This window comes from Kitasatospora sp. SolWspMP-SS2h (genome assembly GCF_003259315.1).
Lineage (GTDB): Bacteria > Actinomycetota > Actinomycetes > Streptomycetales > Streptomycetaceae > Kitasatospora > Kitasatospora fiedleri.
This window is the reverse complement of sequence record NZ_QLLT01000011.1, coordinates 1-114,346: the sequence shown is the minus strand read 5'-3', so window position 1 is coordinate 114,346 and position 114,346 is coordinate 1. Positions and strand designations below refer to the sequence as shown.

General features: G+C 74.9%; 99 protein-coding genes, 1 tRNA gene and 1 pseudogene (1 of these 101 cut by a window edge). 43 read left to right on the top strand and 58 right to left on the bottom strand.

The window, feature by feature from the left end; all coding sequences use genetic code 11:
- Positions 1-127, top strand: partial view of a ribonucleotide-diphosphate reductase subunit beta gene (locus tag K353_RS15540; protein WP_111554291.1) — the 3' end only. It extends 869 nt beyond the left edge of the window; only the last 127 of its 996 coding nucleotides appear in the window; its start codon lies beyond the left edge, outside the window; the stop codon is at positions 125-127.
- Between the two features lie 70 nt (positions 128-197).
- Here the strand turns inward: K353_RS15540 and def are convergent, their stop codons facing one another.
- The 8 genes from def to K353_RS15500 all read right to left on the bottom strand — a co-directional run bounded on the left by def (position 198) and on the right by K353_RS15500 (position 7,873).
- Complete coding sequence (gene def, locus K353_RS15535; RefSeq protein WP_111554186.1) at positions 198-836, bottom strand: peptide deformylase; 639 nt, start codon at positions 834-836, stop codon at positions 198-200.
- Positions 837-939: 103 nt separating this feature from the next.
- Positions 940-1,923 (bottom strand): hypothetical protein, encoded by a 984-nt coding sequence (locus K353_RS15530; protein ID WP_100836420.1) that lies wholly within the window; start codon positions 1,921-1,923, stop codon positions 940-942.
- 107 nt (positions 1,924-2,030) lie between these two features.
- On the bottom strand, positions 2,031-3,365 hold the full coding sequence (locus tag K353_RS15525) for an HD-GYP domain-containing protein (RefSeq protein WP_111554185.1): 1,335 nt from the start codon (positions 3,363-3,365) through the stop codon (positions 2,031-2,033).
- A complete protein-coding gene (locus K353_RS15520) occupies positions 3,362-4,717 on the bottom strand; it encodes an HD-GYP domain-containing protein (protein ID WP_233533606.1) in 1,356 nt (451 codons plus the stop codon). Before K353_RS15520 ends, K353_RS15525 begins: the two co-directional genes overlap by 4 nt.
- Positions 4,718-4,945: 228 nt before the next feature.
- Positions 4,946-5,308 (bottom strand): mycothiol system anti-sigma-R factor, encoded by a 363-nt coding sequence (rsrA, locus tag K353_RS15515; protein ID WP_111554183.1) that lies wholly within the window; start codon positions 5,306-5,308, stop codon positions 4,946-4,948.
- Entirely contained in the window at positions 5,305-6,018 is a 714-nt protein-coding gene (locus tag K353_RS36555; protein WP_100836424.1) for a sigma-70 family RNA polymerase sigma factor, read from the bottom strand. The genes rsrA and K353_RS36555 overlap by 4 nt, the downstream gene beginning before the upstream one ends.
- A 436-nt stretch (positions 6,019-6,454) precedes the next feature.
- On the bottom strand, positions 6,455-7,084 hold the full coding sequence (locus K353_RS15505) for an alpha/beta family hydrolase (RefSeq protein ID WP_111554182.1): 630 nt from the start codon (positions 7,082-7,084) through the stop codon (positions 6,455-6,457).
- A 51-nt stretch (positions 7,085-7,135) separates the two neighbouring features.
- Positions 7,136-7,873 carry an SOS response-associated peptidase gene (locus K353_RS15500; RefSeq protein ID WP_111554181.1) on the bottom strand — a complete coding sequence of 246 codons (738 nt, stop codon included), beginning with the start codon at positions 7,871-7,873 and terminating at the stop codon, positions 7,136-7,138.
- Between the two features lie 134 nt (positions 7,874-8,007).
- Between K353_RS15500 and K353_RS15495 the strand changes: the two genes are divergently transcribed.
- The 5 genes from K353_RS15495 to hisN all read left to right on the top strand — a co-directional run bounded on the left by K353_RS15495 (position 8,008) and on the right by hisN (position 12,363).
- A complete protein-coding gene (locus tag K353_RS15495) occupies positions 8,008-8,715 on the top strand; it encodes a M50 family metallopeptidase (RefSeq protein WP_111554180.1) in 708 nt (235 codons plus the stop codon).
- Between the two features lie 27 nt (positions 8,716-8,742).
- On the top strand, positions 8,743-10,062 hold the full coding sequence (aroA, locus tag K353_RS15490; RefSeq protein ID WP_111554179.1) for a 3-phosphoshikimate 1-carboxyvinyltransferase: 1,320 nt from the start codon (positions 8,743-8,745) through the stop codon (positions 10,060-10,062).
- 15 nt (positions 10,063-10,077) lie between these two features.
- Positions 10,078-11,133, top strand: coding sequence for a ribosome small subunit-dependent GTPase A (gene rsgA, locus K353_RS15485; protein WP_111554178.1), 1,056 nt, complete (start codon positions 10,078-10,080; stop codon positions 11,131-11,133).
- A gap of 89 nt (positions 11,134-11,222) precedes the next feature.
- On the top strand, positions 11,223-11,546 hold the full coding sequence (locus K353_RS15480) for a multidrug efflux SMR transporter (RefSeq protein WP_111554177.1): 324 nt from the start codon (positions 11,223-11,225) through the stop codon (positions 11,544-11,546).
- A 19-nt stretch (positions 11,547-11,565) separates the two neighbouring features.
- The gene (gene hisN, locus K353_RS15475) at positions 11,566-12,363 is read left to right on the top strand and encodes a histidinol-phosphatase (protein WP_100836431.1); all 798 of its coding nucleotides are present in this window, start codon (positions 11,566-11,568) and stop codon (positions 12,361-12,363) included.
- A gap of 195 nt (positions 12,364-12,558) precedes the next feature.
- Here the strand turns inward: hisN and K353_RS15470 are convergent, their stop codons facing one another.
- The 4 genes from K353_RS15470 to K353_RS15455 all read right to left on the bottom strand — a co-directional run bounded on the left by K353_RS15470 (position 12,559) and on the right by K353_RS15455 (position 20,138).
- Positions 12,559-14,475, bottom strand: a complete 1,917-nt coding sequence (locus K353_RS15470; RefSeq protein ID WP_233533605.1) for a tetratricopeptide repeat protein — start codon at positions 14,473-14,475, stop codon at positions 12,559-12,561.
- 352 nt (positions 14,476-14,827) lie between these two features.
- On the bottom strand, positions 14,828-16,831 hold the full coding sequence (locus K353_RS15465; RefSeq protein ID WP_111554176.1) for a glycosyl hydrolase family 18 protein: 2,004 nt from the start codon (positions 16,829-16,831) through the stop codon (positions 14,828-14,830).
- A gap of 260 nt (positions 16,832-17,091) precedes the next feature.
- Positions 17,092-17,165: transfer RNA gene (locus K353_RS15460), tRNA-Met, on the bottom strand.
- Between the two features lie 57 nt (positions 17,166-17,222).
- Positions 17,223-20,138 carry a UPF0182 family protein gene (locus K353_RS15455; RefSeq protein WP_111554289.1) on the bottom strand — a complete coding sequence of 972 codons (2,916 nt, stop codon included), beginning with the start codon at positions 20,136-20,138 and terminating at the stop codon, positions 17,223-17,225.
- A 164-nt stretch (positions 20,139-20,302) separates the two neighbouring features.
- Between K353_RS15455 and K353_RS15450 the strand changes: the two genes are divergently transcribed.
- Entirely contained in the window at positions 20,303-20,863 is a 561-nt protein-coding gene (locus K353_RS15450) for a PPA1309 family protein (RefSeq protein ID WP_111554175.1), read from the top strand.
- A gap of 47 nt (positions 20,864-20,910) precedes the next feature.
- On the opposite strand, the gene K353_RS15445 is transcribed toward K353_RS15450, so the two are convergent.
- The 4 genes from K353_RS15445 to K353_RS15435 all read right to left on the bottom strand — a co-directional run bounded on the left by K353_RS15445 (position 20,911) and on the right by K353_RS15435 (position 24,056).
- Positions 20,911-21,993: a PDZ domain-containing protein gene (locus K353_RS15445; protein ID WP_111554174.1), complete on the bottom strand. Its 1,083-nt coding sequence runs from the start codon at positions 21,991-21,993 to the stop codon at positions 20,911-20,913.
- Between the two features lie 106 nt (positions 21,994-22,099).
- Positions 22,100-22,267, bottom strand: coding sequence for a hypothetical protein (locus K353_RS34875; RefSeq protein WP_199528107.1), 168 nt, complete (start codon positions 22,265-22,267; stop codon positions 22,100-22,102).
- A gap of 162 nt (positions 22,268-22,429) precedes the next feature.
- Positions 22,430-22,870 (bottom strand): molybdenum cofactor biosynthesis protein MoaE, encoded by a 441-nt coding sequence (locus tag K353_RS15440; protein WP_233533604.1) that lies wholly within the window; start codon positions 22,868-22,870, stop codon positions 22,430-22,432.
- Between the two features lie 88 nt (positions 22,871-22,958).
- A complete protein-coding gene (locus K353_RS15435) occupies positions 22,959-24,056 on the bottom strand; it encodes an NAD-dependent epimerase/dehydratase family protein (RefSeq protein ID WP_233533603.1) in 1,098 nt (365 codons plus the stop codon).
- A 241-nt stretch (positions 24,057-24,297) separates the two neighbouring features.
- Between K353_RS15435 and K353_RS15430 the strand changes: the two genes are divergently transcribed.
- A complete protein-coding gene (locus K353_RS15430; protein WP_111554172.1) occupies positions 24,298-25,944 on the top strand; it encodes a zinc-dependent metalloprotease in 1,647 nt (548 codons plus the stop codon).
- Entirely contained in the window at positions 25,941-26,504 is a 564-nt protein-coding gene (locus K353_RS15425; protein WP_199528106.1) for an NUDIX hydrolase, read from the top strand. Before K353_RS15430 ends, K353_RS15425 begins: the two co-directional genes overlap by 4 nt.
- Positions 26,505-26,653: 149 nt before the next feature.
- Here the strand turns inward: K353_RS15425 and K353_RS15420 are convergent.
- Positions 26,654-27,175 (bottom strand): annotated as a pseudogene (locus K353_RS15420) (M48 family metallopeptidase); the annotation flags it as partial.
- A gap of 440 nt (positions 27,176-27,615) precedes the next feature.
- Here K353_RS15420 and K353_RS15415 point away from each other — a divergent pair.
- Together K353_RS15415 and K353_RS15410 are read left to right on the top strand one after the other, a co-directional pair.
- Positions 27,616-28,725 (top strand): ThiF family adenylyltransferase, encoded by a 1,110-nt coding sequence (locus K353_RS15415; RefSeq protein ID WP_111554171.1) that lies wholly within the window; start codon positions 27,616-27,618, stop codon positions 28,723-28,725.
- A gap of 293 nt (positions 28,726-29,018) precedes the next feature.
- On the top strand, positions 29,019-30,407 hold the full coding sequence (locus K353_RS15410; RefSeq protein ID WP_233533601.1) for an AarF/ABC1/UbiB kinase family protein: 1,389 nt from the start codon (positions 29,019-29,021) through the stop codon (positions 30,405-30,407).
- A gap of 109 nt (positions 30,408-30,516) precedes the next feature.
- Here K353_RS15410 and K353_RS15405 read toward each other — a convergent pair whose 3' ends face one another.
- The 5 genes from K353_RS15405 to K353_RS15385 form a co-directional block, all read right to left on the bottom strand.
- Complete coding sequence (locus K353_RS15405; protein WP_111554169.1) at positions 30,517-31,587, bottom strand: phosphotransferase; 1,071 nt, start codon at positions 31,585-31,587, stop codon at positions 30,517-30,519.
- Positions 31,588-31,822: 235 nt separating this feature from the next.
- Entirely contained in the window at positions 31,823-32,068 is a 246-nt protein-coding gene (locus tag K353_RS15400; protein ID WP_030459980.1) for a hypothetical protein, read from the bottom strand.
- A gap of 164 nt (positions 32,069-32,232) precedes the next feature.
- Positions 32,233-32,601, bottom strand: a complete 369-nt coding sequence (locus K353_RS15395) for a WhiB family transcriptional regulator (protein ID WP_370447606.1) — start codon at positions 32,599-32,601, stop codon at positions 32,233-32,235.
- Between the two features lie 170 nt (positions 32,602-32,771).
- A complete protein-coding gene (locus K353_RS15390) occupies positions 32,772-33,188 on the bottom strand; it encodes a hypothetical protein (RefSeq protein WP_111554168.1) in 417 nt (138 codons plus the stop codon).
- A 159-nt stretch (positions 33,189-33,347) separates the two neighbouring features.
- Positions 33,348-35,633, bottom strand: coding sequence for an ATP-dependent DNA helicase UvrD2 (locus K353_RS15385; protein ID WP_370447605.1), 2,286 nt, complete (start codon positions 35,631-35,633; stop codon positions 33,348-33,350).
- A 159-nt stretch (positions 35,634-35,792) separates the two neighbouring features.
- Between K353_RS15385 and K353_RS15380 the strand changes: the two genes are divergently transcribed.
- Complete coding sequence (locus K353_RS15380; protein ID WP_111554167.1) at positions 35,793-36,044, top strand: mycoredoxin; 252 nt, start codon at positions 35,793-35,795, stop codon at positions 36,042-36,044.
- Positions 36,045-36,065: 21 nt separating this feature from the next.
- On the opposite strand, the gene K353_RS15375 is transcribed toward K353_RS15380, so the two are convergent.
- From K353_RS15375 to K353_RS15350, 6 genes are all read right to left on the bottom strand, one after another.
- Positions 36,066-36,986, bottom strand: coding sequence for a GntR family transcriptional regulator (locus tag K353_RS15375; protein WP_111554166.1), 921 nt, complete (start codon positions 36,984-36,986; stop codon positions 36,066-36,068).
- Positions 36,987-37,201: 215 nt separating this feature from the next.
- Positions 37,202-38,143: an NAD(+) diphosphatase gene (nudC, locus tag K353_RS15370; protein WP_111554165.1), complete on the bottom strand. Its 942-nt coding sequence runs from the start codon at positions 38,141-38,143 to the stop codon at positions 37,202-37,204.
- A 70-nt stretch (positions 38,144-38,213) separates the two neighbouring features.
- Positions 38,214-39,611: a dipeptidase gene (locus K353_RS15365; protein ID WP_111554164.1), complete on the bottom strand. Its 1,398-nt coding sequence runs from the start codon at positions 39,609-39,611 to the stop codon at positions 38,214-38,216.
- A 185-nt stretch (positions 39,612-39,796) separates the two neighbouring features.
- On the bottom strand, positions 39,797-42,622 hold the full coding sequence (locus K353_RS15360) for an FtsX-like permease family protein (protein ID WP_111554163.1): 2,826 nt from the start codon (positions 42,620-42,622) through the stop codon (positions 39,797-39,799).
- Positions 42,619-43,383, bottom strand: a complete 765-nt coding sequence (locus tag K353_RS15355; protein ID WP_111554162.1) for an ABC transporter ATP-binding protein — start codon at positions 43,381-43,383, stop codon at positions 42,619-42,621. Before K353_RS15355 ends, K353_RS15360 begins: the two co-directional genes overlap by 4 nt.
- Positions 43,384-43,399: 16 nt before the next feature.
- Complete coding sequence (locus K353_RS15350) at positions 43,400-44,011, bottom strand: PadR family transcriptional regulator (RefSeq protein ID WP_111554161.1); 612 nt, start codon at positions 44,009-44,011, stop codon at positions 43,400-43,402.
- A 77-nt stretch (positions 44,012-44,088) separates the two neighbouring features.
- Here K353_RS15350 and K353_RS15345 point away from each other — a divergent pair, with 77 nt between their 5' ends.
- Complete coding sequence (locus tag K353_RS15345; protein WP_111554285.1) at positions 44,089-44,997, top strand: endonuclease/exonuclease/phosphatase family protein; 909 nt, start codon at positions 44,089-44,091, stop codon at positions 44,995-44,997.
- A gap of 14 nt (positions 44,998-45,011) precedes the next feature.
- Here the strand turns inward: K353_RS15345 and K353_RS15340 are convergent, their stop codons facing one another.
- The 4 genes from K353_RS15340 to K353_RS15325 all read right to left on the bottom strand — a co-directional run bounded on the left by K353_RS15340 (position 45,012) and on the right by K353_RS15325 (position 53,349).
- Positions 45,012-46,214 carry a PP2C family protein-serine/threonine phosphatase gene (locus tag K353_RS15340; RefSeq protein ID WP_111554160.1) on the bottom strand — a complete coding sequence of 401 codons (1,203 nt, stop codon included), beginning with the start codon at positions 46,212-46,214 and terminating at the stop codon, positions 45,012-45,014.
- A 200-nt stretch (positions 46,215-46,414) separates the two neighbouring features.
- Entirely contained in the window at positions 46,415-49,603 is a 3,189-nt protein-coding gene (locus K353_RS15335; RefSeq protein WP_111554159.1) for an ATP-dependent DNA helicase, read from the bottom strand.
- Positions 49,590-52,877, bottom strand: coding sequence for an ATP-dependent DNA helicase (locus K353_RS15330; protein WP_111554158.1), 3,288 nt, complete (start codon positions 52,875-52,877; stop codon positions 49,590-49,592). The genes K353_RS15335 and K353_RS15330 overlap by 14 nt, the downstream gene beginning before the upstream one ends.
- Before the next feature lie 133 nt (positions 52,878-53,010).
- The gene (locus tag K353_RS15325) at positions 53,011-53,349 is read right to left on the bottom strand and encodes an MGMT family protein (RefSeq protein ID WP_233533600.1); all 339 of its coding nucleotides are present in this window, start codon (positions 53,347-53,349) and stop codon (positions 53,011-53,013) included.
- Positions 53,350-53,506: 157 nt separating this feature from the next.
- Between K353_RS15325 and K353_RS15320 the strand changes: the two genes are divergently transcribed.
- Positions 53,507-56,260: a lysylphosphatidylglycerol synthase transmembrane domain-containing protein gene (locus K353_RS15320; RefSeq protein ID WP_199528105.1), complete on the top strand. Its 2,754-nt coding sequence runs from the start codon at positions 53,507-53,509 to the stop codon at positions 56,258-56,260.
- 124 nt (positions 56,261-56,384) lie between these two features.
- Here the strand turns inward: K353_RS15320 and moeZ are convergent, their stop codons facing one another.
- The 5 genes from moeZ to K353_RS15295 all read right to left on the bottom strand — a co-directional run bounded on the left by moeZ (position 56,385) and on the right by K353_RS15295 (position 62,933).
- The gene (moeZ, locus tag K353_RS15315) at positions 56,385-57,563 is read right to left on the bottom strand and encodes an adenylyltransferase/sulfurtransferase MoeZ (protein WP_111554156.1); all 1,179 of its coding nucleotides are present in this window, start codon (positions 57,561-57,563) and stop codon (positions 56,385-56,387) included.
- Positions 57,564-57,723: 160 nt separating this feature from the next.
- Positions 57,724-58,668 carry an NAD(P)-dependent oxidoreductase gene (locus K353_RS15310; RefSeq protein WP_111554155.1) on the bottom strand — a complete coding sequence of 315 codons (945 nt, stop codon included), beginning with the start codon at positions 58,666-58,668 and terminating at the stop codon, positions 57,724-57,726.
- Positions 58,669-59,026: 358 nt separating this feature from the next.
- Entirely contained in the window at positions 59,027-60,082 is a 1,056-nt protein-coding gene (locus K353_RS33825; protein ID WP_146616472.1) for a hypothetical protein, read from the bottom strand.
- Entirely contained in the window at positions 60,079-61,698 is a 1,620-nt protein-coding gene (locus K353_RS15300) for a DUF3492 domain-containing protein (protein WP_158585414.1), read from the bottom strand. The genes K353_RS33825 and K353_RS15300 overlap by 4 nt, the downstream gene beginning before the upstream one ends.
- 317 nt (positions 61,699-62,015) lie before the next feature.
- On the bottom strand, positions 62,016-62,933 hold the full coding sequence (locus tag K353_RS15295) for an alpha/beta fold hydrolase (protein WP_111554153.1): 918 nt from the start codon (positions 62,931-62,933) through the stop codon (positions 62,016-62,018).
- A gap of 240 nt (positions 62,934-63,173) precedes the next feature.
- Here K353_RS15295 and K353_RS15290 point away from each other — a divergent pair, with 240 nt between their 5' ends.
- The 3 genes from K353_RS15290 to K353_RS15280 all read left to right on the top strand — a co-directional run bounded on the left by K353_RS15290 (position 63,174) and on the right by K353_RS15280 (position 64,599).
- Positions 63,174-63,842 carry a TetR/AcrR family transcriptional regulator gene (locus K353_RS15290; protein WP_111554152.1) on the top strand — a complete coding sequence of 223 codons (669 nt, stop codon included), beginning with the start codon at positions 63,174-63,176 and terminating at the stop codon, positions 63,840-63,842.
- Positions 63,843-63,982: 140 nt separating this feature from the next.
- Positions 63,983-64,210: a DUF3107 domain-containing protein gene (locus tag K353_RS15285; RefSeq protein ID WP_100836463.1), complete on the top strand. Its 228-nt coding sequence runs from the start codon at positions 63,983-63,985 to the stop codon at positions 64,208-64,210.
- A 119-nt stretch (positions 64,211-64,329) separates the two neighbouring features.
- Positions 64,330-64,599, top strand: coding sequence for a hypothetical protein (locus K353_RS15280; protein WP_111554151.1), 270 nt, complete (start codon positions 64,330-64,332; stop codon positions 64,597-64,599).
- 21 nt (positions 64,600-64,620) lie between these two features.
- Here K353_RS15280 and K353_RS15275 read toward each other — a convergent pair whose 3' ends face one another.
- A complete protein-coding gene (locus K353_RS15275; RefSeq protein ID WP_111554150.1) occupies positions 64,621-65,346 on the bottom strand; it encodes a ferritin-like fold-containing protein in 726 nt (241 codons plus the stop codon).
- Between the two features lie 575 nt (positions 65,347-65,921).
- Between K353_RS15275 and K353_RS15270 the strand changes: the two genes are divergently transcribed.
- The 5 genes from K353_RS15270 to K353_RS15255 all read left to right on the top strand — a co-directional run bounded on the left by K353_RS15270 (position 65,922) and on the right by K353_RS15255 (position 72,093).
- Entirely contained in the window at positions 65,922-68,732 is a 2,811-nt protein-coding gene (locus tag K353_RS15270; RefSeq protein ID WP_111554149.1) for a DEAD/DEAH box helicase, read from the top strand.
- Positions 68,733-68,907: 175 nt separating this feature from the next.
- Complete coding sequence (locus K353_RS15265) at positions 68,908-69,750, top strand: alpha/beta fold hydrolase (RefSeq protein ID WP_111554148.1); 843 nt, start codon at positions 68,908-68,910, stop codon at positions 69,748-69,750.
- 439 nt (positions 69,751-70,189) lie between these two features.
- Positions 70,190-70,333, top strand: a complete 144-nt coding sequence (locus tag K353_RS34870) for a hypothetical protein (protein WP_199528104.1) — start codon at positions 70,190-70,192, stop codon at positions 70,331-70,333.
- A 249-nt stretch (positions 70,334-70,582) separates the two neighbouring features.
- On the top strand, positions 70,583-71,221 hold the full coding sequence (locus K353_RS15260) for a DUF6758 family protein (RefSeq protein WP_111554147.1): 639 nt from the start codon (positions 70,583-70,585) through the stop codon (positions 71,219-71,221).
- A 23-nt stretch (positions 71,222-71,244) separates the two neighbouring features.
- Positions 71,245-72,093 (top strand): PHP domain-containing protein, encoded by an 849-nt coding sequence (locus tag K353_RS15255; protein ID WP_111554146.1) that lies wholly within the window; start codon positions 71,245-71,247, stop codon positions 72,091-72,093.
- A gap of 58 nt (positions 72,094-72,151) precedes the next feature.
- On the opposite strand, the gene K353_RS15250 is transcribed toward K353_RS15255, so the two are convergent.
- Positions 72,152-72,796, bottom strand: a complete 645-nt coding sequence (locus tag K353_RS15250) for a suppressor of fused domain protein (RefSeq protein WP_233533599.1) — start codon at positions 72,794-72,796, stop codon at positions 72,152-72,154.
- 434 nt (positions 72,797-73,230) lie between these two features.
- Between K353_RS15250 and K353_RS15245 the strand changes: the two genes are divergently transcribed.
- On the top strand, positions 73,231-74,346 hold the full coding sequence (locus K353_RS15245; RefSeq protein ID WP_111554145.1) for a magnesium and cobalt transport protein CorA: 1,116 nt from the start codon (positions 73,231-73,233) through the stop codon (positions 74,344-74,346).
- Between the two features lie 25 nt (positions 74,347-74,371).
- Here K353_RS15245 and K353_RS15240 read toward each other — a convergent pair whose 3' ends face one another.
- A complete protein-coding gene (locus K353_RS15240) occupies positions 74,372-75,292 on the bottom strand; it encodes a DMT family transporter (RefSeq protein WP_111554144.1) in 921 nt (306 codons plus the stop codon).
- A gap of 119 nt (positions 75,293-75,411) precedes the next feature.
- On the opposite strand from K353_RS15240, the gene K353_RS15235 reads away from it, so the two are divergent.
- From K353_RS15235 to K353_RS15220, 4 genes are all read left to right on the top strand, one after another.
- Positions 75,412-75,945: a hypothetical protein gene (locus tag K353_RS15235; RefSeq protein ID WP_111554143.1), complete on the top strand. Its 534-nt coding sequence runs from the start codon at positions 75,412-75,414 to the stop codon at positions 75,943-75,945.
- Positions 75,946-76,124: 179 nt separating this feature from the next.
- Complete coding sequence (locus K353_RS15230; RefSeq protein ID WP_233533598.1) at positions 76,125-77,456, top strand: magnesium transporter MgtE N-terminal domain-containing protein; 1,332 nt, start codon at positions 76,125-76,127, stop codon at positions 77,454-77,456.
- Positions 77,457-77,532: 76 nt separating this feature from the next.
- Positions 77,533-78,099, top strand: a complete 567-nt coding sequence (locus K353_RS15225; protein WP_199528116.1) for a DUF1003 domain-containing protein — start codon at positions 77,533-77,535, stop codon at positions 78,097-78,099.
- A gap of 56 nt (positions 78,100-78,155) precedes the next feature.
- Positions 78,156-79,316, top strand: coding sequence for an Mrp/NBP35 family ATP-binding protein (locus tag K353_RS15220; RefSeq protein ID WP_111554142.1), 1,161 nt, complete (start codon positions 78,156-78,158; stop codon positions 79,314-79,316).
- Positions 79,317-79,424: 108 nt separating this feature from the next.
- Here K353_RS15220 and K353_RS15215 read toward each other — a convergent pair whose 3' ends face one another.
- From K353_RS15215 to sigE, 5 genes are all read right to left on the bottom strand, one after another.
- The gene (locus K353_RS15215) at positions 79,425-80,237 is read right to left on the bottom strand and encodes a protein phosphatase 2C domain-containing protein (RefSeq protein WP_158585413.1); all 813 of its coding nucleotides are present in this window, start codon (positions 80,235-80,237) and stop codon (positions 79,425-79,427) included.
- 245 nt (positions 80,238-80,482) lie between these two features.
- Complete coding sequence (locus K353_RS15210) at positions 80,483-81,130, bottom strand: hypothetical protein (RefSeq protein ID WP_111554140.1); 648 nt, start codon at positions 81,128-81,130, stop codon at positions 80,483-80,485.
- 224 nt (positions 81,131-81,354) lie between these two features.
- Positions 81,355-81,774, bottom strand: a complete 420-nt coding sequence (locus K353_RS15205; RefSeq protein WP_111554139.1) for a sec-independent translocase — start codon at positions 81,772-81,774, stop codon at positions 81,355-81,357.
- A gap of 134 nt (positions 81,775-81,908) precedes the next feature.
- Complete coding sequence (locus K353_RS15200) at positions 81,909-82,778, bottom strand: anti-sigma factor (RefSeq protein ID WP_111554138.1); 870 nt, start codon at positions 82,776-82,778, stop codon at positions 81,909-81,911.
- Complete coding sequence (gene sigE, locus K353_RS15195) at positions 82,775-83,482, bottom strand: RNA polymerase sigma factor SigE (RefSeq protein WP_111554281.1); 708 nt, start codon at positions 83,480-83,482, stop codon at positions 82,775-82,777. Before sigE ends, K353_RS15200 begins: the two co-directional genes overlap by 4 nt.
- 247 nt (positions 83,483-83,729) lie before the next feature.
- Between sigE and K353_RS15190 the strand changes: the two genes are divergently transcribed.
- Complete coding sequence (locus K353_RS15190; protein WP_370447604.1) at positions 83,730-84,404, top strand: O-methyltransferase; 675 nt, start codon at positions 83,730-83,732, stop codon at positions 84,402-84,404.
- A gap of 215 nt (positions 84,405-84,619) precedes the next feature.
- Here the strand turns inward: K353_RS15190 and K353_RS15185 are convergent, their stop codons facing one another.
- On the bottom strand, positions 84,620-84,787 hold the full coding sequence (locus K353_RS15185) for a DUF3117 domain-containing protein (protein ID WP_014137929.1): 168 nt from the start codon (positions 84,785-84,787) through the stop codon (positions 84,620-84,622).
- Between the two features lie 290 nt (positions 84,788-85,077).
- Here K353_RS15185 and K353_RS15180 point away from each other — a divergent pair, with 290 nt between their 5' ends.
- Positions 85,078-85,878 (top strand): enoyl-CoA hydratase/isomerase family protein, encoded by an 801-nt coding sequence (locus tag K353_RS15180; RefSeq protein WP_111554137.1) that lies wholly within the window; start codon positions 85,078-85,080, stop codon positions 85,876-85,878.
- A 299-nt stretch (positions 85,879-86,177) separates the two neighbouring features.
- On the opposite strand, the gene K353_RS15175 is transcribed toward K353_RS15180, so the two are convergent.
- Both K353_RS15175 and K353_RS15170 read right to left on the bottom strand, forming a co-directional pair.
- Positions 86,178-86,747, bottom strand: coding sequence for a DNA-3-methyladenine glycosylase I (locus K353_RS15175; protein ID WP_111554136.1), 570 nt, complete (start codon positions 86,745-86,747; stop codon positions 86,178-86,180).
- On the bottom strand, positions 86,744-87,268 hold the full coding sequence (locus tag K353_RS15170; RefSeq protein ID WP_111554135.1) for a DivIVA domain-containing protein: 525 nt from the start codon (positions 87,266-87,268) through the stop codon (positions 86,744-86,746). Before K353_RS15170 ends, K353_RS15175 begins: the two co-directional genes overlap by 4 nt.
- Positions 87,269-87,451: 183 nt before the next feature.
- Here K353_RS15170 and folP point away from each other — a divergent pair, with 183 nt between their 5' ends.
- Entirely contained in the window at positions 87,452-88,264 is an 813-nt protein-coding gene (gene folP, locus K353_RS15165; protein ID WP_199528114.1) for a dihydropteroate synthase, read from the top strand.
- 19 nt (positions 88,265-88,283) lie between these two features.
- On the opposite strand, the gene K353_RS15160 is transcribed toward folP, so the two are convergent.
- Together K353_RS15160 and dapE are read right to left on the bottom strand one after the other, a co-directional pair.
- Positions 88,284-89,066 (bottom strand): TIGR00730 family Rossman fold protein, encoded by a 783-nt coding sequence (locus tag K353_RS15160; protein WP_111554133.1) that lies wholly within the window; start codon positions 89,064-89,066, stop codon positions 88,284-88,286.
- A gap of 146 nt (positions 89,067-89,212) precedes the next feature.
- Positions 89,213-90,286 (bottom strand): succinyl-diaminopimelate desuccinylase, encoded by a 1,074-nt coding sequence (gene dapE / locus K353_RS15155; RefSeq protein WP_111554132.1) that lies wholly within the window; start codon positions 90,284-90,286, stop codon positions 89,213-89,215.
- A 150-nt stretch (positions 90,287-90,436) separates the two neighbouring features.
- Here dapE and K353_RS15150 point away from each other — a divergent pair, with 150 nt between their 5' ends.
- A complete protein-coding gene (locus K353_RS15150; protein WP_199528103.1) occupies positions 90,437-91,438 on the top strand; it encodes a hypothetical protein in 1,002 nt (333 codons plus the stop codon).
- Between the two features lie 343 nt (positions 91,439-91,781).
- On the top strand, positions 91,782-92,504 hold the full coding sequence (locus K353_RS34865) for a hypothetical protein (protein WP_199528102.1): 723 nt from the start codon (positions 91,782-91,784) through the stop codon (positions 92,502-92,504).
- Between the two features lie 93 nt (positions 92,505-92,597).
- On the opposite strand, the gene dapC is transcribed toward K353_RS34865, so the two are convergent.
- Entirely contained in the window at positions 92,598-93,743 is a 1,146-nt protein-coding gene (gene dapC / locus K353_RS15135) for a succinyldiaminopimelate transaminase (RefSeq protein WP_111554131.1), read from the bottom strand.
- Positions 93,744-93,765: 22 nt separating this feature from the next.
- The gene (gene fdxA, locus K353_RS15130; protein ID WP_030459925.1) at positions 93,766-94,092 is read right to left on the bottom strand and encodes a ferredoxin; all 327 of its coding nucleotides are present in this window, start codon (positions 94,090-94,092) and stop codon (positions 93,766-93,768) included.
- 220 nt (positions 94,093-94,312) lie between these two features.
- On the opposite strand from fdxA, the gene K353_RS15125 reads away from it, so the two are divergent.
- Positions 94,313-95,227 (top strand): GNAT family N-acetyltransferase, encoded by a 915-nt coding sequence (locus K353_RS15125; protein WP_370447603.1) that lies wholly within the window; start codon positions 94,313-94,315, stop codon positions 95,225-95,227.
- A 49-nt stretch (positions 95,228-95,276) separates the two neighbouring features.
- On the top strand, positions 95,277-96,146 hold the full coding sequence (locus tag K353_RS15120) for a transglutaminase-like domain-containing protein (protein ID WP_111554129.1): 870 nt from the start codon (positions 95,277-95,279) through the stop codon (positions 96,144-96,146).
- Positions 96,147-96,185: 39 nt separating this feature from the next.
- Here the strand turns inward: K353_RS15120 and K353_RS15115 are convergent, their stop codons facing one another.
- The 5 genes from K353_RS15115 to K353_RS15095 all read right to left on the bottom strand — a co-directional run bounded on the left by K353_RS15115 (position 96,186) and on the right by K353_RS15095 (position 101,980).
- Entirely contained in the window at positions 96,186-96,815 is a 630-nt protein-coding gene (locus K353_RS15115) for a response regulator transcription factor (protein WP_305000305.1), read from the bottom strand.
- Between the two features lie 10 nt (positions 96,816-96,825).
- A complete protein-coding gene (locus tag K353_RS15110; protein WP_111554279.1) occupies positions 96,826-98,055 on the bottom strand; it encodes a sensor histidine kinase in 1,230 nt (409 codons plus the stop codon).
- 8 nt (positions 98,056-98,063) lie between these two features.
- Positions 98,064-98,786, bottom strand: coding sequence for an ABC transporter permease (locus K353_RS15105; protein WP_111554127.1), 723 nt, complete (start codon positions 98,784-98,786; stop codon positions 98,064-98,066).
- Positions 98,783-99,742, bottom strand: coding sequence for an ABC transporter ATP-binding protein (locus K353_RS15100; protein WP_111554126.1), 960 nt, complete (start codon positions 99,740-99,742; stop codon positions 98,783-98,785). Before K353_RS15100 ends, K353_RS15105 begins: the two co-directional genes overlap by 4 nt.
- 120 nt (positions 99,743-99,862) lie before the next feature.
- A complete protein-coding gene (locus tag K353_RS15095) occupies positions 99,863-101,980 on the bottom strand; it encodes an alpha/beta fold hydrolase (RefSeq protein ID WP_111554125.1) in 2,118 nt (705 codons plus the stop codon).
- Between the two features lie 242 nt (positions 101,981-102,222).
- Between K353_RS15095 and K353_RS15090 the strand changes: the two genes are divergently transcribed.
- The 9 genes from K353_RS15090 to K353_RS15050 all read left to right on the top strand — a co-directional run bounded on the left by K353_RS15090 (position 102,223) and on the right by K353_RS15050 (position 113,520).
- Positions 102,223-102,417 carry a DUF2304 family protein gene (locus tag K353_RS15090; protein WP_100836494.1) on the top strand — a complete coding sequence of 65 codons (195 nt, stop codon included), beginning with the start codon at positions 102,223-102,225 and terminating at the stop codon, positions 102,415-102,417.
- A 92-nt stretch (positions 102,418-102,509) separates the two neighbouring features.
- Entirely contained in the window at positions 102,510-103,397 is an 888-nt protein-coding gene (gene mshB, locus K353_RS15085; RefSeq protein ID WP_111554124.1) for an N-acetyl-1-D-myo-inositol-2-amino-2-deoxy-alpha-D-glucopyranoside deacetylase, read from the top strand.
- Complete coding sequence (locus K353_RS15080) at positions 103,394-103,849, top strand: DUF6113 family protein (protein ID WP_111554123.1); 456 nt, start codon at positions 103,394-103,396, stop codon at positions 103,847-103,849. The genes mshB and K353_RS15080 overlap by 4 nt, the downstream gene beginning before the upstream one ends.
- A 291-nt stretch (positions 103,850-104,140) precedes the next feature.
- Entirely contained in the window at positions 104,141-106,486 is a 2,346-nt protein-coding gene (locus K353_RS15075) for a peptidoglycan binding domain-containing protein (RefSeq protein ID WP_111554122.1), read from the top strand.
- An 866-nt stretch (positions 106,487-107,352) separates the two neighbouring features.
- Positions 107,353-108,396 (top strand): ABC transporter permease, encoded by a 1,044-nt coding sequence (locus K353_RS15070; protein WP_111554121.1) that lies wholly within the window; start codon positions 107,353-107,355, stop codon positions 108,394-108,396.
- 88 nt (positions 108,397-108,484) lie between these two features.
- Positions 108,485-110,254, top strand: coding sequence for an ABC transporter substrate-binding protein (locus K353_RS15065; RefSeq protein WP_111554120.1), 1,770 nt, complete (start codon positions 108,485-108,487; stop codon positions 110,252-110,254).
- Between the two features lie 78 nt (positions 110,255-110,332).
- Entirely contained in the window at positions 110,333-111,310 is a 978-nt protein-coding gene (locus K353_RS15060) for an ABC transporter permease (protein ID WP_111554119.1), read from the top strand.
- 61 nt (positions 111,311-111,371) lie between these two features.
- Positions 111,372-112,439, top strand: coding sequence for an ABC transporter ATP-binding protein (locus tag K353_RS15055; protein WP_111554118.1), 1,068 nt, complete (start codon positions 111,372-111,374; stop codon positions 112,437-112,439).
- 10 nt (positions 112,440-112,449) lie between these two features.
- The gene (locus tag K353_RS15050; RefSeq protein WP_111554117.1) at positions 112,450-113,520 is read left to right on the top strand and encodes an ABC transporter ATP-binding protein; all 1,071 of its coding nucleotides are present in this window, start codon (positions 112,450-112,452) and stop codon (positions 113,518-113,520) included.
- 70 nt (positions 113,521-113,590) lie between these two features.
- Here the strand turns inward: K353_RS15050 and K353_RS15045 are convergent.
- Positions 113,591-114,346: ABC transporter ATP-binding protein (locus K353_RS15045; RefSeq protein WP_111554116.1), on the bottom strand; the 756-nt coding region annotated here is incomplete at its 5' end.

Genomic DNA, 114,346 nt, shown 5'->3' with positions numbered 1-114,346 from the left:
CTCCACCAACCCGTTCGGATTCATGGAGCTCCAGAACGTCCAGGAGCTCACCAACTTCTTCGAACGCCGGGTCTCCGCCTACCAGGTGGCCGTCGAGGGCTCGGTCTCCTTCGACGACGACTTCTAGGCCGCCCCGCCACCGACGACGAGGGCCGCACCCCCGGGGGTGCGGCCCTCCGCGCGTGCCCGCCGCGGCGTCAGTCGTTCGGGACGGTGGCGTACTTGGGGGTGCCCTCGGCCATCTGCCGCAGCGCGTCCTTGCGGTCGCGCTTGGAGAGGCGGTCGATGTACAGGTAGCCGTACAGGTGGTCGGTCTCGTGCTGGAGGCAGCGGGCGAAGAAGCCGGTGCCCTCGACCCGGACCGGGTTGCCGTCCTTGTCCTGGCCGGTGACGGCCGCGTGGTCGGGGCGGGCCAGCTCCTGGTAGGCGGTGGGGACGGACAGGCAGCCCTCCTGGCCGTCGTCCAGCACCCGGCGGCCGGCCGGCAGCTCCTCCAGGACCGGGTTGACCACGTGGCCGACGTGCCGGACGCCCTCGTCGTCGGGGCAGTCGTAGACGAAGACCTTCAGGTCGACGCCGATCTGGTTGGCGGCCAGGCCGACGCCCTCCGCCGCGTACATGGACTGGAACATGTCGTCGATCAGCGCGGAGAGTTCGCCGTCGAAGGCGGTGACGGTCCTGACCTCGCGGTGCAGCACCGGGTTGCCGACCACGGTGATCGGGCGGGCGGTGCCCTTCGTCAGGTCGGGTTCCTCGCCCACCACCCGCGGGGGCTCGGTGTCCTCGTGCGCGTGGTCGTGTCCGTGCTCGTGCTCGTGGTCGTGGTGCTCGGCCATCGCTCGGTTCCGCTTTCGTCCGCATCCGCCTGGTGTACCGGTCCAGGGTACGGGGCGCGGTCCGGGGCGGGGTCGCCTCCCGGCCCCCGGGGCGCGGCAGGGTTCAGCAGACCTCTTCGAGGTCCCGGTAGGCGCGGGTGACGGGGGAGGCGGCGGCCCAGCGCTCCAGCAGGGAGCGGACCAGGCCGGCGGGCGCGGCGATCCCGCACTCGCGCTCGACCTGCCAGGGGCCGCCGGCCGCGCCCTGGCTGAGGTGGCTGAGGTGGCCGGGGTGCAGCGGGTCGCCGTCGTCGTGCGGGTCGTGGTGGGCGGTGTGGCCGTCGTCGATGGCCATCCGGGACTCCGAGCAGGTGCGGCACAGCAGCCGCACCGAGGAGGTCCAGTCCTCGGCGGCGTACCCGGCGTCGGCCACCGTCTTCTCCAGCGCGTCCCGGTCGGCGGCGGTGGCGGCCTGGAGCAGCACCACCCAGGTCGGCACCGGGGACGGCGCCCACAGCTCGATCTCGTCGAAGACCGGGTAGGCGACGCCGTCGGCGACCCGCTCGCCGTGCGGGGCGCCGTCGTGCAGCACCACCTCGCCCCAGCGGCGGCCGGAGGACGGCAGCGGGATGGACAGCACCTCGATCCGGGCCGGGTCCAGCCGCCGGCCCCAGACCACCTCGGACTCGCCGTCCGGGGACAGCCGCACCGGGGTGGTGCCCAGGTCCAGCTCGATCGGCCCGTCCAGGGCGGGCCCGCCGGGCAGCCGCAGCCCGTACGCCTGCCAGGCCCGGCGGGCCAGCGGCCAGTCCTGGAGGGCGGTGGCGGTGATGCCGAGGTTCCACCAGTCCGGGGCGCCGTGCTGGCGGTCGAGCAGGGCGACGGCGCGCAGGCCGGCCGAGCGGGCCTGCTCCCAGTCCCGGCGGAACTTGTGCAGCAGGGCCAGGTTGAACCAGGAGTCCGACAGCCACGGTTCCAGGTCCGCCGCCATCACCAGCAGCGCCCCGGCGTCCTCGTAGCGGCCGTCGCCGATCAGGGTGAACGCACGGTCGGTGGTCTGCCGCCAGGTCGCCGACGGACGGTGCCGTGCGCGGTGGAAGATCCTCACGTTGGTCCCTTGCCGTCGGTCGTCACCGGGTCGCCCCGCCTCCGGGTCTTCCCGCCACGACCGCATCCAACCACGCCCGCCCCCGGCCGCGCGCCCCGCGCGGCCATTCAGGCCGCCGGGCGGCAGCGGCGGTCCGGACCGCGGGCGGCGCGGTGGCCGCGGCGGCCGAGCCGGGCCAGCGCGTCCAGCACCACCGGGTCGTAGCCGGGCCCGGCTTCCAGCCGCAGGTGCTCCAGCGGGTCGAGCAGGCCGCCGCGGGGGCGGTCGGCGGCGGCGGTGCGCAGGTCGTCGTGGGCGTTGGCGACCCGGATGATCCGGGAGGCCAGCGGCAGGGTGGGGTCGTGCCGGCCGTCGGCCAGCCGGCACGGGTCGGCCAGCCGGGCGACCTGCTGCCACACCTGCCGGGGCACCCCGGTGCGCTGGATCACCTCGCTGCCGAGCCGGGCGATGCGCTGCTGCTCGCCGTCGGGCAGCAGCGCGGTGGCCCCGCCCGGGACGGGTTCGACCAGCGACAGCTGCCCGATGTCGTGCATCAGCGCGGCGTACTCCAGCAGCGTCAGCTCCCGGCTGCCGAGCCCGAGTTCGCGCCCCAGCGCGCACGCCGTGTCGGCGACCCGGCGGGCGTGCCCCGGGGTGGTGTACCCGGCGATCTCGGTGGCCCGGGCCAGCGTCTCGATGGTCTGCCCGGTGGTGGCCCGCACCGCGACGGCCCGCCGGAACGAGGTCTGGGCGAGGATCAGCGGCAGGCAGAAGACCGGCAGCGCCCACAGCCCGGCCTCCCCGGCGAGCAGGCTCAGCAGCAGCCCGGTGGCGACCTGCGCGGAGCCGATGCCGAGCAGCGCGTGCAGCTGGTCCTCCAGCGCGGCGGCGTACCGCAGCCCGGTGCGGGCGGCCTGCTGGGCGGCGGCCAGCACCGCGTCGCCGAGCGCGGCCAGCGCGGCCACGCCCGCCAGCAGCGCCCCGTACGCGGGGCCGGGCAGCCGGTCGGTGAGGCCGGTGTTGTACAGCGGCTGGAACAGCAGCGCGGCGAACGCGACGGTGACCAGCCGGCGGGCGGCGGCGTCCGGCCCGGCGGGCGGGGTGCGCGGCCGGTGCCGGGCGGCGGCCAGCGCGGCCTGCCCGCCGAGCTGGGCGCCCAGCCCGAGCAGGGTGCCGGCCGCGGTGACGCCCGCGACCTGCAGCACCCCGTGCGTGGTGGGCAGCCCGTGCAGCGGCCCGAGCAGCGCGTACGCGAGGGCGACGGCGGTGGCGACGGGCGCGGGTTCGCGGTCGCCGGGCAGCGCGGGCCCGGCGCACTGGCCGAGGCCGATCAGCACCGTGAAGGCCAGTGCGACCCGGCCCTGGGCGACGCCGTCGGCCAGCGCGTGCAGCACGGCGGCGGCGGCGAGCGCGGCGGAGGCGGCGAGCAGCAGGTCGGCCGGGGCCGGGCGGCGGGTGGTCACGCCGCTCCCCCGGTCGGCAGGCCGGTGCCGGACTGCTGCGGCAGCCGGGCCGGCTCGGGCACGCCGAGCGGGATGTCCGGCACCTCGCCGTCCCAGCCGCCGGGCGGCGGCGGTTCGGGCTGCCAGCCGTGCTCAGCGACGGCCTCGACCAGCGCCGAGACCATCACCGGGTCGAACTGGCTGCCGGCGCACCGCTCCAGTTCGACGACCGCCTCCGGGACGGGGCGGCCGCGCCGGTAGGAGCGGGTGGAGGTCATCGAGTCGAAGGCGTCGGCGACCGAGATGATCCGGGCGAACTCCGGGATGCGGTCCCCGGTCAGCCCGTGCGGGTAGCCGCGGCCGTCCATCCGCTCGTGGTGGTGCAGGATGCCGTCGCGGCCCTCGCCGAGGAAGTCCAGCTGCCGCACCAGCTCGTGCCCGAACACCGGGTGCACCTCGACGGCGCGCCGCTCGGCGTCGGTCAGCGGCCCGTTGCGGCGCAGCAGCTCGGTGGCCACGGCGAGCTTGCCGACGTCGTGCAGCGTGCCGGCGAAGTGCAGGGTGCGCACCCGGTCCTCGGCCAGGCCGAGCTGGCGGGCGATCAGCACCGAGGCCCGGCCGACCCGTTCGCTGTGGCCGCGGGTGTAGGAGTCCTTGATCTCCACGGCCTGCACCAGGGCCTGCACGGTGGCCCGGTGCGCGGCCCGCTCGCGGTGGCCCTGCGCGGACAGCCAGGCGGTGATGGTCAGCGGCAGCAGCCCGAGCACGGCGGCGAACGCCCCGTACGGGCCCTGCCAGAGCACCGCGACCATCAGCCCGCCCGCGCCGTGCAGCAGCGCGGCGGGGGCGGCCCGGCGCAGCGCGCGGGCCGCGCCGGGGCCGGCCGAGCCGCAGGTCAGCCGGACCATGCCGGTCACCAGCACGCCGTTGACCAGGCAGAACGTCAGGATCGCGGCCAGCGCGCCGAGCGCGGCCCCGGGGAAGCGGGTGCCGAGCAGCAGCCGGGCCCCGCCCAGCAGTCGGAACACCTCGGCGGCGGCAGCGGCGGCCAGGGCCAGTTGGGCGGCGTTCCACACCCGGCGCAGGCCGCGCGGCGGGACGGCGGGTCCGAGCAGCGCGCCGGGCAGGGCGACCAGGGCGGCGGCGGCGGGCGGCAGCATCAGCACGCCCGCGAACAGCACCGGGAAGAAGCCGCTGCCCCGCGGGTCGGCCGGGGCCTCGTCGGCGGGGCGGCCGCGCAGCCGGCGCCAGAGCCGGGCGCACGGGGTGCGGGCGCCCTGCGCCAGCGACTCCAGGCAGAGGTGCAGCAGGGCGAGCAGGCCGATCCGGGGCCAGTCCAGCCCGGGGCCGACGGTGGCCAGCGGCAGCAGCACCGCGAACGCGGCCGCCAGGACGGCGGCCAGGTAGCCCGCGGCCGGCCCCGGCAGGGTGGCGGCGCTCCGCTGGCGTTCGCTTCCGCTGGCGATCTCGGCCTCCCCCGCCCGTACCGGGCCCTCCGACGTGAGGACTCGTCAGAGAATAGGGCCCGCCCGCACGGACGGGGCGCACGATCGCGCATCGCCGCAGCCGGAGCGGCACCGGCTCACCCGATCGAGTGAGCGCTACTCGGCGGTCGCCACCGCCGAGCCGTGCCCGGCCGTCCCGTCGACCGTCACCTCGACGCTCACCGAGGACACCTCGATCACCGAGGTGTCGACCTCTCCCGAGCGCTGGGTGCGGATCGAGTCGATCCGGGCCAGCACCTTGGCCCGCAGGTCGGCCGGGGTGTCGTCGCACCCGCAGGAGCGCTTGATCAGTGCCTTGATCGCCTGCTCCAGGCCGTACTTCTCCAAGCACGGCGAGCACTCGTCGAAGTGCACCCGCAGCTTGGCGCAGTCGCCCTCGGCCATCTCGTTGTCGAGGAACTCGTAGAGGTGGTCGAGCACCTCACCGCACTCGGTCTCGTGCGGATCTCCGCAGCTCATGAGCCCGCGCCCTTCGCTTCCTGCCCTGCACCGGTACCGGCCGGGACCAGCCCCCGCTCGCGGGCGTAGTCCTCCAGCATGCCGCGCAACTGGCGGCGGCCACGGTGCAGTCGGGACATCACCGTACCGATGGGTGTACCCATGATGTCCGCGATCTCCTTGTACGCAAAGCCCTCGACGTCCGCGAGGTACACCGCGATCCGGAATTCCTCCGGGATGGCCTGGAGCGCGTCCTTCACGTCGCTGTCCGGCAGGTGGTCGAGCGCCTGCGCCTCGGCCGACCGCAGGCCGGTCGACATGTGCGACTCGGCGCGCGCCAGCTGCCAGTCCTCGATCTCCTCGGCCGCGGTGCGCTGGGGTTCGCGCTGCTTCTTGCGGTACGAGTTGATGAACGTGTTGGTGAGGATGCGGTACAGCCAGGCCTTGAGGTTGGTGCCCTCGCGGAACTGGTGGAACGACGCGTACGCCTTGGCGAACGCCTCCTGGAGCAGGTCCTCCGCGTCGGCGGGGTTGCGGGTCATCCGCAGCGCCGCCGAGTACATCGGGTCCAGGTAGCCGAGCGCGTCACGCTCGAAGCGCTCGCGCCTGGCCTCCTCGCTCTCGTTCTCGGACACCCGGAAGGTGTCCTCGCCGATCGCCTCGGCCAGTTCGTCGCCGGTGAGCTGTTCGCCCTCCGGACGGCCCTGGTCGGCGCCGGCAGCGCCCGACACGGCCGCGTCATCGGTCCCGACGACTGGACCCACCTCCTCGGAAACCCGCACACGGCCCACCTCGGGCCGACCCGCAAGCGAGGATATCGGGCTGACCGGCTTCTCGCCCGCGACAACCCACTCCGACCAGTCCGGCAGGAGCGCAGACTGCGCGGCCCGCTCTTCCGGCCGCTCGCGGCACGCGATCGAACCCATGGACGCTGCCTTTCCACCGGGGGCATGTTCTGACGCCTCGTGCAACCCCGTCCGCCACCCGGGCATTCCCGGACGGCACAACCGACTGCCGGAGCCGTGGCCTTGCCGACCCGCTCCGGCCGCCGGGCGCCGCTCCCCCTTCCCCGGCGGGCACGGAACCGCGGCCGTGGGGGACGCGGCATGAGGACGATCACACCGCCCGCTCCGCCCGCCGGGGCCCGGAGGCGGCGGGCGGCGGGGGTCAGGGCTGCCGGAGCCAGTCGGCGGCCGTGCCGGTGATCAGTTCCAGGGCCTCGTCCTGGGTCAGCGGGGCCTTCTTCGGGGTCCTGAAGGCGTGCGAGGCGTGCGGGACCCCGGCCAGGCGGTGGGTGGCGGGCAGGGCGGGGAACTCGTCCGGGGTGCCGAAGGCGTCGGCGCCGCCCTGGAGGACCAGGGTGGGCAGGCCGGTGGTGAGCAGTTCGTCCGCCCGGCTCCGCTCCGGCCTGCCGGGCGGGTGCAGCGGGAAGGCCAGCGCGAGGACGCCCGCCGCGCCCAGCGCGGCGGAGGTCCGGCAGGCGACCCGGGCGCCGGCGCTGCGGCCGCCCGCGTACACCGGCAGGCCCTCCTCGGCCGCGGCGGCGAACTGCGCGGGCCAGCCCGCGTCGAGCGCGGCCGGGGCGGGGGCGAGCCTGCGGCCGGCCACCCGCCAGGGCTGCTCGGCCAGCACCACGGTGACGCCGGCGGCCGGCAGCGCCGCCGCGAGGGCCCGCAGGTCGGGGGCCTCGACGCCGCCGCCCGCGCCGTGGCCGAGCAGCAGCACGGCGCGCGGGCGGGCGGCGCGGTGGTAGTGGAGCCTGGCGTCCCCGGCGGGGGTGTCGATGATGCGCTGCACGGCCCCGAGCGTATCCGTCCGCTCCCCCGCCCCTCCCCGGGCGCGGGCCGCTCAGAACAGCGTGGTGCGGTCGTCCTCGGTGCGCGGCCGGGTCAGGCCGGGGTGGTTGTTGCGGATCCGGCCGACCTCGTCGGGGACGGCGTGGATGCGCAGGTCGCCGGGCGGTGGCGGGGTGAGGTCGGCGGTCTCGGCGTGCGGGTCGAGCCAGGCGTCCCAGCGGTCGGGGCCGAGGTAGAGCGGCATCCGCTCGTGGACGGGGGCGAGCAGCGGTTCGGCGGCGGTGGTGACGATGGTGCAGGTGACCAGCCAGGCGTCGGGGTGGTCGCCGGGGCGTTCGCGGTCGCGCCAGAACTCGTACAGCCCGGCCAGGGCGAGCGGGGTGCCGTCGGCGCGGTGCACGAAGTAGGGGCGGCGGGGCGGGCGGGCGAGGTCGTCGGTGGGGGCGGTCTGCCACTCGTAGTAGCCGTCGACGGGTATCAGGCAGCGCCGGGAGGCGTACGCCTGCCGGTAGGCGGGCTTCTCGTGGACGGTCTCCGCCCGGGCGTTGATCATCTTGACCGCGGTGTCGGGGCTGCTCGCCCAACCGGGCACCAGGCCCCAGCGCAGCGCGTGCAGTTGGCGCACCGGGCGGCCCCGGCCGCGCGGGGCCCGGTCGAGGACGGCGTAGGCCTTCGCGGTGGGGGCGACGTTCCAGCTGGGCGCGATCGTCTCGGTCGGGTCCCACTGCCGGACGTCGAACAGCCGGACCAGTTCGGCGGGGTCGGTGGAGGAGGCGAAGCGTCCGCACATGGCGTCCAGCTTGCCAGAGCGGGCCGGGCGGGCGGGGCCGTCCGGGAGAACCGGCGGCTACCGGGGACCCGTCCTCCCGTGGGAGGCTGCCCGCCCCGGGCAGGGGGAGCGACGGTGATCGGAGGCCGGCGGCGATGGACTTCGCGCGACTGTGGGACCGGGTGACGAGCGTGCAGCCGGACCCGCCGCCCTGGCTGGTGTGGGGCACGGCGGCGGTGGCGCTGCTGGCGGTGGCGGTGCGCCCGGTGTGGCTGCGGGCCCGCACCGTGGTGACGATCGCGCACGAGGGCGGGCACGGGCTGACGGCGCTGCTGACCCGGCGCCGGCTGTCGGGCATCCGGCTGCACTCGGACACCTCGGGGCTGACGGTCTCCTCCGGGCGGCCGACCGGCCCGGGCATGGTGCTGACCGCCGCGGCGGGCTACCCGGCGCCCTCGCTGCTGGGCCTGGGCGGGGCGGCGCTGCTCGCGGCGGGGCGGATCACCGCGCTGCTGTGGATCGGCACCGCGCTGCTGGCGGTGATGCTGCCGGCGCTGCGCAACCTGTTCGGGGTGGCGGCGGTGCTGGCGACCGGCGGGGCGTTCGTCGCGGTGTCCTGGTACGGGACGGCCGAATGGCAGGGGGCGTTCGCCTACCTGGGGGTGTGGTTCCTGCTGCTGGCGGGGGTGCGTCCGATGCTGGAGCTGTGGGCGGCCCGGCGGCGGCGCGGCGGCGCGCCCGGCTCGGACGCCGACCAGTTGGCGCGGCTGACGGGCGTGCCGGGGGCGCTGTGGCTGCTGGCGTTCCTGGCGGTGGCGCTGGTCTGCCTGGGGCTCGGAGCGGCCTGGCTGCTGCCCCGGTAGGAGCGCCGCGCCTCATAGACTGGCGCCATGACCGACTCCCTGTGGCCCGCCCCCGTCGCCACCGCCGCCGTGGACGCGGCCGTGACCATCCCCGGCTCGAAGTCCGCGACCAACCGCGCGCTGGTGCTGGCCGCCCTCGCCGACGGCCCGGGCTGGGTGCGCCGCCCGCTGCGCAGCCGCGACTCGCAGCTGATGGCGGACGGCCTGCGGGCGCTGGGCGTGACGGTCGAGGAGACGGTGAACGCGGCGTCCGGCGGCACCGGCGGCGGCGAGGCGTGGCGGGTGATCCCGGCCGAGCGGCTGCGCGGCCCGGCCCGGGTGGACGTGGGCAACGCCGGGACGGTGATGCGCTTCCTGCCGCCGCTGGCCGCCCTGGCGGACGGCCCGGTGCACTTCGACGGCGACCCGCGCAGCCGCGAGCGCCCGCAGCGCGGCGTGATCGACGCGCTGCGCGCGCTGGGCGCCCGGATCGAGGACGGCGGGCGCGGCGGCTTCCCGCTGACCGTGCACGGCGCGGGCGCGCTGGACGGCGGTCCGGTGGAGGTGGACGCCTCGTCCTCCTCGCAGTTCATCTCGGCGCTGCTGCTCTCCGGCGCCCGCTTCAACAACGGCGTGGAGATCCGCAACACCGGCGGGACGGTGCCCTCGCTGCCGCACATCCGGATGACCGTGGACATGATCCGCAAGGCCGGCGGCCAGGTCGACGCGCCGGAGGACGGCGGCGAGAAGGACGTCTGGCGGGTGACCCCGGGCGCGCTGATCGGCCGCGACCTGGTGGTCGAGCCGGACCTGTCGAACGCGGCCCCGTTCTTCGCGGCGGCGCTGGCCACCGGCGGCCGGGTTACCGTCCGGGACTGGCCCCGGCACACCTACCAGCCGGGCGACCAGCTGCGCGAGATCTACACCGCGATGGGCGGCAGCTGCCGGTTCACCGACGACGGGCTGGAGTTCACCGGCACCGGCAAGATCCACGGGATCGAGGCCGACCTGCACGACGTGGGCGAGCTGACCCCGGTGATCGCCGCGGTGGCGGCGCTGGCCGACTCCGAGTCGCACCTGTACGGCATCTCCCACCTGCGGCTGCACGAGACCGACCGGCTGGCCGCGCTGGCCAAGGAGGTCAACGGGCTGGGCGGCGACGTCTCGGAGACCGAGGACGGCCTGCGGATCCGGCCCCGCCCGCTGCACGGCGGCGTCTTCCACACCTACGAGGACCACCGGCTGGCCACCGCCGCCGCCGTCCTGGGCCTGGCCGTCGAGGGCGTGCTGGTGGAGAACGTGGCGACCACGGCCAAGACGCTGCCGGACTTCCCGCAGATGTGGGCCGACCTCCTCGGCCAGGGCTGACGGGGGATCACGAGCATGCGCCGCTACGGCAAGGACGCCGACGAGGACGACATCCGCAGCCGCCCGGGCCGCCGGGGCTCCCGCCCCCGCACCCGCACCCGGCCCAAGCACGAGGACGCCGCCGAGGCGATGATCCTGACCGTGGACCGGGGCCGGATGACCTGCCTGGTCGACGGCGGCACGAGGGACGAGCGCCTGGTCACCGCCATGAAGGCCCGCGAGCTGGGCCGCAAGGGCGTCGTGGTCGGCGACACCGTCAGCGTGGTCGGCGACCTGTCCGGCGAGCCGGACACGCTGGCCCGGATCGTCCGGGTCGAGGAGCGCAGCTCGGTGCTGCGCCGCACCGCGGACGACGACGACCCGTACGAGCGGATCGTGGTCGCCAACGCCCAGCAGATGGCCATCGTCACCGCGCTGGCCAACCCGGAGCCGCGCCCCCGGCTGATCGACCGCTGCCTGGTCGCCGCGTACGATGCCGGGATGGAGCCGCTGCTGGTGCTCACCAAGTCGGACCTGGCCCCGGCCGACGAACTGCTGGAGTCGTACGCGCCGCTGGGCATCGACTACGTGGTGACCCGGGCCGACGAGTTGGAGACGGTCGGCGCGGAGGCGGTGCGGGCGCACCTGCGCGGGCGCACCACGGTGTTCATCGGGCACTCCGGCGTCGGCAAGACCACCCTGGTCAACGCGCTCGTCCCGGAGCGGCAGCGCAGCACCGGCCACGTCAACGCGGTCACCGGCCGGGGCCGGCACACCACCGTCTCCGCGCTGGCCCTGCGGCTGCCCCCGCCGCCCGGCGCCAAGCCGGGCTCGAAGAAGGCCCTGGACCCGGGCTGGGTGATCGACACCCCCGGCTTCCGCTCCTTCGGCCTGTCCCACATCGACCCGTCCCGGGTCATCCACGCCTTCCCCGACCTGGAGCCCGGCACCGCCGACTGCCCGCGCGCCTGCTCGCACGACGAACCGGACTGCGCGCTGGACGCCTGGGTCGCCGACGGCCACGCCGACCCGGCCCGGCTGTACTCGCTGCGCCGGCTGCTGGCCACCCGCGAGGCGCCGGAGGCGGAGTGAGAATTCCCGGCGATCACGAGTCGCTGGGGCCGCTGCGCTGGGTAACGATAGGGAGGTCACACCTTCCTACCTGACAGGGAGTCAACCCGATGGCATGGGCCATGGTGATCCTCGCCGGTCTGCTGGAAACGGGATTCGCGGTCAACCTCAAGCTCAGCCACGGCTTCACCAGGCTCTGGCCCACCATCAGCTTCGCGCTCTTCGCGCTGGGCTCCTTCGGCCTGCTCACCCTCTCCCTGAAGACCCTGCCGGTCGGCAGCGCCTACGCGGTGTGGACCGGCATCGGCGCGGCCGGCACCGCGGTGTACGGGATGGCCTTCCTCGGGGAGTCCTCCTCCGTCCTCAAACTGGTGTCCATCTCCCTGGTCATCGCGGGCGTGATCGGTCTCCAGCTCAGCGGCTCGGGACACTGAGTCCGCTAGGGTGCCGTGCATGGCCGACTACCACGACGACCTCCGACTCGCCCACGTCCTCGCCGACTCGGCCGACTCGATCACCATGGAGCGGTTCCGGGCGCTCGACCTGAAGATCGAGACCAAGCCCGACCTGACCCCGGTCAGCGACGCCGACAAAGCCGCCGAGGAACTCGTCCGCTCCGTCCTGCAGCGGGCCCGCCCCCGGGACGCGGTGCTGGGCGAGGAGTACGGCCTGCAGGGCTCCGGCCCGCGCCGCTGGGTGATCGACCCGATCGACGGCACCAAGAACTACGTCCGCGGCGTCCCGGTCTGGGCCACCCTGGTGGCCCTGCTGGAGGAGCAGCCCGACGGCGAGCACGTCCCGGTGGTCGGCATCGTCTCCGCCCCCGCGCTCGGCCGCCGCTGGTGGGCCGCCAAGGACCTGGGCGCGTTCGCCGGCCGCAGCCTGGCCAAGGCCCAGCGCATCCACGTCTCCAAGGTCTCCCGCCTCGCCGACGCCTCGCTCTCCTTCTCCTCGCTCAGCGGCTGGGAGGAGCGCGCCCGCCTCGACGCCTTCCTCGACCTCACCCGGATCTGCTGGCGCACCCGCGCCTTCGGCGACTTCTGGTCCTACATGATGGTCGCCGAGGGCGCCGTCGACATCGCCGCCGAACCCGAGCTCTCGCTCTGGGACATGGCCGCCCCCTGCGTCATCGTCCAGGAGGCCGGCGGCCGCTTCACCGGCCTCGACGGCATCGACGGCCCCACCGGCGCGGACGCGGTCGCCACCAACGGCGTCCTCCACGAGGCCGTGCTGCGCTCGCTCAGCGTGTAGGGCGGCGCGACCGGGGGCGCGCGGGGAGCCGCGCGGCCGGCCGGGCCCGCACGGCCGGACCGTGACGCGGGACGGTCGGTCGCACCGTCCCGCCGTCCCGGCGTCCTGCTGCCGTGCCGCTCCCGCTCCGCGCGGTTCCCCGCGCCCCGGCCGGTGCGCTCCCCGGCCGCGCGGCGTCCCGGCCCGGCGGCAGCCCTACGCGCTCAGCTCCGCGTTCAGCGCTCCCAGCAGCCGCCCCGCCCGCTCCGCGACCTCCGCCGGCCCGTACTCCGCCGCGCGGCGGCACCAGTTCTCGGCCTGGACCGCCTCGCCGCGCCGCAGCGCGAGCAGCGCCAGCCGCAGCGCGGCGCGGCCGTGGCCGGCGTCCGCGGCGCGGGTGTACCAGAGCATCGCCTCGGCCTCGCTGTCCTGCCGGGCCAGCAGCAGGCCGAGGTTGAACGCGGCGCTGCGGCTGCCGCCCTCGGCGGCGCGCCGGTACCAGCTCTCGGCGATCTGGAGCGCGCCGCGCTCGGCCGCGCGCACGCCCATCCGGACCTGGGCCCGGCGGTGTCCGGCGTCCGCGGCGACCGCGTACCAGTGCTCGGCCTCGGCGTCGGCGTCGCCGCGGCGGTCGAGCAGCGAGGCGAGCCGGAAGGCGCCCTCCGCGGAGCCGCCGTCGGCGGCCTGCCGGTAGCGTTCCAGCGCGCCGGCCAGGTTGCCGCGCTGCTCCTGGGCGACGGCGAGTTGCAGGGCGGCCTCGCCGTGGCCCTCGGCGGCGGCCCGGGCGTACCACTCCTGGGCCTGCCGGGTCTCGCCGCGGCCGGCGTGCAGGACGCCGAGGTTGAAGGCGCCGTCGACGGAGCCGGCCTCGGCGGCCTTGGAGAACCAGGGTTCGGCGCCGGACTCGTCGCCGCGCTGGAGCAGCACGATGGCGAGCGCGTTGCAGGCTTCGCGGTGGCCGGCGTACGCGGCGCGGCGGTACCACTGCTCGGCCTGGGCCTCGCGGCCGGCGCCGGCGCACAGCAGGCCGAGGTTGAAGGCGCCGTTGTGGTCGCCGGCGTCGAGCGCGGCGCGGTACCAGCGTTCGGCGACGGCGTTCTCGCCGCGGCCGGCGTGCAGCGCGCCGAGCGCGTTGGCAGCGGTGCCGTCGCCGGCCTCGGCGGCCTCCTGCCACCACTCGGCGGCGGCGGAGAGGTCGCCGGTGTCGCGGAGCAGGAAGCCGAGGGCGCAGGCGGCGCGGGCCTCGCCGTTCTGGGCGGACTGCCGGTACCAGCGGGCGGCCTCGTCGAGGTCGCCGCGGGCTTCGAGCAGGACGCCCAGGCGCAGCGCGGCGCGGGCGTGGCTGCGGGCGGCGGCGGTGCGGTACCAGGTCTCGGCGGTGTCCTTGTCGCCGGCGGCCTCGCGCATCCGGGCGAGGCGGTAGGCGGCCTCGCGGTGGCCGGAGTCGGCGGCGGCCTTGAACCAGCGCTCGGCGCGGACGTCGCGGCGGTGCTCCATCAGGTCGCCGAGGGCGTACGCGCCGAGCGGGTGGCCCTGTTCGGCGGCGAAGTGCAGCCAGTACTCGGCGGCCTCCTCCTCGCCCTGGTCGCGCAGTTGCAGGCCGAGGGCGTGGGCGGCGGGGGCGGAGCCGGCGACCGCGGCCTGGCGCCACCACTGGGCGGCCTCGGTGCGGTGGCCCTGCTGGTGGAGCAGGACGCCGAGGTTGTTGGCGGCGGCGCGCAGTCCGGCCGCGGCGGCAGCGCGCAGGTAGCGCTCGGCGTCGAGCAGGTCGCCGCGGCGCAGCAGGAGGGCGCCGAGCTGGCTGGCGGCGCCCGGGTCGCCGGCGTCGGCGGAGCCGCGGTGGCGGGCTTCGAGGGCGGCCTGTTCGCGGGCGGCGAGGGCGGTCTCGAAGCTGTCGGCGGCGTCCTCGTCGGGGTCGATCAGGTCGCGGACGGAGGCGGCGGCGACCTGGTCGGCGGTCAGGTGGACCAGGCTCTCGGGGCCGTAGCCGGTCACGTCGATGCCGCCCGCGGTGCCGCGCTGGGCGGGCAGGCTGCCGGTGGACCGGCCGGTGGGGCGGGCGCCGGTGTCGGTGTCCGCGGCGCTGCCGGCCGCCAGTCGTTCCCCCGTCCCGCTGTTGCCGATGAGCTTCATGCCGACTCCCGCTCCCCCCGAGTGTCGCGGCATCCGCCCCGGGCCGTCGGCCCGGGTCGTCTCCCCCGGGGGGCACGCCGGACCGGACGGCCCGTCAACGGCCGCGCCGCGTCCCCCTCGTGGTCCATCGTCGCATCACCCGCACACCGCGTACACCTGCTCCGTCCGTTTTGGCGGAGCGGGGCCGAAGCCCGGCGAGATCGCTTCGGCTCTTTGTCGATTTCCCGACACTGGGCCCCACAAACCCCGGCCACGCATCGTACCGGAGTCGATCAACTCCGCGCGCCCGCAAGGGGGAAGGCCCGGAGGACGGAATCCTCCGGGCCTTCCTTAAAAGGGTCTTGACGGAGCCTCAGCTGACGCTGAAGTCGTCGGCCTGGTAGGCACCCTGTCCGTACCAACCATGGACCCAGACGGTCACCGAGGTGACCGAGGCGCCGGTGGTGAACTTGGTGGACAGCTGCGTCCACGCGCTCCCGCCGGGGGTCCAGGTCGAGCTGTCCGCGCCGGAGCCGGTGACGCCCAGGTAGGTGTAGTTGCCCTTGACCCAGGCGGACAGCGTGTAGGCGGTGTTCGGCTTGACCGTGACGGTCTGCTGGCACTGCGCGGTGTCACCGGCGCTCACGTTGCCCTGCAGGGCGTGGGAGCCGGTGTGCCCGCCGCTGACCACGGCGCCGCCCGAGCAGGTCCACGGGCTCAGCGCGCCGGACTCCAGGCCGGGGTTGGCCACGATCCCGCCGCCGGGCGGGGTCGGCGAGGAGGACGGGCTGCCGGACGGGCTGGTCGACGGCGAGGTCGAGGGGCTGGTCGACGGGCTGGTGGACGGCGACGGCGACGGGGACTTCGACGGCGAGGCGCTGGCGCTCGGCGAGCCGGTCGGCGGGGCCGGGCAGGAGGCGGCCGAGCCGCCGGTCGCGGTCATCAGCGGGTTGAGCAGCGCCGCGTTCGGGTCGTCGTAGAGCGAGAAGACGAACGATCCGCCGAGTCCGTTGCAGTGCGCGTAGTCCATCTTGGCCTGGATGGACCTGGCGTTCTCGCCGGACCAGAAGGTGGTGCCGTCGTAGAAGTACGAGGCCTGCGCGGCGGCGTCCCAGTAGGTGTAGCTCGGGTTGTCCACCGTCCCGAGCAGTTCCTTGTACATCCGCACGCCCGCCACGTTGCCGGAGTTCGGCGCGCCGGGGGCCGGGCCGCTCGCGGGCTGGAACAGGCCGTGGTTGGCCCCGGCCGCCACGCCGGTCCAGCCGCGGTAGTAGAGCGGGACGCCCATGTTCAGCTTGTTCGCCGGGAACCCGCCGGGGATGCCGTACGAGGGGTCGCCGACCGTGTACGCCTTGATCGCCTCGTCGATGGAGTACTTGGCGTTGCCCGGCGGCACGTTGTTCATCGGGTCGTTCGGGCTCTGGTAGACCGGCGTCTGGTGGTTGGTCGGGCCCTGGGCCTCCCAGCCGCCGTGCATGTCGTACGTCATCGGGTCCGCGAAGGTCAGGTACTGCCCGATCTTGTTGGTCTCGATGTTCTGGATCTTGTCCTGGCCGGCCGGCAGCGCCGCGCTCAGCGCGTAGGTCTTGCCGTCCGCGGCGCCCTGGGTGTTGAGCTCGCCGCGGAACTCGGCCAGCAGGGCGGTGAAGTTCTGCTTGTCGGCCGCCGAGGAGTGGTTGCCGGTGTGGCCGCCGCCGCCCGGGTACTCCCAGTCGATGTCGAAGCCGTCGAAGATGCCCTTGCCGGTGCCCGGGCCGCCGTAGCCGCCCTGGGCGGGCAGGTTGCCCTTGATGAACATGTCGACGCAGGAGGAGACCAGCTTCTTGCGCGAGGCGTCGGTGGCCGCCGCGTCGGAGAAGTACTTGGAGTACGTCCACCCGCCGATCGACAGCAGCACCTTGAGCTTCGGGTACTTCGCCTTCAGCTCCTGGAGCTGGTGGAAGTTGCCGGCCAGCGGCTGGTTCCAGGTGTCGGTGGAGTTGTCGACGCTGTTGCCGTTGGCGAAGGTCTTGGCGTAGTCGGCGTAGTAGTCGCCCGCGCCGTCGCCGGCGTTCGGGTTGTTCTCGTCCTGGGAGGCCGCCGAGTTGGCCTCGAAGCAGGTCAGGTTGGCCGGGTCGATGTTGGCGAAGTCGTAGAGCAGGTAGTCGAGCTTCCCGGCCATGCCGTTGGTGTCGACGTTCTTCAGGTAGTAGGCGTTCTGGTAGATCGACCACTGGTCGAAGTACGCGACCTTGATGCCGCCGCTGGTGGCGGGGGCCCCGGTGGTGTTGCCCGGCCCGGCGCTCGCGCTGGGGGCTCCCAGCAGTGAGACCGCCCCGGCGAGCAGCGTGGCGGCCGCGGCCGTGACGGCCCAGGCCCTGCGGTTGTGGCGATGCATGCGGATGTGCCTCTCTCCTGTCACGTGGGGATGCAGGAACGCCGTCCGACACCCGGTCGGGGAGAGCGGCAGACGGAACCGGCGGGTGATCAATTCCCGGTGCCGGCAAAGGAGTTGCAACGCATCAAGACGGGCGGTGGGGGCCGCCCGCCATGGGCATGACTCAGATTGGACTGGACCACATGGGGTGTCAATCGGCCCGACGCCCAAGGAATGGCAAAGGCCCGGAGGCTGATGCCTCCGGGCCTTTCGCTACTGAGTAGCGGGGACAGGATTTGAACCTGCGACCTCTGGGTTATGAGCCCAGCGAGCTACCGAGCTGCTCCACCCCGCGTCGGTGAAACCACTGTATCACGATCACGGGGTGGACCAACAAACCGGTTTCCGCAGCTCAGCCCGTCGGCGCGGCGGGCGGGGAGGCGGACGGCGAGGCGCCGGCCGCCTTCTGCTCGGCGGCCATCGCGTCGCCGATGGCCTTCTTCAGCGCCTCCTGGGCCTTGCCGTACGCCGTCCAGTCGCCGTTCTTCAGCGCCGCCTGGCCGTCGTCGAAGGCCTTCTGCGCCTCGGTGAGCGCCTGCTGCACCTCGGGGCTGTCCGGCGTCGTCGGCGTGCCGGGCGCGGTCGGCGTCCCGGTGCCCGGGTTCTGCGGGTCGGCCGGGGCGGTCGGGGTGGTGGCCCCGTCCGCCGCGCCGCCGAGCACCTTGGCCAGCGCCTGGTCCAGGGTGTCCTCCAGCGCCACGTTGTGGTCGCCGTACACCGCCAGCACCTTCTTCAGCACCGGCACCTTGGCGCCGCGGGCCACCAGGTACACCGGCTCCACGTTGAGGATGCCGCCGCCGACCGGCAGGGTCAGCAGGTTGCCGTAGACCACGTCGGAGTCGGTGCCGCTGCGCAGCAGGGTCAGCTGGCGGGCCACCTCGGAGTCCGAGTTGAACTTCGCCTGGGTCAGCGCCGGGCCGAGCGCGCCCGAGCCGGACGGCATCCGCAGGATCCGCAGCTTGCCGTAGCCCGGCCCCGGGTCGGCGTCCGCGGTCATGAACGCGGCCAGGTTCTTGCGGCCCGAGGGCACGAAGGAGGTGGTCAGCGAGAAACTGGCCTCCTGGGCGTCCGGCATCCGCAGCGTCAGGTAGTACGGCGGCTGCACCTCGTGGGTGTTGACCGTCGGGTCCTCCGGCACCTCCCAGATGTCGGTGCCGTTGAAGAACGCCGTGGCGTCCGTCATGTGGTACTGCCCGAGCAGGTCGCGCTGCACCTTGAACAGGTCCTGCGGGTAGCGCAGGTGCGGCAGCAGGGTGGCCGGGATGTCCGCCTTGGCCTTCACCGTGTCCGGGAACGCCTTCATCCAGGTCTTCAGCACCGGGTCGGCCTCGTCCCACTGGTAGAGCGTCACCTCGCCGGTGTACGCGTCCACGGTGGCCTTCACCGAGTTGCGGATGTAGTTGACCTGGTTGACGGCGGTCAGGGTGCGCCCGCGCTGGTCGGTCAGCGAGTCCTTGGTGGCGTCGCCGAAGGTGGTCTTGGACGAGAACGGGTACCCGTCCGAGGTGGTGTAGCCGTCCAGCACCCACACCAGCCGGCCGTTCTGCACCACCGGGTACGGGTCGGCGTCGATCGACAGCCACGGCGCGACCTTCTCGACCCGCTCCTTCGGGGTGCGGTCGTAGAGGATCTTCGCGTCGTCCTTGATCGCCCCCGAGTACAGGATCTGCGGCTCGGCGAACTTCAGCGCGTACGCGGCCCGGGTCAGCGGGTTGTTCAGCGAGACGCCGCTGCCGCCGCTGTACTGGGAGGTCTGGTCCGGCTGGCCGTCCCGGGTGTAGTCGATCTCGTCCAGGCCGGGCCCGACGACGGAGTACATCGTCGTCTTCTCGCCGTAGTACACCCGCTGCTCGTAGCTGCCCATGCTGCCCTCGGCGGGCAGCGAGTGCTCGGTGTAGACCGGGTTGCCGTTCGAGTCGACCTGGTTGCCCTTGGCGGCGACCACGCCGTACCCGTGGGTGTACTTGAAGTGGTCGTTGATGAAGTTGTGCTGCTGGACGCCGGTCAGGTCCAGCTCGCGCACGCCCAGCACGGTGTCCTGGTCGCCGTAGCGGTCCACGTCCAGCGTCTTCGGGAACGCGTAGTAGTTGCGCAGCGCCTGGTTCTGCTGGAACGTCGGCGAGACCACGTTCGGGTCCAGCAGCCGGATGTCGGAGATGGTCTGGGCGTCCTTGGCGAGCGTGCCGGCGTCGGTGGAGTCAGTCGGCGCGTACTGCTGCTCGGCCACGTCCGCGATGCCGTACGCCTGCCTGGTCGCGTCGATGTTCTTCTGGATGTACGCGGTCTCCTTGGCCTGCTCGTTCGGCTTGACCTGGAACTGCTGCACCAGCGCCGGGTAGAGCCCGCCGACCAGGATCGCCGACAGCGCCATCAGCCCGAAGCCGATCAGCGCCGGCGCCCAGGTCCGCCGGATCGGGGTCAGGAAGAACAGCAGCGCGCAGATGACCGCGACGAAGAACAGGATCGTCTTGGCCGGCAGGAACGCGTTGGCGTCCACGTAGCGCAGGCCGGTCCAGCCGTCGACGTTCTTGTACGACTCGCTCTTCACCGCCAGCGCGTACCGGTCCAGCCAGTACGCGACCGCCTTCAGCAGCACGAACACGCCCAGCAGCACGGCCAGGTGGCCCTGCGCCCCGGCGCTCGCCCGCCGTCCGGGCCCCTGGAGCCGCAGGCCCCCGTACAGGTAGTGCACGGCGGTGGCCGCCAGCAGCGACACGATCACCGCGCTGAAGCCGAAGCCCAGCACGAACTCGTACCAGGGCAGCTTGAACGCGTAGTACGAGACGTCCTTGTGGAACTGGCCGTCCTTCACGCCGAACGCGGTGCCGTTGACCCATAGCATCCACGTCCGCCACTGCGCGCCCGCGGCGGCGCCGGCCGCCAGGCCGACCAGCAGCGACAGGCCGATCATCAGCCACTTGCGGAACGGCGCGATGCCCATCCGGTAGCGGTCCAGGCTCTGCTGCTCCACCGACATCGCCGCCAGTGGGGGCCGCAGCCGGTACGCCAGCCACAGGTTGAAGCCGACCACCAGCGCCATCAGCAGCCCGAAGACCGCGAACAGCCCGGCCTTGGCGCCCAGTTGCGCGGTGAACACCGAGCCGTAGCGCACCGAGTCGAACCACAGCCAGTCGGTCCACAGCCCCGCGAACAGCACGAACAGCACGAAGAGCGCCGCCAGGACGCCCAGCGTCAGCAGCAGCACCTTCGCCCGGCGCGACGGCGGCCCGACTCTCGCTCGGAAACCCGGACCGGAGCGGTCCGGCATCTGGAAGGTCAAGGCGCCACCTCAGCTGTCGTCGTTGGGAATGCCCGCTGCCGCACCGATAACCGGCAGCGGTCTCCCCATGCAACTTAATCAGTCTTTACCTGAGTTCCCGGCGGCTGCGTCGGAGTTGGAGACGGCCCCCCCGGACGTGTGAGGATGACCCCATGTCCGACTCCCCTGACCTGACCGCCGCCACCTCCGGCCCGCCCGCGGCCACCCCGCTCACCCGGGCCGCCCTGGAGATCGACGAGCACGCCGCGACCCTCGGCTGGGACCTCCCAGCCCGCCTGTTCGCCCTGGTCGACAACGCCCGGATGCTCAAGGCCAACCCGCGGCTCGCCGCGCAGCTCGGCCTGGACGACAACCCGACCGGGCTCACCCCGGTCGAGCAGGAGGAGATCCCCCCGGGCACCGAGCTCGACCGCTTCCTCGGCACCATCGCCTGGCCCGACGGCGTGGTCGGCTGCGCCCTGGTGGTCGAGCGCCTGATGCTCCCGCCCGGCGCCGAGGCCACCCGGCCGAAGAACGCCGGCGACAAGGAGATCAACGACTGGGTGGCCACCCACCCGCAGCGCCAGGAGGTCCGGATCACCGCGGCCGTGCTGCGCGACGGCGCCAAGGAGGTCGCGCTGCGGCTGCGCGAGAAGGACCTCGCGCGCGAGGTGCTCACCGGCCCCGAGCTCGTCCCCAACCTGACGGACGCCCTGCTCGCGACGTTCTCCTGACCGCCGGGGCCCCCGTCGGGGCCCCCGTCGGGGCCCCGGTCAGGGGACTAACCGCAGGTCGGCAGCGCGGCCCGGTCGCCGGCCCGGATGCCGTCCAGGGCCTTCACCGCGCCGTCCAGGTTCTCGACCTTGACCAGGGTGAGGCCGGACGGGGTGCCCTTGGCCGCCTCGGCGCAGTTGTCCGCGGGGGTGAAGAAGTACTCGGCGCCCTTGTCGCGGGCGGCGATCAGCTTCATCTGGATGCCGCCGATCGGGCCGACCGCGCCGTCGTCGTCGATGGTGCCGGTGCCCGCCACGAACCGGCCGCCGGTGAGGTCGGTCGGGGTGAGCTTGTCGACGATGCCGAGGGCGAACATCAGGCCGGCGCTGGGGCCGCCGACGTCCTGCAGGCCGATGTCGATCTTGAACGGGTAGACGTGGTCGACGCCGGGCGTGATCCCGACGACCGCCCGCTCCGGGCCGTCGTCCGCGGACCTGCCGGTGACGATCGGCACCTCGACCCGGTCCGCCGGGTCCGGCGACGCGCCGGCCTTGGCGTGCGGCACCACGGTGAAGACGGTGGTCTCGCCGGGCTTGTGCCTGGTCACCTGCGCGGCGACCTGGGCCTGGCTGGAGATGGCCGTGCCGTCCACCGCGACGATCTGGTCGCCGGCGTGCAGCTTGCCCTCGGCGGGCCCGCCCGCGGCCACCGAGGAGACGATGATCTCGGTGCCGACCGGGATGTCCAACTGCTTGAGGGCCGCGGTCTTGGCGCTGTCCTCGGAGGAGGCGAACTGCTCGGCGTTCTCCTGCTGGGCCTCCTGGTCGGTCTGGCCCTTCGGATAGACGTTGTCGTGCGGGACGACCAGCACGTCGTCCCGCACCCAGCCGACGATCGCCGAGACCAGGCTGGGCTGGTACTTCGCCCCGGTGACCTGGACCGTGGTCATGTTGAGGTGACCGCTGGTCGGGTAGGTCTCGTGGCCGGTGATGGTGATCACCGGAGTGCCGGTCTTGTCCTGCGCGCCGAGGGTGTTGTACGTCGGCCCCGGGCTCATCTCGGTGAACGGCACCTTGAACAGCACCGAGGCACAGAGCAGGCCTATCAGCAGCAGGGTGGCGGCGAGCATCGTCGACGATCGGCGTGGCATGGCACGACAGTACGGGAAGTGCGGTTCGGGGCGCACCGGCGGTCCGGGCCCGGCACCGCCGATCGGGGACGGGTCGGGCCCGGCACCGCCGATCGGGACGGGCCGGTCAGTCCCGGGCGCCGGTGCTGCGCTCCATCGCGGCGCGGAACCGCTCGTGCTCGGCGAGCGAGGTCGGATCGGTCATCGCGCGGGGCGGCCGGGCCGCCCAGGTGGCCCAGACCGCGGCCAGCACCCCGGCCACCACAGGAATGCTCAACCAGGCGAGCACAGCCATTTTCGAACTCCCCACAGGCTCGTCATGCGTATCAGCAGATTAGCCGCCTGCTGGGGGAACGGCGCGAGCGGCATCCGGGTTACGGGACGGGGCCCGTTCTCCACCGCGCGGCGGTACCGCCGAACGGGGAACGAGCGCCACCCGGGGCCGGACACGGGGGCGTCAGCAGGAGCCGGCGCCGACCCACTCCTCCTCGCCGTCGGCGAAGACCTGGTGCTTCCAGATCGGCACCTCGTGCTTGAGGTCGTCGATCAGCCGCCGGGCCGCCGCGAACGCCTCGCCGCGGTGCGGGCAGGACACCGCGACGATCACCGCGACGTCGCCGATCCCCAGCCGGCCGGTGCGGTGCACCGCCGCCAGCGCCCGGACCGGGAAGTCCGCGCAGACCTTCTCGGCGATCCGGCGCAGCTCGCGCGCGGCGGTCGGGTGGGCGCTGTACTCCAGCGCGGCGACCGGCTTGCCGCCGTCGTGGTCGCGCACCGTGCCGACGAACAGGGTAGTGCCGCCGGCCGCGTCGTCGCCGACCGCGGCGTGCACCTCGTCCAGCGAGAGCGGGGTGTCGCGGACGGCGAGCAGGCGGATCGGGTCGTGGTTCTCGGACATGCCCACCATCATTCCGCATCCCCGGCGAGCGACCGCAAGGATTTTCGTATCACGATGCGGTAATTCCATGATACGGAAAGATGTCGGTTCAGATCCGGCGCTGCCTGCGGGCCCGCCGGACCAGCGCGGCGGTGCCGATCAGCGCCACCGTGGCCCCGGCCGCGCCCAGGCTGGTGGCGGCCTCCTTGCCGCCGAGCCGGCGCCCGGCCACCGCGTGCTTGCCCGACACCTGGGCGAGCAGCTCGGCCAGCACCTCCTCGTTGCCGTACCGCGGCCGCCAGCCCGCCTCGTGCAGCCGGCTGCCGGACACCACCCACGGGTACATGGTGTACGCGAGGTCCCCGGCCGGGGCCGGGGTCAGGCCGAGCCGGTGCAGCCGGGCCGCGGTGCCCAGGGCGAGCGAGGCGGGCAGCTCCATCCGGCGGATCCCGGACAGCTCCTCCACGTCCTCCTGCTCCAGCCAGCCGTCGCAGCCGACCGTCACCTCGCCCTCCACCAGGCCGAGCGCCGCGTACTCCAGCGCCGAGGCCAGGTCGTCCAGGTGGCAGAACTGCCAGCACGGGCGGGAGCCCGCCACCACCAGCAGCCGCGGCGCCTCGAAGTGCCGGGTCAGCACGGTGTCGATGCCGGGGCCGACCACCACGGCCGGGCGCAGCACGGTGACCTGCAGGCCCGGGTGGGCGCGCGGGGCGCGGCGGGCCAGGCGCTCGATCTCTAGCAGGTCGCCGACCAGCGAGGCCTCCTCGGTGGCCCGCAGCTCGGAGTCCTCGGCCAGCGGGACCTCGTTGTCGGGCAGCGCGCCGTAGACCATCGCGGAGGTGCACAGCACCACCCGGTGCACCCCGGCCGCCGCGGCGGCGGTCACCACGGTCTGCGCGCCGCGCACGTTGTAGGCGCTGCGGGCCCGCGGGTCGGACTCCATGCCGAGGTCCATCGCCAGGTGGACCACCACGTCGACGCCGGACAGCCGCTCGGCCACCGCCGGGTCGCGCACGTCCAGCACCCGCCACTGCACGCCGGGCACCTCGCCGCGCCGGTCGTCCACCGCCAGCACCCGGCGCACGTGCGGGGAGTCGACCAGCCGCTGCGCGACACGCTCGCCGAGCACGCCCGCCGCGCCGGTGACCGCCACGGTCAGCGGCTTGCCGCCGTAGGCTGGAATCGGCGAACCGGCGTCGGCCGGCACACCCTCGCCCTCGGTCAGCCCAGAGCGAACGTCCGAAGGCGGGGAACTCACCGGCCATCCTCCACGGTTAGCTTAAGTGCGGACGTACGAGTGTCACGCACTCGACCATCCTGCCCGAGGCCCGGCCCCGGCGGTGCACCCGGCGCGGTCGCCGCGAGACCATTGAAACCGCTCGGAGCCCCCGGGCGGCAGACTTTCCCGCCACACCACCCGCGTGACGGCCGATCAGATCGAGGACCCCGTGAGCGACCTCCCCTTCGGATTCGGCGTTCCCCCCGAGGAGCCCGAGGACGGCGAGAACAAGGGCAAGAAGGACGGCGAGCCGGGCGACTCGACCCCGCAGCAGCCGTTCGGCTTCGGCAGCGGAAACCCCTTCGGGGCGCTGTTCGGCATGGGCGGCCCCGGCGGCGGCCAGGGCGGGGACAACCCGTTCGCCGCGATGATGGGCGGCTTCAACCCCAACGACCTCGGCGCGGCGTTCCAGCAGCTCGGGCAGATGCTCTCGTTCGAGGGCGGCCCGGTGAACTGGGACCTGGCCAAGAACATCGCCCGGCAGACCGTGGTCGCCGAGCAGCCCGAGGGGAAGACCAAGGACCGCTCGATCGGCGCGGCCGAGCGCACCGCCGTCACCGAGGCCGTCCGGCTGGCCGACCTGTGGCTGGACTCCGCGACCGAGTTCCCGTCCACCTCCTCCGCGGCGGTGGCCTGGAGCCGCGCCGAGTGGATCGAGGCCACCCTGCCGGTCTGGAAGGACCTGGTCGACCCGGTCGCCGAGCGGGTCGGCAACGCCATGGGCGGCGTGCTGCCCGAGGAGATGCAGGCCGTGGCCGGGCCGCTGATGGGCATGATGCGCTCGATGGGCGGCGCCATGTTCGGCACCCAGATCGGGCAGGCGCTCGGCGCGCTGGCCGCCGAGGTGCTCGGCTCCACCGACGTCGGCCTGCCGCTGGCCCCCGCCGGGAAGGCCGCGCTGCTGCCGCAGAACATCGCCGAGTTCGGCGAGGGGCTGAACGTGCCGGCCGAGGAGGTCCGGCTCTACCTGGCCCTGCGCGAGGCCGCCCACCAGCGCCTGTTCGCACACGTGCCGTGGCTGCGGGCGCACCTGTTCGGCGCCGTCGAGGCGTACGCGCGCGGCATCAAGGTCGACACCTCGCGGATGGAGGAGCTGGTCGGCCAGCTCGACCCGTCCAACCCCGAGGCCCTCCAGGAGGCGCTGGCCGGCGGCCTGCTCCAGCCCGAGGACACCCCCGCGCAGAAGGCCGCCCTGGCCCGGCTGGAGACCGCCCTCGCCCTGGTCGAGGGCTGGGTCGACGCCGTGGTGCACACCGCCGCCGCCCCGCACCTGCCGCACGCCGCCGCGCTGCGCGAGACGCTCCGCCGCCGCCGCGCCTCCGGCGGCCCCGCCGAGCAGACCTTCGCCACCCTGGTCGGCCTCGAACTGCGCCCGCGCCGCCTGCGCGACGCCTCCCGCCTCTGGGCCTCGCTCGCCGACGCCCGCGGCGTCGAGGGCCGCGACGCGCTGTGGAGCCACCCCGACATGCTGCCCACCGCCGCCGACCTCGACGACCCGGACGGCTTCGTGCACCGGGACACCGCGGCGGTGGCCGAGGGCGGCTTCGACTTCGACGCGCTGGACAAGCTGCTCGGCGAGGCGGCGGGCGGCGGGGCCGGTGCCGGTTCCGGTGCCGGGAAGGCGGACCTGCGCAAGGGCGAGGACGGTGGGGCGGACGGGGCGGCGGAGGAGTCCGCAGCGCAGCCCGTGGAGGACGCCCCGGAGGCTGCCCCGGACGACGCCGACGCCGCGGACGGCGCCTCGGGTGATGCTCCGGGCCAGGACGGTAAGGGCGAGGACGGCGGCGCGCAGGGTCCGGAGGGCACCGCCAAGTGACCGCGCTGCACGCCGACGCCGTCCGCGTCCTCACCGACTGGGTGCCCGACGGCGCCGGGCAGGACGAACTGCGCCGCGACTACCTGGCCCACCTGGCCGACCGCCCCGACGGCATGTGGCGGGCCTGCCTGCCCGGGCACCTCACCGCCAGCGCGCTGGTGGTCGACCCGGACGGCGGGCGGGTGCTGCTCACCCTGCACCCGAAGGTCGGGCTGTGGCTGCAGATGGGCGGCCACTGCGAGCCCGGCGACGACAGGCTGGCCGCGGCGGCGCTGCGCGAGGCGGTCGAGGAGTCCGGCATCGCCGGCCTGGCGCTGCTCGCCGTCGACGGCCGCCCCGCGCCCGTGAAGCTGGACCGGCACCGGGTGCGCTGCACCGGGAAGGACCGGCCCGAGAACACCCACCTCGACGTGCAGTACGTGGCGCTGGCCCCGGCCGGGGCGCGCGAGCTGATCAGCGAGGAGTCGCTGGACCTGCGCTGGTTCGGCTGGGACGAGCTGCCCGCCGACACCGACCGCTCGGTGCGCGACCTGGTCGCGCGGGCCCGCGCGTTGGTCTGACGCCCGCCCGCACCGGCCCGGCGTCCTCCGGCCGTCCCGCAGGCCCTCGACCGCCCCGGTGGGGCCGGTCGGGGGCCTCCGTGCCGGTCGGGGGCGTCCGTACCGCTTCCGGGCCGGGCCGGTGGCGCGGCAGCCGGTGGCGCGGGACGTCAGGTCAGGGGGGCGGGCGGGACGTGCGGCAGCCGGGCGGCGGAGGCGACGCCCTCCAGGTAGCCGCGGGCGCGCTCGGTGCGCGGGTAGGCGTCCAGCAGGGCCCAGAACCGGGGGCCGTGGTCGGGGACCAGCAGGTGCGCGAGCTCGTGCAGCAGGACGTAGTCGACCACGTACTCGGGCATGCCCTGGAGGCGGTGGGAGAGCCGGATGGTGCGCTCGCTGGGGGTGCAGGAGCCCCAGCGGGAGTTCTGGTTGGTGACCCAGCGGACCTGCTCGGGGACAGCGCGACCGCCCAGGTAGAGCCGCGAGAGCTCGCGGGCGCGGGACTGCAGCGCCTCGTCGCCGAGCATCCGGCGGCTCTCCTGCGCGGCCAGCTTGTCGAGCATCTGGGCCACCCAGCGCTGCTCCTCGGCGTGCGACATCCGGGCCGGGATCAGCACCACGGTGCGGTCGCCCTCGCGGTAGGCGGAGACGGTGCGGCTGCGGCGGGCGCTGCGGCGGACCTCGACCTTGCTGCGGTCGACGCCACCGCGGTCGACGCCGCCGCGCTCCGGGCCGGTGCGGTCGAGGCCGCCGCGGTCGGCCGTGCAGGTCGGGTCGGGGGTGTGCTCGCGGTCGGATGTGCACTCACGATCGGCCCCGGTGCTGGCATGCGCACCGGGCGCCGCGACCGTCGGACCGGAGGCTGCCCGGGCACGCCGATGCGACGCCGACCGATGGGAGTCCCGTTCGGCTGCCATGGCACAGGACGTTACCCCGTCCCCGTGACAGAAGTCCGGCAGCGGGACGGCGCGGCCCACGGGTCCACCCGGGCGCGTTGTCCACAGGTAGTGCGCGGCGATGAACCGATCGTCACACCGGGGCTGTGGACAACGGATTTCCGCCGGTCCGGACGGGCGGGCAAGCTGCGGTCACCGGCGATCCCGACGCCGGGGTCCCGACCGTGGGAGGTACCCGCATGCGCCCCGTGATCAAGCCCGCCCTGTCCCGGCTCTGGCGGGAGAAGCAGACCCTGCAGTTCGGCACCGTGCGGCGGCACGCCCGGCTGATCGAGGGTGTCGACCGCAAGCTGGCCGGCTTCCTGGAGCTGATCGACGGCAGCCGGGACGGCCCCGCCCTGATCGCCGCCGGGCAGCGGCTCGGGCTGGGCGCCGAGTACTGCCGGGCGGTGCTCGACTCGCTCGGTCGCAGCGAGCTGCTGGACGACGCCCAGGCCCTGCGGGACGTGCTGGAGCTGTACCCGCCCGCCCGGCGCGACCTGCTCGGCCCCGACCTGGCCTCGCTCTCCCTGGTGCACCCCGCGCCGGGCGAGGCCGCCGCCGTGCTGCACGGCCGGGTCCGGGCCCGGGTCGAGGTGCGCGGCGCCGGGCGGGTCGGGGCCGCCGTCGGGGCCGCGCTGGCGGCCGGCGGGATCGGCGAGGTCACGGTGCTGGACCGCGGCCGGGTCGCCGCCCGGGACTGCCTGCCCGGGGGCCTGCCGCCGGGCGACATCGGGCGGCTGCGCTCCACCGCCGCCCGCGAGCTGGTGCACCGCGTCACCGGCGCCCCGGTGGGCGAGCGCTACCGGCGCCCGCCCGCCGCTCCCCCGCCGCCCACCCTGGTGGTGCTCGCCCCGAGGGACGGCTCCGCCGCGTACACCGGGGCCGCGGTGGACGCCCAGGAGCTGATGCGGGCCGGCGTCCCGCACCTGTACACCGGGGTGCTCGAACACCTCGGCGTGGTCGGCCCGCTGGTCGTCCCCTGCGCCTCCGCCTGCGGCAGCTGCGCGACCCTGGCCCGGCGCGACGAGGACGAGGCGTGGCCCCGGCTGCTGGCCCAGCTGATCGACGAGGGCCCCGGCCGGGCCCGCGTCCCGGCCTGCGACGGCGCGGTCGCGGCCTCGGTCGCGGGGCTCGCCGCGCTGCACGCCCAGCTGTACCTGGACGGGGTGCTGCCGCCGAGCGTGGACGGCTGGTGCGAGCTGTCCGCCGCCGACGGCATGGTCCGGCGGCTGCGGCTGCGCAGCCACCCGGACTGCGGTTGCCTCTGGCAGTCCGCCGCACCGGGACGAACGGGCACAATGGCCTAGGACGAGCCCTGGCGCCCGTCCGGCAGCCCGCAGGCCCGATCCGTCGCCCACCCGTCCCGGTGCACCGCTTCCGGGGGCCGGGCGGGCGGCCGTCGGGGCCGGAGCCGCCGGGCGGGTCCGGGAGCGCCGCTGTACCGACCGCCGGCGGGGCGCCGGTCGGTCCGGAGGATCAGGAGGTCCGGTGAGCGATCTACCGCGCAAGGCGAGGACCGGCCCGGCCCGGCCGGTCGCCCACCCGTGCGCCGGGGCGGCTCCGGCCACCGCCGGCCGCACCGTCCGGACGGAGGCGGCGGATGTCTGACATGCCGCGCAAGGCGGTCTCCCGGACGGCCCGGCTGGCGGCCCTGCCGCTGAGCTTCGCCGGGCGGGCCACCCTCGGCCTGGGCAAGCGCCTGGGCGGACGGCCCGCGGAGGAGGTGGCGGCCGAGCTCCAGGCCCAGACCGCGGAGCAGCTCTTCGCCACCCTCGGCAAGTTGAAGGGCGGTGCGATGAAGTTCGGGCAGGCCATGTCGGTCTTCGAGTCCGCCCTCCCGGAGGACGTCGCGGGCCCCTACCGGGCCGCGCTCACCAAGCTCCAGGAGTCCGCCCCGGCGATGCCGACCCGCACCGTGCACGCGGTGCTGGCCGCCGACCTCGGGGAGGACTGGGCCGACGGCTTCCGCTCCTTCTCCGACCAGCCGTCCGCCGCCGCCTCGATCGGCCAGGTGCACCGCGCCGTCTGGAAGGACGGGCGGGACGTCGCGGTCAAGATCCAGTACCCGGGCGCGGGCGACGCCCTGCTCAGCGACCTGAGCCAGCTCTCCCGGGTGGCCCGGATGCTGGGTCCGCTGATCCCGGGCGTGGACATCAAGCCGCTGATCGCCGAGCTGCGCGAGCGGGTCACCGAGGAGCTGGACTACGGGCTGGAGGCGGAGTCCCAGCAGCTGCACGCCCAGGAGTTCGCCGGGGACGCCGACATCGTGGTGCCCCGGGTGGTGGCCCAGTCCGGGCGGGTGCTGGTCACCGAGTGGCTGGAGGGCAAACCGCTCTCCCAGGTCGTCTCGGACGGCACCCGGGCCGAGCGCGACCGGGCCGGGCAACTGCTCGCCCGCTTCCTGTTCGCCGGTCCGAGCCGCACCGGCCTGCTGCACGCCGACCCGCACCCCGGCAACTTCCGGCTGGTCAAGACCGGCCGCACCGCCGCGAGTTGGAAGCTGGGCGTGCTCGACTTCGGTACCGTCGACCGCCTCCCCGGCGGCCTGCCCCGCACGATCGGCACCTCCCTGCGGCTGGCCCTGGCCGGGGACGCCGGGGCGGTGTACGACCTGCTCAGGCAGGAGAACTTCGTCCGTCCCGGCATCTCGCTCGACCCGGACGCGGTGCTCGACTACCTGCTCCCGATCATCGAGCCCACCCGCGCCGAGCAGTTCACCTTCAGCCGCCCGTGGATGCGCACCCAGGCCGCCCGGATCGCCGACCCGCGCTCCCCCGCCTACAACCTCGGCAAGCAGCTCAACCTCCCGCCCTCCTACCTGCTGATCCACCGCGTCACCCTCTCCACCATCGGCGTCCTGTGCCAGCTCGGCGCCACCGTCCGCCTGCACGAGGAGCTGCTCCGCTGGCTGCCCGGCTTCGCCGGACCGGGGAACGAGCCGGAGACCGGGCCGGCAGCCGGGCCGGAGCCGGGGCCGGAAGCCGACTGAGCCGGGGCCCGGGCACCCGTGCCTCCGGGCGACCGGAGGCACGGGTGCCCGGTCGCCCCGGCCGACGCTCGCGGGCGGCGGGCTGGCGGGCTCGCGGGTTCCCGGGCGGTCAGGCCCGTTCGGCGGGGAGCGGGGTGGCGGTGGGCCAGGCGGTACGGGCGCGGGCGGCCAGGGTGGCGCAGAAACGGCCGAAGACCGGGAGGGCGGTGTCGGCGTCGGCGAGTTCGGCGACCACCCGCAGGCGGTGCAGGAGGCGGCGGCGGGCGGTGGCGTTGCCCCAGGTCCAGTCGCCGTGGTGGAGGCGGGACAGGTGGTCGGCGGTGCCGCGTTCAGCCTTGGGGACGAGGGCGTCGCCGCGCAGCAGCCAGCCGGCGCAGGCGTCGGCGAGTTCGGCGGGGGTGGCGGCCTCGGTGCCGGTGGCCGCGCGCCAGGCGGTGCGGTAGGCGGCCTCGGCCTCGGCCAGCACGGCGGCGGGCGGGGCGGTGGAGCACCAGCAGGTGGGGAAGCCGATCCGCAGGTAGGCGAACTCGACGGCGCCCGGGCCGAGCGCGGACTGCTCGAAGTCGACGAACCGGACGCCGTCGGCGGTGTGCAGGTCGTTGCCGGGGCAGGGGTCGCCGTGCAGCAGCGCGTGCCGGACGGGGGTGGCGGAGAGCCGGTCGAGCAGCGCCTCGGCCTCGGCGCGGGCGCCGGGCGGGGCCGGGACGTCGAGGATCCGGGCCAGGGCGATGAAGCAGCCGAGGTCGCGTCCGGTCGGGCCGGTCCAGGCGGGCAGGTCGGTGCCGGGGGCCGTGCCGGCGAGGTCCTGGAGGTCGGCGGGGGCGCTGGCGTGCAGCCCGGCCAGCGCGGTGGCGTACTCGCGCTGCCAGTCGGGGCCCGGGGTGCGGTCCTCCAGGCGCTCCAGCACCAGCAGGCGGGCGGCCGGGTCGGTTCCGAGCAGGGCGGGCGCCACCGGGCGGCCGGGCCGGCCGGGCCGGGCGGCGAGGGAGAGCCCGGCCGCCTCGCGGGCGTAACGGCCGTCGGCCCCGGGCGAGTCGACCAGCTGCTTGACCACCACGGGGCGGCCGGAGAGCTCGGCCCGCCAGACCCGGGAGCGCGGGCTGCTGACCAGGCGGCGGACCTTGCGCGGCGGGCCGAGCTCGGCGCGCAACCGCTCGCCGAGCGGGAGGGAGGACCACATGGGGGCCATCCTTGCACGACCCGTTCGAGCGGCGAACAGCAGTACGGGAGCATGGAGTTGGACGCCCGGCACCCGGGTCCGGTGGAGGCCCCTGGAACCGCAGGAGCCGAAGGAGCCCTGGAGGCGGCGGGAACGCGCCGACGGCCGGCTCCCCGGGGGCGGGGAGTCGGCCGTCGGCGTTCAGGGGTGGGTCACCGGCGGGGCCTCGCGGCCGGCCGGCGGGGTGGAGCGTCCGTCACATCAGGGCGACGGCGAGGGCCTTGCGGGCGCGCAGCGAGGCACGTTCGGCCCGGCGGCGCAACCGCGCCGCGCGCAGCACCCGCAGGCCGAGGCGTTGCTCCTCGGCCTCGTGGAGGCGTTGCTGCATATGCGCGCGCGCCAGGGATTCTTGGAGGAGATTCATCTCGAGGGTCCTGTTCTGGATCTGGAGTTCGGTGGTCTGCTCGGAGCGGACGGTCGGATCGATGCCGGCGGGGTTCATGTGGTGGTCCTGCTCGTGGTGCGTGGTCGGGAAGGGACGGGTCAGTTCTGCGTCGGCCTTGGCGGCCGCGATGCGTACCGAGTGGCGCAGAGCGGTGTCCAGCGGGGGCTGCTCTCCCCTGCGGACGGCTCCGGTGCCGCTGCGGTCGGCCCTGGCTGCGGGGTTCACGCCATGACCTCGGTCTTGCGCGGACGGCCACGCGGGCGCTTCCGGGCGACGACGACGCCCTGCACGAAGAGCTCGCCGCCCCAGACGCCCCAGGGCTCGCGGCGCTCCAGGGCACCGGTGAGACAGGCGGCCTTGACGGGGCAGGTGCCACACAGCGACTTGGCGTACTCGACGTCCGCGGGGGTCTCCGCGAAGAAGACCTCCGGGTCGAAGGCCCGGCACGGGATGGGGAGCCCGAGCGAGCCAGCCTCGTCGATGGCGGTGAGCTGCATGAGTGTTACCTCCGGGGGGTGGGCCTGGTCGGCCTCGATGGTCTTGTCGGTCGGTACGGACGGGAGGGGCGGCGGTGTGATGACCGTGGACACTGTGGGCGTCTTCCTCGTCTTCGATGTGGATCCGGCCGTTCCGCGGTGCGGAGCGGTCCGGAGGCCCCGGGGGGCCTGGGTGGTCTTGCGTACCGGACAAAACAGAAGGGCCGCGGAACCCGGTTGCTGGGTTTCCGCGGCCCTGGAGGCACCGCCCGTGACTGGTTCAGTCAGGGTCGTTCGCTCCAGGGTCCAGGCCCGCGAAAAGCCTGCTTCCGGCCGGCCTCGGCGCCGTGGACGGCGGCTTCGGCCAGGGAGATCTGCTGGTCCTGCTTGTTGCTTCCGGCACCGATGACCGTGGCATAGCGCCCATGCAGGGCCTCTGCCACTACTGCCTTCGGTGCCTTGGTCGGTCGCTCGTCGGACAGCGAAATGCCGCCGCCGAACGTCGCCCAGTCACGGGAGAGACCTGCCTCGACACGGGTGGCCACAGCATTGCCGAGATCACTGACAAGGCAGTGCTCGGACCGCAGGACTCCGGCGTCGCCGCCGGCCGTGCCCAGACCCAGACCCAGAGCGCTGACGCGCGAGGGCATGGCGAGGGTGGTCATCAGGTCGGTCACTTTGGTGATCATCTTGGTCTCCACTGAACTCGCCTCCTCTCGGCGTCTCGCGGTACCCGGTCGCCCGGGCTCCGGTATCTGGTTGATGGTCGGTGCACGCAGAAACAGGCCCTCTGCGAGCTTCGCGGCCTCGTCCCCTTGACCGCTCCGGCAGGCTATTGCGCCGTCCATGCGGCGCGCAAACTATTTTTCCGGCGAGTTCTCAGCCTGGTTCCCGGCTTCGCCCTCGGACGGGGCGGCCTCCGGTTCGCGGTCGGTGTCCTCCGCCGGCTCCGGACTCTCCCCCGCACACAACGAGAGCACGTCGGCGCCGTACTTGTCCAGCTTCATGGCGCCCACTCCGGAGATCCGGGACAGCTCCGCGAGGCTGCCCGGCACGTCCTCCGCGATGGCCGTCAGGGTGGCGTCGGTGAACACCACGTAGGCCGGGGCGCCCTGCTCCCTGGCCTTGACCGAGCGCCACTCGCGCAGCCGCTCGTAGAGCGCCTCGTCCATCGTGGACGGGCAGCCCTCGCAGCGGCGGAGCTTGCGCTCGACGGCGTCGGTCAGGGTGCGCTCGCAGACCCGGCACTTGACCGGGCCGCGCGCCCGGCGCGCGGCGGAGCGCTCCGCGCCCGGCTCGACGCCCCCGCGCCCGCCCCGGGTGCGCGCGCCGGGGCCGGAGGAGCCGGGGCGCAGGCCGTCCAGGAAGCGGGTGGGCTTGCGGGAGGCGCGGCCGCCCGGGGAGCGGGAGAGCGACCAGGAGAGGGTCAGGAAGCGGCGGGCCCGGGTGACGCCGACGTAGAGCAGCCGGCGCTCCTCCTCGACCTGCTCGTCGGTCTTGGCGTAGATGATCGGCAGCGTGCCCTCGCTCAGGCCGACCAGGAACACCGCGTCCCACTCCAGGCCCTTGGCGGCGTGCAGCGAGGCGAGCGTGACGCCCTCGACGGCGGGGGCGTGCTGGGCGGCGGCCCGGGCGTCCAGCTCGGCGACGTAGGCGGCGAGGTCGGCCGGGGCTCCGGCGGACCGGCGGGCGGCCTCGAACTCCTCGGCGAGGCGGACCAGCGCGTTCAGCGACTCCCAGCGCTCGCGGACGGCGCCGGAGCCGGCCGGCGGGGCGGGCGCGAAGCCGCGGGTGGCGAGCACCGCGCGGACCTGGGCGGCGAGGTCGGGCGCGCCGGAGGTCAGCGGGTCATCGGCGGCCCGGGCGGCGCCCTTGAGCAGCACGCCGGCCTCGCGGACCTCGGGGCGCTCGAAGAACCGCTCGGCGCCCTTGAGCTGGTAGGCGATGCCGAGGTCGGCGAGGGCCTGCTCGTACACCTCGGACTGGCCGTTGGTGCGGAACAGCACGGCGACCTCGCTGGCCCGGACGCCGGTGCCGAGCAGGTCGCGGATCAGGCGGGCGGTGGACTCGGCCTCGGTCGGCTCGTCCGGGTACTCGCGGTAGACCGGCTCGGGGCCGGCCTCGCGCTGGGAGACCAGCTCCAGCCGGTGCTGGGCGGCCTGGCCGCGGGCCTGCGCGAGCAGCCCGTTGGCCAGGTGGACCACCTGCGGGGTGGAGCGGTAGTCCCGGACCAGCTTGACCACGGTGGCCTCGGGGTGCCGGTGCCGGAAGTTCAGCAGGTGGTCGGGGGTGGCGCCGGTGAAGGAGTAGATGGTCTGGCTGGCGTCGCCCACGACGCAGAGGCTGGCGCCGCCGTCGGAGCCCGTCCACTGCTCCAGCAGGCGCTGCTGGAGCGGGGAGACGTCCTGGTACTCGTCGACGGTGAAGTGCCGGTACTGGGAGCGGACCTGGTCGGCGATCTCCGGCCGGTCCTCCAGGACGGCGGCGGTGAGCAGCAGCACGTCCTCGAAGTCGATCAGGCGGCGCTGCTGCTTGGCGTGCTCGTAGGCGGCGTAGACCCGGGCGATCTCCGCCGGGTCGCGCGGGGCCTCGCGGCCGGACTTCGCGAGGGCGGCCGGGTAGTCGTCGGGGACGACCTGGGTGACCTTGGCCCACTCGACCTCGGCGGTCAGGTCGCGCAGTTCGGTGCGCTGGACGCGCAGGCCGCTGCGGCCGGCCGCCTCGGCGACCAGCTGGACCTTGCGCTCCAGCAGCCGGGGGAACTCGCCGCCGATGGCGCGCGGCCAGAAGTACTGGAGCTGGCGCAGGGCGGCCGAGTGGAAGGTGCGGGCCTGCACGCCGTCGGCGCCGAGCTGGCGCAGCCGGCCGCGCATCTCGCCGGCCGCGCGGGCGGTGAAGGTGACGGCGAGGACCTGCGCGGGGTGGTAGACGCCGCTGCGCACGCCGTAGGCGATCCGGTGGGTGATGGCGCGGGTCTTGCCGGTGCCGGCGCCGGCCAGCACGCAGACCGGGCCGTGCAGGGCGGTGGCCACGGCGCGCTGCTCGGGGTCGAGGCCGGCCAGCACCGCGTCCGCCCCGGCGGGGGCGTGGCCGTACTGCGGGTGGGGGCCGTCGAGCCCGAGGAGGTCTTCCTGCATGCCCTCCATCCTCGCAGGCGGGCCGGACAGTTCGGACGGGGTTGTCCACAGGCGGTCCGAGGTGGTCGGATCGTCGCACCGCCACCCGCCCGGAATGGGCCGGGGCCGCCGGGCGTTGCACCGGGCGGCCGTCCGGCCACCGTCCGTCGACCGAAGGAGTCCCCCGCCATGTCCGGCACCGTCACGATGTACAGCACGACCTGGTGCGGCTACTGCAACCGCCTCAAGAGCCAGCTGGACCGCGAGGGCATCGCCTACACCGAGGTCAACATCGAGCAGGACCCGGCCTCGGCGTCCTACGTGGAGTCGGTGAACGACGGCAACCAGACGGTGCCGACGGTCGTGGTGGTCTCCGCCTCCGGCGAGCAGAGCGTGATGACCAACCCGAGCCTGCGGCAGGTCCAGTCCGCGCTGGCCTGATCGAATTCGGTCCCGATCCGGTCATTTTCGGTCCAATACCGGTCGTCGACGGTCGAATTCCGACTGAATGCCGACCGCGATCCGGACGAATTCCGCCGGAGGACCGACCGGTACTGATCGGAATTCCGGCCCCGGCGGCCTCAGCGGCGCGGACCGGCATTCCGCCGCGGCGTCGCCGAGCTCGTAGAGCAGCCGGGCCCGGTCGGCCGCGTAGCGGGTCTCCACCACCCGGATCGGGCCGCGCCGGTCGCTGCTGATCCGGGTGTTGACCAGCAGCGGCACGCCGGGGCCGAGGCCGAACCAGGCGGCCTCGGCCGGGTCGGGCATCCGGGCGGTGAGGTGGTCGGTGGCGGCGGTCTCGGTCCGGCCGAGCTGTGCCAGTATCCGCTCGTCGCCGCCGGGGACGGGCCGGTCCTGCATCAGCGGGGTGCCGGCGGCCAGCCCGGCCCGGTAGTGGCTCTCCTCGATGGCGTAGGGCTCCTGGTCGACCCGGCAGAGCTGACGGCGCATCATCACGGTGTCCTCGGGGCGCAGTCCGAGCCAGGCGGCGATGTCCCGGCGGGCCCGGACGGCGGCCACCTCGAAGTCCACGGTGAGCTGCCGCCCGGCGGCGGCGGCCTCGGCGGCGTACACCTCGCCGCTGGGGGTCAGCGGTTCGCGGCGGACCTGCCGGGGCGGGCGGGCGTGCACCCGGTGGTCGTGCCGGGAGGGCTCGCGCAGGTAGGTGCCCTTGCCCTGGACGCGCACCACCCGGCCCTCGTTGACCAGCACGTCCACGGCCAGCCGGACGGTGTTGCGGGCCACCCCGTACTGCGCCTCCAGCTCGGTCTCGACCGGGAGGCGGCCGCCGCCCTCCCACTCGCCGGACTCGATGCGCCGGCGCAGGTCGGTGGCGAGCTGCTGGTACTTGGGCGCGGGGGCGGCGCGGCGGTGGATCGTCACGCGAGTGAATGTAGCCAGTGGGCTCGCGCGATTTCAGCGGAATGCGACAACCGTGCCGGGGAACGGAGTTCGGGAAACCCGGCCGGAACGTTCCGGGTGCGCCCGAACCATTCCGGCCGACCGGTCGCGGCCCCCCGGTGGACGCACGACGGGGGCGTGCGGATCACTCCGTACGCCCCCGTCGGGCGGGAAGCAGCGGCGCCGGGCGCCGGGCGTCACCAGCGGGCGGCCGCCGGCAGCGGTTCGCCGTACCAGAGTTCGACCAGGTACCGGGCGATCGAGATGCCGGACGGCGGCAGGATCTCCCCGGCGGCCATCCCGGCCCGCAGCTCCTCCCGGCTGAACCAGCGGGCCTCGGACAGCTCCTCGCCGTCCACGGTGATCCCGGTGCCCCCGGGCAGCGCCCGGCCGAGGAAGCCGAGCATCAGGCTGGACGGGAACGGCCAGGGCTGGCTGGCCACGTACGCGACCTCGCCGACCCGGACCCCGGCCTCCTCCAGCACCTCGCGGACCACCGCCTGCTCGATCGACTCGCCGGGCTCGACGAACCCGGCCAGCGTGGACCAGCGGCCCTCCGGCCAGAGCGCCTGGCGGCCCAGCAGGCAGCGGTCCTCGGGGTCGGTGATCAGCATGATCACCGCCGGGTCGGTGCGCGGGTAGTGCTCGGCCGCGCAGGAGGTGCAGCGGCGCAGGTGGCCGGCCCCGGCCTTCTCGGTGCGGTGGCCGCAGCGGGAGCAGAAGGAGTGCAGCCGGTGCCAGTGCTCCAGGGCCACGGCGTGCACCAGCAGCCCGGAGTCCCGGTCGGAGAGGGCGCTGCCGACCTCGCGCAGGCCGGCCGGGCGGGCGTCGCCGTCGAGCCGGCCGGGCAGCGACTCGCAGTCCAGCGCGAAGTAGTGGGTGCCGTCCTCGTCGGTGCCCAGGAAGTACCGGTCGCCGGTCACCGGGGCCTCGAAGGAGGGCAGCAGCACCAGTTCGGTGCGGTCCTCGGTGTCGACCACGAACGCCTCGCCGCCGGCGATCGGCAGCACCCGGGTGCTGGGGTGGCTCCAGGCCGCGGCCAGCCACGGCTCGTCCAGCCGGCGGTGCGCCGCCCGGTCCACCCCGGCCCGGGCCAGCGCGAGGCGCTTGGTGTCGGGTGCGCTGCTCAACTCGTCCATCCCCGTTCGCTTCGCTTCAGTACGGCAGGTACGGCAGGTACGGCAGGTGCGGCAGGTACGGGGCGCGTCGTCACGGTCGGAAGTTCTCCGCGAGGTCGCCCCACAGGTGGGCGGAGGTCTCGACGCCCTTGCGCAGCAGGTCGAGCTCCACCTTCTCGTTGACCGAGTGCCAGCCGTCCGAGGGGACCGAGATGCCGAGGAAGAGGACCGGCGCTCCCAGCGCGTCCTGGAGGTCGGCGGCCGGGCCGGAGCCCCCCTCGCGGGTGAACAGGACCTTCTGCTCGAAGGCCCGCTCCATCGCCCGGACGGTGGACCGGAGCGCCGGGTGGTCCAGCGGCGTCAGGCAGGGGCGGGTCGCGCCGGGGAAGGCGATCTCGTACCGGATTCCCGCCGGGACCCGCTCGGAAACCCAGGCCGCGACGGACTCCCGGACCTTCTCCACCTCCTGCCCGGCGACCAGCCGGAAGGAGAGCTTCAGGTGCGCCTCGGCCGGGACGATGGTCTTGCCGCCGGGGCCGGTGTAGCCGCCCCAGATGCCGTTGACCTCGGCGGTCGGCCGGGCCCAGACCCGTTCCAGGGTGGTGTAGCCGGCCTCGCCCAGGGTGCCGTGCGACTTGGCGACCTCCAGCCACCGCCGCTCGTCGAAGGGCAGTTCGGCGAAGAGCGCCCGCTCCTGGTCGGTGAGTTCGACGACGCCGTCGTAGAAGCCGGGCACCGCGACCCTGCGGTCGGCGTCGTGCAGGCCGGCGGCGAGTTCGGCGGCCACCGCGGCCGGGTTGGGGACGGCGCCGCCGAAGGAGCCGGAGTGGATGTCGCTGTCCGGGCCGTACAGGTCGATCTGGCAGTCGGCCAGGCCGCGCATGCCGGTGCAGACGGTCGGGGTGGTCTCGGACCACATCCCGGTGTCGGAGATGATCACGACGTCGGCGGCCAGCCGCCCGGCCTCGCGGCGCACCAGGGCGGCGAAGTTCGGCGAGCCGGACTCCTCCTCGCCCTCGACCAGCAGCTTGAGGTTGACCGCGGGCGCGGTGCGGCCGGTGGCGGCCAGGTGGGCGCGGACGCCCAGGGTGTGGAAGAAGACCTGGCCCTTGTCGTCGGCGGCGCCGCGCGCGTACAGCCGGCGGCCGACCACGGCGGGCTCGAACGGGTCGGTGTCCCAGCCGTCCTCGCGGGCGGCGGGCTGCACGTCGTGGTGGCCGTAGACCAGCACGGTCGGCGCGCTCTCCTCGCCGGAGGGCCACTCGGCGAACACCGCCGGCAGCCCGTCCGTCTCCCACACCTCGGCGACCGGGAAACCGGTCGCCCGCAGCTTCTCGGCCAGCCACTCGGCGGAGCGGCGGACCTCGCCCGCCCGGTCCGGGTCGGCGGAGACCGAGGGGATGCGCAGCCAGTCGGCGAGGTCGGCCAGGAAGGCGTCCTCGTGCCGGTCGATGTAGGAGCGGACGGCGCTGTCCGGGGTTTTCGTCATACGGACGACTTTAGTTCGCCCGGACGGGTGCGTGCCCACGGCCTCCCCCGGCCGTGAGCACGGTCACCCGCCCCGGTCCCCGCACCGCGGCCCCCGCCGCGGTGCGCCCGCCCCCACCGCGGCCCCACCGACGGCCCCACCACGGCCCCGCCGCGGCCCCCGGGGCCGGTCCCCCCGCGCCCGGTTCACCCGGCCCGGCGGGTCAGTCCGATCCCGGAGCGGGTGAGCGCCGCGGCCAGCAGCACCGCGACCAGCGGCAGGCCGATCAGCAGCCCGGCCAGGTCCGCCCACGGGACCGCGATGACGGCGTCCTGGTGGCCGACCGGCACGCCGTCGGCCCAGACCGTCGAGTTGCGGGCCTCCAGCAGGCGCAGCGCGACCGCCGGGACGGCGCCGCAGAGCAGGCCGAGCACCGTGCCCATCGCGGCGATCACCCCGCACTGGAAGCCGGACAGCCGTCGCCGGATGCCGCCGGAGGCGCCGACCGCGGCCAGGGTGGCCAGGTCCTGCTGGGAGTCGGCGGCGGCCAGGCCGGTGGCGATGCCGGCCGCGCCGAGGGCGACCAGGGCGGCGAAGGCGGTCAGGCCGAGCATCCGGATGCTCCGGTCGGCCCTGAAGCCCTGCTCGACCTCCAGGTAGACCCCGTCGTCGAGCTTGGAGACGTGGGCGGTGGCCTTCTGGACGCGGCTGTCGGCCGGTGCCGCGGCGGGCTTCCACAGCGCCCCCTCGGCGCGGACGCCCAGGCCGGCCCGCCGGGCGGTCTCCGGGCTCATCACGGCGCTGGCGAACGGGAGGGGCGCGTGCACCTCCACGGCGTCCAGCGCGAGGTCCCGGGTCTTGCCCCGGTAGTCGTCGGCGGCGATCTGGGCGGGGGTCGGCGGGTCTTCGGCGCGCAGGGTGACCCGGCCGTCGGCCACCCGGTCGGGGCGGAGCACCAGGACCTTGCCCGCGGCCAGGGCCTGTTCGGCGGCCGGATCGTGCAGGTCCAGCAGGTTGTGCAGCAGGGCCGGGCCGCCGATCAGGGTGTCTCCGAACAGACTGGCCAGGTCGGTGGGGAGGGCCCGCTCGGCGGTGCAGCGGGCGTCGGCCATGGCCCGTTCGCGCTCCTCGTCGGTCTTGGCGTCGTCCGCCGGGCAGCGCCGCTCGGGGGTCTTGAGGGTCTGGACGTACCCGCACCGGTAGCCGCCGCGGCAGTCGCCGGGAAGGGCGGTCGGACTCAGCACGTCGGCGCGGTCGCCGAGCTTGCCGAGGTCCTGCTCGACGGCCTGGCGCAGGGGGCCGAACCGGGTCTCGTCGAGGTCCGAGCTGCCGCCCTGCATCAGGGCGACCGCGCCGGCCGGCAGGGTGGGCCGGTAGTCCCGGCGCTGCTGCTCGACGTCGCTGGCGTGGTAGACGCCCACCGCGACGGCGCCGGCCACGGCGGCCATCACGGCGGCCACGGCGGGGGCGGTGCGGCCGCGGTGGCGGACCGAGTCGCGCAGCGCGAGCCGCGGGCTGAGCGGCAGGTGCCGGCCGAGCCGTCCGAACAGGCCGATCAGCAGCGGGGTGCACAGCAGCATGCCGATCTCGGCGATGACCGAGCCGCCGAGCAGGCCCGGCACGGGGGCGGTGTTGGTGACGGCGCAGAGCAGGGCGAGCGCGGTGCCTCCGGCCACCATCACGGCGCCGAGGAGGGCGACGAGCCGGTTGGCGGGCTTGCTGCCGCCACGGCCGGTGAGGGCCTCCACCACGTCCTGCCGGGAGGCCTGGACGGCGGGGACGACGGCCGCGAGCAGGCCGGTGACCAGTCCGACCAGGGCGACGGCGAGCAGGTCGAGGGGCTGGACGTCGAGGTGGCCGAAGCGCTGGCCGCCGTACTCCTCCAGCGGGCCGCGCAGCAGGCCGACCAGGCCCACGCCGCCGAGCAGGCCGAGCACGGCGCCGCCGGTGCCGAGCACCGCGCCGCCGGCCAGCACCACCGCGCGGACGTGCGAGCGGTCGCCGCCGCCGGCCGCGAGCAGGCCGAGCTGGCGGCGCGAGCGGCGGGCGCCGACCGCGAACGCCGGTCCGGCGAGCAGCACGATCTCCAGCAGCGCCATGCCGGGCACCAGCGCGGCGACGGCCAGCACGCTCTTGTTCACGTGGGCGCCGCTCTGGTCCTGGGCCGCGTAGTAGGGCACCTCGGCGCGGGCCGGCGGGTGCAGCAGGACGGTCCGCGAGACGGCCGTGAAGCCGTGGTCGTTGAGCTCCTTGACCTTCGGCCAGTCGACCTGTGCCCCGCCGGGCAGCTTGACCAGCCAGGACTTGGTGTTCACCGGGCCGCTGTCGGCGGAGTCCGGGTCGGCCTGGGCGAGCGGGGCGAGCAGCGAGCCGGGGCGGCCGTAGAGCATCGCCTCGTCCAGCCGCGCCGGGTTCTCGGCGACGGCGGTGATGGTGTACGGCCGGGCGTCCAGGCCGCGGAACGCGGTGCGGTCGCCGACCCGGAGGCCGGAGCGGTCCAGGAAACCGCGGGTGACGACGAGCTGGTCGGGCTGGGTGGGGGCGGTGCCCGCCACCAGGTTGAGCTTGCCCTTCCACACCGGGTCGGTCAGGTCGGCCTCCTCCACGGTGACCGACATCCGGCCCTCCTTGGTGGTGGCCGAGGTGCTCCTGTAGTCGTCGGTCGGCACCAGGACCGCGCCGGGCAGCAGTTCGGTGAGCAGTTGCGCGGGGTCGGTGGTGGCGCTGCGCTGCTGCGCGGGGGTCCGCGGCTGGTCCTTCTCGGGCATCCTGCTGGTGCTGTTGTCGCCGTCGGGGCTCTGCAGGACGGTGCCGCCGGGCGTCGACGCGGTGACGGCCGCCTGGGCGGTGCCCATCTGCCGGGCGGCCTTCTCGGCCGGTTCGAGCTGGGCGCTGCGGGCGATCACGTCCACGCCGGCCACGCCGAGCACCGGCAGCGCGATCATCGCCAGCACCAGGGCGCTGCGGCCCTTGGCGCGGGCGGCGTCGCGGCGGGCGATCCGCAGGGCGGCGCGCCAGGCGGTCGGCTTCACCGCTGTCCGTCCTTCCGCGCGTTGGTGGCGGCGGTGACCAGCAGGCTGCCGGCGTCCTGCCGGGCGGTCTCGTCGACCAGCAGGCCGTCGCGCAGGAACACCACCCGGTCCGCCCAGGCGGCGTGCCGGGCCTCGTGGGTGACCATCATGGCGGCGGCGCCGGCGTCGCAGCGGGCGCGCAGCACGGCGAGCACGGACTCGCCGGTGGTGGAGTCCAGGGCGCCGGTGGGTTCGTCGGCGAGCACCAGGCGGCGGTCGCCGATCAGGGCGCGGGCGATGGCGACGCGCTGCTGCTGGCCGCCGGACATGTCGTCGGGGAAGCGGTCGGCGAGTTCGGCGATGCCGAGCTCCTCGAGCGCGGTGAGCGCCTCCCGGCGGGCGGCGCGGGCGGAGACCCCGTCCAGTTCCCGGGGCAGCGCGATGTTCTCGGCGGCGGTGAGCGCGGGGATCAGGTTGTAGTCCTGGAACACGTAGCCCACCGAGCGGCGGCGGACGGCGGCCAGCTTCTTGCGGTCCAGGTCGCCCAGGACGGTGCCCTCGACGACCACCCGGCCGCCGGTGGGGCTGTCCAGGCCGCCGGCCAGGGTCAGCAGGGTGGACTTGCCGGAGCCGGAGGGGCCCATCACGGCGACCAGTTCGCCGGGGTGGACCCGCAGGTCGACGGCGCGCAGCGCGTGCACCCGGGCCGCGCCCTGGCCGTGCGTCCGGCTGACCTGGTCGAGGTGCAGCACGGGCTCGGCCGGCTTGAGTTGTTCGGTCATCGCTCCCCCAGGAGGTTCAGATGCGGCCGCGGTCGCGGCTCTTGGCGGCGCGCCGGGCGGGCGGCGCGGCGACGGGTTCGGACGGGGCGGCGGCGCGTTCGGCGTGCTGGGCGAGCCGGGACTCGCAGTGGTCCAGCCAGCGGATCTCCGCCTCGGTCTGGAAGATCAGCTGCTCCAGCACCAGCAGCCAGGCCAGGTCCTTGCCGGAGCCGTCGTCCGCGGCCAGCGCCCGGCCCTTGAGCCGGGTGTAGTCCTGGAGCGCCTGCATGCTGTGCCGGCGCTGGCCGTGCACGACCGCGGCCACGTCCACGCCGGGGATGGTCACCGCCATCGCCAGCTTGATCGCCAGTTCGTCGCGCGGCGGGTTGGTGCGCGGCACCGGGGTGTCGAACCACCGGCGCAGCTCCGCGCGTCCCTCGTCGGTGACGGAGTAGAACTGGTGGCCCTCGTCGTCCTCGCCGGCGGCCTCCACCAGCCCGTCGCGCTCCAGGCGGCCCAGCGTGGTGTACACCTGGCCGACGTTGAGCGGCCAGGTCGCCCCGGTGCGGGCCTCGAACTCGGATCTCAGCTGGTAGCCGTAGCGCGGGCCCTGGTCGAGCAGGGCGAGCAGGCCGTGACGGATCGACATACCGAGTATGTATACCCGGTATGCTCGCCACCCTCAAGCCGCCGGACCGTTCACCCGGGCCCGGTACGGTCGACGGCGTGACCACACTGCGGATCGCCACGTACAACCTGCTGCACGGCCAACCGCTCGCCCCCGACGGCAGCCCGGCGCCCCGGCCCGCCGACCCGGGCGGCCCGCTGGCCGAGGCCGTCGCCTCGCTCGACGCCGACGTGCTCGCCCTCCAGGAGGTCGACCGCCACCAGGAGCGCTCCGGCCTGGTCGACCAGGCGGCCGTCGCCGCGAAGGCGATGGGCGCCGCGGACTGGCGCTTCGCCGCCGCGCTGCACGGCGTCCCCGCCCCCTCCGCGGGCTGGGTGCCCGACCCGGAGCGGCCCGGCCTGGCCGTCTACGGGCCGGCCGACCTGGCCGACACCGCCCGGCCCTCGTACGGCACCGCGCTGCTCACCCGGCTGCCGGTGCTGCACTGGCGGGCCCGCCGGTTCGCGCCCGCGCCCTTCGGCCTGCCGCTGCGGGTGGCCGGGCGGCGCGGGCTGACGCCCGTCCCGGACGAGCCGCGGGCGGCGCTGGCGGCGGTGCTGGCCGGGCCGGGCGGGGAGTTCACCGTGGTGGCGGCGCACCTGTCCTTCGTGCCGGGGTGGAACGTCGGGCAGCTCGCCGCGATCCGGCGCTGGATCGCCGACCTGCCGCAGCCCTACCTGGTGCTCGGCGACTTCAACCTGATCGGCGCGGTGCCGCGCACCGTGCTCGGCTCGGCGCACGCGATCCAGCGCACGGCGCGGCGCGAGCGCGTCCGCACCGCGCGGCGCACCCGGCTGCAGGGCTGGTACGACCTGGCCCGCACGCCGACCTACCCCGCGCACCGGCCGACCGTCCAGTTCGACCACATCCTGGGCATCGGCGTCCCGCGCAACGCCGTCGGCTCGGTCTCGGCGCCCCGCACCGGGGTCTCCGACCACCGGCCGCTGGTGGTCGAGGTCGAGGTCTGATCAGCGCCCGGCGGTCAGGCGTCGGCCCCGGTGCCCACCGCGGCCCCCGGGTCGCGGGGGGCCGCCTGGGCGGGCAGCGCGACGGGGTCGAACTGGAGCAGCAGCATCGCCGCGTCGTCGCCGAGCTTGTGGCCGACGTGCCGGACCACGTCGTCGTGCAGGCGCTGCAGGACGTCGCCGGGGCCGTCGTCGGCGAGCAGCGGGAGCCGGTCGGTGAGCGGGTAGAAGGCGCCGCCGCTGTCCCGGGCCTCGATGACGCCGTCGGTGTAGAGCAGCAGGCGGTCGCCGGACCGGAGCTCGACCGGTTGCAGCGGGGGGCAGACGTCCTCGGGGTCGAGCACGCCCAGCGGGGGGACGGTCTCGTCGGCGGCCAGCAGGTGCGGCGGCTCCTCGCTGCGGAGCAGGACCGGCGGCGGGTGACCGCAGTTGGCGATCTCCAGGACGCCGTCGGGACGGACGCCGACCAGCACCAGGGTGACGAACTCCTCCTCGACGCCGGGGTGGTCGTTCTCGTGCAGGGCCCGGTCCAGGCTGACGGCCAGCCAGCCGGCCACCCGCTCCAGCGCGGGCTCCTGGTGGGCGGCCTCGCGGAACGCGCCGAGCACGGCGGCGGCGGTCTCGACGGCGGCCAGCCCCTTGCCGCGCACGTCGCCCATCACGGCGCGCACGCCGTGCCGGGTGTTGACCACCTCGTACAGGTCGCCGCCGATCGAGGCGTGCGCCGCGGCGGCGGCGTAGCGGACGGCGGCGCGGACCGGCCCGACCCGGTCGGGGACCGGGCGCAGCAGCACCCGGCGGGCGACCTCGGCGACCAACTGGGCCTCGGCGAGGGCGAGTTCCTGCCGCAGCCGGAGGGTGGCGCTGAGGTGGCCGATGCCGGCGATGACGATGATCGCGGCGACGGTGGCGGTGTGCACGGACTGGCCGAGGATGCCGTGGTACCAGGCCGTGCCGAAGGCGCACGCCTCGGCCAGGGCGCCGGTCAGCAGCGGGTACCACGTCCGGCGGGAGACGACGGCGGCGAGGGCGGGGACGGCGGTCAGGGCGGGCTCGACGCTGACCCGGCTGGCGGTCAGCAGGTCGAGGGAGAGGATCAGCAGCATGCCGATCAGCGGCAGGGCGTGCGAGGTCTTGGGCCAGGTCCCGGTGACGGTGCCCGGTACCGGGCCTGGGGTGGGGCCGTGGAGGACGTCCCTGATCCATCCGGTCGCGCTCAACGTCGGTCTCTCCAGCGGAAGGTGCGGGTGCTGCTCGGCACCGGCGGGTCTGACGGGAGGTCAAGGGGTCGGGAGAGCCCTGACGGCGGCCGGAGTACGAGGGATGACCGGTTACCGACCCCACAATAGGCACGAAACGTGCAGGGCGCACAGGTTTCGCGTGATCTCGTGACGGGTTGGATGCTCTGAGTGACTCTTTTCTACCTATTCCCGATCAGAAGATCGCTCAACTCCTTTCGGCCAAGAAGTCCTGACGGGGTTTCGATCCGGCCGGAGCGGACGTAGCAGAACGACGCGGTGACCTGCTCCACCGGAACGCCCGCCTGCTCGGCCCAGGCCAGCCGGTAGACGGCGAGCTGCAGCGGGTCGCCGGAGTCCTCCCGGCCGGTCTTCCAGTCCACCACCTCGTAGCGCGGTGACCCTGCGCCACCGTCCGCGTCCCGGTAGACCGCGTCGATCCGGCCGCGCACCACCCGCCCCCCGAGCACCAGCTGGAAGGGCGCCTCGACCCGGTGCGGGGTGCGGCCGGCGTAGGGGCCGCGCAGGAACGCCTCCTTGAGCCGCTCCAGGTCGCGCTCGTCCTCGATCTCCTCGGCCTCCAGGCCGGGCAGCGCGTCGGGGCCGAGCAGCAGCGGCTGGTCGTAGCGGGACTGCACCCAGGCGTGGAAGCGGGTGCCGCGGCGGGCGGCGGGCGCGGGCGGGCGGGGCATCGGGCGGGCCAGGTCGCGGGCGAAGCCGTCCGGGTCGGCGGCCAGCCGCATCAGCTGGGTGGCGGACAGCGAGGCGGGCAGTTCGACGTCCCGGCCGGTGCGCCGGGAGCGCTCCAACTCGCCGAGCAGGGCGGTCAGGTCGCGGTCCCAGGAGGCCAGCAGCCGCTGGTCCTCGGCGCCCATCGGCTCCGGCCCGGGGGCGGGCGCGCCGGCCAGCCGCTGCCGCACCACCCGGGCGACCCGTCGGCGGGCGTGCTGGGCGGTCGGGTCGAGCGGCAGCGGCCAGGGGGTCTCCACCGACACGTCGAACGCGGGGTTCTCCGCGTCCTGCGCCGGCTCCGCGGCCCAGTGCTCGACCTCGCCGTTGCCGGGCCGCTCGCAGTGCGCGCGCAGCGCGGTCAGGAACTCCGACGGCCCGCGGCGGCGCTTCTGGGTCGGCCCCCACCAGTGCCCGGAGGCCAGCAGCAGCGAGCGCGGGCGGGTGAAGGCGACGTAGCCGAGCCGCAGTTCCTCGACCGCGCCGTGCCGGGCCGTCTCCTGCTTGAACCGCGCCATGCCCTTGGCGTCCCAGGCCGGGTCGGCGGGCAGCGTGGCGGCGTCGCCGCGCAGGGCGTGCGGCAGCACCCGGCGGGTGGAGGTCCAGCGCTCGCGCCCCTGGCCGGACGGGAAGCCCCCCTTGACCAGGCCGGGGACGGCGACCACGTCCCACTCCAGGCCCTTGGACTTGTGCGCGGTGAGCACCTTGACGGTGTCCTCGCCGCCGGGCAGCCCGGCGTCCAGGCCGCGCTCGTACTCCTGGGCGGCGCGCAGGAAGCCCAGGAAGGCGGCCAGGCCGGGGTCGCCGTCCAGGTCGGCGAAGGAGGCGGCGATGTCCAGGAAGGAGTGCAGCGTCTCGCGGCGGCGGGCGGCCAGCGCCAGCGGGGAGGCGGAGAGCTCGACCTCCAGGCCGGTGACGGTGAGCACCCGGTGCAGGACGTCCATCAGCGGCTCGGCCAGCGCCCGGCGCAGTTCGCGGATCTCCCGGGCGAAGCGGGCGAAGCGGACCCGCGCCTCGGGCGAGAACGGCAGGTCGTCGGGCTGCTCGGCGTCGACGAAGGTCTCCAGCGCGTCGGCCAGCGAGACCACCTCGGTCGGATCGGTCCCGGCCACGGCGGCGGCCAGCGGGTCCTGTTCGCCGGGGCGGGCGGTGCGGACGAGCTCGGCGGCCCGGCGGCCGAGCAGGGCCAGGTCGCGCGGGCCGGTGCGCCAGCGCGGACCGATCAGCAGGCGGACCAGGGCGGCGTTGGCGGTCGGGTCCTGGAGCACCTCGCAGACCGCCACCAGGTCCGCCACCTCCGGGAGTTGCAGCAGCCCGCCGAGGCCGACCACCTCGACCGGGACCTGCCGGGCGACCAGCGCGGCGTGCAGGTCGGGGAAGGCGCCGCCGGCCCGGCAGAGCACCGCGATCCGGCCGGGCGCGGTGCCGGTGCGCACCAGGTGGGCGATCGAGTCGGCCAGCCAGTCCACCTCCTCGGCGTGGGTGGGCAGCAGCGCGACGCGGGCGTAGCCGTCGAGTTCGGCGCCGGGGGCCGGGCGCAGCGCCGCCACGCCCTCGTGCATCGCGCGCAGCGGGGCGGCGAGTCCGTTGGCGAAGTCGAGCAGCCGGCCGCCGCTGCGGCGGTTCTCGCTGAGCGAGAAGCGGTGCGCCGGGCCGCCGTCGGCGCGCGGGAAGTGCCGCGGGAAGTCGTCCAGGTTGGCGACCGAGGCGCCGCGCCAGCCGTAGATCGCCTGGCAGGGGTCGCCGACCGCGGTGACGGGGTGCCCGGCCCCGGCGGATCCGCCGAACAGGCCTGCCAGCATGAGGCGTTGGGCGACGGAGGTGTCCTGGTACTCGTCCAGCAGCACCACCCGGTACTGCGCGCGCAGCAGCCGGCCGACCTCGGGGCGCTGCTGGGCCAGCCGGGCGGAGGCGGCGATCTGGTCGCCGAAGTCGAGCAGGCCGAGCCGCTGCTTGCGGGCCCGGTAGTCCTCGACCAGCTGCAGCAGTTCCTGCCGGCCGCGGGCGGCCTTCGGGACGGCCCGCAGGTCCTCGTTGGAGAGCTTGACGGTGGCCAGCCGGTCGAGCAGCTCCCGGTCGTGCGCGCGCAGCCGCGCGGGCTCGACCAGGTGCTCGGCGAGTTCGGAGTCCAGCGCGACGATCTCGGCGACCAGCGCGCTGAAGGTGCCGGTGAGCGCCGGGAACGGGCCGCGGGCCTGGCGCAGGACCCGGGCGGCGAGCTGGAAGCGGGTGGCGTCGGCGAGCAGCCGGACGTCGGGTTCGATGCCCAGGCGCAGGCCGTGCTCCTTGAGCAGGGTGCCGGCGAAGGCGTGGTAGGTGGAGACCTGCGGTTCGCCGAGGGCGTCCTCGTCCGCCGCGCGGACCCCGGCCCGCAGCAGGGCGGCGCGGACGCGTTCGGCGAGTTCGCCGGCCGCCTTGTTGGTGAAGGTCAGGCCGAGCACCTGCTCGGGGCGGACCGCGCCGGAGCCGACCAGCCAGACCACCCGGGCGGCCATCACGGTGGTCTTGCCGGAGCCCGCGCCGGCCACGATCACGCCGGGCTCCATGGGCGCGCCGAGGGCCGCCAGCTGCTCGTCGTTGAACGGGATGCCGAGCAGGTCGCGGAGCTGGGCCGGGTGCCGGAGCGGCTCAGTCGACGACATGTCGCCCGTCCCGCTGCGCGGAGCAGCTGCCGCGGAAGGAGCAGCGCCCGCAGCGCTCGCCCGCGGTGGGGGTGAACCTCTCGGCGAGCACCTTCCCGGCGGTGGTGACCAGCAGGTCCTCGATCCAGGGGGTGCTCTCCTCGGGCAGCTGCCGCTGCGTCCTGGGGGCCTCCGGGTCGCCCTTGGCGGGCTCGCGCAGGTGCACCAGCTCGGCCCCGCCGGGGGTGGCGCCGTGCTCGAAGCCGGGCAGCGGGTCGAGCGCGCCGTTGCCCACCGCCAGCTGGTAGACGGCGAGTTGGCGGTGCTCGGGCAGCGACTTGTCGGTCGGGACCTGCTTGCCGGTCTTGAAGTCGACGACGTAGGCGCGGCCCGCGGCGTCGGTCTCCACCCGGTCCATCGAGCCGCGGACGCGCACCGCGACGCCGCCGACCTCCAGCGTCAGGTCGAAGCCGTGCTCGGTGGCGACGGTGGTGCGCCCGCGCTCCAGCACGTGCCAGCGCAGGAAGCGCTCCAGGGCGGCCCGGGCCTCGCCCTTCTCCTGGGTGGACTTCCACGGCGCGTCGAAGGCCAGCGCGTCCCAGACGGTGTCCAGGCGCTCCATAAGGACGGCCAGGTCGGCGGGGGTGCGGCCGGAGCCGACCTCGTCGGCGAGGGCGTGCACCACGTTACCGAAGCCCTGGGCGGCGGAGGCGGTGGTGCCCGCCCTGACGTCCTTCTCCAGGAACCACTGGAGCGTGCAGGACTCCAGCTGCTCCAGGCCGCTGCCGGAGAGCGCGACGGGCTGCCCGGGCTCGCGCAGCGGCTGCGGGGCGGCGGTGGGGTCGTCCAGGCCCCACCACTGGTCGGGGTGGGCGGCGGGGACGAGCGGGCGGCCCTCCTCGTCCAGGGCGGCGGCCAGGGTGGCGAGCCGTTCGGCGGCGGCCCGGCGCAGCTGCGGGGAGCGGGCCGGGTCGACGGTGACGGCGCGCAGCTCGGCGACCAGCGCGGGCACCGACAGCGGGCGGCGCGGCCGGGAGGTGACGTCGGCGACCCTGACCGGCGGGGTGCGCTCCAGCACCCTGCCGGTGCGCGGGTCGAGCGTCTCGCGGTAGAGCTCGCGCAGGAACCGGGAGGGCTCGTCGCCGTCCTCGGCCGGGGCCTTGACGGCGGTGACCACCAGCCGGTCCTTGGCCCGGGTCGCGGCGACGTAGAACAGCCGGCGCTCCTCGGCGAGCAGGGCGCCCGCCGACAGCGGCTCGGCCAGGCCGTCGCGGCCGATCCGGTCGGCCTCCAGCAGCGAGCCGCGGCGGCGCAGGTCGGGCCAGAGGCCCTCCTGGACGCCGGCGACGACGACCAGCCGCCACTCCAGGCCCTTGGAGCGGTGCGCGGTCATCAGCCGGACGGCGTCGGGGCGCACCGCGCGCACGTGCAGGGTGTCGGCGGCGATGTCCTGGGCCTCGACCTCGGCGAGCAGGTCGAGCGCGCCGCGGTGGCCGGTGACCCGCTCCTCGGCGCGGGCCGCGGTCTCGAACAGGGCGCACAGCGCGTCCAGGTCCCGGTCGGCGTTGCGCCCGGCGGGGCCGCCGCGCAGGGCGGCCCGCTCCAGCCGCTCGCGCCAGCGCCGGGAGGCGTCCCACAGCTCCCACAGCGCGTCCTCGGCGCTCGCGCCGCCGGCCAGCAGCTCCCGGACCTTGCGCAGCAGCATGCCGAGCTCGTGGGCGCGGCGGGCGTACGGGGCGTCCACCAGGGCGAGCTGGTCGGGCTGCTCCAGGGCCTCGCGGATCAGCTCCTCGGCCGGGCGGACCACCCCGGGGGCGCCGTCGGCGGCCAGCGCCCGGCGCTCCTCCTCGCGCAGGGTGCGGCCGAGGCGGCGCAGGTCGGAGCCGTCCAGGGCGGCGAGCGGGCCGGTGAGCAGGGTGTGCGCGCGGTCGGCGGTGAGCGCGCCGGGGCCCTCGGCGCACACCCGCAGGGCGAGCAGCAGCGGGACGACGGCGCTCTCCTCGCGCAGCGGCAGGTCGTCGCCGTCGATCTCCAGCGGGACGCCGGCGGCGGTCAGCGCGCGGCGCACCGCCGGTATGGTCCGGGACCCGGCCCGGACCAGCACGGCCATCTCGCCCCAGGGCACGCCGTCCTCCAGGTGGGCGCGGCGCAGCAGGTCGGCGACCGAGTCGAGCTCGGCGCCGGGCGTCGGGTAGGTGTACACCTCGACGGCGCCGCCCTCGTGCCCGTGGCCGGCCGCGGAGGGCAGCAGGGCGCGGTGCGCGGCGAGCTTGTCGGCGGGCAGCCGGCCCGTCGGCATCCGGCGGGCCAGCTCCCGGGAGGCGGCCAGCAGCACCGGCCGGGAGCGCCGGGAGACCCGCAGCACCCTGACCTCGGCGGGGCTCCCGTCGGCGCGCGGGAAGGCGTGCGGGAACTCCAGGATGCCGTTCACGTCGGCGCCGCGGAAGGCGTAGATCGACTGGTCGGGGTCGCCGACCGCGACCAGGTCCCGGCCGCCGCCGGCCAGCCGCTGCAGCAGCCGGACCTGCGCCGGGTCGGTGTCCTGGTACTCGTCGACGAAGACCGCGTCGTAGCGCCCGCGCAGCCCGGCGGCGACGTCCGGGCGCTCGGCGAGCAGCACGGCGCGGTGCACCAGCTCGGCGTAGTCCAGCACGCCGCGCAGGTCCAGCACGTCCAGGTACTCGGCCAGGAAGTGGGCGGCGGCGGCCCAGTCGGGGCGCTGCACGCCCCGGGCGAAGCGCTCCAGCTCCGCCTCGCCCAGGCCCAGTTCGCGGCTGCGGGCGAGCACGGCGCGCACCTCGTCGGCGAAGCCGCGGGTGGTCAGGCAGGCCCGCAGGTCGAGCGGCCAGTCGATGGTGCCGGCGCCCGCCTTCGCGTCCTCGGCGCCGCCGGCCAGCAGCTCGCGGACCATCACGTCCTGCTCGGGGCCGGAGAGCAGCCGCAGCGGCTCGGCGTACTCCTCGGGCGCCTGGTGGGCGCGGAGCAGGGCGTAGCAGAACGAGTGGAAGGTGGTGGCCTGCGGGGCGGTGGCGCCGATCCGGGCGGTCATCCGGTCGCGCAGCTCCATCGCGGCCCGGCGGCTGAAGGTCAGCACCAGGACGCGTTCGGGCGCGGTGCCGTCGGCGACCCGCCGGGCGACCGCCTCGACCAGCGTGGTGGTCTTGCCGGTGCCGGGCCCGGCGAGCACCAGCAGCGGCCCCGACGCGTGCTCGACCACCGCCTGCTGGAAGGAGTCCAGCTGGGGCGGGTCGGGCTGGGCGAGGGGGCTGCGCACCAGGCGGAACGGTGAGGTCACTGCGGTCCAGGGTCGTACGGCGGTTCAGGCGGTTCGGCGGTTCAGGCGGTTCGGCGGCGGGCCGGGGAAGAGGCCTTGCCGCGACGAGCCTACGATCCTGCACCCACAGACCCCTCCGGCGCACCTCTCCCGGTCAGACCCCTCCGTCCCACCGGGCGGCCCGCAGGTCGACCCGCGGCTCGCCGCCGACGGTGCGCAGCGGGGTGCCCTCGGACCGGTACTCGGGCAGCGCCCGGTGCTCGTGGCCGGGCAGCGGCCGCCCGTCCGCCCGGACCACCCGCCACCAGGGCACCGGCGCCCCGTACAGCGCCATCACCCGGCCGACCTGCCGGGGGCCGCCGCGGCCCAGGTACTCGGCGACGTCCCCGTACGTCATCACCCGGCCGGGCGGGATGCGCTCGGCGAGATCGAGCACGGCCTCGGCGTACGGCGGGATCTCGGGGACGTCCTCGGGCTCGGTCATCCGACGCATTCTTCCCCATCCGGTCGATTTCCAGCACCCCGTGCGGGCGACCCGGCGCGCGGGATGCCGCCCCTGGACCGCGCCCGGGTGGCGGGCATGGCAGCATCTTCGGGGCAGTGCGACACACCAGGACGAAGACCAGACGACCGGGACGGCGGAATTGAACGTGGACGAGGGCTCCGAGCAGCCCGCCACCGACGGTTCCACCGCGCGGGGCCCCGCCGCCCCGCCGGTCGACCTGCGCCACCGGGCACGGGACGCGCACCACACGGGGGAGGAAGCGGTGGCCGCACAGCTGCCGCCGGACGGCGGGCCGGACCGGCCGCCGGACGGACCGGACGAGCCCTACGGACCGGACGGACCGCCGGAGGAGCCCTACGGCCCCGGCGGGGCGGACGGCCCCTACGGCCCGGGCGGGGACCAGCCCGCCGAGGAGCCGGCCGGCGAGTACCTGGCCGTCGACGAGCCGCTGCTCGCCCCCCGCGCGCACCGGCCGTCCGACCTGCTGCGCTTCCTGGCCGGGCTGTTCGGCATCATCGCGGTGTTCGTGCTGGCGCAGGTGGCGGTCTCCACCACCACCGGCATCGAGAACGACATCACGGTCAACGCCAACCGCATCCCCGGCGTGCTGTCCAAGATCTCCGCGCTGGTGTCCTCGATCGCGGTGCTGACCGTGCCGCTGGCCTTCGCCGTCGAGCGGCTGATCAAGCGCGACGGCCTGCGGGTCGCCGACGGCGTGCTCGCCTCGGTGCTGGCGTACGGCGTCTCGCTGGGCGTCGACTGGTGGGTGGCCGCCGGCGCGCCCGAGGAGATCCGCAACGCGCTGACCCAGAGCTCCCCCGGCAGCGACACGCTCACCGACCCGGTGCACGGCTACCTGGCGCCGGTGATCGCGTACATGACGGCGGTCGGCATGTCGAGCCGCCCGCGCTGGCGGGTCGCCCTGTGGGTGGTGGTGATCCTCTCCGGCACCGCCGAGCTGATCAACGGCAACACCACCCCGCTCTCCCTGGTGCTGACCGTCCTGATCGGCTGGTCGGTGGCGTACGGCACGCTGTACGCGATCGGCTCGCCGAACATCCGCCCCACCGGGCAGCACCTGATGATCGGCCTGCGCAAGGTCGGCTTCGTCCCGTCCGCCGCGCACCTGGCCCCGCCCGCGCCCGGCGGCACCCGCCGCTACCTGGTCACCCAGCAGACCGGCCCGCTGCTGGACGTGCACATCATCGACCGCGAGCAGCAGGCGTCCGGCTTCTTCTACCGCGCCTGGCGGCGGCTGCGGCTGCGCTCCGTCGCGGTCCGCCGCAGCCCCCAGTCGCTGCGCCAGGCGCTGGAGCAGGAGGCCCTGATCGCGTACGCGGCGGCCGCCTCCGGGGCCCGCGCCCCGCAGCTGGTCGCCACCTCCGAGCTGGGCCCGGACGCCGCGATCCTGGTCTACGAGAACGTGGCCGGGCGGACGCTGGACGACCTGGCCGACGCGGAGGTCACCGACGCGGTGATGGCCTCGTTCTGGAAGTCCGTCGCCACCCTGCACGAGCGCCGGATCGCGCACCGCCGGCTCACCGGCGAGTCACTGCTGGTGGTCGACGAGCAGACCGGCTGCCTGGTCAACCTCTCCGGCGGCGACATCGCGGCCGGCGACCTGACCCTGCGCATCGACGTCGCCCAGCTGATCACCACCTTCGCCCTGCGGATCGGCCCGGAGCGCGCGGTGGCCGTCGCCACCGCCGTCCTCGGCCCGACCCGGATCGCCGAGGCGCTGCCGCTGCTGCAGCCCGTCGGCCTGAGCCGGCAGACCCGCGGCGACCTCCAGCGGATGACCAAGGAGCGCAAGGCCGCCGCCCAGGCGCTGGCGCTCCGGCAGGTCGCCGCCGGGGAGCGCACCCAGCAGCAGGCCGAGGAGGACATCGCCCAGGCCGGCGAGGACCTGCTGGCCCGGATCCGGGCGCAGATCCTGCAGATCGCCCCGGAGGCCCCGCTGGAGCCCGCCAAGCTGGAGCGCCTCAAGCCCAAGACCCTGATCATGGTGGTAGCGCTCGCCTTCGCCGCCTACCTGGCCCTGACCACCATCCGGCCGGACCAGTTCAAGGTCTCCCAGATGAACTGGGCCTGGGCCTCGGTCGCGCTGGCCGCCTCGGCGTTCTCGTACGTGGCCGCCGCGATGAGCCTGACCGGCTTCGTCCCGGAGAAGCTCCCGTTCTGGCGCACCGTCGCCGCCCAGCTGGCCGGCTCCTTCGTGAAGCTGGTCGCCCCGGCGGCGGTCGGCGGCATCGCCCTGAACACCCGCTACCTGCAGAAGGCCGGCATCCGCCCGGTCCAGGCCGTCGCCTCGGTCGGCGCCTCCCAGCTGGCCGGCCTCGGCGGCCACCTGCTGCTGCTGTTCGCCTTCGGCCTGATCACCGGCTCGCAGACCAACGGCGACCTCGGCGCCTCCCGGGCCGTCATCATCGGCGTCCTCACCGCGGCCGTGCTGGCCCTGGTGGTGGCCGCGGTCGGCCCGCTGCGCCGCTTCGTGGTGACCCGGGTCCGCTCCCTGCTGTTCGGCGTGATCCCGCGGATGCTCGACCTGATGCAGACTCCCCGCAAGCTGGTCACCGGCTTCGGCGGCATCCTCCTGCTGACGCTCTCCTTCACCGCCTGCCTGGACGCCTCCGTGCACGCGTTCGGCGGCGGCGCCAACGTCACCTACGCGGCCGTGGCCGTGGTCTTCCTCACCGCGAACGCGGCCGGCTCCGCGATCCCCACCCCCGGCGGCATCGGCCCGGTCGAGATCGCCCTGATCACCGCCCTGACCGTGGCCGGCGTCCCCGCCACCGCGGCCACCCCGGCGGTCTTCCTCTACCGGCTGCTCACCTTCTGGCTCCCGGTCGCCCCGGGCTGGGGCGCCTACAACGTCCTCCACCGCCGGAACGCCCTCTAGGCCCTGGCGCCCTGGCCTGCCCCGGCCCCTCCGCAGGGCCCCGGAGGGCCCCTGGACGCACGGAACCGCCCGGCCGGGGGACACGCATCCCCGACCGGGCGGTCGCGCGGAGGGCACCGGCCCGTCAATAGACGGGCTTCTCCGGCTCGATCTGGTTGACCCAGCCGATCACGCCGCCGCCCAGGTGCACCGCGTCCGCGAAGCCCGCGGACTTGAGGACCGCGAGGACCTCGGCGGAGCGGACGCCGGTCTTGCAGTGCAGCACGATGCGCCGGTCCTGCGGCAGGTCCTGGAGGGCGTTGCCCATCAGGAACTCGTTCTTCGGGACCAGGCGGGCGCCCGGGATGCTGACGATCTCGTACTCGTTGACCTCGCGGACGTCGATGATGTCGATCGGCTCGCCGTTGTCGATCCACTCCTTGAGCTGCTTGGAGGTGATCGTCGAGCCGACCGCCGCCGCGCTGGCCTCCTCCGAGACCACGCCGCAGAACGACTCGTAGTCGATCAGCTCGGTGACCGTCGGGTTCTCGCCGCAGACGGCGCAGTTCGGGTCCTTGCGGACCTTCACCGAGCGGTACTGCATCTCCAGGGCGTCGTAGATCATCAGCCGGCCGACCAGCGGCTCGCCGATCCCGGCCAGCAGCTTGATGGCCTCGTTGACCTGGATCGAGCCGATCGAGGCGCACAGCACGCCCAGCACGCCGCCCTCGGCGCAGGACGGGACCATGCCCGGCGGCGGGGCCTCCGGGTAGAGGCAGCGGTAGCAGGGGCCGTGCTCGGCCCAGAACACGCTGGCCTGGCCGTCGAAGCGGTAGATCGAACCCCAGACGTACGGCTTGCCGAGCAGCACCGCGGCGTCGTTCACCAAGTACCGGGTGGCGAAGTTGTCCGTGCCGTCGACGATCAGGTCGTAGCCGGAGAAGATCTCCATCACGTTGTCGTTGTCCAGGCGCTCCTCGTGCAGGACCACCTCGACCAGCGGGTTGATCTCCTTGACCGAGTCGCGCGCGGACTCGGCCTTGGACCGGCCGATGTCGGACTGGCCGTGGATGATCTGGCGCTGCAGGTTCGACTCGTCGACCGTGTCGAACTCGACGATGCCGAGGGTGCCGACACCGGCCGCGGCCATGTACATCAGGGCCGGGGACCCGAGGCCGCCGGCGCCGACGCACAGCACCTTGGCGTTCTTCAGCCGCTTCTGCCCGTCCATGCCCACGTCGGGGATGATCAGGTGGCGGGAGTACCGGCGGACCTCTTCGACGGTGAGCTCGGCGGCGGGCTCGACCAGGGGTGGCAGCGACACGGGGACTCCGATGGTCGTCAGGTTCTGTTCGACTACGCCAACAGTGTCACGTGCCCGGGGTATTCCAAGACAGCGGGTCCGGTGGGTGAGACGCGCCGCACCGGATGCCGAGACCTCGACTTCCCGGGCCAACCCCCTGGTCAGGCCCGGCCGTTCCGGCTCACACCCGGCAGGCGGTCTCCAGCCAGACGTCCCCGAGGGACTCCTCCAGCGGCACCTGCGTCCGCCATCCGAGACGGTCCCGGGCGGTCCGGACGTCCGCCTGCCGCCACTGCACCGGCTCCACCACCGCCCGCGCCTCCGCGGCCCGCAGCCCCTCCGCGCCCGCCTGCTGCGCGGGCAGCACCACCTGCCGGGCGTCCTCGGTGACGGTGCCCTCGAAGCCGGACGCCCGCACCAGCAGGTGCGCCGCGTCCCGGGCCCGGACGGCGTGGCCGGAGCCGATGTTGATCACCCCGGTGGCGGCCGAGACCGCCGCCGCCTGGATCGCCCGGGCCACGTCCCGGACGTCCACGAAGTCCCGGTAGCCGGACAGGTCCGGCATCCGCACCTGGCCCTCCTCCTGCTCCAGCGCCCGCCGCAGGCCCTCCGCCAGCCGCCCGAACAGCGAGGCCGTCGGCGCCCCCGGCCCGACCACGTCGAACACCCGCAGCACCAGCGCGTCCAGCCCCGAGCTCAGCACCAGCTCGGTGCCCGCCAGCTTCGACACCCCGTACGGACCGACCGGACGCGGCTCCGCGCTCTCCGGGATCGGCCCGCCCGGCTGCGCCGGACCGTACTCGGCCGCCGAGCCCACGTGCACCAGCCGGGCCGGCTCCCGGCTGCGCCGGATCGCCTCGCAGACCGTGGCCACCGCGAGCGTGTTGGACCGGATCAGGGTCCGCGACGTCCCGTACGTGGCACCCGCGCAGTTGATCACCACCTGCGCGGCGACCGCGTCCAGGAACCGGGCCAGCGCGCCCGGACTCCCCGCGGCCAGGTCGAACCGGATGTCGGCGGAATCGCCCCGGCCCAGCACGGTCACCTGGAGCCCCTCCTCCGCCAGCAGCCGATCGGCCACCCGCCGGCCGATGAACCCGTCGGCCCCCAGCAGCAGCACCCTCATCGGGTCCAAGTCCTTCCCTCAGGCCCGGCGACCGCCGGGCGGAACGAGATCTGATCGACGCACCGGCCGGCCCGCCGCCCCGGAGCGCGCACCGCCCGGGCCCGGCCGGCCCCGGCCCCGGCAGCCGGACGCCGGACACCCGACGACCGCCGGGCCCGGACGACGGCGACGGCCCGGGCCCGTCCGGCCGCCGCGTCCCGAAGCCGCGCGACCCGGGCCCGGCCGGCCGCCCCGGCCCCACGACGGGCGTCCCGCGGCTCCCGGCCCGGGACCGCGGCCGGACGCCGGGCCCCCCACCGCTTCCGGGCCCGGTCGCCGGTCCACGCCCCGGCGGGGCCGCCCGTCGCCGGAACCGCCCTCACCGGTACGCCCCCGGCCACGCGGACGGGGGCCAGGCCCGGCCGGCCAGCAGCAGTGCGGGCCCGAGGGCCGCGGCCGAGAGGCCGCCGGGCGGGGAGGCGTCCAGCCAGTGCGCGGGGCCGGGCAGGGCCAGGACGGCGGCCCCGGCGGCGGCGGTGAGGACCGCGACCGCGGCGGTGCCCGGGCGGCCCGCGTCGCGGACCACGGCGGCCAGCAGCGGCAGGACGCCGAGCACCAGCAGCGCGGCCAGGCCGGTGGCGGGCGCGCCGTCGGCGAGGGCCCGGCCGAGCGCGGCGAGGACGGCCAGCTGCGCCAGCACGGCCAGCGGCAGCGCGAACCGCAGCCGGGAGCGGAACTCCCCCAGCGTGGCGGCCCCGCCCTGCCGCTGACCGAACCGACGCAGCCAGGCCGCCGCCCCTCCGGCCCCCGCCGCGCCGAACGCGGCGGCGGGCGCGGCCCCGGGCGCGGCGGCGGCGAGCAGCGCCAGCAGCAGTCCGGTCCCGGCGCCCTGCCCGAGCGCGGCCCACGGGAACGCGCCCCGCGCCGGAGCCCGGTCCGGCTCGCCGCCGCCCCACTCCCGGCCGGTCAGGCCCCGGCCGTCGTCCGTACCGCCGTCGTCCGTCCCCCGGCCACCCCGGCCCCGGCCCCGTTCCCTCCGCCGCCCCGGCCCACCGTCCGGCCGCTCCGCCAGCGCGGCCCCCGCGCCCGCGCCGAGCAGCACCGCCAGCGCCCCGCCGGGCACCCCGCCGAGCGCGGTCGCGGGCAGCAGCGGCAGCAGGTGGACGGCGGCGGTGCGCAGGGCGGTGAGCGGCAGGGTGCGCAGCGGTGCGGCGGGCGGGAGCGGTTCGCGGGCGGGCGGGCGGCGGGGCACCCGGGCGTACAGCTCCTCGGCGAGGCCGAACACGTCGGCGTGCCGGTAGCGGGTGGCGCCGTCGGCGGCCAGGCCGGAGTCCTCCAGGGCGGCGGCGATCTCCAGCGGGTCGACCGCCTGCTCGCACAAGTCCCGGTTGGCGTCCAGGAGTTCGCGGACGGGGTCGGCGGGCGTGCCGGTCACAGCGCCTCCGCGAGGGCGGGTCCGGCGGCGGCCCGCGCGGGTCGCTCGGGCCGCGCGGACCGCTCGGCCGGGGTCGGCACGGACGGCACGGAGGGCAGCGGGGTCTCCCCACCGGCGGCCCCGGCCACCCAGTACTCGGCGGGGCGGGCGAACGGCCGGACCGGGGCGCCGGGGCGGGCCGGGAAGGCGGGGTAGCGGGAGACCAGGTCGAGGTAGACCTCGCGGAACGCGCCGACCACGGGTTCCACGGCGAAGCGTTCCTGCGCCCGCAGCCGGCCGGCCAGGCCGAGCCGGGAGCGCCGTTCGTGGTCGGCGAGCAGGGCCAGGCAGGCCGCGGCGAGGGCGCGCGGGCTGCGCGGCGGCACCAGCAGTCCGGTGGGGCCGAGCACCTCGCGGGCGACGCCGACCTCGGTGGCGACCACCGCCCGGCCGCTGAGCATGGCGTCGGCGAGCGGGCGGGGGCTGCGCTGGGCGAGCGCGCTGAACACCACGGCGCTGCCGGACTCCCACGCCTCGGCGGACGTCCCGGGCCGCCCGGCGAACTCGACGGCGTCCGCGACGCCGAGCCGTCCGGCGATCGCGGTGCAGTGCGCGAGGTAGCCGGGCGCGCCCTCCTCGCCGTACATCCGGAGTCTGGCGGCGGGCAGTTCGGCCCGGACCCGGGCGAAGGCGTGCAGCATCAGTTCGGGGTCGCGGCCGGGCTCCAGCGCGCCGGCCCAGACCAGCGTCGGCGCCTCGGGCTCGGCCCCGGCGGCGGGCCGGGTGGTGGCGGTGGTGCCCTCGTGGACGATCCGGGTGCGGGCCGGGTCGCCGCCGCAGCGCTGCTGCCACCGCCGGTCGTACTCGCTGCCGGGGGTGAGCACGGCGGCCTGCCGGTAGGTCTCCTCGGTGAGCTGCCGGAAGAAGGACAGCAGCAGGGCCCGCACCGGCCAGCGGTAGGGGGCGCTGCGGTAGCCGCGGTACTGCTCGCGCAGGTGCAGGCCGTGCTCGGTGACCACGAACGGGACGCCGTGCAGTTCGCGGGCGACCAGCGCGGGCAGCGCGGCCGGTCCGCCGCCGACCACGTGGCACAGGTCGGCGCCGCCGAGCCCGGCCGGGCCGGTGCCGTACCAGGGCGCGGACAGCGGCCGCAGGCACTGCTCCAGCAGGTCGGCGGCGACCAGCACGTCGCAGACCAGCGGCTGGCCGCCGGCGGTGTCGGCGCCGGGCATCCGCCAGGTCCGCTCCAGGACGCGGTGCGCGTGGCCGGAGGCGAGGAACGCGGGCAGCGCCCCGTCCTCCCGGCCGAGCGCGGCCAGCCGGTACAGCGCGGGCCCGAACCCGGCCCGTTCGCCGGGCATCACCAAGGCGCGGACGAGTTCCTCGTACGCCTTGAGGTACGCCCGGCGGCGCAGCGCGGTCGGTCCGCGCCCGGCGGGGCGGCGGCCCCACATCGGCAGTTCGTGGACGCCGTGCAGGCCGCGGACGCCGCTGGGCGGGGCCTGGCGGTCGGCGGGCAGCAGCCGGTAGAGCCGGAACTCGTGCTCGGGCAGGCCGTCGACCAGGCGGCCGCACCAGCCCCCTCCGCCACGCTGTGCGGTGGTGAGGGTGCCCTCGGTGAGCAGAGCGATGCGCACGACGCCTCCAGAGCAGAGCGTTTCGACTGGGTTCACGGCCCTACGACACAGGGGAGTGCGTCCGTGCTCGACGGCCGTCCGGCCGGTGCCCGCTCCCCGCGGCCGCCGCCCTCGCCGTCTCGCCCCCCACACCTGTTCGGTCCGACAACACGACGGTAGAGCGCCGGGCCGGGCCCCTAGGGGCCCGGCCCGGCTTGCCACACCATCGAGTGAACGCCCGTGACCTCGCGCGTCCCCGTTCCGTTTTCGGCCTTCCGCCGTGTTCCGCGCGCCCGGTGCGCCCCGCGTGCGCCGGGCCCGGCCCCGCCGGCCGGCGCTCAGCCGCGCCCGTCGGCCTCCGCGAGCAGCTCCCGCACCGCGCGGGCGACCGGCTCGGGGTGCTCCAGCATCGCGACGTGCCCGGAGTCGGGCAGCACCAGCAGCCGGGCGTCCCGGAACGCGGCGCAGGCCCGCCGGGCCGAGCGGTAGGAGACCAGCTTGTCCTTGAGCCCGTAGACCAGCAGGACCGGCGCGGTGACCTGCTCGGCCTGCCGCCACAGCGCCTGCCCGCCGCGCTCGGTGTAGGCGCTGACGATGCCGCGCGCGGACCCGGTCAGCGCGCCCAGGGAGTACGGGAGCGCGGCCCGGCGGCGGTACTCGTCGACCGCGCGGGCCCGGCGGTGGGCGGGGATGCCGGCCGGGTCGCCGTAGACCAGGCGCAGCAGGTCGGCGGTGGCGCTCTCCGGGTCGGCGCCGCGGCTGCGGCGGCGGATCAGCCCGGCGACGCCGGGCAGGGCCAGCAGGCCGGTGGACCAGGCGGTGCGCTGCGGGGGCAGCTCGGGCAGCGCCGGGGAGATCAGGGTGAGGCTGCGCACCAGGTCGGGCCGGAGCGCGGCGAGCCGGACGGCGACCGCGCCGCCGAGCGAGTTGCCGAGCAGGTGGACCGGCCCGCGCCCGGTCTCCTCCAGGTACCCGATGACCGCCCGGACGTGCCCGGAGAGGGTCAGGTCGCCGTCCAGCGGCGGGGCGGAGTGGCCGAAGCCGGGCAGGTCCACGGCCTCGCCGTCGACGTCGTCGGCGAGCCGGTCGAGGAGTTCGAGCCAGTTGTCGGCGGAGCCGCCGAGCCCGTGCACGAACAGGGCGGGCGGCAGTCCCTCCCGGGGTTCGCAGTGTCGGCTGACGGCCAGCTCCGCTCCGGGCACCTCGACGGTGCGGTGCGGCTCCAGGGCGGCGAGGGGGTGCTGGGAGGCGCTCATGGAGCACGATGGTAGTGACGGGGGGGTCGGTCGCCACGGCCGGTCACGGAGCCGTGCTGCCGCCGTCACGAGCCCGTCTCGACCTGTGGACAGTCCGGGTCCGGTCGTATTGTGGGCTCCCGACAAGGGCGGTTGTGCGCTTTACTCGGCTTCACCCGCGCACGCGCGGGTTACCGAAAAGTAGAATCAATCACCTGTCCAGTCCCACCGCGGACCGTGAAGTGAGAAGTGAGGAGCGCCGTGACGGCCATCCAAGAGGCGCAGGAGCGCCCGCGCGGTGCCCGCCTGCCGCGAAGCGCCCGCCGCGAACAACTGCTCGGAGCCGCCCAGGAGGTGTTCGTCGCCCAGGGCTACCACGCCGCCGCCATGGACGACATCGCCGAGCGGGCCGGCGTTAGCAAGCCGGTGCTCTACCAGCACTTCCCGGGCAAGCTGGAGCTCTACCTCGCGCTGCTCGACAAGCACTGCGACGCGCTGGTCGACGGCACCCGGGCCGCCCTGGAGGCGACCAACGACAACAAGCAGCGGGTCGCCGCCACCATGGAGGCGTACTTCCACTACGTCTCCAGCGAGTCCGGCGCGTTCCGGCTGGTCTTCGAGTCGGACCTGACCAACGACCCGGCGGTGCGCGAGCGGGTCGACCGGGCCACCGACCTGAGCGCGACCCTGGTCTCCAAGGTGATCGCCGAGGACACCGACCTGCCGGAGGCCGAGGCCAAGCTGCTCGCGGTCGGCGTCTGCGGCCTGGCCCAGATCACCGCCCGGTACTGGCTCACCCAGGACGGCGAGATCCCGCGCGGGGAGGCCGTCCGGCTGGTCGCCAGCCTGGCCTGGCGCGGCCTGAAGGGCTTCCCGATGCACCCCTCCCAGGAGGGTTCCCAGGACGGTTCGGCCGAGCAGTCCGACTGACCGCGGATTCGGCCCTGAGCGGACCGGCCCCCGACCTTCGCCCCCCGGCCGGGTCGCTGCCTTAAGGTGATGCCCGTAGGGCGCGCCCACCGCGAACCGCGGTCGGGGGCGCGCGGCCAGCTACCGGAGGGACGGAAGCCGTGGAGGTCAAGATCGGGGTGCAGAACGCGAACCGGGAGATCGTCCTGGAGAGCGCGCAATCTGCCGAAGAGGTCGCGGACGCGGTCGCCAAGGCCCTGGACGGCACCAGCAAGCTGTTCACCCTGCTCGACGAGCGCGGCCGCCGGGTGCTGGTGCCCTCCGAGCGGCTCGCGTACGTCGAGATCGGCGAGCCGTCCGTCCGCAAGGTCGGTTTCGGCACGCTCTGAGCCCGCGTCACGGCGCCCCGTCCCCCGCCCGGGGGACGGGGCGCCGTGCTGTGCGTACCGGCGGGCGGGGGCGGGTAGGCGGAGTGCTGCCGCAGCATCGAACGCCCCGGGAGGCAGCCGTGTGGGAGACGACCGCGTTCGCGCTGATCGGACTGGCCGTCGGTTTCGGCGCCCTCCTGGTCCGGCCCGAGCTGTTCCCGGGCCCGCGCGCGCTGCCCGTCGGCACCGCGCTGGTGGCCGCGCTGCTGGGCGGCCGGATCAGCGGCTACGTGATGGACGGGCAGCTGCCGCCGGTGCAGCTGCTGCTCTCCGCCACGGCGGCGGCGCTGCTGGTGTCACTGCCCGCCCGGCCGGACCTGCCGGCCGGCGGCCGGCACCGGCACGGCTGAGCGGCCGGGGGCGCCGCCCGCTCAGGAGGCCAGGCCCAGCGCCGCCATCCGCTTGGTGTGGGTCTCGGTGATCCGGTTGAACATCTTGCCGACCTCGACCAGGTCGAAGCCGCGCACCTCGGCCCCGCCGACCAGCAGGTTGGACAGCGCGTCGCGCTCGGCGACCACCCGCTGCGCCTGGCTGAGCGCCTCGCCCATCAGCCGCCGCCCCCACAGCGCCAGCCGCCCGCCGACCCGCGGGTCCTCGGCGATCGCCTGCCGCACCCGCTCGACCGCGAACTCGGCGTGCCCGGTGTCGGACATCACCCGCAGCACCAGGTCCCGGGTGTCGTCGTCGAGCCGGACGGCCACCTCGCGGTAGAAGTCGGTGGCGATCGCGTCGCCGACGTACGCCTTGACCAGGCCCTCCAGCCAGTCGGACGGGGCGGTCATCCGGTGGAAGTTCTCCAACGGCTCGACGAACGGCTCCATCACCGCGACCGGGTCGGCGCCGACCTCGGCCATCCGGTCGTGCAGCAGCTGGAAGTGCTGGTACTCGGCGGAGGCCATCCGGGCCAGCGCGGCCTTCTCGGTGATGCCGGGCGCGAACTTGGCGTCCTCGGCCAGCCGCCCGAAGGCGCTCAGCTCGCCGTACGCGAGGGCGCCGAGCAGGTCCAGCACGGCCGCCCGGTACTGCGGGTCGGCGGCCCGGGCCGCCCAGGGGCCGATCGAGTCGGTGGGGCCCTCACCGGGTTCCTGAGTCTCCATGCCGACGACCTTAGTGCTCCCGCCCGCCCGCCGGATCCGCCCGCCGGGCGCCCCGCCACCCGGGCGCGGCCGGTCGGAGTAGCCGCCGTCACGTGTTCGAGTCGTCGCTTGACTGTATGGTAGGTGGTGAGGCCAGGTGTAGACCGGCGCGGCCCGTCCGTCCAACGGCAGGCCGCTCCCAGTCGCGCCCGGCGGCGTCCCGCCGCCCGGTGCAGCACCCGGCGCTCACGTACGCGGATGCCCGGTCGGAGACCCGATCGGCTCCGACCTGGCCCGAGCCTCGGGCCCAGGCACCGCATCAGGCCGAGCGAGGGCCGCCGCGGATCGCGCCGACAGCGCGCCGCACGACCCGTCACCGGGACGCCCTCCCCCGCGCCGCCCGCCCGTCACGCCCCGCACGGGGCTGCCCGGGCACGGCAGGACGCGTCGGACTCGGCCCTCCACACGGAAGAGGCAGCACCCTGTCCACCACCACTGAACCCGTCAAGCAGACCTTCCGGGACCTCGGGATCCTCCCGGAGACCGCCGAGGCCCTGGAGGCCGTCGGCATCGTCCACCCCTTCCCGATCCAGGAGATGACCCTGCCGGTCGCGCTGAGCGGCCACGACGTCATCGGCCAGGCCAAGACCGGCACCGGCAAGACCCTCGGCTTCGGCCTCCCGCTGATCGAGCGGGTCGTGGTCGAGGCCGACGTCGCCGCCGGCCGGGCCACCGCCGAGCAGCTCTCCGACGGCCCGCAGGCACTCATCGTGGTGCCCACCCGCGAGCTGTGCACCCAGGTCACCAACGACCTCCAGACCGCCGGCAAGGTCCGCGGCGTCCGCGTCCTGGCCGTCTACGGCGGCCGCGCGTACGAGCCGCAGGTCGAGGCCCTGAAGAAGGGCGTCGACATCGTGGTCGGCACCCCCGGCCGCCTGCTCGACCTGGCCGGGCAGCGCAAGCTCGACCTGTCCAAGGTCCGCTCGCTGGTCCTGGACGAGGCCGACGAGATGCTCGACCTCGGCTTCCTGCCGGACGTCGAGAAGATCATCACCATGCTGCCCGCCAAGCGGCAGACCCTGCTCTTCTCGGCCACCATGCCCGGCCAGGTCATCTCGCTGGCCCGCCGGTACATGAGCCAGCCCACCCACATCCGGGCCGCCGCGCCGGACGACACCGGCACCACCGTCGCCAACATCGAGCAGCACATCTTCCGTGCGCACTCGCTCGACAAGGTCGAGATGGTCTCCCGGATCCTCCAGGCCGACGGCCGCGGCCTGGCGATGATCTTCTGCCGCACCAAGCGCACCGCCGCCGACGTCGCCGAGCAGCTCACCAAGCGCGGCTTCGCGGCCGGCGCGGTGCACGGCGACCTCGGCCAGGGCGCCCGCGAGCAGGCGCTGCGCGCCTTCCGCAACGGCAAGGTCGACGTCCTGGTCTGCACCGACGTCGCCGCCCGCGGCATCGACGTCGAGGGCGTCACGCACGTCATCAACTACCAGTGCACCGACGACGAGAAGACCTACCTGCACCGGATCGGCCGCACCGGCCGGGCCGGCGCCTCGGGCACCGCCGTCACCCTGGTCGACTGGGACGACATCCCGCGCTGGCAGCTCATCAACAAGGCGCTGGACCTGCCGTTCAACGACCCGGAGGAGACCTACTCCAGCTCGCCGCACCTGTACGAGCTGCTGCGCATCGCCCCCGGCACCAAGGGCGTCCTGCCGCGCTCCGAGCGCACCCGGGCCGGCCTGGCCGCCGAGGAGGTCGAGGACCTCGGCGAGACCGGCGGACGCGGCCAGCGCGGTCGCGGCGGACGGGACGCCAAGGACGGCCGGGACAGCCGCGACGCCCGGGACAGTCGGGACGTCCGGGGTGGACGGGGCGCCGCCCCCGAGACCCCGGCTCCCGCCGAGCGCCCGTCCCGCCGCAACCGCGAGCGCCGCCGCACCCGTGGCGGCAGCGGCGCGGTCGACACCGTCGGCGCCGTGGCCCCCGAGACCCAGGCCGTCGAGCAGCAGCCCGCCGCCACCGGCACCGGCCCCGCGGCCGCCCCGGTGGAGGGCCGCAGCTCGCGCCGCCGCAACCGCAACCGCCGGGGCGGCGCGTCCGCTGCCGCGTCCGCGGAGACCGTGGAAGCGGCGGGGGTGGCGGTGGAGACCGCCGAGGCCGCCGTCGAGGCGCCCGCCCGCGCCCCGCGCAAGCGCGCCCACCGGGCGGAGCCGGTGGCCGAGACCGCCGCCGTCGCCACGGCACCCGCCACCGCGACGCCTGCCGCTGCGGAGGCACCCGCCGCCGTCGAGGCACCGGCCGCCGCCGAGCCCGTGATCCGCTCCCGGAAGCCGCAGCAGCGGGCCGTCCGCAAGCCGATCACCTCCCTGGTGAGCTCCCCCGAGGAGTCGGCCACCGCCCCGGCCTCGCGCAAGCGGACCGCCAAGCGGGCCCCCGCCGAGACCCCGGTCGCGGCCCCGGCCGCCGTCGAGGTCCCGGTGGCGGCTCCGGTCGCCGTCGAGGCCCCGGCCACCGAGCTGGCAGCCGCCCCGGCCCCGCGCCGTCGGGCCGTGCGCAAGGCCACCACCACCATCGAGCCCCCGGCCCCCGCCGAGGCTCCGGCCGCCGTCGAGGCCCCCGCCGCCGAGGTGGCAGCCGCCCCGGCCCCGCGCCGCCGGGCCGTGCGCAAGGCCACCACCACCATCGAGCCCCAGGCCCCGGCCGAGGCCCCGGCCACCGAGGTGGCAGCCGCCCCGGCCCCGCGCCGTCGGGCCGTGCGCAAGGCCACCACCACCGCCGAGACCCCGGCCCCCGCCGAGGCTCCGGCCGCGGCTCCGGCCCCCGTCGAGGCCCCGGCCACCGAGGTGGCAGCCGCCCCGGCCCCGCGTCGCCGGGCCGTGCGCAAGGCCACCACCACCGCCGAGACCCCGGCCCCCGCCGAGGCTCCGGCCGCGGCTCCGGCCGCCGTCGAGGAGGCTCCGGCTCCGCGCAAGCGGGTGACCAAGAAGGCGGCTGCCGCCGCCGTCGAGGCCCCCGCCGCCGAGGAAGCCCCGGCTCCCCGGAAGCGGGCCGCCAAGAAGGCCGTCGCCGCCGTCACCGAGGAGACGGACACCCCGGCTCCGCGCAAGCGCACCACCAAGAAGGCGGCTGCCGCCGTCGAGGCGGTCCCTGCCGCCGAGGAGGCGCCGGCGCCGCGCAAGCGGGCCGTCAAGAAGGCCACGGCCGCCCCGGCCGAGGAGGCCGCCGCCCCGGCGCCGCGCAAGCGGGCCGTGAAGAAGGCCGTCGCCGCCGTCGAGGCGGTCCCCGCGGCCGAAGAGGCTCCGGCTCCCCGGAAGCGGACGGTCAAGAAGGCCACGGCCACCACCGCCGAGGAGATCCCGGCTCCGCGCCGGACCCGGAAGGCCGTCGAGAAGTAGTCGGGAAGCAACCGCACCACCCCGCAGGGGAGGATCGGCCGCACAGGTCGCCCCTCCCCTGCGGCGTTCCCGCGCCCGGCAGGTCTCCGTTCGCGCCCGTCGCCGTCCCGTCCCCGTCCCGCCGCCGTAGGCTGAGCCCTGTGTCGGATGAGCCGGAGATGAGGGGCCGCAGCGGATGAGTACGCCGCCGTTCTTGAAGTTGCCGTCGTGCGTGCGGGCGGTCCGGGTGGCGGGGTTGGCCGCGCTCTGGGGCGAGCCGGCGGGGTCGGTGCGGGGGACGGCGGTGCTGGTGCCGGGGTTCACCGGCAGCAAGGAGGACTTCATCGCGCTGCTGGAGCCGCTCGCGGAGGCGGGGTTCCGGACGGTCGCGGTGGACCAGCGGGGCCAGTACGAGTCCGGCGGCCCGGACGACCCGGCGGCGTACGCGGTCCGGGCCCTGGGGGCGGACGTGCGGGCGGTGACGGCCGGGCTGGGGGTGGAGGGGCCGGTGCACCTGCTGGGGCACTCGTTCGGGGGCCAGGTGGTCCGCGAGGCGGTGCTGGCGGCGCCGGAGGAGCTGCCCTGGGCGTCGTTGGCGCTGGTGTCGACCGGGCCGGGGGCGATCGACGCGGCGGAGGCGGCCCGGACCGGGCTGCTGCTGACGGCGCTGGACTCGATGGACCTGGAGTCGATCTGGCAGGTGATGCGGGAGATGGAGGGCGAGCGGGTGCCGCCGCTGGACCCGGAGATCGCGGACTTCCTGCACCGCCGCTGGCTGGCGAACCGCCCGCAGGCGCTGCGGGCGGCGGCGGCGCACCTGGTCGCGGCGCCGGACCGGGTGGACGAGCTGGCGGCGGTGGCGCTGCCGAAGCTGGTGCTGTCCGGCGAGCGGGACTACGCCTGGCCGGTCGAGGAGCAGTCGCGGATGGCGCGGCGGCTGGGCGCGGTGCGGCGGACGGTGGCCGGGGCGGGGCACTCCCCGAACGCGGAGCGGCCGGCCGAGACGGCGGCGGCGCTGGCCGCGTTCTGGTCCGCCTGAGCGGGGCCGTGGCGGCGGGGCGCTGAGCGGCCGGTTCTTCCGGCCGGTCCCGGGTCACGGGCGGGCCTCCTGACAGCCGCTCGGAAGTCGGCCCCGGTTTTCGCGCGACAAGAATCGTTAGCTCGGGTAATATTTGATTTTGTCCGGGATCAACACCCTCCGGCCGTCGCACCCTCCTCCGGCTGCCGAAACCACGGATTTACCGGCGGGCAACCGCCGGGAAGCAGCGTCGCGGCACGATGAGTCATCGGGGCACCACCGCCTCCCTCCAGTGCCGCAAGGGAAAGTGCCGCTGATCGAGTCCTGCTTGAGAGTGGGGGAGCGACGGGTGACCGCACCTGCCGGACGTCCGACCCAGCCAACGCCGACGAGCCACCGTCCGGTGGCCGACCGTCGGCCGAGTCCGCCTCGGAGCCCGAGGACGGGAAGGGAGAGGCCCATGCGTTTCGAGATCCTCCGCCTGGATCACGCGGGGACGGAGAGCGATCGGCTGATCGCCGACGCGGAGACCGTCTCCGAGTACCTGAAGGCCGCCGCGCAGACCGGCGAACGCCTGTACATCCGGCCGTGCAAGGCCGTGTGAGCGGACGCGGACCGACCTCCGAGTCGTCCGACGTTCCGATACCCGGCTGACGCCCCGTCACCGCAGGAGACCCCTGGGATGACGGGGCGTCAGTCCGTCCGGGGTCCGCGACCTGCGGGGGTTTGACGGCGCTCCGCCCGGGACATCACCTGAGCCGGACCCGGGCCGTCGCCGGGGGCGGCTCGTGACGCACTCCTTACGGGTGATCGTCCTTGACGCAGCTGTCCGGAGGGAGGACCGTTGTCGGTTATGAGGGGCGAGCCAAGCTGCCCGAGGTGCGCCGGTCGGGTCCGCGCCCCCGGTCTCTTCTCCGACACCTGGCAGTGCGATCTGCACGGTGCCGTGCACCCGATGCAGCCGGTGCTGCCCCCGAGCATCGAGGCGCTGAACGTCGCGGTGAACCGCTCGCAGGTGCCCGTCTGGCTGCCCTGGCCGCTGCCCGTGGGCTGGCTGTTCACCGGGATCGCGCACGCGGGGGACGACCTCTCGGGCGCCCGGGCCACCGCCGTCGCCTGCTCCGGCCCGGCGCCGCTCGGCGGGTTCGGCGAGCTGGTGCTGGTGGCCGAGGAGCCGGGCATCGGCCTGGGCGCCCGGTACGCCGGGCTGGACGGGCCGGACCCGGGCGATTCGGTGGGGCTGTACAAGCCGGCCGACGCCAAGCTGATGGCGGCGGGCCGCCCGACCCCGATGTTCCACGTCCCGGGCGCGCCGGACGACCGCGCGGTGTACGTCGGCGAGGCGCGCGGCCTGTGGCTGTGGGCGGTCGCCTGGCCCGAGCAGTCGGCGCTGCTGATGCACGACGAGCTGGTGCTGACCGACCTGCGCGACGCGGGCGCCGAACTGGGCCTGCTGCCCTGCGGGGCGCTCACCCCGCGCCTGCTGGGCTAGGCCCGCTCCCTATCCTGGGCGGCATGCGTATCGATCTGCACGCCCACAGCAATGCCTCGGACGGCACCGACTCCCCCGCCGAGCTGGTGGCCAACGCGGTGGCCGCCGGGCTGGACGTGGTGGCGCTGACCGACCACGACACGGTGGCCGGGTACGGGGCGGCGGCGGCCGCGGTGGCCGGGACGGGGCTGGTGCTGGTGCCGGGCGCGGAGCTGTCCTGCCAGGTGGACGGGATCAGCATGCACCTGCTGGCGTACCTGTTCGACCCGGCGGAGCCGGCCTTCGCGGCCGAGCGGGAGCTGGTGCGCACCGACCGGTTCCGGCGCGGGCGGGCGATCGTGGAGCGCTGCCGGGAGCTGGGCGCGCCGATCAGCTGGGAGCAGGTGGAGCGGATCGCGGGCGAGGGCTCGGTGGGCCGTCCGCACATCGCCTCGGCGCTGGTGGAGGCGGGCGTGGTGGCGGGCGTCTCGGACGCGTTCACACCCGAGTGGCTGGCCAACGGCGGGCGGGCGGACGTCCGTAAGCACGAGACCGACCCGGTGGCGGCGGTCCGGCTGGTGCGGGCGGCGGGCGGGGTGCCGGTGTTCGCGCACCCGGGGGCGGTCAAGCGCGGGCGGACGGTGTCGGACGCGGTGATCGCCGAGCTGGCGGCGGCCGGCCTGGGCGGCCTGGAGGTCGACCACGTCGACCACGACGAGCCGACCCGGGCCCGACTGCGCGCCCTGGCCGCCGAGTTGGGCCTCTTCACCACCGGCTCCAGCGACTACCACGGCACCCGCAAGACCGTCCGCCTGGGCGAGCACACCACCGACCCGGCCGCGTACGGGGAACTGCTCGCCCAGGCGACGGGGGCGGCCCCGATCACCGGCTGACCCCCGCCACCCGCCACCTGCCACCCGCCACCTGCCGCCCGTCGTCCGCCGGGGGCCGTCAGTCCAGCGGGACGCCACGGCGGTTCGGGTCGCGCAGGTCGGTGCCGTGCTTGAGCCAGCGGTCCTGGAGTGCTTCGGCGCCCTGGACGCGTTTGAAGGCGGCCTCGTTGGGGGTCATCGGCAGCAGCGGGAGGAAGCGCACCGGGTCGGCCGGGGCGGGGAGTTCGAGGTCCTCGACCAGGCCGCCGGGTTCGGCGGCCAGCACCGAGGTGAACGGGGCGCCGGTCCACAGCGGGGAGCCCAGGTCGAGCGAGCCGCCGGGGGCCACCACCAGGCCCTCGACCTGCGGGCTGGCGGCGAGGACCGCGAGCGCCCGGTGCGCCTCGTCGCGGCCGCCGCGCACGGTGAGCACCAGTTCGGCGCGCGGGCCGCGCACCGGGTCGGCGACGGGGGCGGTCGGGTCGGCCATCGGGGCGGCGGCCATGCCGAGCGTCGCGTACCGGACCAGGCCGTCCGGGTCGGGGCCGAACCGCAGCACCTCGATCCGGTCCGCGCCGACGAAGGTGACGGCGGCCCGGCCGGTGGGTTCGCCGAAGGTGCCGGTCAGCCGGGCCTCGACCAGGGTGAGGACGGTCTGCCGGGTCGGGCCGGCGTGGCCGTCCGGTTGCGAGAAGTCGCCGAAGTGCGGGAAGTCGTGCGCCATGCGGCGACCTTAGCGCGGGTGCGCCGTCCGGAACCTTGGCGCGACCTTTACCCGGGGGACGGCGAATGCCGGGCGCGGCTCCGGGAAGAGCTGTTAATGTGAGCGGTCGGCCTCGTGGACGTGAACCGGGGCCGCGAAGGCCCCCGCGCGGGCCCCGGCGTGGAGGAGGTGGTCACGGTGGACAGCAGTCGACCATGCAGTACCGGCAGCTCTCTCCGGCCCGCCCCGGCCCGCCGCCCACGCGGCTGACCAGGTACCCGCAGCGTCGCGCGCGGCCGAGAGAGCACCTTCCCCGGGCCTGATCCGACGAAACCCGCCCAGCGAACGGCTTTCTGACACTTCTTCAGCCCCGGCGTGTCCACCGGTGTTTTCCGCCGTCGCGTTCCCCCGGTACGTCCCGGGGCGCGCCGGTCCGGCCCTAGGGAGCCCGTGCCATGTCGATGATGCACAACCTGCGCGCCGCCGTCGTCCGTCCAGCCCGCCGCCGGGTCGGCGACTCGTTCGAGTCGAAGCCCGGCGACACCCCCTCCGCCGTGGTGGACTGCGCCGTCTACCACCAGGGCAAGCGGGCCACCGAGACGTGCAGCCCGCGCGAGGCCGCCCGGCAGGTGAAAGCCGCGCAGCAGATGGGCCCCGGCTCGTTCAGCTGGATCGGCCTGCACGAGCCGACCGAGGCCGAGTTCGAGGGCATCGCGCAGCGCTTCGGCCTGCACCCGCTGGCCGTGGAGGACGCGGTGCACGCGCACCAGCGCCCCAAGGTCGAGCGGTACGACGGCATGCTGTTCGCGGTGTTCAAGACCGTCCGCTACGTCGAGCACGAGCAGCTCACCCCGACCAGCGAGGTGGTCGAGACCGGCGAGCTGATGGTCTTCGCCGGCCAGGACTTCGTGATCACCGTCCGGCACGGCGCGCACTCCTCGCTGCGCAGCCTGCGGCACCGCCTGGAGGCCGACGACGAGGGCACCGGCCTGCTCGCCAAGGGCCCGGCGGCGGTGCTGCACGCCATCGCCGACCACGTGGTGGACAACTACCTGCTGGTCGCCGACCGGCTGCAGAACGACGTCGACGAGATCGAGTTCGACGTGTTCGCCAACAAGGGCGGGCGCGGCGCCGACGTCGGCCGGGTGTACCAGCTCAAGCGCGAGGTGCTGGAGTTCAAGCGCGCCGTCACCCCGCTGCTGCGGCCGATGCTCCAGCTCGCCGAGCCCACCGGGCGGCTGGTCGACCCGGACATGCAGAAGTACTTCCGGGACGTCGCCGACCACCTGGCCCGGGTCAGCGAGCAGGTGCACGGCTTCGACGAGCTGCTCAACTCGCTGCTCCAGGCCAACCTGGCGCAGGTCTCGGTCGCCCAGAACGAGGACATGCGCAAGATCACCGCCTGGGCCGCGATCTTCGCCGTCCCCACCATGATCACCGGTGTGTACGGGATGAACTTCGAGCACATGCCGGAGCTCAAGTCGACCTACGGCTACCCGACCGTGCTCGGCGCGATCGTGGTGATCTGCGTCGGCATGTACCGGGGCTTCCGCCGCAACGGCTGGCTGTGACGGCGGCGGGCGGCCGGGCGGGGCGTCAGCGGCGCTCCGCCCGGGCCACCAGCACCAGGCCCAGCAGGATCAGCCCCACCGCCGGGTAGGCGGCGACCGGCGGCCACTGACCCAGCCAGACCGCGGCGATCAGCGCCGCGCCCGGGGTCTCCAGCAGGATCGCCGTCGAGGTGATCGACGGGCCCAGGGTGCGCACCACCCGGTTGCTCAGCGAGTGGCCGAGCAGCTGCGCCGTCACCATCAGCAGGAAGATCTGCCACCACGCGCCGGCCGGCCAGCCGCCCAGCCGGGTGCCGGTCAGCAGGCAGGCCGCCAGCAGCGCGAGCGCGCAGGTCGCGTAGCAGACCAGGGTGTACGCGGTGGTCGAGACGGTCCGCCGCACCTCCGCGCCCAGCAGCAGGTATCCGGCCGCCGCCGCGCCCGCCGCCAGCGCCAGGCCGTCGCCCAGCAGGGCCCGGGCCGAGACCGTCAGGTCGACGCCGGTCAGCACCAGCACGCCCGCGAACGCCACGCCCGCGCCCAGCCAGACCAGCCGCGGCGCCCGCACCCCGGACAGCCGCATCAGCAGGATCGCCCACAGCGGGGTGGTGGTCACCAGGGCCGTGGACGACGCGACCGAGGTCATCCGCAGACTGGGCATCCAGAGCGCGAAGTGCAGTGCCAGCAGCACGCCCGCCGCCGTGGCCAGCAGCAGCGCCCGCCGCGGGATGCCGCGCAGCTCGGCCCGGTGCCGCCACAGCGCGTACGGGCCCAGCACCGCCACCGACATGCCGTTGCGCCAGAACGCGATGGCCAGCGCGGGCGCGGCCGTCGCGCTGATCAGCGGCGCGGAGAGCGAGATGCCCGCGATCGACACCGCCAGCAGCAGCAGGTCGGTGCGCGGCAGGTGCCCCCGCCCTCCCGGCGCCGGGGATGCGGCGGGGGCGGTGGTGCTGACGGCGGTCACGGCGCTCCTTCGGGCGACGGGGCGGACGGCCTCTACGGTAAGGGCTGTCCGGCGGTGACGGCACTGTCGTCCGGGGGATGGGACCGGCCGCCGCGGGCCCAGGCCGTACGCTGTGCGGCATGGAGCGTACGACGACCGCGAGCCCGACGGACTTCCTCGACCGGGCCCTGGTGGAGGAAGCCGCCAAGAAGTCCGGACTGCTCTGGGTACAGCCCGCCGGACAGTCGCACGCCCGCCCGCTCTGGCACGCCTGGCACGACGGCGCGGTCGTCGTGGTCGGCGACGGTTCCGAACAGCCCCTGCACGGACTCGCCGCCGTCACCTCCGCCGCGGTCACGCTGCGCAGCAAGGACAAGTGGGGCCGCCTGGTCGCCCTGACCGCCGCCGTCACCCGCCTCGACCCCGGCACCCCCGCCTGGGACGGCGCCGTCGAGGAGCTCAAGGGCAAGCGGCTGAACGCCCCCGACACCGACACCATCGGCGAGCGCTGGGCCCGCGAGTGCCACGTCCTGCGCCTCACCCCCGTCGACGCGCCGCTCGCCCCGCTCCCCGACGACGACCTCGCCGCCGCGCCGCTGCCCACCGCCGCGACCACCCGGCGGCCGGCCCCGGCGGGGCTGCCCAGGCTGCTCCTCAAGCGGCGCGGGCGCTGACGCCGCCCGGCCCCGCCGCCCGCCTCCTCCCGCCGCCCGCTCCTCCCGCCGCCCGCCTCTTCCTGCGGCCGCCCGCCGCCCGTCCGGTTTCGCTCCCTCCCGCTCGCGTCTGACGGCCTCCCCTCCCCCGCCCGGCTAGATTTGGGGGGTTGTGTCCGCTTCCCCGGAGGGAGTCTCGTATGGCGGGGCCTGGCAGCCGGGTGTTCATCTCCCACCTCTCCGGTGTCGCGGTGTTCGACCCGAACGGGGACCAGGTGGGACGGGTCCGGGACGTGGTGGTCTCGCTGCGGCTGGGCGGGCGGCCGCCCCGGGTGCTGGGGCTGGTGGTGGAGGTGATCGGGCGGCGGCGGATCTTCCTGCCGATGACCAGGGTGACCAGTTTGGAGTCGGGGCAGGTGCTCTCCACCGGACTGCTGAACATGCGCCGGTTCGAGCAGCGGCCGTCCGAGACGCTGGTGCTGGCCGAGCTGCTCGACCGCACCGTGACCAGGACCAAGACCACCGACGAGGTGACCGTCCTGGACGTGGCGATGGTGCAGACCCGGCTGCGCGAGTGGGAGATCGACAAGGTGTTCGTCCAGGCGGGCCGGCCGGCCGGACGGCTGCGGAAGGCGAAGGGCGAGCAGCTGCTGCTCGACTGGTCGGCCGTGACCGGCTTCTCGCTGACCGAGGAGGGCCAGGGCGCGGCCAACCTGCTGGCCACCTTCGAGCAGCTCCGCCCGGCCGACCTGGCGAACGTCATGCACCACCTGTCGGCCAAGCGCCGGGCCGAGGTGGCCGCCGCCCTCGACGACGACCGGCTGGCCGACGTCCTGGAGGAGCTGCCGGAGGACGACCAGGTGGAGATCATCGGCAAGCTCAAGGAGGAGCGCGCCGCCGACATCCTGGAGACCATGGACCCGGACGACGCCGCCGACCTGCTCTCCGAACTGCCCGAGGCGGACGCCGAGCGCCTGCTGCGGCTGATGGAGCCCGCCGAGGCGGAGGAGATGCGCCGGCTGCTCTCGTACGAGGAGGACACCGCGGGCGGGCTGATGACCACCGAGCCGATTGTGCTGGAACCGGACGCCTCGGTGGCCGAGGCACTGGCCCGGGTGCGGATCTCGGACACCAAGCCGGCGCTGGCCGCCCAGGTGTACGTGTGCCGCCCGCCGAACGAGACGCCGACCGGGACGTACCTGGGCACCGTGCACTTCCAGCGGCTGCTGCGCGAACCCCCGTACACGCTGGTCGGCTCGATGGTGGACGACGACCTGGACCCGCTGCCGCCGAACACCCCGCTGCCGCTGATCACCTCCTACCTGGCCACGTACAACCTGGTGGCGGCGCCGGTGGTCGACGAGGAGGACCGGCTGCTGGGCGCCGTCACGGTGGACGACGTGCTGGACCACCTGCTGCCGGAGGACTGGCGCGAGGGCACGGCGCACGGCATCGACGCGGCGCGCGGCACCGGCACCGGCACCGACGCTGGCACCGACACGGAGACGAGCGGGGTGCACGGTGGACGCTGACCGCAAGCGCCAGGGCGACAGCACCTCGGGCCAGCGGATCCAGGGCGAGCTGCGCGAACTGCGCCAGCTGCGCGAGCTGCGGGCCCGCGAGCAGCGCGGCCGCCGCGAGGAGCGGCCCTCGGCGGGCGGCGGGCCGCGCTCCCGGCTCGACCAGCCGCGCACCGGCCGGCCCGGGCTGATCCGGCTGCCGGCCTGGGACCCGGAGGCGTTCGGCAAGCTCTCCGAGCGGATCGCGCGCTTCCTGGGCACCGGGCGGTTCATCGTCTGGATGACGGTGGTGATCATCGCCTGGGTGGTGTGGAACACCCTGCTCCCGGTGTCCGTCCGCTTCGACGACTACCCGTTCATCTTCCTCACCCTGATGCTCTCCCTCCAGGCCTCGTACGCGGCCCCGCTGATCCTGCTCGCGCAGAACCGGCAGGACGACCGCGACCGGGTCAACATGGAGCAGGACCGGGCCCGCAGCGACCGGAACATCGCCGACACCGAGTACCTGACCCGCGAGGTCGCGGCGCTGCGCCAGGGCCTGGGCGAGGTCGCCACGCGCGCCTTCATCAGCTCCGAACTGGGCGGCATCCGCTCCGAACTGCAGGCGCTGCTCAAGGAGGTCGACGAGCGCCGGGAGTCCGCCGACACGCTGTGACCGGCGGCACGCTACCGACGAGTCGGGGGCCGGGCGCCGCGCCGTACCATCAACACATGGCCAACGAGACAGAGGTGGCGACCGGGGTGACGGAGCAGTCCGTCCGGGAAGCCCTGGCGAGCGTCCACGACCCGGAGATCAACCGCCCGATCACCGAGATCGGCATGGTGAAGTCCGTCGAGGTCGGCGACGGCGGCGCGGTGAAGGTCGCGGTGTACCTCACCGTCTCCGGCTGTCCGATGCGCGAGACGATCACCCAGCGGGTCACCGACGCGGTCTCCGCGGTGCCGGGGGTCTCCTCGGTCGCCGTCGAGCTCGACGTGATGAGCGAGGAGCAGCGCCGCGAGCTCTCCCAGCTGCTGCGCGGCGGCGCCCCGGAGCGGGAGATCCCGTTCGCCAAGCCCGGCACCCTGACCCGGGTCTACGCGGTGGCCTCCGGCAAGGGCGGCGTCGGCAAGTCCTCGGTGACGGTCAACCTGGCGGCGGCGCTGGCCGCGGACGGGCTGAAGGTCGCCGTGGTGGACGCCGACATCTACGGCCACAGCGTGCCCCGGATGCTGGGCGTCGAGGGCCGGCCGACCCAGGTCCAGGACATGATCATGCCACCGTCGGCGAACGGCGTGAAGGTCATCTCGATCGGCATGTTCACCCCGGGCAACGCCCCCGTGGTGTGGCGCGGCCCGATGCTGCACCGCGCCCTCCAGCAGTTCCTCGCCGACGTCTACTGGGGCGACCTCGACGTCCTCCTGCTCGACCTGCCCCCCGGCACCGGCGACATCGCCATCTCGGTCGCCCAGCTCGTCCCGAACGCCGAGATCCTGATCGTCACCACCCCCCAGATGGCCGCCGCCGAGGTCGCCGAACGGGCCGGCACCATCGCCCTCCAGACCCACCAGAAGATCGTCGGCGTCATCGAGAACATGTCCGGCATGCCCTGCCCGCACTGCGACGAGATGATCGACGTCTTCGGCACCGGCGGCGGCCAGACCGTCGCCGACGCCCTCACCCGCACCGTCGGCGCCACCGTCCCCGTCCTCGGCTCCATCCCCATCGACGTCCGCCTCCGCGAGGGCGGCGACGACGGCCGCCCGGTCGTCCTCACCAACCCCGACTCCCCCGCCGGCTCCGCCCTCCGCACCATCGCCGGCAAACTCTCCGGCCGCCAGCGCGGCCTCTCGGGCCTCTCGCTGGGGCTGACCCCGAAGAACAAGTTCTGACGGTCGGGTTCTCCGGCCCGTCGCGCCACCGCCGACCACTGCCCCGACCGCCGGGGAGTGGTCGGCGGTCGTCGTTGTCGGGCGGTGCGTCGGTGCGGATGGTGGGGGCTAAGGGCGGAGGAGGGCGGCGGTGGCGTCGTCGTGGGTCTTGGTGCGGGGCCAGCGGGTGTGGTGGGGGTCGGTGTGTTCGAGGGTGCGGGTGTGGTCGATCAGGGACTGGGGGCCGGTGTCCTGGAGGAGGGTGAGGAGGGCGGGCCAGTCGGTGGTGGCGAAGTCGTCGACGGGGCGGGCGGCGCCGTCGGTGAGGAGGGCGGCGGAGCGGAGGTCGGGCCAGGGGGCGGTGCCGGTGAGGGCGTGGTGGGCGGCGGCGGGGTCGGGGCCGGCCACCCAGTAGCCGTCGGGGGTGTTCATGGCCTGGCGCTGGGCGTCGGCGAGGAGGGTGCGGCGGTCGGCGGCGGGGAGGCCGTCCAGGCGGTGGGCGAGGTCGCGGAGTTGACGGTCGGTCACCTCGCCGACGCGGTGGTCGGAGACGGCGCGCAGGCCGTCGGGGAGGTCAACCAGGACGGTGGAGTCGGCGAGGACGAGCCACTGCGCGCGGTCCTCGGTGCGGCGCAGCAGGGCGACGGCGGCGGTGGGTGTCATGGGGTGGGCGAGGTCGCAGGCGGGGCCGTGGCGCCGGGCGGTGGCGGCGAGCGCGTCGGCCAGGCAGTCCGCCAGGGGCCGGGTGCCGTCCAGGGCGCGGTGGAGCAGTTCGGTGCCGAGGGTGCGGACGAACCAGGGCACGCCGTGCGCGCAGCCGGTCGCGGTGCCGTCGGGGAGGCCCGCGCCGTCGAGGACCAGGACGGTGTCGGGGCCGGCCAGGACGAGGTCCTCGTTCGGTCGGCCGGGGTGGCCGGGGGCGGTGGCGAAGGATATCTGCACGGTGGGGCTCCGGAACCGGTCGGGCGGGCGGGGGCCGTCCACAGGGTGTGGACGAGCGGCGGGGACGGGCTGCCCGGCGGCGGCGCTGCCGGTGCCGGGCGGCCGGGGTGCTCGCCACCCGGTCCGGCAGCCGCCGCGGCTGGATCGCGGTGCTCGTCGTCACACTGCCGCTCCCGGGAGCCACCGGGCGGCGGTGCCGGACCCGGTGCCGGCCCCGGGTCCGGAGTACGGGGCCGGCCGGGGGCCTACTTGCCGTCGTACGTCCCCAGGTCGGCGACGGCGGTGAAGCCGACGCCGTACGCGGACACCGAGCGGCCGTAGGCGCCGATCAGCACGCCGGGGGCCTCGCCGGCCAGGACCCAGCCGTGTTCGGACTCGCGGTAGCGGAAGGGCTGCGGGAGGCCGTTGACCGGGAGGGTGAGCGAGGACCAGGCGGGGCCGTCGAGGTCGTCGGCCAGGTCCCAGGCGAGGGCGGACTGCTGGTCGAGCCAGTTCTGCCGCAGGGTGCGGTCGAGGTTGCCGGGCCAGGTGGCGGTGAGCAGGCCGGAGCCGGCCAGCCAGGCGGCGGAGGAGGCGGAGGTGGCCTCCAGGGTGCCGGTGTTGTCGGCGCTGCGGCGGACCTCGCGGCGGGCGACGGTGACGACCACCGCGAAGCGGCGGGTGTCGCGCGGTTCGGGGCCGCGGGCGGGCTCGTCGCCGTGGCCGAGGGTGCCGTAGTCGGGGGTGCCCGGCTCGGCGCCGCGCTGGCCGGTGCCGACCTGGCCGAGCCAGCGGCGGCCGGTCCAGCCCTCGTCCAGGCCGTACCAGGGGAAGTCGGCGGCGCGGTAGCCGGCCAGCGGGTCGATGGCGCGGCGGGCGGCGGCGATGCTCCCCGTACGGTGCGTGACGTCCACTGCGGGCCTCCTCAGCTGTGCTCTCCGGGCGCTCTATGGTCGCGCACCCGGGCCCTTCCGGGCGGAAGGACCGGGCCGGACACGGCCAGGCGTGACGGAACCCACAGGTCCGCCGTCCGGGAGGGGCAGTGGACACGATAGCGGCGCGGACGGCGATGCCCCGTCCTACCGGGGCGGGACGGGGCGTCGGAAGGGCCGGAGGGGGCGGCCGGGCGCGGGCGGCGTCAGGTCGCGTCGGGGTCGAACGGGGGGCGCTCCCCGACCGCCAGGGCCGGGCCGGCGCCGGCGGTGGCGCTCTTGGCGAAGTCGACCGAGGCGGTGGGCGTCGGGACGGGGTCGCCGTTCAGCGCGGACTTGAGGTCGACGCTGTCCTTGAGGTCCTTGAGGCCCAGCGGGTCGTCGCCGTCGCCGAGCAACTGCTTGCGGACGAAGGTCTTCGGGTTGAGGTCCTCGAAGTCGAAGTTCTGGAACTCCGGCCCGAGTTCGCTCCGGATGTCCTCCTTCGCGCTGTCCGCGAAGGAGCGGACCTTGCGGATGAAGCCCATCGTGTCCTGGATCAGCTTGGGGAGCTTGTCCGGGCCGAAGATCACGATGGCCATGACGATGACCGTCACGACCTCCAGTCCGCCTATGTCTCCGAACACCTGAACTCCCAGCACCCGACATCGCTGAATCACAAGGGTAAACGCGGGCGGCCGTTCCCCCGGCCCCCGGCGGATGAAACCGTGGTAAAGACCACCCGGGTGACCGGCGTCGACGGCGTGCCGGTGAAGGCAGGCTAGCGCAGGAGTTGCCTCGGGTCACCGGTGGGCGCGGGCGTGCTGAGCTGGTAGCGGGCGCGCAGCGGGTACTCCTGCACGTCCACCGGCTGCTGGGCGTTGACCGGGACGACCGCCCCGCCGACCGGGGTGACGCTGGTGGGCTGGCGGCCGGGGCTCTGGCCGGCGGTGACGCTGCCGACCCCGCCGAGGGTGACGGCGGCGACCGAAAACGCCCCGGCGGCGGCGAACACCAGCCGGCGGCCGCGGGCGGCCGGGCGGGAGACCGGGAGTTCGCCGAGTCCGGCGGCCAGCGGACGCAGGTCGGCGTCCGGCTCGCGGCCCGGCAGGGCGGACGGGCGGGTGCCGAACAGGCCGGCCCGCGGGTCGATGCCGGGTATCGGGGCGTCCGCGCCGAGCGCGCCGCCGCCGAAGCCCGCGCCGCGGCCGAAGGAGCCGCCGGTGAGCCGGCTGCCGCCGAACACGCCGCCGGAGCCGCCGGAGCCGCCGGTCGGCCCGTCCGGACCGGCCTGGTCCTCGGGCAGCGCGGCGACGGCCATCAGCCGGGCCATCAGGGCGGCCGACGGGCCGGGCGTGCCGGCTTCGCTCAGCGCGCGCTTGACCGACCGGGCCTGCTCGGCCTCGGCCAGGCAGTCCGGGCAGGTCGCCAGGTGGGCCTGGACCCGCTCGCGGGCGTCGTGGCCCAGCTCGCCGTCCAGGTAGCCGGACAGCCGCTCGCCCAGGTGGTGCTCCTCGGCGGCCGGTTCGACCGGGCGGACCGCCGGCGGGCGCGGCTCGGGGCCGGGCGGGGCCGGCTGCTCGGCGCGGCGCAGCGGCGCCCAGCGCGGGCGGCCGGTGGCGTCCGCGCGCTCGGGGGCGCGATCGCTCATGACCCCCTCCGGTCGCTGACGGCCTGCTCGGCGCCGACCGGCACGGGCTCGGCGGAGCCGCCCCGGCGCGAACGGCCCGCGGCGGCGTTCGGCGCCCGGTGCTTGAGGGCCGCCCGCAGGTGCGAGCGGCCGCGGTGGATCCGGCTGCGGACGGTGCCGAGCTTCACCCCGAGGGTGGCGGCGATCTCCTCGTAGGAGAGGCCCTCGATGTCGCAGAGCACCACGGCGGCGCGGAACTCCGGGGCGAGGGTGTCCAGCGCCTGCTGGACGTCCGCGTCGAAGTGGGTGTCGCTGAAGTGCTGGGCGGGGCTGGGCTCGCGGCTGGCCAGGCGCTCCGCCGCGTCCTCGCCGAGGGCGTCGAAGCGGATCCGCTGGCGGCGGCGCACCATGTCCAGGAACAGGTTGGTGGTGATCCGGTGCAGCCAGCCCTCGAAGGTGCCGGGGGTGTAGGTGGAGAGCGAGCGGAAGACCCGGACGAAGACTTCCTGGGTGAGGTCCTCGGCGTCGTGCTGGTTGCCCGTCAGCCGGTACGCCAGGCGGTAGACCCGGGCGCTGTGCGCCTCGACGATCTCCTCCCAGCTGGGCGGCGTCCAGCTCTGCGCGTCGGGCCCCTCCGCGAAGGACGCGAGCGTGCCGGCGGCCCCGGCCACCGTGTCGTCGGCTGCGGTCGACTTGTCCAGGGGGGAGTGCACAGACTGGTTCATCACGGGCTTCGGCGTGCGGATCGACGTGAGGCCGCGGTAGTGCCGCTGCACAGGGACGTCGCCCTCGGCCACACCTCCTCGGTCGGCTCTTCTGCCCAGCAGAGCCACCACCATATCCACCTCACCCGTCAAGCCCGGATAAGAGCCGTCGAACAGCGACCGCCCCGGGCGGTCGGGCCGCCCGTAGCAGTCCAACGGCCAGCCGTCGAACGCGGTTCCCGGGCGGCCAGTAGTCTGTCGCTGGAATTTGTCGACTTGGGTCGGCACCGGCGCTCCGGAAGAGGCAGCCATCACCGAGTTCGGGCCCCAGCGAGCGGCCCTCGCCGACACCTACGTCGGCGAGGACGCGGTGCTGACCTACGCCCGGGCCCAGTCGGCCCGCACCGGCATACGCGCGATCGGCCCCAGCGGCGGCGCCGCGCTCCGGCTGCTCGCCGCCGCCCTCGACGCCAAGGCGGTGGTCGAGGTCGGCACCGGCACCGGCGTCTCCGGCGTCTACCTGCTGCGCGGCATGCGCGCGGACGGGGTGCTCACCACCGTCGACTCCGAACCGGTGCGCCAGCAGTACGCCCGCGAGGCGTACCGGGCCGCCGGGTTCGCCGGCAACCGGGTCCGCTGCATCCCCGGCCGGGCCCGGGACGTGCTGCCCCGGCTCGCCGACGGCCAGTACGACCTGGTCTTCTGCGACGGCGACCCGGCCGACTCCCGGCTGCACCTGACCGAGGCGGTGCGGCTGCTGCGGCCGCGCGGCGTGGTCTGCTTCGAGGGCGTCTTCCAGGAGGGCCGGCTGGCCGAGCCCGAACTCGACGACCCGCAGACCCGGGCCGTGCGCGACCTGGTCGCCGACATCCGGGAGAGCGAGATCCTGCTGCCCGCCCTGCTCCCGGTCTCCGACGGGCTGCTCTGCGCCGTCAAGCGCTGACCGGACCGGGACGGCCGTACCGCACCGCCCGGGGCGGGGCGCGAGAGGGGCGTACCGCACCGCCCGGGGCGGGGCCCGAGAGGGGCGTACCGCGCCGGTCCGGGGCGGCGGGGCCCGGGGCGATGCGGAACGGGCCCGGCCCCCCGCAGCGGGGGGCCGGGCCCGTCGAGCACCTCGCCGATCGCCCGGGGAGATGCGGGGTCACCACCTGCAGATCAGCCGCAGGCCTTCTTGAGGGCCTCGCCCAGAGCGTCCGCCTCGTCGGGCGTCAGCTCCACCACCAGGCGCCCGCCTCCTTCGAGCGGAACTCGCATGATGATGCCCCGCCCCTCTTTGGTGACCTCCAGCGGGCCGTCACCCGTCCGCGGCTTCATGGCCGCCATGCTCGTTCCCCTTCCTGCAACCGTTCAGGTACGCACCGGACAGTCCGTCCACCGCCGGTATCGAACGCATTGATCGGAAGCCATTATCCCGCATGCGACGGCTGGATGACCAACATCACTCTCTGCGTCAAACTTCGCCAACCAGCCGAAAGGCCCCGATCACCTGCCGAAAGCCGCATCCCCGCGCAGTCCGACACGCCCGCCGGGGGTGCGCCACCTCACACTCCCCCGCCCGCCCGCGCTCCGGCATGCTGGCCCACGACAGCCACCGCGACCCGGGAGCCCTCACCATGTCCGACACCGTGCGCTACGAGCGCGACGGCGCCCTCGCCGTCCTCACCATCGACCGCGCCGCCGCCATGAACGCCCTCGACGTCCCCACCAAGGTCGCCCTCCGGGACGCCGTCACCACCGCCGCGGCCGACCCCGGGGTCCGGGCCGTGCTGCTCACCGGCGCCGGCGACAAGGCGTTCTGCGTCGGCCAGGACCTCAAGGAGCACGTCGGACTGCTCCAGCGCCAGCGCGAGACCGGCGAGGGCGCGCTGCGCACCGTCGCCGAGCACTACAACCCGCTGGTCCGGGCCCTGGCCTGGATGCGCAAGCCCACCGTCGCCGCGGTCAACGGCATCGCCGCCGGCGCCGGGGCCTCGCTCGCCTTCGCCTGCGACTTCCGGCTGCTCGCCGACACCGCGGGCTTCAACACCTCCTTCGCCGGTGTCGCCCTCACCGCCGACTCCGGCGCCTCCTGGACCCTCCCCCGGCTGGTCGGCCACGCCCGGGCCACCGAGCTGCTGATGCTGCCGCGCACCGTCCGCGCCGAGGAGGCGCTCACCCTCGGCCTCGCCACCCGCGTCCTGCCCGCCGCCGAACTCGCCGCCGCCGCACACGAGTTCGCCCTCACCCTGGCCAACGGCCCGACGGTCGCCTACGGCGCGATCAAGGCGTCCCTGGCCTACGGCGCCTCCCACTCCCTGGACGAGCTGCTCGACAAGGAGGACGAACTCCAGACCCTCGCGGGCGAGAGCGAGGACCACCGCATCGCCGTCGACGCCTTCCTCGCCAAGGAGAAGCCCGCCTTCGTCGGCCGCTGACCGCCCCCGCGGGGCCCCGCGGCACCAGGAGAGCAGCCCCCGCGCGTCCCCCGCGCCCCGCCGGCCAGGGGGTGCGGGGAACCGCGCGAAGGGGAACGACGCCCTTGGTGAGATCCGCTCGCGACGGGCCGGGGCCGCCCGGGCGGCTCAAGCGCTCCACCCCCCCACCCGGCGGAGCCGGAAACCCACACCCTCCAACCCACCACGGGCGCGGGGAACCGCACGAAGGGGAACGACGCCCTCGGCGAGAACCGCTCGCGGCGGGCCGGGGCCGCCCGGGCGGTTCCGGGGTGGAGGTGCTAGCGGGCGTGGCAGTCCGCGAGGTGGTCGTTGACCAGGCCGCACGCCTGCATCAGCGCGTACGCGGTGGTCGGGCCCACGAAGCGGAAGCCGGCCCGTTTGAGGGCCTTCGCCAGTGCCGTGGACTCCGGCGTCACGGCCGGTACGTCGGCCAGGGTCGGCGGGGCGGGGCGGTCGCCGTCCGGGGCGTGGCTCCAGATCAGGGCGTCGAGTTCGCCGTCGGCCAGCGTCCGGACGGCCTGCGCGTTGGCGATGGTGGCGAGGATCTTGGCCCGGTTGCGGATGATCCCGGTGTCGGCCAGCAGCCGTTCGACGTCCGCGTCGCCGAACTCGGCGACCGCCGCGGGGTCGAAGCCGCGGAAGGCCGTCCGGAAGCCCTCCCGGCGGCGCAGGATGGTGATCCAGGACAGCCCGGACTGGAACGCCTCCAGCGAGATCCGTTCGAACAGGGCCAGGTCGCCGTGGACCGGACGGCCCCATTCGGTGTCGTGGTAGGCCCGGTAGTCCTCGGCCGAGTCGCCCCAGCCGCAGCGCCGCAGCCCGTCGGCTCCGAGGACCGCACCCGTCACGCCCGGTCGCCCTTGCGCTCGGCGGCGGCGGTGGCGGCGCCCTTGTCCGCGACCACCCCGGCGCCCCGCTCGTCGGGCTCGCCGGTCTCGCCGGTCTGGGCGGCCTCGGTCGGCTCGCCGACCGCCGGGCCCTGCGGCTCCTTCTCCAGGACGGTGGTGAACGCCTCCAGCCCCGGCAGCGGCTCCCCGGCCGCACCCGCCGCACCCGCCGCGCCCTCGGCCGCCGCCACCGAGCCGCGGACCACGCCGACGGCCTCCAGTTCGGCGATCCGGGCGTCCCGGAGGGCGAGTTCCGCGCCGAGGCGGTCGAGCACGTCGTCGACCTCGTCCATCCGGTAGCCGCGCAGCGCCATCGGGAGGCGGAGCTCGTCGACGTCGGTGCGGCTGAGCGCACGGTCCTGCGGGAGGCGCACCGTGAGCCGGTCGTGCTCGGCCTCCGGCAGCGTTCCGCCGCCGCCCAGCGCCACCACTGCGGCGCCGCCGACCACCAGGGCCATCGCGATCACGATCACCACGAACACGAGCTGTCCTCCGTCAGTTCCCGGCAGTTCCCGGTCGGCTTCGGCCCGCCCGCGAGGGCTACGGTGGGATCATGGTCCCGGTACAGGCCGGGGCCCATCATTGCACCCGGGAGCGCTGAGGAGGAGACACCGGTGGCACTACGCCTCGGCACACGGGAGTTCGGCCCGGACGAGCTGGTCGTCATGGCGATCGTGAACCGCACCCCGGACTCGTTCTTCGACCGGGGGGCGACCTTCGCCGACGAGGCGGCCTTCGCGGCCGCGGACCGGGCGGTGGCCGAGGGCGCCGCGATCCTGGACATCGGCGGGGTGAAGGCCGGTCCGGGCGAGGAGGTCACCGTGGAGGAGGAGTTGCGCCGCACGGTGCCGTTCGTGGCGGAGCTGCGCAAGCGCCACCCGGACGCGGTGATCAGCGTGGACACCTGGCGGCACGAGGTCGGCGAGGCGGTCTGCGAGGCCGGCGCGGACCTGCTGAACGACGCCTGGGGCGGCTTCGACCCGAAGCTCGCCGAGGTCGCGGCCCGGTACGGCGCGGGCCTGGTGTGCACGCACGCGGGCGGTGCCGAGCCGCGCACCCGCCCGCACCGGGTGGGGTACGAGGACGTGATGGCGGACATCCTGGCGGTGACCGTCGGCCTGGCCGAGCGGGCGCTCGAACTGGGCGTGCGCCGCGACGGGTTGATCATCGACCCGGGCCACGACTTCGGGAAGAACACCCGGCACTCGCTGGAGGCGACCCGCCGCCTGCCGGAGATGACCGCGACCGGCTTCCCGGTGCTGGTCTCGCTCTCGAACAAGGACTTCGTCGGCGAGACCCTGGACAGGCCGGTGGACGAGCGCCTGCTCGGCACGCTGGCCACCACGGCGGTCTCGGCCTGGCTGGGCGCGCGGGTCTACCGGGTGCACCAGGTCGCCGAGACCCGGCAGGTGCTGGACATGGTGGCCTCGATCCGCGGCACCCGCCCCCCGGCGGTGGCCCGCCGGGGGCTGGCCTGACGGCCCGTCGTCCCGCGCGCTACGCGGGGGTGCCCTTCGGCCCCCGCGCGGCGTCCAGGGCCTTCAGCACCTCGGACACGTCGTCGGTGACGTAGAACAGTTCGAGGTCGGCGGGGTTGGCCTTGCCCTGGGCGACCAGGGTGGACTTGAGCCACTCCACCAGGCCGCCCCAGTAGGCGCTGCCGAACAGGACCACCGGGAACCGGGTGACCTTCTTCGTCTGCACCAGGGTGAGCGCCTCGAACAGCTCGTCCAGGGTGCCGAGTCCGCCGGGGAGGACCACGAAGCCCTGGGCGTACTTCACGAACATCGTCTTGCGGACGAAGAAGTAGCGGAAGTTCAGGCCCAGGTCGACGTACTCGTTCAGCCCCTGCTCGAACGGCAGCTCGATGCCCAGGCCGACGCTCAGCCCGCCGGCCTCGGTGGCGCCCTTGTTGGCGGCCTCCATCGCGCCGGGGCCGCCGCCGGTGATCACCGCGTAGCCGGCCTCGGCCAGCGCCCGGCCGATCTCCACCCCCGCCTCGTACTCGGGCGAGCCGACCGGCGTCCGGGCGGAGCCGAACACGCTGATCGCGGTGGGGAGTTCGGCGAGGGCGCCGAAGCCCTCGACGAACTCCGAGGTGATCCGCAGCACCCGCCACGGGTCGGTGTGCAACCAGTCGGACGGCCCGGTGGTGTCCAGCAGCCGCTGGTCCGTCGTGCTCGTCTCGACCTGGTCGCGCCGCAGCAGGACGGGGCCCTTGCGCTTCTCGGGCCACGGCTTCCTCTGCCGGCGGACGGGTTCATCTCCGTTGGCTGTCATGTCGGAACACTACGCCTGACGAGGCACGATCCGAGGTAAATAACGGTGGTCGCGCAGGCGGGGGTCGGACGAACCTCCGCCCGGGCGGCCCCCGTTCGGCCCCCGCCGCGCCCCGCCGCGCGCCGTCCGCCCCCACCGGCTACCGGCTACCGGCTCAGCCAGTCCCGCAGCCGCTGCTCGACCTCGGCGATCGCGCTCAGCGAGCAGTGCTCCTCCCGCTTGTGGGCCAGGTTCGGGTCGCCGGGGCCGTAGTTGACGGCGGGGACGCCGTGCGCGGAGAACCGGGCCACGTCGGTCCAGCCGAACTTGGCCCGGGGCTCGCCGCCGACCGCGGCCAGGAAGGCCCGGGCGGCGGGCAGCCCGAGGCCGGGCAGCGCGGCGGGCGAGGCGTCCGCGATGTCCAGCCGGTAGCCCTCGAAGACCTCGCGCAGGTGCTCCTCAGCCTGCTCCAGGGTGCGGTCGGGGGCGAACCGGAAGGCGACGTGGACGGTGCACTCGTCGGGGATGACGTTCCCGGCGACGCCACCGTCGATCCGGGTGGCGTTGAGGCCCTCGCGGTACTCCAGGCCGTCGATCTCGACCCGGCGCGGCTGGTACTCGGCGAGCCGGCGCAGCACCTCCGCGGCCTTGTGGACGGCGTTGTCGCCGAGCCAGCCGCGGGCGGCGTGGGCCCGGACGCCGGTGAGCGTGACGTCGGCGCGCAGGCTGCCCTGGCAGCCGCCCTCGACGACGGCGCCGCTGGGCTCCATCAGGACGGCGAAGTCCCCGGCCAGCCAGTCGGGGTGGGTCGCGAACAGGTGGCCGAGGCCGTTGCGGGTGGCCTCCACCTCCTCGCAGTCGTAGAAGACGTAGGTGACGTCCCGGTTGGCCTCGGTGAGCGTGGCGGCGAGCCGCAGCTGCACGGCGACGCCGGACTTCATGTCGGAGGTGCCGCAGCCGTAGAGCAGGTCGCCCTCGACGTGCGAGGGCACGTTGTCGGCGATCGGCACGGTGTCCAGGTGGCCGGCGAGCACCACCCGCTCGTCCCGGCCGAAGTGGGTCCGGGCGACCACGTTGTTGCCGTGCCGGTCGACGGTGAGGTGCGGGAAGGCCCGGAGCGCAGCCTCGACGGCGTCCGCCAGGGCGGTCTCCTCGCCGCTGACGGACGGGAAGTCGACCAGGCGCGCGGTCAGCGCTCCGCCGTCGAGGGTCAGGTCGAGGGGCTCGTTCGGGCTGCTCATGGCGGCCACCCTATCGAGCCGCCGGACCGCCGCGCGGGCGCCCGCGCAACCGCGCGGACCCGTACGGCCGTCCGAGCGGTTACGGTGTCCGCGAACCACGCGCGCCGGGCCGGGACCGCGGCGACCGCACCACCAGGGAAAGGGGCCACCGTGGCCGAGGACGCCGGGTACGACGCCGCGGACGACGGGTACGACGCCGAGTACGGCGACGGGTACGGGGCGCCGCGCCGGCGGCGGCGGTGGCGGCGGGTGCTGGTCGGGGTGCTGGCGCTGGCGGTGGTCGGCGGCCTGGTGGTGTGGCTGAACCGGGACAAGCTCGCGCCCCCGGCCGAGGGCTGCAAGGTCACCACCGCAGCCGGCTCGGGGACGCTGGAGCTGCCGCAGGCGGCGAACGCGGCCACCATCACGGCGGTGGCGATGGCCCGGGGCCTGCCGGAGCGGGCGGTGACCATCTCGCTGGCGACCGCCATCCAGGAGTCGAAGCTGCACAACCTGGCGGGCGGCGACCGGGACTCGGTGGGCCTGTTCCAGCAGCGCCCCTCGCAGGGCTGGGGCAGCGTCGAGCAGATCATGGACCCGGTGTACTCGACCGACAAGTTCCTGGACGCGCTGGTGAAGGTGAACGGGTACGCGCAGATGCCGCTGACCGACGCCGCCCAGCAGGTGCAGCGCAGCGGCTACCCGCAGGCGTACGCCAAGCACGAGAACAACGCGGCGCTGCTGGCCTCGGTGCTGACCGGCCGCGAACCGGCCGCGCTGGACTGCGTGGTGCACGCGCTGCCCGCGCCGGTCCCGACCGATCCGGCCGAGCCGGCCCCGACCGCGGCGAACCTGTCGGACCGGGTGCGCCGGGAGTTCGGCAAGGCGGTGACGGTGGCGGGCGCCGAGAAGGCGGCCAAGGACCCGCGCGAGGTGCTGGCGCTCACCCCGCAGCCGACCGCGAGCACGGCGGGCGCCGGCGGGGCGGGGCAGACCGGTTGGGCGCTGGCGCACTGGTCGGTGGCGCAGGCCGCCGCGCTGGGCATCGGCCAGGTCGCGTACGACGGCCGGGTGTGGCGGGTGGACAGGCCGGGGCAGGGCTGGAAGCCGCTGGCGGGCGCGCCGTCGGACCGGGTGCTGGTGACGCTGGGCGAGCCGGTCAAGGGGAAGTGACGGCCCGACGGTGCGTTGACGCACTGGTGCGCGGGTGACCGCCCACCGGGTGATTCGGGTCAACTCCCGCTGACGGCGGCCCTCCCGGCGGGCGGTCCCGCGGCCGGCCCGCCGCCCCGGCCCGGAGGCGTGGCGCAGCAGGGGAGTGACGGTTCCGCACCGGCCGCCGCCGGGGCGGCGGGTGCGCGCGGACCGAAAAAGGATCGTCCGATCTTTGCCAACCCTTGACCTTGACCGGCCGAAACCTTCCCGGTGCTCTTGCGGTCATACACGTCGTCCGCCGGACGGGCCGGCCCCGCGCCGGCCGCCCGGCGGACCGTCGACCTCACTTCTTAGGAGCACCATGTCCTTCCCCCTCACGCGCCGGATCGCCCAGGCCGCGCTGCTCGTCGCCGCCACCGCGGCGCCGCTCGCGGCCGCGGGCGCCGCCTCCGCCACCGAGGTGGTGCCGCAGACCGACCTGGGCGCCGGCGTGACCAAGCTGGCCGACGTCCCCAACTCGGGTGACGCGGTGCAGGGGGCCACCCACGAGCTGGGCCACGTGGTCGGCACCACCGGCGCCGCGACCCTGGCGGCGGGCGGCCCGGCGGCCGCCGACGCGGCGGGCAACACCGTCGCGCACAACCTGCCCTCCACCGACGACGCGCTCGGCAAGCTCGGCCCGCTCGGCAAGGCCGACCGGCTGACCGGTTCGCTCGACACCCTCACCGACAAGGTCGCCCCGGCGGTCGAGGAGAAGGTCGCCCCGGCCGTCACCGACAAGGTCGTCCCGGCCACCCAGAAGGTCACCGGCACCCCGCTGTCCACCGTGGCCCGGGGTCTGCCCACCGACAAGCTCGCCCAGGGCCTGCCGGCCGCCGACAAGCTCGGCCCGGTCACCGGCGCGGTCCAGTCGCTGCCGGTCGCGGGCACCCTGGCGGGCCTGACCGAGCACGAGTCCGCCAACCGCCTCGGCGGCGTGCCCTCGCTGGGCGGCGACAGCCCGCTGGGCGGCCTGACCGGCGCGCTGGGCCCGGTCGGCGGCCTGCTCGGCGGCATCCAGGGCGGCGGCCTGCCGATCGGCTGATCCGGCGCACGCACGCGGGAGGGGGCGGAGCCGGCCGGCTCCGCCCCCTCCCGCGCGTCCGTCGGGCCGCGCCGCGCGCGGCCCGACGCGGCACTAGCGCTTGAGCCGCTCCACGGCCGAGGCCACCCGCTCGTCGGTGGCGGTGAACGCCACCCGCACGAACCGGTCGCCGGCCGGGCCGTAGAAGTCGCCGGGGGCCACCAGGACGCCCAGCTCGGCGAGTTCGGCCACGCTCTCCCAGCACGGCCGGTCCTGGGTCGCCCACAGGTACAGGCTCGCCTCGGAGTGCTCGATCCGGAACCCGTACGCCTCCAGCGCGGCCCGCAGGGCGCTGCGCCGCTGGGCGTACCTGGCCCGCTGCTCGGCAACGTGCGCGTCGTCGGCGAGGGCGGCCGCGGTGGCCGCCTGCACCGGCGCGGGCACGATCATGCCGCCGTGCTTGCGGACCTCCAGCAGCTCGCGGACCACCACCGGGTCGCCGGCCGCGAAGGAGGCCCGGTAGCCGGCCAGGTTGGAGCGCTTGGAGAGCGAGTGCACGGCCAGCAGGCCCTCGTGCGAGCCGCCGCAGACCGACGGGTGCAGCACCGACACCGGCTCGGCCTCCCAGCCGAGTTCGAGGTAGCACTCGTCGCTGACCAGCAGCGCCCGGTGCTCCCGGGCCCACTCGACGGCGCGCCGCAGCTCGGCGGCGTCCAGCACCCGCCCGGTGGGGTTGGACGGCGAGTTCAGCCACAGCAGCCGGACCTTGGAGCCGTCCAGCTCGGAGACGTCCTCGTACGCGACCGGTTCGGCGCCGCAGAGCAGCGCGCCGACCTCGTAGGTGGGGTAGGCAAGCTTCGGGTAGGCGACCTGGTCGCCGGGGCCGAGGCCGAGCTGGCCGGGCAGCCAGGCCACCAGCTCCTTGGAGCCGACGGTGGGGAGCACCGCCTCGGGGCCGATCTCGGCGCCGCAGCGGCGGCCCAGCCAGCCGGCGATCGCATCGCGCAGCGACAGCGGGCCCCACACGGTGGGGTAGCCGGGCGTGTCGGTGTGCGCGGCCAGCGCCCGCTGGACCAGCTCGGGCACCGGGTCCACCGGGGTGCCGACGGAGAAGTCGCAGAGCCCGTCCGGGTGCGCCAGGGCGGTGCGCTTGTACGGTTCGAGCCGGTCCCACGGGAAGACCGGCAGGAGGTCGGAGACGCGGCGCGCCGCCCCCGGGTGGCCCGGGAACGGCGCGTGCGCGCTGTCGTTGGTGCTCACAGCGTGGATGCCACCGATCAGCTCAGTGTTCGGCGTTCTGCGGGGGCAGCGCGGCGATGAACGGGTGGTCGCGCTCGATCAGGCCGAGCTTGGAGGCGCCGCCGGGCGAGCCCAGGTCGTCGAAGAACTCGACGTTCGCCTTGTAGTAGTCCTTCCACTCCTCCGGGGTGTCGTCCTCGTAGAAGATCGCCTCGACCGGACAGACCGGCTCGCAGGCGCCACAGTCCACGCACTCGTCCGGGTGGATGTAGAGGGAGCGCTCGCCCTCGTAGATGCAGTCCACGGGGCACTCTTCGATGCACGCCTTGTCCTTGACGTCGACACAAGGCTGCGCGATGACGTAGGTCACGCTGTCGTTCCTCCTCGGAAGGGCTGCCGCCCTACTGTTTACTCGGTCGCGCTTTGCGCGCGGCGTCGTCGATGCCCGCCCCTAGTATCGCGGGTCGGGGCACGCAAATGCACAGGAGGTGCGGTTCATGGTCGGCCCGGTGCCGTGGGAGGCCCGTCCGGAGGTCCGGATAGGCCCGTCTGACGTGGGACGACGGGTCTCGGTCCGGCGTGTCGACGGCGTGGCGGACGGGCGTCCGGTGTTCCGCGACGCGATCGGCGTGCTCACCTCGTGGGACGGCGACGGGTTGACGGTCGAGCCGCGCGGCGGCGCGCCGGTGCGCTTCGCCGCCGGGCTGCTGGTGGCCGGCAAGCCCGTCCCGGCGTTCCCGGCCCGGCGGCTGGCCGCGCCCGCGACCGGCCCGGTCGAGTTGCAGCGGATCGCCGCCCGCGGCTGGCCCGCCGTCGAGCAGGAGCGGTTGGGCGGGTGGACGCTGCGCGCCTCGGCCGGGTTCACCCGGCGGGCCAACTCGGTGCAGGCGCTGGGCGACCCGGGCCTGCCGCTGGACGCGGCGCTGGACCGGGTGCGCGACTGGTACGCGGCCCGTTCGCTGCCCGCGTACGTCGAGGTGGTCTCCCCCGGCTCGCCGCCCGGCCTGGCCGCCGAGCTGGACCGGCTCGGCGCGGCCCTCGCCCCGACCCTGGTGCGCACCGCCCCGCTCGGCGGGCTGGCCCGGGCCGGTCGCCCGGCGGACGTCCGGCTCGCCCGCACCGCCGGGCCGGAGTGGCTGGCGCTGTACCGCCGGGTGGGCGGCGACCCCGCCCTGGAGGCGGCCGCCACCGCGGTGATGCACGGCGGCCCCTCGGTCTGGTTCGCCCGCGTCCCCGGCCCGGACGGCGCCCCGCTGGCCATCGGCCGGCTGGTGGTGGACGGCGCCTGGGCCTGCTTCGGCGCGGTCGAGGTGGCCCCGGCCGCCCGCCGCCGCGGCCTGGCCACCGCCGTGCTGGCCGCGCTCGCCGCCCGGGCCGCCGAGGAGGGCGCCACCGGCGGTTACCTCCAGGTCGAGGCGGACAACGGGGGCGCGATCGCGCTGTACGACCGGCTGGGCTTCACGACCAGTCACACTTACCACTACGCCCGCCTTCCCCAGCGGTAGCGTGCACCACCTGTAGTGAGCCACGACCGCTGCTGAACCGAAGGCCGCAGTGACCGAGCAGAGCAGAACCCGCTTCCGCACCGAAGCCCGGGGCGAACACCCCGACCCGGTGCTGCTGTGCCTGCTCGCCGCCGCCGAGCACACCCTCGGCGATCCCGGCGACAGTGCCGAACAGCCGTCCCCGGACGCCCTCCTGACGGCCTGCCAGGCCGCCCTGGACCGGCACGCCGCGGCCATCCGGAAGGCCGTCGCCGAACGCCGCCCGAGCGGCCCGGAGGAGACCGCCGCGCTGCTCGCGGCGGTGCTCGGCGGGCGCGAGCGCTTCCACGGCCGGCAGTCCGACTACCTCCGGCTGGAGTCCTCGCTGCTGCCGGAGGTGCTGCGCCGCCGCCGCGGGCTGCCGATCATGCTCTCGCTGGTCTGGTCGGCGGTGGCCGCCCGGGCCGGGCTGACCGTCCACGGCATCGCGCTGCCGGGCCACTTCATCGTCGCGGTGGGCGACCCGGGCGGCGGCGACGAGTACGTGCTGGCCGACCCGTTCCACGGCGGCCGGCTGCTCGACGTCTCCGACGTGGAGCGCCTGGTCGCCACCTCCGGCCACCCGTTCTCCCCCGAGCTGCTCACCCCGGCGCAGCCGCTGGACACCGTGCTGCGCGTGCTGGGCAACATCCGGCGCTGGGCCGCCGACCGCCCCGAGCACGCCCGCACCCAGCTCTGGGCCGCCGAACTGGCCCTGCTGCTGCCCCGCCACCCCGCGCAACTGCGGCTGGAGCGGGCCGAGTTGCTGGTCAAGACCGGCGACTTCCTGGGCGGCGCCGCCGAGATGGAGGACTACGCGAAGATCCTGGACGCCTTCGATCCGGAGAGCGCGGCGAAGGTCCGGCTGGAGGCGAGGTCGGCCCGGCACCGGCTCAACTGAGCGGCTCCGGCCGGATGCGGGCCCGGGGCGGAGACGGGCCTACAGCCAGCCCTTCTCCCGGGCGACCCGGACCGCCTCCGCGCGGTTGCGGGCGGCCGTCTTCTGGATCGCCATCGACAGGTAGTTGCGCACCGTCCCCTCGGAGAGGTGCAGCCGGGCCGCGATGTCCGCGTTGACCGCGCCGTCCGCGGCGGCGGCGAGCACGTCGCGCTCGCGGCCGGTGAGCGGGTTGGCGCCCTCCGAGAGGGCCGCGGCGGCCAGCGTCGGGTCGATCACCTTCTCGCCGCGCAGCACCCGCCGGATGGCGTCGGCGAGTTCCGCCGCGGGGGCGTCCTTGACCAGGAAGGCGTCCGCCCCGGACTCCATCGCCCGGCGCAGGTAGCCGGGCCGGCCGAAGGTGGTGGCGATGACGACCTTCGTCCCGGGCCTGGCCTTGCGGACCTCCGCGCAGGCGTCGATGCCGGTCATGCCGGGCATCTCGATGTCCAGCACCGCGACGTCGACCCGGTGCGCGGTCACCGCCGCGGCCACCTCGTCGCCGCGCGCGACCTGGGCGACCACCTCCAGGTCGCCCTCCAGCGAGAGCAGCGCGGCGAGCGCCTCCCGCACCATGCCCTGGTCCTCGGCGAGCAGCACCCGCACCGGTCGCGCATCCGTTCCGTCCGTCACGCCGGGCAGCCTATTCCCCGCTGGGGCCGGGCCGCAGCGGGACCAGGGCGCGCAGCCGGAAGCCCTTGCCGCGGTTGGCGGCGGCGGTCTCCAGCCGGCCGCCGACCTGGGCCAGCCGCTCGCCGAGGCCGGACAGGCCGTTGCCGGCGGCGGACTTGCCGGGGCCGGGGCCGTTGTCGACGACCTCCAGGACGGCGTAGCGGCCGTCCTCCTCCCAGGTCTCGTCGAGGTGGACGCCGCACCGGGTGGCGCCGGCGCCGTGCCGGACCACGTTGGTGACGGCCTCGCGCAGCGCCCAGGCGAGCACGCCGGACTCCTCGGGGCCCAGGCCGGGGTGGTCCTCGGCGAGCCGGGGGTCGGCGTCGAGCGCGACCTGGCTGGCGGCCAGCGCGGTGCGGGCGGCGGCGAGTTCGACCGGCAGGGTGGGGCGGCGGAAGCCGCTGACGGCGCTGCGGACGTCGGCCAGCGACTGCCGGGCGACCTGTTCGATGTCGGCGACCTGGGCGCGGGCGTCGGCGGTCTTGCCGGCGTCCATCAGGCGTCCGGTGAGTTCGCCCTTGATGGCGATCAGCGAGAGCGAGTGGCCGAGCAGGTCGTGCAGGTCGCGGGCCAGCCGCAGCCGTTCCTCGGAGGCGGCGAGGTGGGCGACGGCGGCCCGGGCCTCGCGCAGCTCCCGCATGGTGGTGACCAGCCGCTGCATGCCGAGCATGGCGAGCCCGGCCAGCACGCAGGGCAGGCCGATGCTGACCATGGTCTCGACGTCGGCGCGGCTGGTCAGCCCGACCAGGGCGAAGACGCCGGTGGTGGCGAGGACGCCGACGACGCCGAGCCGGCCGGGGAAGGTGACCGCGGCGCACACCGAGGTGTAGGTGAACAGGGTCAGCCAGGACTCGCCGAGGGTGTACGAGGTGCCGACGGCGATCGCGGCCATCAGGGCGAGCGGCAGGTACTGCCGGGCCGGGTGGCCGCGGCGGTTGCGGACGATCACGACGGTCAGGTAGGCGGCCAGGAAGACGGCCAGCGCGACGGCGCCGGCGACGGTCGCCGACCGGGTGTGCTGCCGGGTCGCCAGGTCCTGGAGCGGGTAGGCCAGGTAGAACGCCCACACCGAGGTCCAGGCGAGCTTGACCATCAGTTGGCGCCTGGTGTCCACCGGCGCGCCGGGGTAGGTGGTCCAACGGCCGTCCGGCCCGGCCTCCCCGTTGCGGTCGGGGCGGCGGGCCGGGGCGGGCGTCTGCATGGGCGCCATCATGCCTGCTGGGCGTCCTTGCGGTACAGGTAGGCCGCGGCGGCGGTGAAGACCGCGAGGAAGGCGGCGAGCGCGGCGATCGGGAGGCCGGCCACGCCCTGGCCGTGGATGAACGAGGCCAGCTGGTTGTAGTCGTAGACCGGGTTGAACCGGGCGTACGTCTTCAGCGAGTCGCTGACCGGGAACCAGGTGCCGCCGAACAGCGCCATCAGCATGTAGACGATCATCACGACCGGCTGGATCGCGTCCGGCTGGGCCGCGTAGCCGAGGGCGACGCCGAGCGCGGCGAAGACGAAGCTGCCGAGCCAGAGCGCGACGCCCAGGCCGAGCCACTGGACGGCGGTGAGGTCGACGCCCTCGATCGCGCCGATCACGAAGACCACCAGGATGGCGGGGAGCGTGGTGACCGCGCAGGCGGCGATCTTGCCCAGGGTGTAGGCCCGGCCGGGCAGGGCGGTGAGCCGCAGCTGGCGGGTCCAGCCGCTCTTGCGCTCCAGCGAGATCCGCTGGGCGGAGCCGGTCAGCACCGCGCCGACCGCGCCGAAGGTGGCCATCGAGACCATGAAGTACGACTTGACCGAGACCCCGCCGGCCACCGTGCCGCCGCTGCCGTAGGCGCTGATGAAGAAGACGTACAGCAGCGCCGGGTAGAGCACGGTGAACATCAGGTACCGCTTGTTGCGCAGGGTGCGCAGGATCTCCAGCCGGACCAGGGTGGTCATCGCGCGTTCTCCTCTTCGCTCTCGTTGCGGTCCTGCTCGCCGGTGATGGTGAGGAAGGCCTGTTCCAGGCCGAGGCTGGTGACTTCCAGCCCGCGCGGGTACAGGCCCGCCTTGTAGAGCGCGGCGACGCCGGCGTCGGCGTCGGCGGAGCGGATCCGGACGGTGCGCACGCCGTCGGCGCGGGTGCTGACGTCCAGGCCGACGGTGCCGGGCAGGGCGCGCAGCACGGCCTCGTCGAAGGTGCCGCCGTCGGAGGGGTGGAGTTCGAAGCCGATCCGGCGGGCGCCGGCCCGGGCCTTGATCTCGGCGGAGGAGCCGTCGGCGATCAGCCGGCCCTTGTGCAGGACCAGGACCCGGTCGGCGATGGAGTCGGCCTCCTCCAGGTAGTGGGTGGCGAACAGCACGGTGCGGCCGGCGTCGGCCTGGGCCCGCATGGCCTCCCAGAACTGGCGGCGGACCGAGACGTCCATGCCGGTGGTGGGTTCGTCCAGGACGATCAGGTCGTTGGCGCCGGCCACCGCGAGGGCGAACCGGACGCGCTGCTCCTGGCCGCCGGAGAGCTTGTCGACCCGCCGGTCGGCGATCTCGGTGATCCCGGCGGTGGTCAGCACCTCGTCGACGCCGTGGCCGCGGGGGTGCACCTTGCAGGCCAGTTCGACGATCTCGCGGACCTTGACGTCCGTCATCAGGCCGCCGCTCTGCAGCATCGCCCCGACCCGGCCGGCCGCGATCGCCGCGCGCGGGGTACCGCCGAACAGCTCGACCGTGCCGCTGTCCGGTTCGCGCAGGCCCAGCAGCAAGTCGAGGCTGCTGGACTTGCCCGCGCCGTTGGGGCCGAGCAGGGCGACCGTCTCGCCCGGGCGCAGCACCAGGTCGAGGCCGTTCACCGCCTTCACCCGGCCGTAGCTCTTGCTGACGTTCCGGAAGGCCGCGACCTCCCCCGTTCCCGTCGTCATCCGAACCGAGTCCTTTCGAGAGCCGTTCTCTCCGACTCCTCCAGACTCCTCGGGACGGGGGTGTCCGCGGCAGTGCGCGCCGTCGTGACCTCCGCATGACGGATGTCACGGTCCGGGCGCTCACGACAGGCCGAGCGCGTCCTTCAGGAAGCGGACCTGGAGCAGCAGCAGGTTCTCCGCGACCTGCTCCTGCGGGGTCATGTGGGTCACCCCGGACAGCGGCAGCACGGTGTGCGGGCGCCCGGCCGCGAGCAGCGCGGTGGACAGCCGCAGGCTGTGCGCGACCACCACGTTGTCGTCGGCCAGGCCGTGCACGATCATCAGCGGCCGGCGCAGCGAAGGGGCCAGCTCCACCAGCGAGTTGGCCCGGTACGACTCGGGTTCGGTGCGCGGGTCGCCGTAGTAGCGCTCGGTGTAGTGGGTGTCGTACAGGTCGTGCTCGGTGACGGGCGCGCCGGCCACCGCGGCGTGGAAGACGTCCGGTTCGCGGAGCACCGCGGCGGCGGCCAGGTAGCCGCCGTACGACCAGCCGCGGATCGCGACCCGGTCCAGGTCGAGCGGGAACTGCTCGGCGAGCGCGTGCAGCGCGTCGACCTGGTCCCGGACCGAGACCTCGGCGGTGCGCCGGCTGATCGACTTCTCCCAGCCGGGGCTGTGCCCGGGGGTGCCGCGCCCGTCCGCGACGATCACCGCGAAGCCCTGGTCGGCGAACCACTGCGACACCAGGTGCGGGTTGTGCGCCCGCACCACCCGCTGCCCGTGCGGGCCGCCGTACGGGTCCATCAGGACGGGCAGCCTCCCGTCGGCGTCCGGGTCGTAGCCGGTGGGCAGCAGCACCGCGCACGGGATGCGCCGCTCGCCGGCGAACCGGAACACCGGCCGGGCCGCCAGCAGCGGGGTGGCCGCGTGCGAGGCGATCACCAGCGGTTCGGCGCCCGCGCGGTGCACGGTGACGGTGGTGCCGGGCCGCGCCGGGTGGGCGGTGGTGAGCACGGTGGTGCCGCCGCCGCGCACCGCGCCGAGCGCGCCCTCGCCGACCTCCCGGACGCCGTCCGGCCCGGCCTCGAAGACGCCCAGCCAGCCGGGCGGGCGGCGCTCGAACTCGGCGGCCCCGGCGGAGGCGGTGAACAGCACCCGCTCGCCGTCCGTCCCGAGCACCGCGCGCACGTGCAGCCCGGCGTCGGTGAGCGCCCGCTCGCCGACGGCCAGGACCCGCACGCCGTCCCGGTCGGTGATCCGCACCGGCTGCCCGTCGGCCCGCCGCACCGGCGACCCGGCGAACAGCTCCAGCCAGTCCGCGTCCCGCTCGGTGACCAGCACCGTGGTCTCCCCGGTGGCCGGGTCGGCCTCCAGCAGCAGCTGTTCGCGCTGGTCGCGGGCCTGCACCTGGAGCAGCGGCGGCCCGCCGGCCGACCAGTGCACCCGGGCCAGGTACGGGTACGCCGCACGGTCCCAGCGGATCTCGGTGCGGGTGCCGTCCAGGCCGAGCCGCCAGAGCCCGACCTCGGCGTTGGGCGTGCCGGCCGCCGGGTAGGCGACCTCGACCGGCGGGCGGCCGGGGTTGGCCGGGTCGGCGATCCACCAGCGGCGCACCGGGGTGTCGTCGACCCGGGCGGCCAGCAGCGCGCTCCCGTCCGGCGCCCACCAGTGGCCGCGGTCGCGGCCCATCTCCTCCTGGGCGATGAACTCGGCCTGCCCCCAGCCGACCCCGGCCGCCTCGGGCCCGGCCAGCAGCCGGTCGCCGCTGCCGTCGGCGGCGGTCACCCGCAGCTCGCCGCCGGGGGTGGCGTAGGCGACCCGGGTGCCGTCGGGGCTGGGCCGCGGGTCCAGCAGCGGGGTGGCGGCGGGCAGTTCGCGGGTGGCGCCGCTGTCGGTGTCGACCGCGAACAGCCGCCCGGAGAGCACGAAGGCGGCGGTGCGCCCGGCCGCGTCCAGGGCGTAGCCGACGATCCCGGCGGAGGTCTCCCGGCTGCGCTCGCGGCGGGCCCGCTCGGCGGCGGACAGCTCCTCCGCGCCGCCGCCGAGCAGCTCCCCGGGGTCGGCGAGCACCCGCTCGGTGCCGGTGGCCACGTCCAGCCGCCACAGCAGGTTGCCGTGCCGCCCGTCGCCGCGGGCGCGCAGGAACAGCACCCCGGCGCCGTCCGGGGAGACGCTGAACGAGCGGGGCGCGCCCGCGGTGAACCGCCCGGTGCGGGCGTACTGCCGGGGGAAGGTGTCCTGCGGCTTCTCGGTCGTCATGGGCCCGACCCTACGGCCCCGCCCGCCGGTGATCACCCGGACGGCGCAGCCCGCCCGGAGGAGGCGTACGACCGTTCGGAGGGCCGCTGACCGGGGGTGCCGCGGGCCGGACCGGGCGGCGCGACACCCCGGACCACCTCACGGAACGTTACCTGTACGTCACTCATCGGGTATGTCTGGACCATCGTTCCGCCCGCTGCCCCGCCCCGGGGCAGCGCACCCGAGGAAGGGTGTGAGCCGTCATGGCTTTGTCCGTCTCCGCCGTCGTACTGATGCTGGTGGTGGTCGTGGTGCTGGTCCGCCGGTCGACCCTGAAGCTGAGCCACGCGCTGGTGTGCTCGCTGCTCGGCTTCTACCTGGCGTCCAGCTCGATCGCGCCGACGATCCAGCAGGTGACGTCCAACCTGGCCGGGATGCTCAACGGCCTGGACCTCTAGACCCTGTCCGGTCGATCTTGTCGGATCAGTGCGCGGCCCGCCCGGGGTGTCCCCCTCCGGGCGGGCCGCGGCCTGGCCGTAAGCTGCCGGGCATGACCTCCGTACCCCCGGCCGACTCGCGCGGGCTGCTGCTGGTGCACGCCCACCCCGACGACGAGTCGATCAACAACGGCTCCACGATGGCCCGGTACGCGGCCGAGGGCGTCCGGGTCACCCTGGTGACCTGCACGCTGGGCGAGGGCGGTGAGGTGATCCCGCCGGAGCTGGCCCACCTGGAGCAGGGCCGCGACAACGCCCTGGGGGCCCACCGGATCGGCGAACTCGCCGCCGCGATGCGCGCGCTGGGCGTCACCGACCACCGCTTCCTGGGCGGCCCGGGCCGCTGGCGGGACTCCGGGATGATGGGCGTCGCGGACAACGACGACCCGTCCTGCTTCTGGCGGGCGGACGTGGACGAGGCGGCCGGCCTGCTGGCCGGGGTGGTCCGCGAGGTCCGGCCGCAGGTGCTGGTGACGTACGACGAGAACGGCGGCTACGGCCACCCCGACCACATCCAGGCGCACCGGGTGGCGCTGCGCGGCCACGAGCTGGCCGCCGACCCGGACTTCCGCCCGGAGCTGGGCGCGCCCTGGCGGATCGCCAAGGTCTACTACAACCGGGTGCCCCGCTCGGTGATCGAGGCCGCGCTCGCGCGGACCGCCGCCGAGGCGCCGTTCGAGGGCACCGCCCCGGTCGGACAGATCCCCGGCGTGGTGGACGACGAGGTGGTCACCACGGTGCTGGACAACGCCGCGCACGCCGGGGCGAAGGCCGCCGCGATGCGGGCGCACGCCACCCAGATCACGGTGGACGGCCGCCACTTCGCGCTCAGCAACGGCCTCGGGCAGCCGCTGCTGGCCACCGAGTACTACGAGCTGGTGCGCGGCGCGCCCGGCCCCGGCGCCCCGGAGACCGACCTGTTCGCGGGGGTGGAGCGGTGAGGCTCCCCCAGCTCCTGCGCGGCGTCCGCGAGCAGCGCCTGGCCGAGCCGATGCCGCCGCGCGGCGTCCGGATCGCGGTGTACGCCGTGCTGTTCCTGCTCGGCGCCGCGGTGTCGGTGTGCGGAGCTTTCGTGCAGACCCTGTGGGGCGGCTTCGGCGTGGTCCTGGCGCTGGCGGCCTGCGCCGGGCTGTTCTACGGGGGGCTGCGGGCGACCGGCACCAAGCTCGGCGCGGGCGTCGCGCTGGGCGGCTGGTTCGTGGTGCTGGCGGTGCTGCTGGCGCCCCGTCCGGAGGGTGACCTGGTGCTCTCCGCCACTCCGTCCGCGTACCTGTACCTGTTCGGCGGCGCGGTGCTCGGCGTGGTCTGCGCGACCCTGCCGACCCGCTCCGGGTTCCTGTTCGGCGCACCGGCGCCGGAGCCCCGACGGGCCGTCAGGGACGGCGGCCGCTAGCGCACGGCGGGTCGGGGGGCCACCGGGATGCCCGGTCGTCCTCCGGCCCGGATGCCTTGTCGGTAAGGTGGTGCCCCGGCGGACCACCCCCCTGTCCGGCCCGGCCGGGTCGGACGGTAGCTTCGGCACCACTCGCGTGGCGGGGCGCTCGCCGCAGCCGACATGTGAACAGCCGATGTCCCCGGGGCCGGTCGGCCCGCCGCACGGCCGCAGGCCGCCGTCCGGCGGTCCCCGCCCCATACGCAGCGGACGGCCCGGCCGGCCCGGCCGCGAACCCGGAGCAGAGCAGCATTGAGCAGCCGCGAATCTGACAACGCCCATCCGCAGCCCCGCCGCGGCGGCCCCGACGCGTACCCGTCGGGCACCCCGCCGTACGGCACCGGCCTGCCCGGTGGGCACGGCGCGGACCCGGCCGCCGGACGGACCGCTCCCGGTCCGCGCTCCGACGAGGCCGCCGCGCCGAAGACCACGGAGACCACGCTGACCACCCGGGTGCGGATCAACATCCCCGGCTCGCGGCCGATCCCGCCGGTCGTGGTGCAGAGCAAGGTCAAGGACGAGCCGCCCGCCGAGCCGCCCGGGCCGCGCCACCGCGGCGGCGCGGGCGACCCTGTGCTCGGCGTGATGGACGGCGGGGCGCGCGCCGCCGTCCCGCCGACCCTGCCGCCGGAGTGGCAGGAGCCGTCCGCGGCGAAGGCGGCGAAGCCGTCCGAGTCGGAGTCCACCGGCGAGTGGTTCAAGCCGCGCCAGAAGGGCCGTCCGGAGCCCGCCCCGGCCGCCGCCCCGGCGGGGCCGGTCCAGGGCGCCCCGGGGGCCCAGCAGGCCGCCCGGCAGCCCGCGCCGCGCCCGTCCGGCGCGCCCGCCTCGCCGTTCGCCCCGGCCGACCCGGCGGCGTCCTCGCGCACCGGCGGCCACCCGCTGCCGCACCAGGGCGAACCGCTCCGGGCCGCCGCCGCCGCCGCGCCGGACCCGTTCGCGCCGGACCAGGCGGACCAGGCGGCCCAGGACCCGTTCGCCCAGGACCCGTTCGCCGCGCAGCAGCCCCGGCGGTCGGAGCGGCAGCAGCCGCAGGCCCGGCAGGGCGGCCCGCAGGACCCGTTCGCCCAGCCGCAGCCGCAGCCGCAGTCCCCGCAGCCGCCCCGGTCGCAGCAGCCCCAGCAGCCCCAGCAGCAGCCGGGCCCGTCCGCGGCCGCCGCCGAGGACCCGTTCACGGCCCCGCACCCCGGCCAGGGCCGGCCGCGGACCGACGCCGACCCGTTCGCCGCCACCGACCCGTTCGCCACCGAGCAGTTCGCCGCCGACCCGTTCGCCACCGCCGCCCCCGGGCCGCGCGGCGGCGAGCGCCCGGAGCCGCCGCAGGCCGCCGGGGAGCCGGAGGACACCCAGATCGGCGGCTTCGACCCGATCACCGGCGACGAGCCGGCCCCGGGCGCCGGCATATCGGACCCGCCGACCACCCAGCTGTTCCTGAAGTCCCCGGACGGCGGCGACCCGTTCGCCGAGGAGCCCCGGCCCCGCCCGGCCGGCGAGGGCGGTGGCCGGTTCGCCGACCTGCCCGCCGCGCAGCCGTTCCCGGGCGGCTCGCGGGCCGCGACGCCCAAGCGCGAACCGTCCCGGGCCCCGGCCCCGGACGCCCCGGCCGAGTCCCGGCCGCCCGCCGAGCGGAAGGAGCCGGCGCCCGCCGCGAAGAAGAAGGGCGGTCGCGGCCGGAAGCTGCTCGTGACCGGTCTCGGCGCCGTGCTGTTCCTCGGCGCGGCGGCGTACGGCGCCGGCCTGATGATGAACCAGTCGGACATCCCCAAGGGCACCACGGTGCTGGGCACCGACATCGGCGGCGACTCCCGCGACCAGGCGGTGACCGCGCTGGACGGCTCGGTCGGCAAGGCCGGGCAGCAGCCGCTCAAGGTGAAGATCGGCGACCAGTCGGTCACCCTGGACCCGGCCAGCGCCGGGCTGAGCTTCGACACCACGGCGACCGTGGACGCGCTGACCAAGCACAGCTACAACCCGGTCGAGGTGCTGGGCTCGCTGACCGGCGGCGCCAAGGCCGTCGAACCGGTGGTGCGGGTCGACCGGGCGAAGCTGAAGGCCGCCCTGGACGACCTGGGCGCCAAGTCGGGGCAGAGCCTCCAGGAGGGCTACGTCCGCTTCACCGAGGCGGGCGGCACCGAGGTGGTCCCGGGCGCCGGCGGCAAGGCGCTGGACTCGGCCGCCGCCGCCGACCTGGTCGAGCAGGCGTACCGCGGCCGGGCGGCCGGCCGGGCGGACGCCGAGGTGGCGCTGCCGGTCGCCGACGCCCAGCCGAAGGTCGGCCAGGACGTGCTCCAGGCGGCCGCCGACAACCTGGGCAAGCAGGTCCTGAACGGCAACGTCACGGTCACCTCGGGCACCAAGCAGTTCGCCTTCGGCCGCAACACCGCCGCCAAGGCGCTGGTGCTGGCCCCGGACGCGTCCGGCACCGTGGTCCTCAAGTGGGACCTGGACAAGCTGTCCGCCGCCGTCGGCACCACCTTCGACAAGCTGAAGACCACCCGCAACGGCCAGCAGACGGCGATCACGCCGCAGGACGTGGCGGACGCCATCGCGCAGGGCGTCTCGAAGACCGGCAAGGACCGCACGGTCAAGATCCCGGCCTGACGGGCCGTCAATCCACCGGTGGGGCCGGGGCGCCGGACGGGCGCCCCGGCCCCACTGGCGAATCCTCGCCACTGGCGTCACGGAACAGGGCGAACCGGGCGCCGCAACCGCGCGGCCACGCGGCGTTACCAATACTTGATCCGCGGCAGGTCGACAAGTCAGTTCGCCGGTACGCAAGATGTGCCGCGTGCCGAGACCCCGCTCCCTTCCGCGCGCCCTGACCGCCACGGCGGCGGCGCCGCGCCCCCCGTCGTGTCCGCGCGGTCCCACCCCGGACTCCGTCGGCGGCGGCGGGGCCCGGGAGGCCGCCGGACCGGTCCCGCCGAGCCCGGCGCCGCGGTCCGCGGGAACACCGGGCGGACGGAGTGACAACCGCCGGCGGTAACGCCGCGGCGAAGTCCCGCCAATGGCGGGAAAATGCCAGTCGGGCGGTTCCCCGCGGGCCGCCCGAATTGGGTGACCCCTACCCATGAATTCGCTGGGGCATGCCCGAAAACACCGGCGTCCGATTATCGGACACTCAATTGCGCCCGCCATTTGCGGTGAATGGCGTCAAACCGGACACTTGCTCTACGCGCGTCATCCGGACACGGGCTCGAACTCGACGTCCTGATAGCGGAGCTGACCGTGCATCGTTACGGACATGTGAACGATCATTGACGCCTTTTGTCCGGTTTTGACCGTCTCGCCGAGCCGGTGTCAAGAGTTCGGGAACTACGAAGTGGTTGACATTCCAGCACGAAGGAGGAAATGGGCCGTCGACAACTGAGGAACTCTTGACGTTCGATAAACGACTTGCAAGAGTCCATTCATCCAAGTTCTTACTCCTTGCTTCTGCACGGACCACGGTCGGGAGCTTTAGCACCATGACGACGCCTACTGGGGCCACGACGGACGGGGACACCTCCCGTTCCGGGCCGACGTCGGACCTCGCGGACAACGCCACGGCCGACGCGCCCGCCGATCCGGGCTTCCGCGGCCTCTCTCCCGGGAAGCTGATGTGGCGCCGCTTCCTCCGTGACCGCACCGGGGTGGTGAGCGCCTGCGTCGTACTGTTCTTCGTCGTGGTGGCGGTCCTCGCGCCGGTCATCTCCATGCTGTACGGCAAGAACCCGGAGACCCACTACGGCCAGGAGGACGTCAGCCTGCTGACCGACTCCGGCCTGCCCACCGGCCCCAACGGCGGCATGAGCGGCGACTTCTGGTTCGGCCTGGAGCCGGGCCTCGGCCGCGACGTGTTCACCCTGCTGATCTACGGCATCCGCACCTCGCTGATCATCGCCGTCGCCACCTCGCTGCTGACCACCGTGATCGGTGTCGCGCTGGGCATCGCGGCCGGCTACCTCGGCGGCAAGTTCGACTACTTCATCGGCCGGATCATCGACGTGCTGATGTCGTTCCCGTCGCAGATCTTCCTGATCGCGACCATGCCGGTGGTCACCAGCCTGCTGGTCAGCCCGGACGAGAAGAACCCGAGCTGGCTGCCCTTCGTCGCGGTCACCACCGTGCTGTCGCTGCTCGGCTGGATGGGCCTGGCCCGCATCCTGCGCGGTGTGGCGCTGTCCCTGCGCGAGCGCGAGTTCATCGAGGCCGCCAAGGTCACCGGCGCCTCCCCGATGCGGATCATCTTCAAGGAGATCCTGCCCAACCTGTGGACCCCGATCCTGGTGCAGTCCACCCTCGCCCTGCCGGCGTTCGTCACCGCCGAGGCGGGCCTCTCCTACCTCGGCGTGGGTGTCTCCGAGCCGACCCCGGACTGGGGTCGCATGATCGCCGACGCCGCCAACTACCTCCGGACCGACGTCACCTTCCTGCTCTTCCCGGGCCTCGCCATGGTGGTGTTCGTTCTGGCCTTCAACCTGCTCGGCGACTCCGTCCGGGACGCGTTCGACCCGAAGACCAACCGCTGACAGACCCTCAAGACTCCGGGGGGACGGGAAAGCCAGGCCCCGGGCACACCCACGAAGATTCCGTACAACTATTCCAGGCAGGATGAAGATGAGCTCTCGCAAGACGCGGCTCGCCGCCGCCATTCTGGTGGCCGGGGCCCTGACCGTCACCACGGCGTGCTCCAGCGGCCACAGCAACAGCGACGGCAGCAAGGCGGGTGCCTCCAAGGCCCCGGTCAAGGCCACCTCGATCTCGGTCGGCACCGCCGACGACTCGAAGGGCCCGGCCGCCCCCGAGAACGGCGCGAAGAAGGGCGGCACGGTCAACATGATCGACCGCGACGACTTCTCGCACCTCGACCCGGCGCAGATCTACCTGAACTACAACGCCGAGGTCTCGCTGCTGTTCACCCGCCAGCTGACGGGCTACAAGACCCTCCCGGACGGTTCGCAGAAGCTGGTCGGCGACCTCGCCACCGACACCGGCACCACCACCGACGGCGGCAAGACCTGGAAGTTCACGCTGAAGGACGGCGTGAAGTGGCAGGACGGCACCCCGGTCACCTCGGCCGACGTCAAGTACTCGATCGAGCGCACCTACGCCTCGTTCATCAAGGCCGGCCCGACCTACATCCAGACCTGGCTCTCGGGCGCCGACTACCGCAGCGCCTACGAGGGCCCGTACGGCGGCAAGGAGCTCGACGCCGTCCAGACCCCGGACGCCAAGACCGTGGTCATCACCTTCCCCGAGGCCCACACCGACGCCAACTTCACCCTGGCGATGACCGGTTACGGCATCGTGCCGAAGGCCAACGACACCAAGGAGGAGTACGACAAGAAGCCGTTCTCCTCGGGCCCGTACCAGATCGTCGAGCACGTCACCGACCGCTCGCTGGACCTGGAGCGCAACCCCAACTGGGACCCGGCCACCGACCCGATCCGGAACGCCTACCCGGACAAGTGGCACATGGCCTTCGGTGTCCAGGCGCAGCAGTCCACCGAGCGCTTCATGGCGGACAACGGCGACGACAAGAACACCTTCTCGTTCCACAACCAGGTCCACACCACCTACATCGACCAGGTCAAGGCCGACGAGAAGCTCAAGCCCCGCACCCTCGAGGGCCTGACCCCGTACGTGGACTACTACTACATCAACAACACCCGCATCAAGGACCAGAAGGTCCGCGAGGCGCTGATCAAGGCGTTCCCGCACCAGCAGACCCGCCAGCTCCAGGGCGGCACCTCCTACGGTGACTACGCCACCTCGTACATGAGCCCGACCGTCCTGGGCTACGAGTCCTACGACCCGTACGGCATCCTCAAGAAGCCGCAGGGCGACCCGGACGCCGCCAAGCAGCTGCTGACCGAGGCGAACGCGGTGGGCACCAGCATCGTCTACGCGTACAACAACACCCCGGTGCAGCAGAAGGTCACCGAGGCGATCCGCGACGCGCTGGAGAAGGCCGGCTTCAAGTTCGTCCCGAAGCCGCTGGACGCGAAGACCTACTACGACGCCATCGGCCAGGTCAACAACGAGTACGACCTGTACTGGGGCGGCTGGGGCGCCGACTGGCCGACCGGTTACACCTCGCTGCAGCCGGTCTGGGACGGCCGCGCCATCGCCGACGGCGCCGCGAACTACGCCCACCTGAACGACCCGGAGATCAACTCCGCGATCGACGCCGCGGTGAAGGTCGCCGACCCGGTGGAGCAGGGCAAGGCCTGGGCCGCGATCGACAAGAAGCTCCAGGACAAGGCTGTGTCGATCCCGGACGTCTACCAGCGCTCGCTGAGCCTGTACGGCTCGGGCCTGGGCGGCGTCACCTTCGACACCCTGGCCGGCCTGCAGTCCCCGCTCAACATCTACGTCAAGCAGTAGTCGCCACCGAGCAGTAGCTCACGGCGGGGCACCGGCACGATCTGCCGGTGTCCCGCCCCGATCAGGAGAGCCCGTCCGATGCTCCGATTCCTCGTCCGCCGAACCCTCGGCGCTCTCGTCATCCTGCTGATCGTCTCGATGGTCACGTATGCGCTGTTCTTCGCGATCCCGGCGGACCCGGCGCGGCTCTACTGCGGCAAGACCTGCACGCCCGAGAACCTCGCCCTGATCAGGCACGACATGGGCTTCGACCACTCGTGGCCGGTCCAGTACTGGAACTGGCTGAGCACCATCTTCACCGGCGGCACCTTCAACAACGTGCACTGCGGCGCCCCGTGCTTCGGCTACTCCTTCGACAAGAAGGAGCTGGTCGGCGGCATCCTCGCGGACCGCTTCCCGACCACCCTGTCGCTCACCGTCGGCTCCGCCGTGATCTTCCTGATCTTCGGCATCGGCACCGGCATGCTGGCCGCCCACAAGCAGGGCAAGGCCGCCGACAAGATCGCCAGCTCCTTCTCGCTGCTGGCCTCCTCGATGCAGATCTACGTGGCCGGCCCGCTCGCGCTCTGGGCGCTGTGCTACAGCACCGACCTGCTGGACCTGCCGACCTACGTGCCGTTCACCAAGGACCCGATCGGCTGGGCCGGCGGCCTGCTGGTGCCGTGGATCGTGCTGTCGCTGATCTGGACCGCCAACTACACCCGCATGACCCGCTCCTCGATGGTCGAGCAGCTGTCCGAGGACTACGTGCGGACGGCGCGGGCGAAGGGCATGTCCGGCACCTCGGTCTTCATGCGCTACGCCTGGCGCGGCGCGATGGGCACCATCGTCACCGTCTTCGGCATCGACCTGGGCGTGCTGCTCGGCGGCGCCATCATCACCGAGACGACCTTCAGCCTGCACGGCCTGGGCCAGCTGGCGATCCAGTCCTTCAACGACTCCGACCTGTCGCTGCTGGTCGGCGTCACCGTGGTGGCCGCCACCCTGATCGTCTTCTTCAACATCATCGTCGACGCCGCCTACGCCCTGATCGACCCGCGCATCCGCCTGGCCTGACGGCCACACCCCGGCCGACCGGCAGTCCCGACCTCACGTACCGCACCGAGGAGCCCAGTCCATGACCACCCAGGCCAAGCCCGAGGAGGTGTCCGCCGGCAGCGGCGGCACGCCGTTCCTCTCCGTCCGCGACCTCTCGGTCCGCTTCAGCACCGAGGACGGCGTGGTCCGGGCCGTGGACAACCTCTCCTTCGACGTCGCCCCGGGCTCCACGCTCGGCATCGTCGGCGAGTCCGGCTCCGGCAAGTCGGTGACCAACCTGGCCGTGCTCGGGCTGCACAACCCGGACCGGACCGAGATCACCGGCTCGATCAAGCTGGACGGCCAGGAGCTGGTCGGCGCCTCGAACCGGACGCTGGAGAAGCTCCGCGGCCAGAAGATGTCGATGATCTTCCAGGACCCGCTGACCGCGCTGTCGCCGTTCCACACCATCGGCAAGCAGATCGGCGAGACCTACCGCAAGCACACCGGCGCCTCCAAGCAGGAGGCCCGGGCCCGGGCGATCGAGATGCTGACCAAGGTCGGCATCCCGCAGCCCACCCTGCGGGTCGACGACTACCCGCACCAGTTCTCCGGCGGCATGCGCCAGCGCGCGATGATCGCGATGTCGCTGGTCTGCGACCCCAAGCTGGTCATCGCGGACGAGCCGACCACCGCGCTGGACGTCACCGTGCAGGCCCAGATCCTGGACCTGCTGAAGGACCTCCAGCAGGAGATGGGCACCGCGATCATCCTGATCACCCACGACCTGGGCGTGGTCGCCCGGACCGCCCAGGACATCATGGTGATGTACGCGGGCCGGGCCGTGGAGCGCGGCACCGTCCGCGAGGTGCTGAAGGCCCCTCAGCACCCGTACACCTGGGGCCTGCTGGCCTCGATGCCGAGCCTGACCGGCGACGTGAACGTGCCGCTGCGGCCGGTCCGCGGCACCCCGCCGAGCCTGATCAACCTGCCGTCCGGCTGCCCGTTCAACCCGCGCTGCGACTTCCGCGAGTACGTGATCGGCGGCGGCTGCACCACGGAGCGCCCGCCGCTCTCCCCCGCCACCGGGCACGGCGCCGCCTGCCACCTGAACCAGGCGCAGCGGCAGGACATCTTCATCGACCAGATCAAGCCGCGGCTCGGCTGAGAGGGACCTCATGAGCAACGAACTGACCCTCGACAAGCCGGCCGTCCCGGTGCCCGCCCCCGGTGACCCGCTGCTGTCGCTCAAGGGCCTGCAGAAGCACTTCCCGGTGATGGACGGCTTCCTGTTCAAGCGCCAGGTCGGCGCGGTGCACGCGGTGGACGGCCTGGACCTGGAGGTGTTCCCCGGCGAGTCGGTGGGCCTGGTCGGCGAGTCCGGCTGCGGCAAGTCGACCACCGGCCGCCTGGTGACCCGGCTGCTGGAGCCGACCGGCGGCGAGATCCGCTACGCCGGCCAGGACATCACGCACGCCGGCCGCAAGGAGCTCGCGCCGATCCGGCCCGAGATCCAGATGATCTTCCAGGACCCGTACTCCTCGCTGAACCCGCGGCACACCGTCGGCTCGATCATCGGCGCGCCGATGGAGATCAACGGGATCAACCCGAAGGGCGGCGTCCAGCGCCGGGTGCAGGAGCTGCTGGAGACGGTCGGCCTCAACCCGGAGCACTACAACCGCTTCCCGCACGAGTTCTCCGGCGGCCAGCGCCAGCGCATCGGCGTGGCCCGCGCGCTGTCGCTGAGCCCGAAGCTGATCGTCGCGGACGAGCCGGTCTCGGCGCTGGACGTGTCGATCCAGGCGCAGGTGGTCAACCTGCTCCAGGAGCTGCAGCGCGAGCTCGGCATCGCCTTCCTGTTCATCGCCCACGACCTGTCGGTGGTGCGGCACTTCTCGCAGCGCGTCGCGGTGATGTACCTCGGCAAGATCGTCGAGATCGCCGACCGCACGTCGCTGTACGAGTCCCCCCGGCACCCGTACACCCACGCCCTGCTCTCCGCCGTCCCGGAGGCCGACCCGGACGACGACCGCGAGCGCATCCGCCTGGTCGGCGACGTGCCCTCCCCGGTCAACCCGCCCTCGGGCTGCCGGTTCCGGACCCGCTGCTGGAAGGCGCAGGAGAAGTGCGCGGTGGAGGAGCCGCCGCTGATCCAGCTCTCCGGCAACGCGGCCGGGCACCTGACGGCCTGCCACTTCCCCGAGGAGGGCACCACCAGCGCCGTCCCGGAGCAGCGCGCCGGGGTCTGAGCCCCTGACCGCCCCGTGCGAGGGCCCCGCCGATCCGTTCGGCGGGGCCCTGCCGCGTTCCGTGCCGGGGTCAGACCAGGTTGTCCCGCTCGCCGGCGAAGTGGCAGGCCGAGTCGTGCCGGGCCCGCCCCTCCAGCCAGTCCCGCACGGTCAGCGCCGGGTCCTCCCGGGCGCACTTCTCCTGGGCCTTCCAGCAGCGGGTGCGGAACCGGCACCCGGAGGGCGGGTTGGCCGGGGAGGGCACGTCGCCGGTCAGCACGATCCGGTCCCGGTGCTCCCGCGCGGTCGGGTCGGGCACCGGCACCGCGGAGAGCAGCGCCTGGGTGTACGGGTGGGTGGCGTGGTCGTAGATCTCCAGGTCGGTGCCGATCTCGACCATCCGCCCGAGGTACATCACGCCGACCCGGTCGGAGATGTGCCGGACGATCGAGAGGTCGTGCGCGATGAACATGTACGACAGGTTGAACTCGCTCTGCAGCTGCTCCAGCAGGTTGATCACCTGGGCCTGCACCGAGACGTCCAGCGCGGAGACCGGCTCGTCGCAGATGATGACCTCCGGCTTGAGGGCGAGGCCGCGGGCGATGCCGATGCGCTGGCGCTGGCCGCCGGAGAACTGGTGCGGGTAGCGGTTGATGTACTCGGGGTTGAGCCCGACCACGTCCAGCAGGTCCTGGACGGCCTTGCGGCGGTCGCCCTTGGGCGCCACCTCCGGGTGGATCTCGTACGGCTCGCCGATGATGTCGCCGACCGTCATCCGCGGGTTCAGCGAGGTGTACGGGTCCTGGAACACCATCTGGATGTTGCGGCGCACCGCCTTGAGCGCGGC

What these genes read in the sequence shown, in the direction of transcription:
- K353_RS15295 (WP_111554153.1), bottom strand. Translation starts at nt 62,933, where the DNA reads ATGAGCGCCTCCCAGCACCCCCTCGCCGCCCTGGAGCCGCACCGCACC.
- aroA (WP_111554179.1), top strand. Translation starts at nt 8,743, where the DNA reads ATGACCGACTCCCTGTGGCCCGCCCCCGTCGCCACCGCCGCCGTGGAC.
- K353_RS15405 (WP_111554169.1), bottom strand. Translation starts at nt 31,587, where the DNA reads ATGTGGTCCTCCCTCCCGCTCGGCGAGCGGTTGCGCGCCGAGCTCGGC.
- K353_RS15380 (WP_111554167.1), top strand. Translation starts at nt 35,793, where the DNA reads ATGTCCGGCACCGTCACGATGTACAGCACGACCTGGTGCGGCTACTGC.
- rsgA (WP_111554178.1), top strand. Translation starts at nt 10,078, where the DNA reads ATGCGCCGCTACGGCAAGGACGCCGACGAGGACGACATCCGCAGCCGC.
- K353_RS15400 (WP_030459980.1), bottom strand. Translation starts at nt 32,068, where the DNA reads ATGAACCCCGCCGGCATCGATCCGACCGTCCGCTCCGAGCAGACCACC.
- K353_RS15065 (WP_111554120.1), top strand. Translation starts at nt 108,485, where the DNA reads ATGAGCTCTCGCAAGACGCGGCTCGCCGCCGCCATTCTGGTGGCCGGG.
- K353_RS15415 (WP_111554171.1), top strand. Translation starts at nt 27,616, where the DNA reads ATGCGCCCCGTGATCAAGCCCGCCCTGTCCCGGCTCTGGCGGGAGAAG.
- K353_RS15480 (WP_111554177.1), top strand. Translation starts at nt 11,223, where the DNA reads ATGGCATGGGCCATGGTGATCCTCGCCGGTCTGCTGGAAACGGGATTC.
- K353_RS15095 (WP_111554125.1), bottom strand. Translation starts at nt 101,980, where the DNA reads ATGACGACCGAGAAGCCGCAGGACACCTTCCCCCGGCAGTACGCCCGC.
- K353_RS15160 (WP_111554133.1), bottom strand. Translation starts at nt 89,066, where the DNA reads ATGACAGCCAACGGAGATGAACCCGTCCGCCGGCAGAGGAAGCCGTGG.
- K353_RS15365 (WP_111554164.1), bottom strand. Translation starts at nt 39,611, where the DNA reads ATGACGAAAACCCCGGACAGCGCCGTCCGCTCCTACATCGACCGGCAC.
- K353_RS15200 (WP_111554138.1), bottom strand. Translation starts at nt 82,778, where the DNA reads ATGAGCGATCGCGCCCCCGAGCGCGCGGACGCCACCGGCCGCCCGCGC.
- K353_RS15455 (WP_111554289.1), bottom strand. Translation starts at nt 20,138, where the DNA reads ATGCCGGACCGCTCCGGTCCGGGTTTCCGAGCGAGAGTCGGGCCGCCG.
- K353_RS15255 (WP_111554146.1), top strand. Translation starts at nt 71,245, where the DNA reads ATGCGTATCGATCTGCACGCCCACAGCAATGCCTCGGACGGCACCGAC.
- K353_RS15110 (WP_111554279.1), bottom strand. Translation starts at nt 98,055, where the DNA reads ATGCAGACGCCCGCCCCGGCCCGCCGCCCCGACCGCAACGGGGAGGCC.
- K353_RS15275 (WP_111554150.1), bottom strand. Translation starts at nt 65,346, where the DNA reads ATGGAGACTCAGGAACCCGGTGAGGGCCCCACCGACTCGATCGGCCCC.
- K353_RS15410 (WP_233533601.1), top strand. Translation starts at nt 29,019, where the DNA reads ATGTCTGACATGCCGCGCAAGGCGGTCTCCCGGACGGCCCGGCTGGCG.
- K353_RS15470 (WP_233533605.1), bottom strand. Translation starts at nt 14,475, where the DNA reads ATGAAGCTCATCGGCAACAGCGGGACGGGGGAACGACTGGCGGCCGGC.
- K353_RS15250 (WP_233533599.1), bottom strand. Translation starts at nt 72,796, where the DNA reads ATGGCGCACGACTTCCCGCACTTCGGCGACTTCTCGCAACCGGACGGC.
- K353_RS15060 (WP_111554119.1), top strand. Translation starts at nt 110,333, where the DNA reads ATGCTCCGATTCCTCGTCCGCCGAACCCTCGGCGCTCTCGTCATCCTG.
- K353_RS15245 (WP_111554145.1), top strand. Translation starts at nt 73,231, where the DNA reads ATGTCGATGATGCACAACCTGCGCGCCGCCGTCGTCCGTCCAGCCCGC.
- K353_RS15440 (WP_233533604.1), bottom strand. Translation starts at nt 22,870, where the DNA reads ATGTCCGAGAACCACGACCCGATCCGCCTGCTCGCCGTCCGCGACACC.
- sigE (WP_111554281.1), bottom strand. Translation starts at nt 83,482, where the DNA reads ATGAACCAGTCTGTGCACTCCCCCCTGGACAAGTCGACCGCAGCCGAC.
- K353_RS15105 (WP_111554127.1), bottom strand. Translation starts at nt 98,786, where the DNA reads ATGACCACCCTGGTCCGGCTGGAGATCCTGCGCACCCTGCGCAACAAG.
- K353_RS15495 (WP_111554180.1), top strand. Translation starts at nt 8,008, where the DNA reads ATGGACTTCGCGCGACTGTGGGACCGGGTGACGAGCGTGCAGCCGGAC.
- def (WP_111554186.1), bottom strand. Translation starts at nt 836, where the DNA reads ATGGCCGAGCACCACGACCACGAGCACGAGCACGGACACGACCACGCG.
- folP (WP_199528114.1), top strand. Translation starts at nt 87,452, where the DNA reads ATGGCGATCGTGAACCGCACCCCGGACTCGTTCTTCGACCGGGGGGCG.
- dapE (WP_111554132.1), bottom strand. Translation starts at nt 90,286, where the DNA reads ATGAGCAGCCCGAACGAGCCCCTCGACCTGACCCTCGACGGCGGAGCG.
- K353_RS15100 (WP_111554126.1), bottom strand. Translation starts at nt 99,742, where the DNA reads ATGACGACGGGAACGGGGGAGGTCGCGGCCTTCCGGAACGTCAGCAAG.
- K353_RS15180 (WP_111554137.1), top strand. Translation starts at nt 85,078, where the DNA reads ATGTCCGACACCGTGCGCTACGAGCGCGACGGCGCCCTCGCCGTCCTC.
- K353_RS34865 (WP_199528102.1), top strand. Translation starts at nt 91,782, where the DNA reads ATGTCCTTCCCCCTCACGCGCCGGATCGCCCAGGCCGCGCTGCTCGTC.
- K353_RS15500 (WP_111554181.1), bottom strand. Translation starts at nt 7,873, where the DNA reads ATGTGCGGACGCTTCGCCTCCTCCACCGACCCCGCCGAACTGGTCCGG.
- K353_RS15335 (WP_111554159.1), bottom strand. Translation starts at nt 49,603, where the DNA reads ATGTCGTCGACTGAGCCGCTCCGGCACCCGGCCCAGCTCCGCGACCTG.
- K353_RS15445 (WP_111554174.1), bottom strand. Translation starts at nt 21,993, where the DNA reads ATGCCACGCCGATCGTCGACGATGCTCGCCGCCACCCTGCTGCTGATA.
- K353_RS15055 (WP_111554118.1), top strand. Translation starts at nt 111,372, where the DNA reads ATGACCACCCAGGCCAAGCCCGAGGAGGTGTCCGCCGGCAGCGGCGGC.
- K353_RS15270 (WP_111554149.1), top strand. Translation starts at nt 65,922, where the DNA reads ATGACCCTGCCGGTCGCGCTGAGCGGCCACGACGTCATCGGCCAGGCC.
- K353_RS15050 (WP_111554117.1), top strand. Translation starts at nt 112,450, where the DNA reads ATGAGCAACGAACTGACCCTCGACAAGCCGGCCGTCCCGGTGCCCGCC.
- K353_RS34870 (WP_199528104.1), top strand. Translation starts at nt 70,190, where the DNA reads ATGCGTTTCGAGATCCTCCGCCTGGATCACGCGGGGACGGAGAGCGAT.
- K353_RS15220 (WP_111554142.1), top strand. Translation starts at nt 78,156, where the DNA reads ATGGCCAACGAGACAGAGGTGGCGACCGGGGTGACGGAGCAGTCCGTC.
- K353_RS15070 (WP_111554121.1), top strand. Translation starts at nt 107,353, where the DNA reads ATGACGACGCCTACTGGGGCCACGACGGACGGGGACACCTCCCGTTCC.
- K353_RS15265 (WP_111554148.1), top strand. Translation starts at nt 68,908, where the DNA reads ATGAGTACGCCGCCGTTCTTGAAGTTGCCGTCGTGCGTGCGGGCGGTC.
- hisN (WP_100836431.1), top strand. Translation starts at nt 11,566, where the DNA reads ATGGCCGACTACCACGACGACCTCCGACTCGCCCACGTCCTCGCCGAC.
- mshB (WP_111554124.1), top strand. Translation starts at nt 102,510, where the DNA reads ATGACCTCCGTACCCCCGGCCGACTCGCGCGGGCTGCTGCTGGTGCAC.
- K353_RS15325 (WP_233533600.1), bottom strand. Translation starts at nt 53,349, where the DNA reads ATGCGTCGGATGACCGAGCCCGAGGACGTCCCCGAGATCCCGCCGTAC.
- rsrA (WP_111554183.1), bottom strand. Translation starts at nt 5,308, where the DNA reads ATGAGCTGCGGAGATCCGCACGAGACCGAGTGCGGTGAGGTGCTCGAC.
- K353_RS15355 (WP_111554162.1), bottom strand. Translation starts at nt 43,383, where the DNA reads ATGACCGAACAACTCAAGCCGGCCGAGCCCGTGCTGCACCTCGACCAG.
- K353_RS15230 (WP_233533598.1), top strand. Translation starts at nt 76,125, where the DNA reads ATGGCGGGGCCTGGCAGCCGGGTGTTCATCTCCCACCTCTCCGGTGTC.
- K353_RS15465 (WP_111554176.1), bottom strand. Translation starts at nt 16,831, where the DNA reads ATGCATCGCCACAACCGCAGGGCCTGGGCCGTCACGGCCGCGGCCGCC.
- K353_RS15385 (WP_370447605.1), bottom strand. Translation starts at nt 35,633, where the DNA reads ATGGAGGGCATGCAGGAAGACCTCCTCGGGCTCGACGGCCCCCACCCG.
- K353_RS15090 (WP_100836494.1), top strand. Translation starts at nt 102,223, where the DNA reads ATGGCTTTGTCCGTCTCCGCCGTCGTACTGATGCTGGTGGTGGTCGTG.
- K353_RS15185 (WP_014137929.1), bottom strand. Translation starts at nt 84,787, where the DNA reads ATGGCGGCCATGAAGCCGCGGACGGGTGACGGCCCGCTGGAGGTCACC.
- K353_RS15235 (WP_111554143.1), top strand. Translation starts at nt 75,412, where the DNA reads ATGGAGCGTACGACGACCGCGAGCCCGACGGACTTCCTCGACCGGGCC.
- K353_RS15310 (WP_111554155.1), bottom strand. Translation starts at nt 58,668, where the DNA reads ATGAGGGTGCTGCTGCTGGGGGCCGACGGGTTCATCGGCCGGCGGGTG.
- K353_RS15450 (WP_111554175.1), top strand. Translation starts at nt 20,303, where the DNA reads ATGTCCGACTCCCCTGACCTGACCGCCGCCACCTCCGGCCCGCCCGCG.
- K353_RS34875 (WP_199528107.1), bottom strand. Translation starts at nt 22,267, where the DNA reads ATGGCTGTGCTCGCCTGGTTGAGCATTCCTGTGGTGGCCGGGGTGCTG.
- K353_RS15350 (WP_111554161.1), bottom strand. Translation starts at nt 44,011, where the DNA reads ATGTCGATCCGTCACGGCCTGCTCGCCCTGCTCGACCAGGGCCCGCGC.
- K353_RS15260 (WP_111554147.1), top strand. Translation starts at nt 70,583, where the DNA reads ATGAGGGGCGAGCCAAGCTGCCCGAGGTGCGCCGGTCGGGTCCGCGCC.
- nudC (WP_111554165.1), bottom strand. Translation starts at nt 38,143, where the DNA reads ATGGACGAGTTGAGCAGCGCACCCGACACCAAGCGCCTCGCGCTGGCC.